At 40.3% G+C, this 115,343-nt stretch carries 95 protein-coding genes and 3 pseudogenes (1 of these 98 running past the window's edge); 61 read left to right on the top strand and 37 right to left on the bottom strand.

Features of this window, described 5'->3' with window-relative positions; all coding sequences use genetic code 11:
- Window positions 1-101 precede the first annotated feature (101 nt).
- Window positions 102-1,240: pseudogene (locus NCWK1_RS30605) on the bottom strand (ISAs1 family transposase).
- Between the two features lie 41 nt (window positions 1,241-1,281).
- Here NCWK1_RS30605 and NCWK1_RS14090 point away from each other — a divergent pair.
- Window positions 1,282-2,724, top strand: a complete 1,443-nt coding sequence (locus NCWK1_RS14090) for a tetratricopeptide repeat protein (RefSeq protein WP_103125150.1) — start codon at window positions 1,282-1,284, stop codon at window positions 2,722-2,724.
- Window positions 2,725-2,856: 132 nt separating this feature from the next.
- On the opposite strand, the gene NCWK1_RS14095 is transcribed toward NCWK1_RS14090, so the two are convergent.
- Entirely contained in the window at window positions 2,857-3,168 is a 312-nt protein-coding gene (locus tag NCWK1_RS14095; RefSeq protein WP_103125151.1) for an addiction module antidote protein, read from the bottom strand.
- Window positions 3,143-3,505 carry a type II toxin-antitoxin system RelE/ParE family toxin gene (locus NCWK1_RS14100; RefSeq protein ID WP_103125152.1) on the bottom strand — a complete coding sequence of 121 codons (363 nt, stop codon included), beginning with the start codon at window positions 3,503-3,505 and terminating at the stop codon, window positions 3,143-3,145. The genes NCWK1_RS14095 and NCWK1_RS14100 overlap by 26 nt, the downstream gene beginning before the upstream one ends.
- A 227-nt stretch (window positions 3,506-3,732) precedes the next feature.
- Here NCWK1_RS14100 and NCWK1_RS14105 point away from each other — a divergent pair, with 227 nt between their 5' ends.
- The 3 genes from NCWK1_RS14105 (at window position 3,733) to NCWK1_RS14115 (ending at window position 6,526) form a co-directional block, all read left to right on the top strand.
- Window positions 3,733-3,987, top strand: coding sequence for a type II toxin-antitoxin system ParD family antitoxin (locus NCWK1_RS14105; RefSeq protein WP_103125153.1), 255 nt, complete (start codon window positions 3,733-3,735; stop codon window positions 3,985-3,987).
- A complete protein-coding gene (locus tag NCWK1_RS14110; protein ID WP_245894900.1) occupies window positions 3,987-4,214 on the top strand; it encodes a type II toxin-antitoxin system RelE/ParE family toxin in 228 nt (75 codons plus the stop codon). The genes NCWK1_RS14105 and NCWK1_RS14110 overlap by 1 nt, the downstream gene beginning before the upstream one ends.
- 737 nt (window positions 4,215-4,951) lie before the next feature.
- On the top strand, window positions 4,952-6,526 hold the full coding sequence (locus NCWK1_RS14115) for a hypothetical protein (protein WP_187308150.1): 1,575 nt from the start codon (window positions 4,952-4,954) through the stop codon (window positions 6,524-6,526).
- A 116-nt stretch (window positions 6,527-6,642) separates the two neighbouring features.
- On the opposite strand, the gene NCWK1_RS14120 is transcribed toward NCWK1_RS14115, so the two are convergent.
- Window positions 6,643-7,053 carry a hypothetical protein gene (locus NCWK1_RS14120; RefSeq protein ID WP_103125154.1) on the bottom strand — a complete coding sequence of 137 codons (411 nt, stop codon included), beginning with the start codon at window positions 7,051-7,053 and terminating at the stop codon, window positions 6,643-6,645.
- 33 nt (window positions 7,054-7,086) lie between these two features.
- Window positions 7,087-9,174 (bottom strand): NAD(P)/FAD-dependent oxidoreductase, encoded by a 2,088-nt coding sequence (locus NCWK1_RS14125; RefSeq protein WP_103125155.1) that lies wholly within the window; start codon window positions 9,172-9,174, stop codon window positions 7,087-7,089.
- A gap of 161 nt (window positions 9,175-9,335) precedes the next feature.
- Here NCWK1_RS14125 and NCWK1_RS14130 point away from each other — a divergent pair, with 161 nt between their 5' ends.
- Window positions 9,336-9,569 carry a hypothetical protein gene (locus tag NCWK1_RS14130; RefSeq protein WP_096581302.1) on the top strand — a complete coding sequence of 78 codons (234 nt, stop codon included), beginning with the start codon at window positions 9,336-9,338 and terminating at the stop codon, window positions 9,567-9,569.
- Window positions 9,570-9,693: 124 nt separating this feature from the next.
- Here the strand turns inward: NCWK1_RS14130 and NCWK1_RS14135 are convergent, their stop codons facing one another.
- The 3 genes from NCWK1_RS14135 to cimA form a co-directional block, all read right to left on the bottom strand.
- A complete protein-coding gene (locus tag NCWK1_RS14135) occupies window positions 9,694-12,381 on the bottom strand; it encodes a CHAT domain-containing tetratricopeptide repeat protein (protein WP_245894901.1) in 2,688 nt (895 codons plus the stop codon).
- Window positions 12,382-12,795: 414 nt separating this feature from the next.
- On the bottom strand, window positions 12,796-13,413 hold the full coding sequence (locus NCWK1_RS14140) for a Uma2 family endonuclease (protein ID WP_103125156.1): 618 nt from the start codon (window positions 13,411-13,413) through the stop codon (window positions 12,796-12,798).
- An 84-nt stretch (window positions 13,414-13,497) separates the two neighbouring features.
- Window positions 13,498-15,132: a citramalate synthase gene (gene cimA / locus NCWK1_RS14145; RefSeq protein WP_103125157.1), complete on the bottom strand. Its 1,635-nt coding sequence runs from the start codon at window positions 15,130-15,132 to the stop codon at window positions 13,498-13,500.
- Window positions 15,133-15,586: 454 nt separating this feature from the next.
- Here cimA and NCWK1_RS14150 point away from each other — a divergent pair, with 454 nt between their 5' ends.
- The 3 genes from NCWK1_RS14150 to NCWK1_RS14160 all read left to right on the top strand — a co-directional run bounded on the left by NCWK1_RS14150 (window position 15,587) and on the right by NCWK1_RS14160 (window position 20,298).
- Window positions 15,587-16,039, top strand: coding sequence for a hypothetical protein (locus tag NCWK1_RS14150; RefSeq protein WP_096581308.1), 453 nt, complete (start codon window positions 15,587-15,589; stop codon window positions 16,037-16,039).
- Window positions 16,040-16,202: 163 nt separating this feature from the next.
- Entirely contained in the window at window positions 16,203-18,158 is a 1,956-nt protein-coding gene (thiO, locus tag NCWK1_RS14155) for a glycine oxidase ThiO (protein WP_103125158.1), read from the top strand.
- Between the two features lie 253 nt (window positions 18,159-18,411).
- On the top strand, window positions 18,412-20,298 hold the full coding sequence (locus tag NCWK1_RS14160; protein WP_103125159.1) for a DUF3352 domain-containing protein: 1,887 nt from the start codon (window positions 18,412-18,414) through the stop codon (window positions 20,296-20,298).
- Between the two features lie 75 nt (window positions 20,299-20,373).
- Here the strand turns inward: NCWK1_RS14160 and NCWK1_RS14165 are convergent, their stop codons facing one another.
- From NCWK1_RS14165 to NCWK1_RS14175, 3 genes are all read right to left on the bottom strand, one after another.
- Window positions 20,374-21,405 (bottom strand): aldo/keto reductase, encoded by a 1,032-nt coding sequence (locus tag NCWK1_RS14165; protein ID WP_103125160.1) that lies wholly within the window; start codon window positions 21,403-21,405, stop codon window positions 20,374-20,376.
- Between the two features lie 169 nt (window positions 21,406-21,574).
- Window positions 21,575-22,555 carry an aldo/keto reductase gene (locus tag NCWK1_RS14170; RefSeq protein WP_103125161.1) on the bottom strand — a complete coding sequence of 327 codons (981 nt, stop codon included), beginning with the start codon at window positions 22,553-22,555 and terminating at the stop codon, window positions 21,575-21,577.
- A gap of 113 nt (window positions 22,556-22,668) precedes the next feature.
- The gene (locus NCWK1_RS14175) at window positions 22,669-24,060 is read right to left on the bottom strand and encodes a response regulator (RefSeq protein ID WP_103125162.1); all 1,392 of its coding nucleotides are present in this window, start codon (window positions 24,058-24,060) and stop codon (window positions 22,669-22,671) included.
- A gap of 909 nt (window positions 24,061-24,969) precedes the next feature.
- Between NCWK1_RS14175 and NCWK1_RS14180 the strand changes: the two genes are divergently transcribed.
- The 27 genes from NCWK1_RS14180 to egtD all read left to right on the top strand — a co-directional run bounded on the left by NCWK1_RS14180 (window position 24,970) and on the right by egtD (window position 58,280).
- Window positions 24,970-25,644, top strand: coding sequence for a vWA domain-containing protein (locus NCWK1_RS14180; protein ID WP_096581320.1), 675 nt, complete (start codon window positions 24,970-24,972; stop codon window positions 25,642-25,644).
- A gap of 50 nt (window positions 25,645-25,694) precedes the next feature.
- On the top strand, window positions 25,695-26,477 hold the full coding sequence (locus NCWK1_RS14185) for a PP2C family serine/threonine-protein phosphatase (protein WP_096581322.1): 783 nt from the start codon (window positions 25,695-25,697) through the stop codon (window positions 26,475-26,477).
- A 57-nt stretch (window positions 26,478-26,534) separates the two neighbouring features.
- Window positions 26,535-28,715: a tetratricopeptide repeat protein gene (locus tag NCWK1_RS14190; protein WP_096581324.1), complete on the top strand. Its 2,181-nt coding sequence runs from the start codon at window positions 26,535-26,537 to the stop codon at window positions 28,713-28,715.
- 444 nt (window positions 28,716-29,159) lie between these two features.
- The gene (gene rfbF / locus NCWK1_RS14195; protein ID WP_015112177.1) at window positions 29,160-29,933 is read left to right on the top strand and encodes a glucose-1-phosphate cytidylyltransferase; all 774 of its coding nucleotides are present in this window, start codon (window positions 29,160-29,162) and stop codon (window positions 29,931-29,933) included.
- Window positions 29,934-30,030: 97 nt separating this feature from the next.
- Entirely contained in the window at window positions 30,031-31,245 is a 1,215-nt protein-coding gene (gene lhgO, locus NCWK1_RS14200) for an L-2-hydroxyglutarate oxidase (protein WP_103125163.1), read from the top strand.
- Between the two features lie 158 nt (window positions 31,246-31,403).
- Window positions 31,404-32,432 carry an SDR family oxidoreductase gene (locus NCWK1_RS14205; RefSeq protein ID WP_103125164.1) on the top strand — a complete coding sequence of 343 codons (1,029 nt, stop codon included), beginning with the start codon at window positions 31,404-31,406 and terminating at the stop codon, window positions 32,430-32,432.
- Between the two features lie 99 nt (window positions 32,433-32,531).
- Entirely contained in the window at window positions 32,532-33,449 is a 918-nt protein-coding gene (locus tag NCWK1_RS14210) for a glycosyltransferase family 2 protein (protein WP_096581330.1), read from the top strand.
- A 62-nt stretch (window positions 33,450-33,511) separates the two neighbouring features.
- A complete protein-coding gene (locus tag NCWK1_RS14215; protein WP_096581332.1) occupies window positions 33,512-34,555 on the top strand; it encodes a glycosyltransferase family 2 protein in 1,044 nt (347 codons plus the stop codon).
- Between the two features lie 7 nt (window positions 34,556-34,562).
- Window positions 34,563-35,396 (top strand): phytanoyl-CoA dioxygenase family protein, encoded by an 834-nt coding sequence (locus tag NCWK1_RS14220; RefSeq protein WP_096581334.1) that lies wholly within the window; start codon window positions 34,563-34,565, stop codon window positions 35,394-35,396.
- A gap of 77 nt (window positions 35,397-35,473) precedes the next feature.
- Window positions 35,474-36,337, top strand: coding sequence for a phytanoyl-CoA dioxygenase family protein (locus tag NCWK1_RS14225; protein ID WP_096581336.1), 864 nt, complete (start codon window positions 35,474-35,476; stop codon window positions 36,335-36,337).
- A gap of 177 nt (window positions 36,338-36,514) precedes the next feature.
- On the top strand, window positions 36,515-37,084 hold the full coding sequence (gene rfbC, locus NCWK1_RS14230; RefSeq protein ID WP_103125165.1) for a dTDP-4-dehydrorhamnose 3,5-epimerase: 570 nt from the start codon (window positions 36,515-36,517) through the stop codon (window positions 37,082-37,084).
- Window positions 37,085-37,151: 67 nt separating this feature from the next.
- Window positions 37,152-38,465, top strand: coding sequence for an NAD(P)H-dependent oxidoreductase (locus NCWK1_RS14235; protein ID WP_096581340.1), 1,314 nt, complete (start codon window positions 37,152-37,154; stop codon window positions 38,463-38,465).
- Window positions 38,466-38,982: 517 nt separating this feature from the next.
- The gene (locus NCWK1_RS14240) at window positions 38,983-40,071 is read left to right on the top strand and encodes a glycosyltransferase (RefSeq protein ID WP_096581342.1); all 1,089 of its coding nucleotides are present in this window, start codon (window positions 38,983-38,985) and stop codon (window positions 40,069-40,071) included.
- Between the two features lie 57 nt (window positions 40,072-40,128).
- Window positions 40,129-42,357 carry a GumC family protein gene (locus tag NCWK1_RS14245; protein ID WP_103125166.1) on the top strand — a complete coding sequence of 743 codons (2,229 nt, stop codon included), beginning with the start codon at window positions 40,129-40,131 and terminating at the stop codon, window positions 42,355-42,357.
- Between the two features lie 659 nt (window positions 42,358-43,016).
- Window positions 43,017-43,760 (top strand): heterocyst development glycosyltransferase HepC, encoded by a 744-nt coding sequence (hepC, locus tag NCWK1_RS14250; protein WP_103125167.1) that lies wholly within the window; start codon window positions 43,017-43,019, stop codon window positions 43,758-43,760.
- 158 nt (window positions 43,761-43,918) lie between these two features.
- Entirely contained in the window at window positions 43,919-45,769 is a 1,851-nt protein-coding gene (hepA, locus tag NCWK1_RS14255; protein ID WP_096581348.1) for a heterocyst formation ABC transporter subunit HepA, read from the top strand.
- A 108-nt stretch (window positions 45,770-45,877) separates the two neighbouring features.
- Window positions 45,878-46,717, top strand: coding sequence for a hypothetical protein (locus NCWK1_RS14260; protein WP_096581350.1), 840 nt, complete (start codon window positions 45,878-45,880; stop codon window positions 46,715-46,717).
- Window position 46,718: 1 nt separating this feature from the next.
- Entirely contained in the window at window positions 46,719-47,897 is a 1,179-nt protein-coding gene (locus NCWK1_RS14265; protein ID WP_096581352.1) for a glycosyltransferase family 4 protein, read from the top strand.
- Window positions 47,898-47,902: 5 nt separating this feature from the next.
- Window positions 47,903-49,075 (top strand): glycosyltransferase family 1 protein, encoded by a 1,173-nt coding sequence (locus NCWK1_RS14270; RefSeq protein ID WP_340641203.1) that lies wholly within the window; start codon window positions 47,903-47,905, stop codon window positions 49,073-49,075.
- Window positions 49,076-49,128: 53 nt separating this feature from the next.
- A complete protein-coding gene (locus NCWK1_RS14275) occupies window positions 49,129-50,121 on the top strand; it encodes a glycosyltransferase family 2 protein (RefSeq protein WP_103125169.1) in 993 nt (330 codons plus the stop codon).
- Window positions 50,122-51,324, top strand: a complete 1,203-nt coding sequence (locus tag NCWK1_RS14280) for a glycosyltransferase family 4 protein (protein ID WP_103125170.1) — start codon at window positions 50,122-50,124, stop codon at window positions 51,322-51,324.
- Entirely contained in the window at window positions 51,242-52,204 is a 963-nt protein-coding gene (locus tag NCWK1_RS14285; protein WP_103125171.1) for a glycosyltransferase family 2 protein, read from the top strand. Before NCWK1_RS14280 ends, NCWK1_RS14285 begins: the two co-directional genes overlap by 83 nt.
- Before the next feature lie 19 nt (window positions 52,205-52,223).
- Entirely contained in the window at window positions 52,224-53,678 is a 1,455-nt protein-coding gene (locus tag NCWK1_RS14290) for a glucose-6-phosphate isomerase (protein ID WP_103125172.1), read from the top strand.
- The gene (locus tag NCWK1_RS14295; protein ID WP_103125173.1) at window positions 53,675-54,796 is read left to right on the top strand and encodes a glycosyltransferase family 4 protein; all 1,122 of its coding nucleotides are present in this window, start codon (window positions 53,675-53,677) and stop codon (window positions 54,794-54,796) included. The genes NCWK1_RS14290 and NCWK1_RS14295 overlap by 4 nt, the downstream gene beginning before the upstream one ends.
- A gap of 261 nt (window positions 54,797-55,057) precedes the next feature.
- Entirely contained in the window at window positions 55,058-55,849 is a 792-nt protein-coding gene (gene egtC / locus NCWK1_RS14300; protein WP_096581364.1) for an ergothioneine biosynthesis protein EgtC, read from the top strand.
- Window positions 55,821-57,080: an ergothioneine biosynthesis protein EgtB gene (gene egtB / locus NCWK1_RS14305; protein ID WP_103125174.1), complete on the top strand. Its 1,260-nt coding sequence runs from the start codon at window positions 55,821-55,823 to the stop codon at window positions 57,078-57,080. Before egtC ends, egtB begins: the two co-directional genes overlap by 29 nt.
- A 162-nt stretch (window positions 57,081-57,242) precedes the next feature.
- The gene (gene egtD / locus NCWK1_RS14310) at window positions 57,243-58,280 is read left to right on the top strand and encodes an L-histidine N(alpha)-methyltransferase (RefSeq protein ID WP_096581368.1); all 1,038 of its coding nucleotides are present in this window, start codon (window positions 57,243-57,245) and stop codon (window positions 58,278-58,280) included.
- 102 nt (window positions 58,281-58,382) lie between these two features.
- Here the strand turns inward: egtD and NCWK1_RS14315 are convergent, their stop codons facing one another.
- The 3 genes from NCWK1_RS14315 to NCWK1_RS14325 all read right to left on the bottom strand — a co-directional run bounded on the left by NCWK1_RS14315 (window position 58,383) and on the right by NCWK1_RS14325 (window position 61,203).
- The gene (locus NCWK1_RS14315) at window positions 58,383-58,754 is read right to left on the bottom strand and encodes a zinc ribbon domain-containing protein (protein ID WP_103125175.1); all 372 of its coding nucleotides are present in this window, start codon (window positions 58,752-58,754) and stop codon (window positions 58,383-58,385) included.
- Between the two features lie 151 nt (window positions 58,755-58,905).
- On the bottom strand, window positions 58,906-60,417 hold the full coding sequence (ilvA, locus tag NCWK1_RS14320; RefSeq protein WP_103125176.1) for a threonine ammonia-lyase, biosynthetic: 1,512 nt from the start codon (window positions 60,415-60,417) through the stop codon (window positions 58,906-58,908).
- Between the two features lie 126 nt (window positions 60,418-60,543).
- Window positions 60,544-61,203, bottom strand: a complete 660-nt coding sequence (locus tag NCWK1_RS14325) for a Uma2 family endonuclease (protein ID WP_103125177.1) — start codon at window positions 61,201-61,203, stop codon at window positions 60,544-60,546.
- A gap of 109 nt (window positions 61,204-61,312) precedes the next feature.
- On the opposite strand from NCWK1_RS14325, the gene NCWK1_RS14330 reads away from it, so the two are divergent.
- The 3 genes from NCWK1_RS14330 (at window position 61,313) to NCWK1_RS14340 (ending at window position 66,169) form a co-directional block, all read left to right on the top strand.
- Complete coding sequence (locus NCWK1_RS14330) at window positions 61,313-62,149, top strand: M90 family metallopeptidase (RefSeq protein ID WP_103125178.1); 837 nt, start codon at window positions 61,313-61,315, stop codon at window positions 62,147-62,149.
- Window positions 62,150-62,270: 121 nt separating this feature from the next.
- Entirely contained in the window at window positions 62,271-64,082 is a 1,812-nt protein-coding gene (locus NCWK1_RS14335; RefSeq protein WP_222838788.1) for a DUF262 domain-containing protein, read from the top strand.
- Between the two features lie 188 nt (window positions 64,083-64,270).
- Window positions 64,271-66,169: a DUF3370 family protein gene (locus NCWK1_RS14340; protein WP_103125179.1), complete on the top strand. Its 1,899-nt coding sequence runs from the start codon at window positions 64,271-64,273 to the stop codon at window positions 66,167-66,169.
- 53 nt (window positions 66,170-66,222) lie between these two features.
- On the opposite strand, the gene NCWK1_RS14345 is transcribed toward NCWK1_RS14340, so the two are convergent.
- Window positions 66,223-66,480: a hypothetical protein gene (locus tag NCWK1_RS14345; protein ID WP_103125180.1), complete on the bottom strand. Its 258-nt coding sequence runs from the start codon at window positions 66,478-66,480 to the stop codon at window positions 66,223-66,225.
- 139 nt (window positions 66,481-66,619) lie between these two features.
- On the opposite strand from NCWK1_RS14345, the gene hisD reads away from it, so the two are divergent.
- Both hisD and NCWK1_RS14355 read left to right on the top strand, forming a co-directional pair.
- Entirely contained in the window at window positions 66,620-67,903 is a 1,284-nt protein-coding gene (gene hisD, locus NCWK1_RS14350) for a histidinol dehydrogenase (protein WP_103125181.1), read from the top strand.
- A gap of 92 nt (window positions 67,904-67,995) precedes the next feature.
- Window positions 67,996-68,748: a phosphatase PAP2 family protein gene (locus tag NCWK1_RS14355; protein ID WP_096581396.1), complete on the top strand. Its 753-nt coding sequence runs from the start codon at window positions 67,996-67,998 to the stop codon at window positions 68,746-68,748.
- A 199-nt stretch (window positions 68,749-68,947) separates the two neighbouring features.
- Here NCWK1_RS14355 and NCWK1_RS14360 read toward each other — a convergent pair whose 3' ends face one another.
- The gene (locus NCWK1_RS14360) at window positions 68,948-69,601 is read right to left on the bottom strand and encodes a hypothetical protein (protein ID WP_096581398.1); all 654 of its coding nucleotides are present in this window, start codon (window positions 69,599-69,601) and stop codon (window positions 68,948-68,950) included.
- A 619-nt stretch (window positions 69,602-70,220) separates the two neighbouring features.
- Between NCWK1_RS14360 and NCWK1_RS14365 the strand changes: the two genes are divergently transcribed.
- From NCWK1_RS14365 to NCWK1_RS14380, 4 genes are all read left to right on the top strand, one after another.
- Window positions 70,221-71,678, top strand: a complete 1,458-nt coding sequence (locus tag NCWK1_RS14365) for an APC family permease (protein WP_096581400.1) — start codon at window positions 70,221-70,223, stop codon at window positions 71,676-71,678.
- A gap of 48 nt (window positions 71,679-71,726) precedes the next feature.
- The gene (locus NCWK1_RS14370) at window positions 71,727-72,362 is read left to right on the top strand and encodes a cadmium resistance transporter (RefSeq protein WP_103125182.1); all 636 of its coding nucleotides are present in this window, start codon (window positions 71,727-71,729) and stop codon (window positions 72,360-72,362) included.
- Window positions 72,363-72,435: 73 nt separating this feature from the next.
- Complete coding sequence (locus tag NCWK1_RS14375) at window positions 72,436-73,272, top strand: sulfite exporter TauE/SafE family protein (RefSeq protein WP_062296536.1); 837 nt, start codon at window positions 72,436-72,438, stop codon at window positions 73,270-73,272.
- A gap of 1 nt (window position 73,273) precedes the next feature.
- On the top strand, window positions 73,274-73,813 hold the full coding sequence (locus NCWK1_RS14380) for a DUF1634 domain-containing protein (protein ID WP_096581404.1): 540 nt from the start codon (window positions 73,274-73,276) through the stop codon (window positions 73,811-73,813).
- A gap of 151 nt (window positions 73,814-73,964) precedes the next feature.
- Here NCWK1_RS14380 and NCWK1_RS14385 read toward each other — a convergent pair whose 3' ends face one another.
- Window positions 73,965-74,234 carry a hypothetical protein gene (locus NCWK1_RS14385; RefSeq protein ID WP_096581406.1) on the bottom strand — a complete coding sequence of 90 codons (270 nt, stop codon included), beginning with the start codon at window positions 74,232-74,234 and terminating at the stop codon, window positions 73,965-73,967.
- 303 nt (window positions 74,235-74,537) lie between these two features.
- Here NCWK1_RS14385 and NCWK1_RS14390 point away from each other — a divergent pair, with 303 nt between their 5' ends.
- Window positions 74,538-74,999, top strand: coding sequence for a DUF7980 family protein (locus NCWK1_RS14390; protein WP_103125183.1), 462 nt, complete (start codon window positions 74,538-74,540; stop codon window positions 74,997-74,999).
- Window positions 75,000-75,056: 57 nt separating this feature from the next.
- On the opposite strand, the gene NCWK1_RS14395 is transcribed toward NCWK1_RS14390, so the two are convergent.
- The gene (locus tag NCWK1_RS14395) at window positions 75,057-75,863 is read right to left on the bottom strand and encodes a prohibitin family protein (protein ID WP_096581410.1); all 807 of its coding nucleotides are present in this window, start codon (window positions 75,861-75,863) and stop codon (window positions 75,057-75,059) included.
- 345 nt (window positions 75,864-76,208) lie between these two features.
- Here NCWK1_RS14395 and NCWK1_RS14400 point away from each other — a divergent pair, with 345 nt between their 5' ends.
- Window positions 76,209-76,478: a hypothetical protein gene (locus NCWK1_RS14400; RefSeq protein ID WP_096585413.1), complete on the top strand. Its 270-nt coding sequence runs from the start codon at window positions 76,209-76,211 to the stop codon at window positions 76,476-76,478.
- Here NCWK1_RS14400 and NCWK1_RS14405 read toward each other — a convergent pair.
- Window positions 76,475-76,840: a Lin0512 family protein gene (locus NCWK1_RS14405; RefSeq protein WP_103125184.1), complete on the bottom strand. Its 366-nt coding sequence runs from the start codon at window positions 76,838-76,840 to the stop codon at window positions 76,475-76,477. The genes NCWK1_RS14400 and NCWK1_RS14405 overlap by 4 nt on opposite strands.
- Before the next feature lie 217 nt (window positions 76,841-77,057).
- Window positions 77,058-77,567 (bottom strand): pentapeptide repeat-containing protein, encoded by a 510-nt coding sequence (locus NCWK1_RS14410; protein ID WP_103125185.1) that lies wholly within the window; start codon window positions 77,565-77,567, stop codon window positions 77,058-77,060.
- A gap of 14 nt (window positions 77,568-77,581) precedes the next feature.
- Here NCWK1_RS14410 and NCWK1_RS14415 point away from each other — a divergent pair, with 14 nt between their 5' ends.
- A complete protein-coding gene (locus tag NCWK1_RS14415; RefSeq protein ID WP_103125186.1) occupies window positions 77,582-78,118 on the top strand; it encodes a YraN family protein in 537 nt (178 codons plus the stop codon).
- Between the two features lie 96 nt (window positions 78,119-78,214).
- Here the strand turns inward: NCWK1_RS14415 and NCWK1_RS14420 are convergent, their stop codons facing one another.
- Window positions 78,215-78,604 carry a hypothetical protein gene (locus NCWK1_RS14420; protein ID WP_096581419.1) on the bottom strand — a complete coding sequence of 130 codons (390 nt, stop codon included), beginning with the start codon at window positions 78,602-78,604 and terminating at the stop codon, window positions 78,215-78,217.
- A 221-nt stretch (window positions 78,605-78,825) separates the two neighbouring features.
- On the opposite strand from NCWK1_RS14420, the gene queA reads away from it, so the two are divergent.
- Window positions 78,826-79,998 carry a tRNA preQ1(34) S-adenosylmethionine ribosyltransferase-isomerase QueA gene (gene queA, locus NCWK1_RS14425; protein ID WP_103125187.1) on the top strand — a complete coding sequence of 391 codons (1,173 nt, stop codon included), beginning with the start codon at window positions 78,826-78,828 and terminating at the stop codon, window positions 79,996-79,998.
- Between the two features lie 79 nt (window positions 79,999-80,077).
- On the opposite strand, the gene NCWK1_RS14430 is transcribed toward queA, so the two are convergent.
- A complete protein-coding gene (locus NCWK1_RS14430) occupies window positions 80,078-80,482 on the bottom strand; it encodes an ankyrin repeat domain-containing protein (protein ID WP_103125188.1) in 405 nt (134 codons plus the stop codon).
- Window positions 80,483-80,600: 118 nt separating this feature from the next.
- Here NCWK1_RS14430 and NCWK1_RS14435 point away from each other — a divergent pair, with 118 nt between their 5' ends.
- The gene (locus NCWK1_RS14435; RefSeq protein ID WP_103125189.1) at window positions 80,601-81,734 is read left to right on the top strand and encodes a tetratricopeptide repeat protein; all 1,134 of its coding nucleotides are present in this window, start codon (window positions 80,601-80,603) and stop codon (window positions 81,732-81,734) included.
- 54 nt (window positions 81,735-81,788) lie between these two features.
- Here NCWK1_RS14435 and NCWK1_RS14440 read toward each other — a convergent pair whose 3' ends face one another.
- Complete coding sequence (locus NCWK1_RS14440; RefSeq protein WP_096581425.1) at window positions 81,789-82,970, bottom strand: GNAT family N-acetyltransferase; 1,182 nt, start codon at window positions 82,968-82,970, stop codon at window positions 81,789-81,791.
- A 69-nt stretch (window positions 82,971-83,039) separates the two neighbouring features.
- Window positions 83,040-83,732, bottom strand: coding sequence for a RibD family protein (locus tag NCWK1_RS14445; protein WP_103125190.1), 693 nt, complete (start codon window positions 83,730-83,732; stop codon window positions 83,040-83,042).
- Between the two features lie 295 nt (window positions 83,733-84,027).
- Here NCWK1_RS14445 and NCWK1_RS14450 point away from each other — a divergent pair, with 295 nt between their 5' ends.
- Together NCWK1_RS14450 and NCWK1_RS14455 are read left to right on the top strand one after the other, a co-directional pair.
- Window positions 84,028-85,998 (top strand): sensor histidine kinase, encoded by a 1,971-nt coding sequence (locus NCWK1_RS14450; protein ID WP_103125191.1) that lies wholly within the window; start codon window positions 84,028-84,030, stop codon window positions 85,996-85,998.
- A 131-nt stretch (window positions 85,999-86,129) separates the two neighbouring features.
- A complete protein-coding gene (locus NCWK1_RS14455; RefSeq protein ID WP_096581431.1) occupies window positions 86,130-86,678 on the top strand; it encodes a PEP-CTERM sorting domain-containing protein in 549 nt (182 codons plus the stop codon).
- A 103-nt stretch (window positions 86,679-86,781) separates the two neighbouring features.
- Here the strand turns inward: NCWK1_RS14455 and NCWK1_RS14460 are convergent, their stop codons facing one another.
- Together NCWK1_RS14460 and NCWK1_RS14465 are read right to left on the bottom strand one after the other, a co-directional pair.
- The gene (locus NCWK1_RS14460) at window positions 86,782-89,148 is read right to left on the bottom strand and encodes a PhoX family protein (RefSeq protein WP_103125192.1); all 2,367 of its coding nucleotides are present in this window, start codon (window positions 89,146-89,148) and stop codon (window positions 86,782-86,784) included.
- Window positions 89,149-89,485: 337 nt separating this feature from the next.
- Window positions 89,486-90,304 carry a DUF928 domain-containing protein gene (locus tag NCWK1_RS14465; RefSeq protein WP_103125193.1) on the bottom strand — a complete coding sequence of 273 codons (819 nt, stop codon included), beginning with the start codon at window positions 90,302-90,304 and terminating at the stop codon, window positions 89,486-89,488.
- Between the two features lie 348 nt (window positions 90,305-90,652).
- On the opposite strand from NCWK1_RS14465, the gene NCWK1_RS14470 reads away from it, so the two are divergent.
- From NCWK1_RS14470 to NCWK1_RS14480, 3 genes are all read left to right on the top strand, one after another.
- Window positions 90,653-92,359: a CHASE2 domain-containing protein gene (locus tag NCWK1_RS14470; protein ID WP_103125194.1), complete on the top strand. Its 1,707-nt coding sequence runs from the start codon at window positions 90,653-90,655 to the stop codon at window positions 92,357-92,359.
- 5 nt (window positions 92,360-92,364) lie between these two features.
- A complete protein-coding gene (locus NCWK1_RS14475) occupies window positions 92,365-92,661 on the top strand; it encodes a CopY family transcriptional repressor (protein WP_103125195.1) in 297 nt (98 codons plus the stop codon).
- Between the two features lie 67 nt (window positions 92,662-92,728).
- The gene (locus NCWK1_RS14480) at window positions 92,729-93,490 is read left to right on the top strand and encodes a MinD/ParA family ATP-binding protein (RefSeq protein WP_096581441.1); all 762 of its coding nucleotides are present in this window, start codon (window positions 92,729-92,731) and stop codon (window positions 93,488-93,490) included.
- Window positions 93,491-93,506: 16 nt separating this feature from the next.
- Here the strand turns inward: NCWK1_RS14480 and NCWK1_RS14485 are convergent, their stop codons facing one another.
- The 3 genes from NCWK1_RS14485 to NCWK1_RS14495 form a co-directional block, all read right to left on the bottom strand.
- Entirely contained in the window at window positions 93,507-97,130 is a 3,624-nt protein-coding gene (locus NCWK1_RS14485) for a CHAT domain-containing protein (RefSeq protein WP_245894902.1), read from the bottom strand.
- Window positions 97,131-97,370: 240 nt separating this feature from the next.
- Window positions 97,371-98,027 carry an HAD family hydrolase gene (locus tag NCWK1_RS14490; RefSeq protein ID WP_103125197.1) on the bottom strand — a complete coding sequence of 219 codons (657 nt, stop codon included), beginning with the start codon at window positions 98,025-98,027 and terminating at the stop codon, window positions 97,371-97,373.
- Window positions 98,028-98,189: 162 nt separating this feature from the next.
- Window positions 98,190-99,131: a DMT family transporter gene (locus tag NCWK1_RS14495; RefSeq protein WP_103125198.1), complete on the bottom strand. Its 942-nt coding sequence runs from the start codon at window positions 99,129-99,131 to the stop codon at window positions 98,190-98,192.
- Window positions 99,132-99,474: 343 nt separating this feature from the next.
- Here NCWK1_RS14495 and NCWK1_RS14500 point away from each other — a divergent pair.
- Together NCWK1_RS14500 and NCWK1_RS14510 are read left to right on the top strand one after the other, a co-directional pair.
- Window positions 99,475-99,813 (top strand): annotated as a pseudogene (locus NCWK1_RS14500) (GFA family protein); the annotation flags it as partial.
- 198 nt (window positions 99,814-100,011) lie between these two features.
- Window positions 100,012-101,396, top strand: a pseudogene (locus NCWK1_RS14510) (IS4 family transposase).
- Here the strand turns inward: NCWK1_RS14510 and NCWK1_RS14515 are convergent.
- From NCWK1_RS14515 to NCWK1_RS14550, 7 genes are all read right to left on the bottom strand, one after another.
- A complete protein-coding gene (locus NCWK1_RS14515; RefSeq protein WP_103125200.1) occupies window positions 101,393-101,941 on the bottom strand; it encodes a glutathione S-transferase family protein in 549 nt (182 codons plus the stop codon). The pseudogene NCWK1_RS14510 and the gene NCWK1_RS14515 sit on opposite strands and share 4 nt — an antisense overlap.
- Window positions 101,942-102,046: 105 nt before the next feature.
- Window positions 102,047-102,961, bottom strand: coding sequence for a TauD/TfdA dioxygenase family protein (locus tag NCWK1_RS14520; RefSeq protein ID WP_103125201.1), 915 nt, complete (start codon window positions 102,959-102,961; stop codon window positions 102,047-102,049).
- Between the two features lie 188 nt (window positions 102,962-103,149).
- Entirely contained in the window at window positions 103,150-103,950 is an 801-nt protein-coding gene (locus NCWK1_RS14525) for an SDR family oxidoreductase (protein ID WP_096581455.1), read from the bottom strand.
- A 622-nt stretch (window positions 103,951-104,572) separates the two neighbouring features.
- Complete coding sequence (locus NCWK1_RS14535; protein WP_103125203.1) at window positions 104,573-105,085, bottom strand: outer membrane beta-barrel protein; 513 nt, start codon at window positions 105,083-105,085, stop codon at window positions 104,573-104,575.
- A 155-nt stretch (window positions 105,086-105,240) separates the two neighbouring features.
- On the bottom strand, window positions 105,241-106,845 hold the full coding sequence (gene murJ, locus NCWK1_RS14540; RefSeq protein ID WP_103125204.1) for a murein biosynthesis integral membrane protein MurJ: 1,605 nt from the start codon (window positions 106,843-106,845) through the stop codon (window positions 105,241-105,243).
- A gap of 114 nt (window positions 106,846-106,959) precedes the next feature.
- Window positions 106,960-107,466 carry a pentapeptide repeat-containing protein gene (locus NCWK1_RS14545; protein ID WP_103125205.1) on the bottom strand — a complete coding sequence of 169 codons (507 nt, stop codon included), beginning with the start codon at window positions 107,464-107,466 and terminating at the stop codon, window positions 106,960-106,962.
- Between the two features lie 275 nt (window positions 107,467-107,741).
- Window positions 107,742-109,253 (bottom strand): LCP family protein, encoded by a 1,512-nt coding sequence (locus NCWK1_RS14550; RefSeq protein WP_103125206.1) that lies wholly within the window; start codon window positions 109,251-109,253, stop codon window positions 107,742-107,744.
- Between the two features lie 117 nt (window positions 109,254-109,370).
- Between NCWK1_RS14550 and NCWK1_RS14555 the strand changes: the two genes are divergently transcribed.
- The 5 genes from NCWK1_RS14555 to NCWK1_RS14575 all read left to right on the top strand — a co-directional run bounded on the left by NCWK1_RS14555 (window position 109,371) and on the right by NCWK1_RS14575 (window position 114,691).
- Window positions 109,371-110,435, top strand: a complete 1,065-nt coding sequence (locus tag NCWK1_RS14555) for a mannose-1-phosphate guanylyltransferase (protein ID WP_096581467.1) — start codon at window positions 109,371-109,373, stop codon at window positions 110,433-110,435.
- A gap of 84 nt (window positions 110,436-110,519) precedes the next feature.
- On the top strand, window positions 110,520-110,804 hold the full coding sequence (gene yidD / locus NCWK1_RS14560; RefSeq protein WP_103125207.1) for a membrane protein insertion efficiency factor YidD: 285 nt from the start codon (window positions 110,520-110,522) through the stop codon (window positions 110,802-110,804).
- A 31-nt stretch (window positions 110,805-110,835) separates the two neighbouring features.
- Window positions 110,836-112,482 carry an ABC1 kinase family protein gene (locus NCWK1_RS14565; protein WP_103125208.1) on the top strand — a complete coding sequence of 549 codons (1,647 nt, stop codon included), beginning with the start codon at window positions 110,836-110,838 and terminating at the stop codon, window positions 112,480-112,482.
- A 352-nt stretch (window positions 112,483-112,834) separates the two neighbouring features.
- On the top strand, window positions 112,835-113,815 hold the full coding sequence (locus tag NCWK1_RS14570) for an ABC transporter ATP-binding protein (RefSeq protein ID WP_096581473.1): 981 nt from the start codon (window positions 112,835-112,837) through the stop codon (window positions 113,813-113,815).
- Between the two features lie 87 nt (window positions 113,816-113,902).
- Window positions 113,903-114,691: an ABC transporter permease gene (locus NCWK1_RS14575; RefSeq protein WP_096581475.1), complete on the top strand. Its 789-nt coding sequence runs from the start codon at window positions 113,903-113,905 to the stop codon at window positions 114,689-114,691.
- A 183-nt stretch (window positions 114,692-114,874) separates the two neighbouring features.
- On the opposite strand, the gene rsgA is transcribed toward NCWK1_RS14575, so the two are convergent.
- Window positions 114,875-115,343: the 3' portion of a small ribosomal subunit biogenesis GTPase RsgA gene (gene rsgA, locus NCWK1_RS14580; RefSeq protein ID WP_103125209.1), read on the bottom strand. Its footprint extends 611 nt past the window's final position; only the last 469 of its 1,080 coding nucleotides appear in the window; its start codon lies off the right edge, out of view; its stop codon occupies window positions 114,875-114,877.

Raw genomic sequence — 115,343 nt, forward strand, 5'->3', positions numbered from 1 at the left:
GCAACCTCTGGCGGTTCACTAGCTAATAGCCCAAAGAAAGCTGTCTCTTATACACATCTAGATGTGTATAAGAGACAGCCCATTGGAAAGGCAGGGCTGTTTCATTCCACAAGACGAAGTAGTTTGTCAATATCATGAGAGAGAAATCTTTGAGCAATAGTGATGGAATGATAACTATGACGACGAAGGATATTGAGTGCGATTGCTCTGATAATAGAAAGATTAGCGGGAGCGTTGCCAAGACGGATTGTAGAACAGTCCTCTTTGAAAACAACGTCTTTCAACGGCAGTTGCCTCAAGTCGGGAAACCCGCCCACGGCACTGCCTCCCCAGTGAAGGCAGTTTTCGATACCCCAGTGTCCACGAATACCGATAGCAAATTCTTTCGCGCTTGCTATCAGACTGCTAATATAACAAACAATTTCATGATATTTCTTAGCGTTTCTCGTACCAATTCTTTCGACCCTGACTAAAGATTTTATTCCAGTCCATGACGGGTCAATTCCATTGATATCATGAAAAACTTCTACAGTGCGTGTTGTATATCTATCTCTGGTTTTTTCGGTTTCAACTACACGAGAAGTTGGTTTTTTTGTGGCAGCAATGCGTTGAATATGGCTACGTAGTTTGGGTTGATTATCTTTAACCGCAATGACATAATCATTGCCACTTTCTATAATTATTTTGCAAGTTTTTTTTGACAATGTAGGGAATCAAAGCTCAAGACCACTCCTTCTAGACCCAATGCAGTGATTAGCTCTTGGACAACCTGGATTTCGCTTTTTTGCTGATTCTCAAATTTCTCCATCCCGACAACCAGCCCTCTTTTACAAGCAAATACCGATACTATACTCACGAAATTTTGATTAGATGAACTGTAGTTTTGCACTGTACCCTTAATACTTTTCCCATCTGTTGCACACCATTCTGATACCTCTAAATCCACATAAGTTTTTGCCCATTCATTAAATTTATCAGCCAGTTTATCGAAGTCTACTCCCATCACTACACGCCGGATTGTTGAATATGAGGGTACTCCATGTTTTTGAATGCCAAATTTCTCGATTAATACTCGACTATGCCTTTTGACAAAATCTCCCCACCCCCGATATCCTACATATCCATTCATTGTTCCCATGATTACCAACAGCAACACTAACCACAGTTGGTGTCTTCGCCCATCCGTCGTTCTAAAGTCTTCCACTTGCTTTAATTGTTCAATCAGAGCCGCACCCATCATTTTTATCCCCTCAACCCTTGCTATTTTACCTGTTTTAGGGAATGAAACAGCCCTGCTTTACAAGGGGAGGGTTAGGGTGGGGTAATTCAACTAAAATCAACGAAGCCAAAAAACAACTCTACAAACGTCACTTGCTGCAACAAGTAGAAGACAGCCAAGGATATTATAAAATTCATGCCTTAGTGCGGTGGTTTTTGCAAGAACAGTTAGCAAACGCTGGTGAGATGAAGCCAGTTTTAGAAACCACCTTCGCCACTGCGATGATAACCAAAGCTCAAAGCCTTCCCTACCCAGCAACATCTCAAGATATCGAACGTGTTAAAGATGTTATTCCCCACATTGAAGACTTGGGAGAACGGATAATTGCAGAAGTAAACCAAGCAAGAGAACAACAGATCAATTCCCCAGCATCAGTACCTAATGATGAAGTAATTTGGGTGTTTGTGGGAGTAGCAACATTTTATAAGGGACAAGGAATATATCAATTAGCAGAAGATTGGTATAAGGAATGCGTCAAAGTTTGCCAAGCTTTATTTTCAGGTGATCATTTCTACGTCGCAACTAGCTTGAACAATTTAGCTGCATTTTACAATAGCCAAGGGCGGTACAGCAAAGCCGAACCTCTGTACATCGAAGCCTTGGGGATGTACAAGCAGTTATTCACAGGCGATCATCCCTATGTCGCTACTAGCTTAAACAATTTAGCTTTCCTCTACAATAACCAAGGGCGGTACAGTGAAGCTGAAACACTGTACATCAAAGCCTTGGCGATGAGAAAACGGTTATTCACAGGAGATCATCTCGATGTCGCTATAAGCTTGAACAATTTAGCCCTACTCTACCGTAGCCAAAGACGGTACAGCGAAGCCGAACCTCTGTTAATTAAAGCCTTGGCAATGAGAAAGCGGTTATTCATAGGCGACCATCCCTATGTCGCCACCAGCTTAAACAATTTAGCTTACCTCTACGATAGCCAAGGGCGGTACAGCGAAGCCGAACCACTGTTCATCAAAGCCTTGGCGATGAGAAAGCGGTTATTCACAGGCGACCATCCCTATGTCGCCACTAGCTTGAACAATTTAGCCGCACTTTACGATAGCCAAGGGCGGTACAGCGAAGCCGAACCACTGTACATCGAAGCCTTAGCAATGAGAAAGCGGTTATTTACAGGCGACCATCCCTATGTCGCTATAAGCTTGAATAATTTAGCTGGACTCTACGGTAGTCAAGGGCAGTACAAGCAAGCCGAACCACTCTACATTGAAGCCTTGGCGATGTCTCAACGGGTGTTAGGGGATAATCATCCCCTAACAGTGAAAGTGAGAAAAAATTTGGCAATTCTGCAACGCCAGTTAACTCCCGTTCCTATTTGGCAACGTTGGTTAGGGTGGTTTTTCCAATTATTGTTAGGGATATTAGTTTTACCGTTTTATTTATTGTGGCTACTGGCTAGAAAAATAATAAAATTAATTCGTAATTCGTAATCTCTCTTTAATCATATCAAGCCCACTCAATCACTTACAATATGTCCGCCGCGAGTGCAACGAAGTGAAACGACGCGATCGCAAAAACTCTGCAATTACTTTACTTTGCTATCGCTACCTTCGGATAAATTTTCAACTTTGAATTGGTTGCACACTCAGGCGATAACCAAGATGATGCAGAATAAGGCTGATGGTTCGCAGTTCGGGGTTGCCTTCTGGTGACAAAATTCGGTAAAGATTCTGGTGGTTCAAACCCGTTTTTTCTGCAAGGCGCGTCATCCCCTCCTGTGCTTCCACCACGTTTCGCAGTGCTTCCAGAAAAAACGCAATATCGCCATCCTGCTCGTACTCTTCAAGAGCAACGTCCAGGTAAGCCTTTGCCATTTCCGGGTTCTGCATCTGCTCAAACACAATCTCGTCATGGTTTCTCAGTTTCTTGGTCATCCTGTTCCTCCTGATAAGCCTCCCAATATTTTTTAGCTTTTTCTATGTCTTTATCTTGGCTATCCTTGTCGCCACCACACAGGAGAATTACCAGATCATTCGCAGATTCTCCAAAGTAAACGCGGTAGCCACTGCCGAAGAAAAACCTCAGTTCAAGCACGCCATCTCCAACTGACTTGAAATCCCCGTAATTGCCCTGCTTAAGTCGCTCTATCCGTCGGATTATCCTTGAACGGATCGTGTAGTCCTTCAAGTTTTCTAACCATTCGGTGTACGGCTCCTTGCCATCTTCTGTAGCGTATACTTTCAGAGTTTTTTGACGAACGATATCAGCCATAGTTTAATTATAAAACGTAGCTTGAAAGTAGAAAATAGATAGTTGTAGATGCAGCGATCGCTCTTATCAAAAATAAAGATACGATAGTTTTGCGCTAGGCGATCGCTCTTATCAAAAATAAGGAAGCATAGGGGAGCATCGTCGTAGACATTGCCAAAACTTTTCTCAACGACAACGCCTCATCACTCTGATAACATAGATAAAAGTTCAACTGAACTACCAAAGTTATGAGCAACATTAATATTTCTTTGCCTCAATCAATGAAAGCTTTTGTTGAGGAACAAGTTACCAAAGGTTGCTACGGTTCAGTAAGCGAATATTTACAAGCATTAATCAGTAAAGACCAAAAACGCCAGACACAAGAACACATAGAAGAACTTCTGATTGCTGGACTTGAAAGTGGAGAAGCAATAGAAGTGAATGACGAATGGTGGGAACAAAAACGCACACACTTAATGAATAAGCTGCATGAAGAAAAATAATGACAAAACAGATAGTCATTACACCGAAAGCAAGTTTAGATATTGATGAGTGTTTTGCTTACATTGCTCAACAAAATCCCAACACGGCGCTGTTATTTTTTGACTCTGTCAGAGAAACATTTGCACAGTTAGCTAGAATGCCTGGAATGGGTAGTCGTTATCCTGTAGAAAATGTTCGTTTACAAGGTTTACGTAAATGGCTGTTAAAGGATTTAAAAAGTATCTAATTTTTTACTTTGAGCAAGATGAAAGTATTAATATTGTACGAATTCTCTATGCAGGGCAAGATATAGAAAATATATTAGAAAAAGAATGAAATTAAGCGATCGCTCTCATCAATGATCAAGAACCGATGGTTTTGTGGTAGGCGATCACTCAAATTATATAAATTCCTGTTCATGTAGTGTCTACATTTTTGCTCTATCAAAAATATCAGGTGCGATCGCATTCAAAGCCCAAGTAGATGTTTTACTCACATGAAATCCAAATTATTTTACTTTTTTTAGGAAGTGCGATCGCTCAAATTATTACCCCTACACCCTCATACCCCTAATTCCCCTGTAGTCTCACACCCCTGTTCCCTTAAAAGCAAGGTGTTTGGTAAATTATATACAGCGCAGATATTTATCTAGCGCCTGAATTCTTGCCAGGCAGCTGTTACTACCAAAGATTGTTCACCCAAACCAAACTAGATACTACCTTTGTCCAGCATCTATGCTGAAGTCCGTACACAGTAACATTTGGCATCAAAACCTCATCCAGTCTCAGGTTGACGGTTTATCAGGTCATAATGTTATAACGTCATCAGTTCTAGATGCAAAATGGGAACACTAGCTCATGACTAGTGACTCATGCTTGGGAAAAATTCAACTTAGTTACTAAATCTAACGCCGAGTGAACAAAGTTGATGAGCAATGCTGAATGTTGCACTGCTGAGTATCTTTAGGTGGGTGGGTCAAGAGTGATGAATGAAGCTGACACCTCAAACAACAGGGCTGTGATGGAATCTCTCAATTCTGCTAATTCGCCACAACCAGAGCCGACAAGCTGTCCTTTTTATGCGGTTGTGCCTTCTGAAAATCTGGCTATCAGGCAATTGCCACTCCTCAAACCAGCAGAAGAAAAACAACAAGAGTTGCCAAATCCTCAATCTACGGAAAATGTTACCCAAAAAGAATGGGTGGCAGAACCAGATAGTGGAAAACAAGCAGTAATTGATGATGAATTTCAGAAACTGCTGGTGTTAAATCAAGAACTACGTGCAGCTAACAATGAATTGTACGAACAGGTCGAACATCTTAAAGATGACTTAGCAGAGTCGGAAAAAGCTTTGCAGTGGCAGAAAAGGCGCTCCAGTGTCACTGAGTCAATGCTCAACCAACAAGCTCAAGAACTGATTGCAGCTCAAGAACAAATTCAGTCCCTCTTTCAACAGTTAGACACCACTACACAAACTGTTCAACGTCAAGAAACTCTGATCGAAACTTATAAAGCACAGCTACAAATTAGCCAGCAACGTCTTGCTCAGTTAGAACGGGAATGTGCGTTATTGCAAACTAATTATCATGAACAGTCTCAACAAGTGTTGCAGTCAGAAACTACTTGTCGAGAGTTGCGTACTCGGCTGATGCGCCAACAGCGCCAAACCCTGCAATTTAAGGCAGCTTTAGAAAAATGTCTAGAACCACCAGCTGTCAACGACGACTCTTCAGAGGAGACAGGAAATAATACTGCTAATAGCACTACTAAGCAAAGTAGATTTTCTAGAAAAGCGCGATCGCTATTTCCTAACGTACAACCAATTAGACCTTGGTCAGCCGAACCAGAATCTCCTTCCGAAAATGTAGCTCATTCTTGGGGTGAATCTTCAGTACCACCTGCATCCAGCCATAGTAACCCGACTCCCCAACCTTCATCTCCTTGGAATTGGCCGACTCAAGAAGAAACATCTGCACCAACAGAACCGGATACTTTCGCAGAAATAGAAGATGAGCCAATCACATCAGAAACGGTTTCATCAGGAGAGTCTTCAGCCAAATTAGATGAGCAAATAGATAGTCTCATCCAAATGTTTTTTGCTTCCCAACCGGGAACTTCACCTGTGACTAGTGAAACCAATGTCACCAGTAATCAAAGTGAAAAACCTTTATGGGAGACTTGGGAAACAAATGAAGCACAATCAGAAACTACCCTAGAGCAGCAATTAGAAGCATTATCAACAGAAAATAATGCGCCAATTACTGTATCTAGTTCAGTAATTGAAGAGTCAACAATTTTACCAGAAAATAATTTACCAATTTCTTTTACTGTGCCGTTGACCAAAAAGACAACGGAAGAACCAGAAAATTTCTGGTTAGAAACTACACCAGAAAATACTGAGGAATTGCCAGAAACAGATTTGTCTCAAGACACATCTGGTGACTATAGCAATGATCCTCAATCACCGTCACCAGTTGTTTATCCCCAGCGTCCACCCAAGGGACGTAAATCTTTGGCATCAGTAGAATTACCAAATTTTCGCCCAAATAGCCAAACTTAGAAGGTGAAAGGTCTTGTGGTGTCTCAGTTTGATTGTTTATCGATGCCTTAACATAATGACAGTTAAGATATTATGTTGAGTTATGCGATCGCACAACTCAACATATTTTTTTGAGGCTAAACAAATTCTAGACTTGCCATGTCAAGTAAAAATATCCCAGGAATCTTACTTAACTGTTCAATTGATAATACATAATCATTGAAATGATTCATATTCTCATCTGCATCAGAACTAATTTCTAGCAGGGAATTACAGGTAGCGATAATTGCTTTGTCTGGGTGATTTTGACCAAAGTGATTTGCCATTTCCTGTGATTCTTGTAAAACAGATGGTTCCGTATCTAAATAAATGTACAGCGACCAGCCACCAAAAGTTAATTTCAGACGATTCTCACCCTGTGAAACACTCATTGATGGCTTAATAGGATCACGATTAAAGAATTGGACAAATTTCACCTCAGCATTTGGAAGTGTAATATCACAATCGGGTGCTATGAGAGCTAAAGCGTTGTAGAAAATTTGAGACATTCTCAACTTCAAGCCGGAATTACTCTTTTTAACTTACGAATTACGAATTGGTATTACTGCTTCTGTGTTGACTGTGGATATTTGATTGAGCGATCGCGGTTTACCTGTAGTAATTACGTAGCGAAGTGCTAACAATTGTAACCATAATGCGGGATTGCGGGGTTCTAACCAAGGTTGAATTCGGGTGAGAAAGCTGGGGAACCAAGAACTCAGTAATATCTTTACTAGGGCATTGCTACTAAAGTTAAAATAACTACCCAGCCATCTGAATAAATCTCTAGGGCCAGCCAGTTCCCAAATCCACAATAATAAGGCGGGGTTTTTGCGGGCGGCTTTGAGTGCTAGGCGGTTGAAGGTAAACCAATCGCATCTATCTTTGATGAAATTATCTGCAACCTCTGGCGGTTCACTAGCTAATAGCCCAAAGAAAGTATTCAGCATTGAGTTAATGCGCTGGGGAGGAAGGAATTTCCCAGTTGGAACCATCATCCCTTTAGAAAACAGCCAAGTTACTGAAACGTTGCTTTGATAAGCCCGAATTTGGTTTAAGTGACGGAAACTCAATAAGTCATGCTGGAGTGCGGTATCTAACAAAGTTGTTAAGCGTTCTAAGTTACGCACCAAGGAACCAAAACCTGTAAACACAAGAGGAGATTGGAGAGATGCAGCATCACCGATCGCAATTAATCTATCAACAGCAACTTGGCGATCGCTACTACTCACACTAAAATGCCCCGGTATATATCCAAATGTCGGCTTTTTCCACACCAGTTTATCCATATCGCAGCGGCGATACTCTGGCAAAATTGTGAAAAAGTCCTCGTACATCTCTAGCAGAGAACCGGGATTATCTGGGTGGACTTCGTGGTAGTGAAATAAATAAATTGTGAGTTCCTCACCCGCGCCAGGAAACAATTCCCAAATCAATTGTCTCCCCCGCGAAATATCACCGTGACTGTAAAGCACATCACCATACTGGGAATCCCAAACTTGTGGCTCAAATCCACCATCAACAACTGCACCCACTGTGGGACAAACACTATCAAAAGCCCGACCACCATTTAATTGCCATGCAATGGGCGAAGCGGTTCCCATTGCATCGACTAATAACCGTCCAGTTACTTGCTTATCTCCTTGGGTAGGTAAATGTTTGACTGTAATTACAACTTGTGAGTTATCAATATCCGCACGAATAAATTCGGTTTCGTCCCAGATATCACCGCCAGCCGCCCGCAGCTTTTGTCCGCACATTTGCAGCCATTTTTCTGAGTCTAGGGCAATATTTAAGACTGTGGGAGTGTGAAGAATAGGCGATCGCAATTTCGGCGGGTTATTCCCATCAAAAAATTTGTTAAATCCGTCTTTGTATTCTCTGACAATAATGCTTTCTAACTCGCTGGATGTCACCAAACCCAGATTGAGTAAGCTTTGTAATTCATCACGCGAAATATTCCATTCGCGGTTCATCTTACCAAAAGGTAAACGTTCCACCAACAATACTTTATATCCCAGTTTAGCCATCACTGCCGCGTGGACTGCCCCTAATGCGCCACCGATGTAAATCAAATCGTAATCTAATTTGGGATTTGGGATTTGAGATTTGGGATTGAAAAAAACTACCTGACGCGGTTCTTGGGGATGACGCACACCTTCACGCCAGCGTTGTTCCCACCAATAGGCGCGTGTGAGGTCGTATTCGCCATGCGGCATTTTCTGGAAATATTTAACCGTGAGTGGGTAATCGGTTGCTAACGCCTCAAAAATTGATTGTTGGGATAAATCAATTGCTGGTGGCTGGGGGTACTGATGGGGAAAGCGTTGTCTGATTTCTGTCTTGAGACGTAGCAAAATCTCCTTCTCTTGAGGGAAAGGCTGATCTGCCCAACGGAAGACCTTTAAATAAGTAGTTCTCTGGACAGACCACACAAAAATTGAAATTTCTGTCGGTAATTTTTCGGAAATAGTCTGCTCAGATGCTGTATAGTCTGTAGGTAATTTCAGGCAGAAGCCGTCTGGAGTCAGTGATTTTATGCCAATTCCTGGTTGAAAATCCACTTGTAGCCATTGACGCACCGCTACTGTATCTGGAATTGGTACTTCTAAATAGAGGACTTCTTTCATGTTTCCTTGACATCTCCGCTTAAAATACTCATTTCGACAGATTTATTAATGGCAAAAATTCTTGTACACTCCGCCCTATTACTCAAATAAAGATTCTGTAAAGAACTTTTAATAATTTGTCAAATTTTTTTTCTCATTTTGTAACTTTGTAAACCCACGCCATGAATTATCCCATTCCAGATAGCCCTCAAGACATTCTTGCGTTACAACAAAAGCCCATTGATGAAGAACTTGTAGCTTCAGCGATCGCCGGAGTAATTAAAATTGTCCGTTCTCAAGGTAAATCTTTGGATGACTTAACAGCCCAAATCCTCGAAGACGATCAATTGTTAGATCGGCAGCAGCGACGTTGGCTGAGTCAATTGCTGGCTCAAGCCTGGGAAAGTTTTACTTGAGGAGGCAGAAGGCAGGAGGCAGAAGGCAGAAGGTGGGAGGAATAGAAGCTTCTACTCAGCACTCCTTATAAGAATACTTTGCTGTTAACTGAACTGTTTTAATTTAAAACCCACTATTTTTTGCCTACTTGCCACCTAAAGGAGTCCAATTACCAGAAGGCACAAACGCCGCCCAATATTGTGGTTCGTTATATTCTTGACTATTGAGTAATTCTAACTGTGCAGCACGCAAAGCATCATGTCTCCCCTTGCCTGCTTTCAAATTCTGGTAATACTTCACCATCAAATCCTTAGTCGCCGCATCATCCACCAACCACAGACTTAAAACCTGAGTTTGCGAACCAGCAATTACCAAAGCACGACGCAAACCATAGACACCATCACCAACTTTTACATCTCCTTTACCAGTGTCACAGGCTGACAAGACAACTAATTGATTAGAACGCAAATCTAAACCAGCCACCTCCAACGCTGTCAATACACCATCATCATTTCCTGTTTTGACTTGATTGCGTTTGTTTGCACCAGCCAACGCCAACCCAGAACGCAACAACGGGTTTTCCACTTCTAAAATCTTCGGTTGACGTGGTGTTAATTCTAAATCCGGTGAGGCGTTGAGATTTTGTTCAATATCAGTAATAAAAAAACCGTGAGTCGCCAAATGTAAAATACTTGGACTTTGTAGTTGTTTAACTGCCTTTTCTGTCGCATCTTTACCTAAAAGTAATTTGGCATTGGGTAAAACCTTTTTAATCCCTGCGGCTTCATCTTTAGTAGCAGGTAATGAGCCAAATTCCAGGTTGACTAAATCACTAGAACGCCGATTTTGAGAACCTCTCACACCAGACGCTTTTGCAGAGCCTACAGTTTGTGTTTGGTTGTTGTAATCAATATCTGCCAACACTACCGGCGCAGAAGCGTTGTTATTACTTGATTTAAAACGTAATAAATCTCGCCCACTGGTGAGATAAGAAAAAGCATAACGCCCAATCAAAAACTTATCTTGCTCATCCTTGAGGGCTTCAAAAGGAATTAATGTTAATTGCCCATCAGGAGAAATTAAAAGATGCCGTGCATTACCTAATAAAGGACGGATGGGTGCGATTAATTTCTCATCTAAAGTACGGGCAAGTTTGTTGAATGTTCTTCCGGTGGCTAAGGCTGCACGAAAATCAATGGCTAAAGAATCAATTTCTGAAGCTTCACCTAAATCAAGCCACTTGGGTTCACCAGAGGAACGTAACACCGCCACAGCATAACGCGGTTTACCCCACTTTTGAGCATCTGTCTTGGCCTTGACATTGTATGGTTGATACTGGACAATTTCCACCAAAGCTGCATCTTGGGGTATTTTTGCCTGAATGGCTGCTAACTCTATTGGTTGAGTTTGCTGGCGGAACGCGTCACTTTTAGCACTAATAGCTGCTTCTAACTTTTCTTTTTGTGCTTCCAGTTGCTCAAGTTGAGTTTTCAGGTTAGGAGTTTGTTGTTCTGAATCAGAGAATACTAATGCTGAGAGTTGCTGTTGTATTTGCAGCCATTGAACAAATAATTTTTGATTTTCGGGATTTTTTTCAAGTTGGGCGCGTAGTATTTGGATGCTATCAGCAACAGCATCTAACACCAGCCCTTTGCGGCGGAGTACAGTAGTTAAAGCTAGAGATGCTGCTGTTTTTTGATTGCGAGCTTCTTGCAGGGACAGAGAGACAGTAGCATAGGTTGTCCCTAAAAAAGTCTCAATATAGCTCTGTTTTCTTTGTTCAGAGCCGACGGCAAAAATTAGATTGAGATTTTGTCTTTCAATTTCTAAGCCACGGTGTAAGAAATCGATAGCACGAGTAATATCACCCTTTGCTTGGTACAGTCCGGCCAAATTACTCAACCTAGTGGCAGTATTAGGATGAACATTCGACAGTATCTTTTCTGTAATAGCCAGAGCGCGGAGATACAAAGGTTCTGCCTGTTGATAATTTCCTTGTACACGATAAAGTAAAGCTAAATTATTTAAGCTAGTAGCGACATAAGGATGTTCTTTACCCAGTACCTTTTCATAAATAGCCAAAGCACGGAGATACAAAGGTTCCGCTTGTTGATATTTCCCCTGTGACTCATACATGTTAGCCAAATTATTTAAACTGATGGCGATATGGGGATGTTCTTTACCCAGTGCCTTCTCATAAATAGCCAGGGAACGGAGATACAGTGGTTCCGCCTGTTGATAATTTCCCTGTAGGCGATAAAGTTCTGCCAAATTATTCAAACTAGAAGCGACATGAGAATGTTCTTTACCCAGCGTTTTCTCTATAATTGCTATAGCACGGAGATACAGCGGTTCCGCCTGTTGATAATTTCCTTGGAACTGATACAGTAAAGCTAAATTATTTAAGCTAGTAGCGACATGGGGATTTTCTTTACCCAGCACTTTCTCTAAAATTGCTAGAGAACGGAGATACAGCGGTTCTGCCTGTTGATAATTTCCCTGCGCGCGATACAGTGCTGCTAAATTATTTAAGCTAGTTGCTACATCGAGATTTTCTTTTCCCAGCACCATCTCATAGATAGCCAGTGCGCGTTTTGCTAAAGGAATGCCAGTAGAATATTTTCCTTCTTGATATAACTTGAGTGCCTGTTCATCAAGTTTTAAAGCTTCTCTTAACGCTGCTTGTTGCTCTGTTGAATATGCGGGGGTTTGCTGTTGCGCTATAGTTTTAACTGGCATACTCAACATTAACTCTGTTGTCATCGCACCTGCTACTGTCCAAGGTGCTAAAAAAATACCCGCAGCATAAATTGCGCCTAATAACTTTTTCACACTCAAATTACAAGCTTTTTGGTTTGGCTATGAAATAGATCATGCCGGACTCAGCAATTTTCGCAAAGCAGTTGTCAAAAAATTCAACAACTCCCATCTTATTCTTTGCGCCTTAGCGCCTTAGCGTGAGATAAATCAATATCCCGCAACACCCAATGCAGAAAATTTCCTGACACTTCCACCTCAAAGCCTCACCTTTCACCTTCTGAACTCAAACGTCCGAGCAAAAATCTCGAAACTTTACCTTCCGAACTCGAACATCCGAGCAAAAAGCAGGAAACTTCACCTTCCGAACTCGAACTGTCAACCTTGGAACTTCAAAATTCGACTAAAAAGCAGGAAACTTTACCTTCCGAACTCGAAATTTCTCACTTAAAACAAGAATGTTGTTGTTTAAAACCTGAAAAGCCAAGATTAGCCAACGCTTTGAAAAATTTGTTCGACAGTTAAATTAAGTTGTGGGAAAGTTTGTGAGATGATACGCTCATGATTTCGGAATTGCTGAACTTGGTATTCCCCATCAACTAATGAGTAAACCGAGATAGTAGGTTGTTTGGGATTCCCAATAAAGCGCCTACCGCCCAAAGCAGCATAATCGACAATCCAGTATTCGGGGATGCCTACGGCTTCATAGTCAGCCGCTTTTTTTAAATAATCATCCCTCCAGTTAGTACTAACCACCTCAATTACAAAGGGAATTGATTCAGCAAAGCTTACAGTCGATTCTTTTTTCCAACGAGGTTCATTGACTAAATTAGGCTGATTTAATATCAGCACATCTGGTGAGTAAGCTGATTCGCCTTCTAATGGTTTAACAAACGCTGTTTTGGGAATAAAGTAAGGCAGTTTTAAACGTTTATATTCTGTAACTATTTCTCCAACTAAAAATCCAATAAGCTGTTCATGGTCGCCAGTAGGTGGGGACATTTCAACAATTACTCCATCATGCAATTCATAGCGTCGCTGTGGGTTTTCTGGGTACCAAGCGATAAATTCATCAAATGTAACTAGTTTGCGTAAGGTTTGAGTCATCTGAGTGCTGAGTATTGAGTGCTGAGGTACGAGATCCCCGACTTCTTCAAGAAGTCGGGGATCTGAGTAATGCCACCACTAGCATTAAACTTTTAATGCTGCTTCGGCTTGGGAGTGCAATAACAAACCATATTCCAAACCCTCAACCACTGCTTGATAGGAAGCTGCCAAAATATTGGTTGAAACGCCGATAGTCGTCCAGCGTTGATGACCGTTTCCTGACTCTACTAAGGCTCTGGTTTTGGCTGCTGTCCCGGCGTGTCCGTCGAGAATCCGTACTTTGTAATCGGTCAACTCAAAGCTGGCCAGTTGGGGATAAAAGTTGACTAAAGCTTTGCGTAAGGCTGTATCTAAAGCTGCAACTGGGCCGTTACCTTCTGCCGCTTCTAAAATATTCTGACCGTTGACGGCGACTTTCACCGTTGCTAAAGCACTGCTGGTTTCTTTCCCTTCTACTAAGTCACAGTGTACTTGAAAGCCTTTGACTTCAAAAAATTCTTGTCGTGCGCCTAAAGCTTCATACATCAACAGCGCAAAACTAGCTTCTGCGGCTTCAAATTGATAGCCTTGACTTTCTAATTGTTTGAGGCGTTGCAGAATTTGCCGTGCTTCTGGTGTTTGCTTATCTAATTCAATCCCAAAAGTGCGGGCTTTGGCTAATACATTACTTAATCCCGATTGTTCGGAAATGACTATCCGCCGACGGTTTCCGACTTGTTGTGGCTGAATGTGTTCATAAGTCAGGGGATTACGTTCAACTGCGGAGACATGTACCCCGCCTTTGTGAGCAAAAGCCGAACGTCCGACAAAAGGTGCGTGTTCATCCGGGGCAAGATTTACTACTTCACTAACAAAGCGACTCGCTTCTGTTAGTTGAGTAAGCTGGTGTTCTCCGATACAGCTATAACCCATCTTTAGTTGTAAGTTGGGGATTAAAGAACAAAGGTTGGCATTGCCGCAGCGTTCACCATATCCATTTATTGTTCCTTGTACCATTGTTGCCCCAGCCATGACAGCGGCTAGGGCATTTGCCACTGCCATATCACAATCATTATGAGTATGAATGCCAATTTGCGGAATTGTCTTTTGTCCTCCGTCCTTTGTCATTAGTTTTTGACAAATGACTGTTTGCACACTTTCGCTAACTTCGTGAGGCAATGTTCCGCCATTTGTATCACATAAAACTAACCATTCAGCACCTGCGGCGATCGCAGCCTCTAATGTCTGTAAAGCATAATCTCTGTTGTGTTTGTAGCCATCAAACCAATGTTCGGCATCGTAAATCACGCGTCGCCCATGTGAGCGAAAATACTCAATAGTATCGCGGATCATAGCTAAATTTTCTTCTAAAGTTGTCTTGAGACTTTCGGTAACGTGTAAATCCCAAGATTTGCCAAAAATTGTCACCCAGCGAGAACCCGCAGTTAAAATTGCTTGCAACATTGGTTCAGCCGCAGCCACAGTATGAGGACGACGCGTAGAACAAAATGCCACAATTTCTGATTGTTTAAGCGGATCTTCTTGGAGTTGCCAGAAAAATTGAACATCCTTCGGATTGGCACCAGGCCAACCGCCTTCAATAAAGGGAATTCCTAATTGGTCGAGTCTCTTGGCAATGCGTAGCTTGTCTTCAATAGACACCGATAGCCCTTCGCATTGAGTGCCATCCCGTAGCGTGGTGTCATAAAGCCAAATTTGAGGAGAAGAATTTGTGGTCATAAGACAAGATCATGCGAGACAACTGTAGAGGAAATGTGCCAATATACAACAAAACGCCGATTTGGTAACTTAAATATGCCCAAAGTACTAACTCAAAGTACGAAAAATACGTTTGTCTGCCGCTGCGTTCAATGCCGTGTTTAGTTAGATTAAGGCGTATCGGGAAAATTTGGGGTTTAAATTACGAAAAATTTTGTTGCAAAATGGTATTGACCTCTAAAACGGCGGTGCTAAAGCAAAGAACAGTCAGTTAGTAGTGATGGTGCTAGTGCGATTGATAAAGTGATGTATTGGCCGTGAATTAGCGTCACAAAAGCAGCGATCGCTTCCTTCCCATTCTCCTACAATAGACCTGCGTTTAGCCGCTCATGCAGAGGATTTTACGGATTATTGGATCAGGGCTATCGAATAGGAAAGGAAATCAAAAGGTTAGGTTACAAAGGAGAAAAACAATATGGGTAGATGGACACCGCTTATTCTCATGGGTGGAGGCTTGGCAATTTTATTGGGTACATTGCTAGGCATCAACTTTCCAATGGGTGGAGGACAACAAACTGCCAGTAATAATGCTCCTGGTGGCAAAACATCACGCGTTCTCCCAGCTAATATTAATGTTAATAGCACTGCCCCCAGTAGAGGTAGTCGTGGCTTAAGTGAAGACAGAGCCAGCACTCCTCAAGAAGATAATGCTCCCACAGAAGCTAGAGGCAGCAGAAGTGTTAGGCAAGAAAACCTGAATGCAAACACAACTGAACGCCGAACCAGCGTTGCTCAAAATACAACTCCCAGCGAATCATTTTCATCTCCTGACAATACAGATACAACAACTACCAGAGAAGTACAATCAACTGATACAACCACCAGTGATAACGAATCTACAAGAGAACCGATTCGCGCTTTGTGGTAGTGCGTGACTGGGTACTGGGGACGGATAAAAGATAAAAGATGAATTTTCATACTTCATACTTCATACTTTCCCCAATCCCTAGTCATTGGTTACAAGTTATTAGTTATAAGTTATGTAGTTGTGTACTAATGATCAATGGCTAATAACCAATGACTAATGACTAATGACTAGCGATGTTTTAATTATTGGTGGCGGTGTTATTGGCTTGGCGATCGCCGTCGAACTCAAATTGCGCGGGACAAATGTCACCGTGCTTTGTCGTGATTTCCAAGCTGCTGCTACCCATGCTGCTGCTGGCATGTTAGCACCAGATGCAGAAATTATCCAAGATGAGATCATGGGTAAATTATGCAGGCGATCGCGTGCCTTATATCCAGAATGGACACGCAAATTAGAAGATTTAACTGGCATAAATACTGGTTACTGGGCTTGTGGTATCCTTGCGCCTGTTTATCAACAACCAGAATCTGCTGCGGCTTGTGATTCACCTGCGTATTGGTTAGATCAAGCTGCCATTCATCAATATCAGCCAGGATTGGGAAATGATGTCGTTGGTGGCTGGTGGTATCCTGAAGATGCTCAAGTTGATAATCGGGCGTTAGCTCAAGCACTATGGACAGCTGCTAAATCCCTCGGTGTGGAAATTCAAGAAAACATCACAGTCGAAGGATTAATCCAACAGCAAGGACAAGTTATAGGTGTACAAACCAACACAGGCGTAATTCGCGCTAGTCACTATGTTTTAGCTGCGGGTGCTTGGTCTAGTGAATTGTTACCTTTGCCTGTGACTCCGCGCAAAGGGCAAATGCTGAGTGTCCGATTACCTGATTTTGTGCCGGAATTGCCCCTGAGACGAGTTTTATTTGGGGAAAATACTTACATTGTACCCAGGCGGAATCGTTCGATTATTTTGGGTGCGACTAGCGAAGATGTGGGTTTTACTCCCAATAACACTCCTGCGGGTATTCAATCTTTACTTCAGCAAGCTATTCGCCTATATCCACAATTACAAGATTATTCCATCCAAGAATTTTGGTGGGGTTTTCGTCCTGCGACTCCAGATGAATTACCTATTCTCGGCACTAGCCACTGTGAAAACTTAACTTTGGCTACAGGTCATTATCGTAACGGTATTTTACTCGCGCCTGTGACAGCAGCGTTAATTGCTGATTTAATCTGCGAACACAAATCTGATCCAATACTTGCCCATTTCCATTATTCTCGGTTTCACACCCAGCCATCTACCGCCCCTATGCTCACTCACTCTGCCAATTTTACCAACGGCCATCGCCCAGTTTTATCACCACTACCTAATTCCCCACTCCCAGACTCCCCACTTGTAATAGCAGGTAAAACCTTCCAATCCCGCTTGATGACGGGAACCGGCAAGTATCGTAGTATCGCAGAAATGCAGCAAAGCATTATTACTAGTGGTTGTCAAATTGTCACCGTCGCAGTCCGGCGAGTCCAAACTAAAACCCCCGGACATGAAGGTTTAGCAGAAGCACTGGATTGGTCAAAAATTTGGATGTTGCCGAATACTGCTGGTTGTCAAACCGCCGAAGAAGCGATTCGCGTTGCCCGTTTGGGTAGAGAAATGGCGAAATTGTTGGGGCAAGAAGATAATAATTTTGTGAAATTAGAAGTCATCCCCGATGCAAAATATTTACTACCAGATCCAATTGGAACGCTGCAAGCTGCTGAACAACTGGTAAAAGAGGGGTTTGCCGTATTACCGTATATTAATGCTGACCCGATGTTAGCCAAACGGTTAGAAGAAGCTGGCTGTGCAACAGTTATGCCTTTAGCATCACCTATTGGTTCAGGACAAGGGCTAAAAACCACAGCCAATATCCAAATCATTATTGAAAACGCTAAAGTACCGGTTGTGGTGGATGCAGGTATTGGTTCACCCTCAGAAGCGTCTCAAGCAATGGAAATAGGTGCAGATGCCTTATTGATTAATAGTGCGATCGCCCTAGCCCAAAATGCCCCAGCAATGGCGTATGCGATGAATTTGGCAACCGTCGCTGGTCGTTTGGCATACTTAGCTGGCAGAATGCCCATCAAATCTTATGCTAGTCCTAGTTCCCCTTTGACTGGGACAATCAATACTTAAGAACTTAAGCCTGTGTCAGAGATTTTGAGTTGAGACTGTCAATAGTCCAAGAAAAACTGAATTTTGGACTATTGACTATTGGCTGCTAATTGTTAAAACTGATTATTTTTTAAGACTTAATTTTAATTTTTTTGAAAATTCATTTATTTACTATTAATAAAAATATAAAAAAGAAACCTGCAAAATAGCATTTTATGCTTTATACATTTAGTTGCTAGGTTTCAATTCTAAAATCTAAAATCTAAAATTCAAAATGGTATCACCGATTATTACAGTATCGCTATTATCGGCTTTAGCAGTTGTTTCTCCTGCGGCTGAGACTAGCGAGCCTGCGGCATCTACTGCATCTACTACCCCAGCGATCGCTAACATTTTACCAGCAGATACACCATTGGTAGGCTTAGTCAATACCAAAGTAGATGCTTGGACAGCCTTAAATCGTTTTTATTTATTTGAAAGAGCCTTTACCGCAGCCTCTAAATATTTACCGCCTTCTTTTAAACTTAGCTATGTCCGCGAGATTGAGTCTTTGCTAGGTGATCAAGTCGCATTTGCTTTTTTGCCCAAGGTTGAAGGTACAGCCGCAACCATAGATAATAATTTTGTGATGCTGGCTCCTATCAAGGATGAGTCACGCATCCAGCCTTTTTTAGACTTACTTAAAAATGGTGATCCAAAACGGGTAAAGGTTACGGAGTATAAAGGCATTACGATTGTAGAAGTGCAACCTCCAGAACAACCAAAATCAACACCCACGCCAGAAACACCAGAATTACCTGAATCAAATTCAGCACCCAAATTACCAGAATTACCCCCAGAGCCTGCAAATACACCTAAGATTCAACGCAAATCACAACTCAAGCAGGTTCGTTCTCAGAAAAAATCAAACTTAGCGGCTATACCGCCGATTTTAGGTAATCCAGATTGGTTAAAAACAAGACCAAGAGGAATTGCGATCGCTACTTTACCAGGTTACATTGTCACCGGGATTACGGCTAAACCCATTGAGCAAATTATTGATGCTGCTCAAGGAGAGAATAATCTCGCTCAAAATGCCCAATTCCAAGACACAATCAAAAATCCTCAGTATGCTAAATCTTTGTTTTCAATGTATGAAAATTTGGCAACTTTTGTGCCTTTAATTAACGATATTAGCAAAGATCCAAGCCTGCCTTTTCCTGTTCTTAGTGCTGATGCGATTAACCTTGATGAATTGAAAAACTTGGGTAGTGTCAATGGTTTTTTAACAGTAGAACCAGAAGGATTGCGTTTTCAAGCTACAGCCTATCGCCAAACTCCTAAATCAGAAAAAGATGAGTTTCAAACCGAACAGCCAGAAGCTATAGTATCAAGATTACCTGCTGCCACCTACTCTGCTGCCACTGGTCGCAATCTAAATCAGAAATGGCTAGTTTTAACCGAAGCTTTGAGTACAAAGCCACAACTCAAAGAATATCTCACCCAACTGCGGAGTTTTGTTTTTAATAGTACTAAACTTGATTTAGAAAAAGACATTCTCAATTGGATGAATGGTGATTATGCCTTCTTTCTGTTTCCTTCTAAAGGAGGATTATTAGGCTCAGTTCCTAACTTGAATTTAGGGATAGGTATGGCTTTAGAAACTAACAATCGAGCCGCTGCTGAAACTACTCTGAAGAAGTTAAATGAATTTATTACATCTTTCTCAACAGGAGAAGTTGTAGTGAATACTCACAATATTAAAGGTCAAAACATCACGAGTTGGGATGTAGGCGGAGAAGCTTCACAAAGTTTGTTGGCTTATAATTGGGTAGACGAAAAAACTGTTGTAATTACAACAGGATTTGGCGCAATACAAGATTTAGTACCACAGCCTTATATTCCGTTACCTTCAACTTATAATTTTAAAACTGCGACTAATTCTTTACCCCGTCCTAACTATGGATATTTTTATTTAAATGGGGGGTCTACTTTATCATGGATTTATGGATTTTTACCCAGTTTCTTTGATGATCAAAGTTTCAGACCTTGGAAACCAATTATTGGCTCAGTCTACAGTATTAGTGCTACAAGTGCTACCACATCAGATAAAGAACAATTCGATGTTTTAATGGTATTGGCTCCTAGTAGAAAGCCGATTAGTCCCACAATTAAAGAGTAATTAATTATCAGAGGCAGAAGACAGAAGGTTAGAGATTTCAAAATCTGAATTCTGCCTTCTGAATTTTTTGATAAATCAACCCAACCACTCAGGATTAAGTGCTGTACTGTCAAATTGACTAGTAGTTTTAAATAGTTCATATTGACCTTTCGCAGCAGCTTGACGAGTCCGATTTAGCAGTTCTTGGACTTGTGCTTGATTCATGGGTTGAAATGTTTTAGCTGCTTCAAAAGCTTGGTCTAAGATTTTCATGCTTTCAATGCCTGTAATCACGGTTGATGTTGGTAGATTCATGGCATAGTGTAAGCATTCTATGGGTTTAACTGTGTTGCTTTTGAGAATGTTTTGATCGCCCATTGATTTCATCCCCAATACACCAATTCCATCTTTGACTAGTCTGGGCAAAACTTGGCTCTCAAAACTGCGAAAATGAGCATCCATGACATTTAATGGCATTTGTACTGTATCAAAACGAAAGTTGTTTTGAGCAGCAACATCAAGCATTCTCAGGTGAACTAAGGGGTCTTTGTGACCAGTAAAGCCGATGTAGCGAATTTTGCCAGCTTTTTGGGCTTCTAGAACCGCCTCCATTGCGCCGCCAGGGGCAAAAATCCGGTCTGGGTCTTCCATCCGGATGATTTCATGATGTTGCAATAAGTCTATGCGATCGCTCTGTAATCTTTTTAAAGAATCATTAATTTGCTTGGCCGCAGCTTCTTTTGTACGACCATCAATTTTGGTCATGAGAAAAACTTTTTGCCGATAACCATCCCGGAGTGCTTTACCCATACGGATTTCACTCCCACCGTTGTGATAGTCCCAGCTATTATCCATAAAGTTGATACCGCGATCAATAGCTGTACGGATCAGCCGAATTCCTTCTTCCTCATCTTTTGGTCTACCAATGTGGTGTCCACCCAAACCAATTACCGATACTCTTTCCCCAGTGCGTCCTAATTGCCGATAGATCATTTCGCCTGTTTTGGTCTGATTAGGCTGATTTTGGGCTAAAGCTTGTTTAGAAAGTCCGGTTGAAGCTGCTAGTCCGACTGTTCCTAAACCTGAAGCAGAAGCTATCTTCAGTAAATCTCGTCTGCTAATCTCCACAAGTGAATCCTTAAAATCAAACTATGACATCCTCATAGCTTTGCACTGGCGAAAGTCGACTGCATCTAACTGTTGAAGGAGAAGAGTATTGATGGAGAGGTATATTAAGTCACTTGTTGGGAATAGAAAGTAGGGACTGGGAAAAGAGTGCTAAAGACTATTTTTAGCTTTATTTAGTCTGAAAAATATTTTGTACCATGACTTTATCTGTACTCTCGGCAGCTTTATCCAACTCTGCTATTTCTGCTGCGTCGAGTTTCCAACCTAAAGCGCCAATATTCTCTTGCGCTTGGGTGAGGGATTTTGCACCGGGGATGGGAATAGTACCTTTACAGATACACCAGTTAATGGCTACCTGTGACATAGTTTTATGGCGTGATTGCGCTATTTCTTTTAAGGATGTTAACAGCGATCGCACTCCTGGTAATAACTGTCTAAATAACAACCCGCGAATACCTTGGGGAAAAGTTCCTTTTTCGGAATACTTACCTGTTAATATCCCCAAAGCTAAAGGGCTGTAAGCAATTAATTTAATACCTAATTCATCACAAACATCTTTTAATCCTAGTTGCGTCACCGGATAAGTAGACAGCAAAGAATACTGGACTTGTAAGGTAGAAATCGGTACACCTCGTTCCGCAAATCGTTGATGCACCATTTTCAACCGTTGCGGCCCATAATTTGATAAACCAACACCTTTAACTAAACCTTGTTCGTAAAGGTCAGCTAAACCATTTAATAGGCCTTTTTCTTGCCAAGGTGCATAATTGGCTGTAGACCAGTGCATCTGCACTAAATCGACATTTTTACCCAAGCGCTTGGCGGAAGACTGACAAGCTTTAATCATGGACTGGCGCGTCCATCGCCAAGGGTAAGCAGCCAGTTTTGTCGCAATGCAAATGTTTTCCTGATTTAAACCCTGATATGCTTGGGAAAATTTTCCTAAAAGTAATTCACTACGCCCATTCAATCGGCCAGTACCGTAAGAATCACCTGTGTCAAATAAGGTCACGCCATTACTCACGCACAAGTCAAACACGGCTTGCAATTGGTCGTCCATACTTTCGCTGTATCCCCACAAGAGTTGGTTTCCCCAAGCCCAAGTTCCGCAACCCATAGTTGGTAGGGATAGTTCTCGACTGATTTGCATTTTGATTGTCAATCACGCACCATCTGTATTATCCGCATACATCGCCCTTTAATTTCATCCTGAGTGCTGAGTGCTAAGTTGAGTAAACATCTTTTCCTGCCCCCTGCCTCCTTTCAAGCCAAGTGCATAAACACAAGTTTTAGTAATTCAGCACGGGTAAATGGTTTAGTTAAATAACCAGAGGCTCCGACTAATCGGGCTTTGACTTTATCAACAAGTCCTTTATTACCTGTGACAAAAATAATCGGAGTGTGTTTAAAGAAAGAATTATTCCGAATGATTTTGCATAATTCGTAGCCATCAATTCCAGCCATGTTGAGGTCTAACAAAATTAAGTCTGGTTTATGGCGAATAATCGACATAACCGCTTTAAGTGGATCATCAATTGTCACTACAGAAAAATTCTCACTTTCCAAAAACCGACTAATTTCTTTGAGAATTGTTGGGCTATCATCAACAGAAATGATTTTATAAGTCTTTTTGATAGTTACGGTATTATTCGTTACTATTTCAGGTGCATAATTTATGGTATTTAGTATTGTTAATTCCTGAAGATTTTGGCTTGACAGTGTAGATGTTTGTGGCGATCGCACTACAAGTGGAAAATCTTCTACAGCCAGAGCCGTCTCCGGTTCAGCATTACGGTTACTGGGTTCTACTACCGTATCTATGAATTGTTTGTTGAGTAACGCTGTTGTATATCGAGAAGATGTTGTGGCTTCTGGCTTATACTTAGGTAACTGATCAAATGGTGGATCTGGTTCGTGCATAATTACCCCACCTTGCACAATGTGAGGGTATAAATTTTGAATCAGTTGCATTTCATCTTGATTCATAATTACAGCCAGATGACGTAGGCTAAAACCTTTCATCCAATTAGTTAATTCTGGCGGTAGTTTTGGGAAATTCTTGCTGGGTAACTTACTGTTAATTAACAGATAAGGACGCTGGTAAGGTGAAGAAATTTGGGGAGTGAAAGATTGCCAATTTTGTATGCGAATTTGGCAAATTTCCAGAGTTTTTTCCACATCCAGCCGACAAATTTTTGTCAGTGTTTGGGTTGCATCACTTAAAGCATAAGTACCTGTTTTCACTAACAAAAATGATTCAATAACTTCTTTGACCAATTCTTGAATCAAGATTGTAGCTTGTGCATTATCCAGATAACCTTCGTTGACTAGCCAATGAATTGCTTGGTAATCAGCAGGTTGAGTTGATAAATCACTGCTATCAGCAATGTCATAATTTAACAACTCTTGTTCAAAAGTCATACGTAATTGTACGCGGGTTGCGCTACTGAGCAAATTGAGGCGGCGCAGATGACGTTCTAGCCTATCAAAAGGTTCAACAGAGTTTGTCGCATAAGTTATAGCTCCCTGTTCTACATAAATCAACCAAGTAACTAAGTTACTAAAGGCTTGTAAACAAGTAGTGTCAATACCATTAGATAGTTGTTTTAATAAACTATAAGGACGTAACACTGTAAATGTACCGAAATTAGGCATTTTAAAAAATTGTTTTAGAGAATTATACAGAATTTATGTAAATTTGGATGCTTATTTATGTTTTACTTTATTAGTTTTAATATGTCTCCAAGAAAATTATTTTCTCGAAGAAGAATATAAATCTATATTCAAGGTTATGGAAATCATCGCTATTACTCACTGAACTTGATGCGCTGCTCAGATAGAAAGACAATACCCATAACATAAGTTTCATTACTATGTCTGAGTATAAGCGCTGAAGTTAGTATTTTTACTCAGTCAACAATCCAAGCTGTAGCTGCGCCAATATCTACACACAAAATTCTTTCAGGAGTATCAACTACAGACATAACTTAAGAAACTGCCAAAGCAAAAATATCAAGTTTTATTTTGATATAAAGTTCCTCGACCAACCTAGATTCAAGATTAGAGAAATACATCCCTCAAAAGATAGATAATTCATTTCTCAGAAATACTGAAGAAAATGAAAAAACAATAAAAATTTTACTTGTGCAACTCAGTATGATGGCGAAAAGGGAGTTTAAATGTTTTCTGAATGATGAACTTGGATGAATTAACACTTTTGTTTGGCACAAAAATGATATATTCCACACGAAATCTTTAAACTTTTATCTAGGCAAATTTTGATGTTTATTATACTCTGCCACTTGCCCTTTATAAGACTTTGTCGTTCCGTGAATGCAGGAAATATGAACTCCTCGTAAATTTTTGGTCTCTCAGGCGGAACTTGATGAAAACTTTATTAAATGTGTAGAGAATTTAGGGAAAAGTATTTGTTTAATAGTTATATGAAGACTCAGCAGGCGATCGCCAAAAATTTAGTTATTCCCTTTTAGGCTCCGGAAACTTAACTATATACTTTGAACAAAGGAAAATAAAGCTTTGGACTATAACATAACACAAAAAGTTATGCAAGATACATTAACCCTGGATGAAGTAGTAGAATTTGCGGAAAACCCCGAACCCCGTTGTCCTTGCGTATTATTACTAGATACATCTGGCTCAATGCAAGGTGAAGCCATCGAAGCATTAAATCAAGGTTTGCTGAGTTTGAAAGATGAATTAGTCAAAAATTCCTTAGCAGCGCGACGCGTTGAAGTAGCAATTGTTACTTTTGATAGCCAAGTAAATGTAATACAAGACTTTGTGACAGCGGATCTATTTAACCCCCCAATTTTGACAGCCCAAGGACTCACCAGTATGGGCGCAGGAATTCATAAAGCCTTAGACATGGTACAAGAGCGCAAATCCTTGTATCGTGCTAATGGCATTGCCTATTATCGTCCGTGGGTATTCATGATTACCGATGGCGAACCTCAAGGTGAACAAGAGCATCTAGTAGCCCAAGCCGCACAGCGAGTTCAAGGCGACGAAGCCAATAAGCGCGTAGCCTTTTTCTCAGTTGGTGTGGAAAATGCCAACATGACAACCCTAAATCAGTTAGCTGTGCGGACACCACTCAAACTGCGAGGACTTAACTTCGTGGAAATGTTTATGTGGCTGTCAGCGAGTATGGCGGCTGTTTCCCACTCCCAAGTAGATGAACAAGTAGCACTACCGCCAATTGGCTGGGGTTCCATTTAATCGCGCGATCGCGATTTAATACTTACACAGCCAGCCCAGACAAAGAATCTATGAACACATCAAAACAGATTGATCATTGGCGGGTAGTCGCCGCATCTGTATGTGGTACCAGCCACATCAGAAACAAGCAGCTGTGTCAGGATGCTCACAACTGGCAGTTATTGCCAGACAATATATTAGTAGCCGCAGCAGCCGATGGCGCAGGTTCTGCCAGTCAGGGGAAAATTGGCGCAATGGTAGCCACCGAAGCAGCTGTAGAACATTTATCTATTAAAGAAGTCTCGCGCGCTTTTTTAGCTGATGACTTGGTTGTGCAATCTTTGTTAAGTGATGCCTTGCTGGCTGCCAAAAAAGCAGTAGAAACAGAAGCCGCAGCCTGTAACCAACAGCCTCAAGATTTGGCAACTACCTTAATAATCACCATCGCTACACCAGAAATGGTAGCAGCAGCCCAAATCGGTGACGGTATGGCAGTCGCCAAGAATCGTCAAGGAAATTTAATTGCGCTAACTATACCCAATAACGGAGAATATATCAACGAAACGACTTTCTTGACTTCCTTGGATGCTATAGATACAGCACAAATGAGATTATGGCGTGAAGAAATAGTCAATGTTGGTATCCTCACCGATGGACTACAAATGCTGGCTTTAAACATGGTTGTTGGCGAACCTCACAAACCCTTCTTTTTTCCTTTGTTTGACTTTATCGAAAACGCTGAGGATAAAACATTAGCTAAAGAGCAACTGGTGAGGTTTTTAGGTTCGGATCGGATTACACAACGTACCGATGATGATTTAACACTAATTATTGCTGCCTTCAACCGCACATAAACAAGGATTCTGCAAGTTCGGTCTTTTTATATAACCCCCGTTAACTGTGACTTAAACATGAAGGTACTACGTTGTCTTCCCCAGCCAGAAATTATCAACCTCAGCGTTAGCTTAGGACGAGGTGGTGAAGCCTGTATTTATGCAGTGCCATCCGATGGCGAATTAGTGGCTAAGGTTTATCACAAACCCACAGCCAATCACGCTAAAAAACTGCAAGCGATGCTGGCTAACCCACCAGAAAACCCCACAGCTAACTTGGGGCATATTTCCATTGCTTGGCCACAAGAGCTAATCAAAACGGCAGATGGGAGCAAAAGCGTTATTGGTTTCATCATGCCTCGAATTCGGGGAATGCGACCAATCATCGATTTTTACAACCCTAGAACCCGTCGCCAACACTGCCCTTTATTTAACTATCAATACTTAGTTCGCACAGCGCGTAATTTAGCGGCAGCTTTTGCGGCTCTGCATAGTAGTGGTTATTGCGTGGGTGATGTCAACGAGTCCAACATCTTAGTCAGCGACACTGCACTGGTGAGTTTGGTAGATACTGACTCTTTCCAAGTGCCAGATTTAAAAAACAATCTTGTTTACCGATGTGGTGTGGGTAAAGCTGAGTTTACTCCACCAGAATTGCAAAATAAAGTCTTTGCCCAACACGATCGCGCAATTACTCACGATGTGTTTGGCTTGGCAGTGATCATCTTCCAATTATTAATGGAAGGTACACATCCTTTTTCTGGGATTTTTCAAGGTACTGCCGAACCACCAGCTTACGAAGTCCGCATCGCCGCCGGACATTTCACCTACAGCCAACACCGTCAAGTTCCTTACCTGCCAACTCCCATTGCACCCCCTTGGGAAATGCTACATCCTAGCTTGCAGGAATTATTTGTCCAGTGTTTTGAAGCCGGACACAAAAATCCCCAGTTACGTCCAAATGCCCAAACTTGGCTATCTGCCCTCACTGAAGCCGAAGATGCCCTGATTACTTGCACCACCAATCCCCAGCATCGCTACAGCAATCACCTGCACAGCTGCCCTTGGTGTGAGCGTTCTTTGCGCTTAGGCGGACGTGATCCTTTTCCATCACAGCGGGCAATTGAAAATAAAGAACATCTTAGACCACGTACCATTCCCACAAGGCGTTATAATCAGCCTGCACGCATACCACAGCCTGCCATGTCATTTGCCCGTGCAAATTCTTGGCAACCAAACAATCAGCCAAGCTATTTTCCTTATCAGCGGCGCAAGATATCAAAACTTTACCCCATAGTTTTGGGTTGTCTGGGTTTGGGGATGTTGGGTTATTTAGATGTAATGGTGAAATTCACCCGTCCATTTGTGTCGCAGAATGCCTATACTCAACAGACCTTGATGGCAAATTCTAAACCTAGTCATCAAGCTCTTCAGTTTGCCGATTATTATAAACAAGGCCACGCTGCCTACCAAGTGCGCGACTACAAGCAAGCAGTCGAAAGCTTTACGAAAGCCATCCAAGAAGAACCAAAATACGCCAAATCTTTTATCAACCGAGGTAATGCTCGTTACAATCTCAAAGATTACGAAGGGGCATTAGCAGACTATTCCAAAGCGTTGCAAATTAATCCGCAGGAAGTCAAAGCCTTAGTTAATCGCGGTAACGCTCGTTATATGCTGGCTGAGTATAGCAATGATCCAGATCGAGAATATCATTTAGCGATCGCAGATTTTAATAATGCCATCCGCCTCAACATTAAAGAAGCCGAAGCTTATATCAGAAGAGGTATTGTTCGGGCGCAGATAGCTAAGTATAGTGGTGAATCCCTCAAAGAGTTCCAAGAAGCTATAGGAGATTTCTCAGAAGCGATTAAACTCAACGCCTCCAAAGCCGAAGCTTATTTTCAGCGGGGTTCGGTATATTATCAAATGGCTCAATATAGTACCGACTACGCTCAACAATACCAAAAAGCGATCGCCGACTTTGACCAAGCATTACAACTGAACGAAAAATTGGCAAAAGTCTATCTCAAACGCGGTATGGTACGCTATGAAATCGCCCAATACGGCGGTAAAGAAGCGGCAAAAAATAACCACGCAGCCGTCGAAGATTTACAATTAGCCGCCAAACTCGCCTTAGAACAAGAAGATACAGAAAACTACCAGCAAGCACTTAGCAGTATGTGCGTCATCATCGAAAGTCAATGTAATGCTTTACTGCAAAGTTCTACTACTTGGGATAATGTCGGAACAAATTAAAGAGTTGTCAATAGTCAACAGTATCTCTTGATTATTTAACAATTAGATACCCGACTTCTTGAAGAAGTCGGGTATCTGAGCCTCTATATTTTCACGAAATAATCTTTATACAAGTAAATTTGGTTACTAATAAATTAGTAACCAATTATTGTATTACTATAATTAAACGTCAGTAATATCAGGGTTATAAAATATAATCCTGATGATTTAATTGGTAACATTTATATTTATTTAAGTGATAATATTTTACGTGTAAAAATTATTCATAAACCTTTCACACACAAAAGATTTTAATTTACTTTCCCTTCATACAAGTAGCAAAAATTATAGTTAGATTATTTACGGAGAAAAACAGAGCGAAACGATTTTTCTCAAACCAAGTGCATCCTCTTCATCTCAAGCAATTCTAAATAATAATTCCCTACAAATCTCCGAGGTAATTACATGAAAGCGGTGATTTTGGCTGGTGGACTTGGTACACGCCTCAGTGAAGAAACCAGTATCAAGCCCAAGCCGATGGTTGAAATTGGTGGTAAGCCAATTCTGTGGCACATCATGAAAACTTATTCTGCCCACGGCATTAATGATTTTATTATTTGTTGTGGTTACAAAGGTTACGTCATTAAAGAGTATTTTGCTAACTACTTTTTATACATGTCAGATGTAACTTTTGACATGCGTTTTAATCAAATGAATGTGCATTCTGGCTATGCAGAACCTTGGCGTGTCACTTTAGTGAATACAGGTGATAAAACCATGACTGGGGGACGCTTAAAACGAGTTGTTGAACATGTAGGAAATGATACTTTCTGCTTTACTTATGGTGATGGCGTTAGTAATGTAAATATCACCGAGCTAATTAAATTTCACCAACAGCAAAAGACATTAGCCACACTCACAGCCGTACAACCAGCCGGACGTTTTGGTGCTATTTCCTTAGAGCAAGAGCAAACTAAAATTACTAGCTTCCGGGAAAAACGTGATGGTGATGGTGCTTGGGTCAATGGTGGTTATTTTATTCTAGAACCAGAAGTTATTGATTTAATAGCGGATGACACCACAATTTGGGAGAAAGAACCATTAGAAAAGCTGGCTGACATGGAACAGTTATCGGCTTTTAGACACAATGGTTTTTGGCAACCAATGGATACCTTACGCGATAAAAATTATCTCGAAGATCTATGGCAAAGTGGTAAAGCTCCTTGGCAAGTATGGTAATAAAAGTAGGAAGTATGAAGTCTGAAGTATGAAATTTCATCCTCAAGCTTCTACTTTCAGCTTTTTGACAAATGACAAATGACAAATGACAAATGATATGTACGATTTTGCTATTGTCGGCGGTGGAATAGTAGGCTTATCAACAGCGATGTCCTTGGGTAAACGCTATCCACAAGCACGCATTCTAGTATTAGAAAAAGAAAGCAACTGGGCATTTCACCAAACCGGCAATAATAGTGGTGTAATTCACTCTGGCATTTATTACAAACCAGGGAGTTTTAAAGCTAAATTTTGCCGAGATGGTAGTCGCTCAATGGTGGAATTCTGCCAAGAGCATGGAATTGACCATGAAATCTGCGGTAAAGTCATTGTTGCTACCGATGAACAAGAAATACCACGCTTAGAAAATCTCTACAAACGCGGCTTAGAAAATAATCTAACAGTCCAGAAAATCAGCCCAGAAGAAGTAAAAGAAATTGAACCTCATGTTAGTTGTGTAGCTGGCATTCGAGTATTTTCAACTGGTATTGTTAATTACAAGCAAGTTTGTTTAAAATACGCCCAATTAATTCAACAGCAAGGTGGAGATTTACGGCTCAATACCAAAGTATTGAAAATCGCTGCCAGTGGTAACAATCAGGTATTAGAAACTAATAACGGTAACTTTGAAAGCAAATTTGTGATCAATTGTGCCGGATTGCATAGCGATCGCATTGCTAAGTTAGGTGGAGTAGAACCCAAAGCCAAAATCGTACCTTTCCGGGGCGAATATTACGAACTCACCCCCGAAAAACGCTATTTGGTCAAAACCCTGATTTATCCAGTGCCTAACCCCGATTTCCCCTTCCTCGGCGTTCACTTTACCAAAATGATTGATGGTACAGTCCATGCTGGGCCGAACGCTGTTCTCAGCCTCAAGCGGGAAGGTTACAAAAAAACCGACTTCGACTTGAGAGATTTTGCAGAGGTGATGACTTATCCCGGTTTCTGGAAACTCGCAGCTAAACATGCTGATGAAGGTATTCAAGAAATCATTCGTTCCTTTAGCAAAGCAGCATTTGTCAAAAGTTTGCAAAAATTAATTCCCGAAGTCCAAGCCGAAGATTTAGTTCCCACCCATGCGGGAGTTCGCGCCCAAGCTTTAATGGATGACGGCAAACTAGTAGATGACTTTTTGATCATTTCTGGTCAAAACTCCATCCATGTCTGCAATGCACCCTCACCAGCAGCCACATCTTCTTTAGAAATTGGCAAAGCGATCGCCTCTCAAGTTCCCCAGCAGTCCCATCTTGAAACTGTAGTTATTAGCTAAGTATTGGGAGTAGGGAGAGGTGTAAAGACAATATCATCTCTTAAATCTCTTGTCGGGTGGGCATTTTGTCTACCCGAAAAACACACCCCACAAAAATAATCAACCCCAAATTCAGAATTCTGAATTTTTTGGAAGCAATTTTATAGGAATTCCCCACAATGAAAATATTAGTCACCGGAACAGAAGGCTACCTAGGTTCTTTATTGCCTCCTCTGTTAATTGAACGTGGACATGAAGTAATTGGTGTTGATACAGGCTTTTATAAAGTTGGTTGGTTGTACAACGGTACAGACATTACAGCCAAAACCCTCAACAAAGATATCCGCCACATCACCCCCGAAGATTTAGAAGGTGTAGAAGCAATAGTTCACATGGCGGAACTTTCCAACGACCCCACAGGACAATTAGCACCAAATATCACCTACGAAATCAATCATTTAGGTTCTGTACGCCTCGCTAACTTAGCCAAAACAATGGGCGTGCGACGCTTCGTCTATATGTCTTCGTGTAGTGTTTATGGTGTCGCCACCGAAGGCGATGTGACAGAACAATCTCTTGTGAATCCTCAAACCGCTTACGCCGAATGTAAAACTCTCGTAGAACGAGATATTACACCCCTTGCGGATGATGATTTTTCACCTACATTCATGCGGAATGCTACAGCCTTTGGTGCTTCCCCCAGAATGCGATTTGATATCGTGTTGAACAACCTCGCTGGGTTAGCTTGGACAAGCAAAGAAATCAAAATGATCAGTGATGGTACACCTTGGCGGCCATTAGTTCATGCACTAGATATTTGTAAAGCTATTGTTTGCGCTTTAGAAGCACCGCGTGACATCGTACACAATCAAGTCTTTAATGTTGGCGATACTGCTAATAACTATCGAGTTAAAGAAATTGCCGAAATTATTGCTGATACTTTCCCAGGCTGTAAATTAAACTTTGGGCAAAATGGCGCAGATAACCGTAGCTATCGTGTATCATTCGAAAAAATTAACAGCATTTTACCTGGATTCAAATGTGATTGGAATGCTCAACTAGGCGCACAACAATTGTTTAAATTATTCAGTCAAATTGATATGACTGAAGACACCTTCTTATTTAGAGGTTTTACTCGCTTAAAGCAGCTAGAGTATCTCATCCGTACTGAACAAATCGACAAAGATTTCTTCTGGAATCTCCAATAGCTTCCCTATTAGATTTTTAGCAGCTTAATAGAGCCTTCCAAATCAAAATTTTGATTTGGAAGCCTCTAATATAACTAACTTTCCTATTAATTGCTTAGTATGAAAAAACTACTGACTATTGCTATTCCTACATTCAATCGGGCTGAATTTCTAGACCAACAACTCAATTGGGTCGCTAAAGCGATTAAAGGTTATGAATCTGAATGCGAAATTATTATTTCTGATAACTGTTCCACAGACAATACTCAAGAAATAATTAAGAAATGGGAATTAATTTTATCACCAATTAGCTTCAAGAATAATAGAAATATTGAAAATATTGGTGTAATGAGGAATATAGCTTATTGTTTCCAGGCTTCTACAACTCAATATGTCTGGGTGATTGGAGATGATGACCCTATAGAAGAAAGGGCTTTAAGTTATGTAATTAATAATTTAAAACAATTTTCAGATTTGGCATTATTAATTCTGAATTTTTCTTGGTTCTATGTCAAAACTAATCAACTAATACCCGAACCATGTTTTACTGTTGAAAATGAAGATGTCAAGTCTGATGGTAAAGCTGTAATAGAAAAATGCTTACAAGGAAATTTTGCTGGTTTAGCATTTATGACTGCTCAAATATACAGAACTCAAGCAGTACAAGAAGCTATTAATCAATGGTCTTATAGTGTGAATAACAGAGAAGCACAAGTATATTGGACTTCATTTTGTGCTACTCAGGGAAGCGTAAAAATTACCAAAGATGTTTATTTAAAATATGCTTGCGGAATGAACTCTGCACCTGATGAGAAATTATGGTTTAGGATGCGTTACTTAGATTTACCTACAGTTTATATCAAATTAAAAGAAATAGGTTATCAACAAAACTTTTGTGGAAATCTAATTAAAAAACACTTTGCAGAAAATAATTGGAAAGTCATTTTAGGAGCTTTAAAACGCTGGCCAGTGATGACACTCAATATCATTATTCCCTATTTCATTTTAGTAGGAGTTTGCCATTGGCAGACTCGGTAGTTTTCCCCAAGTTAGTAAATAAACGCGATTTAGCAACGACTTCATAATTTTTGTGAGGACTAATGGATAAATTATTAACAATTGCCATACCTACTTATAATCGTGCTGAATTACTTAACAAACAGTTGTCTTGGTTAGCAAATGCCATTCAAGGCTTTGAGTCTGATTGTGAAATTTTAGTTTCAGATAACTGTTCTACAGATCATACTCAAGCTGTGATTCAAAAATGGCAGGCAAAACTGAGTAATATCACTTTTAGGTCTAATAGAAATTCTGAAAACTTAGGCGTAATGAGAAATATTATGTATTGCCTAAGTTCTGCTACAACTAAATATGTTTGGACAATTGGCGATGATGATCCAATTCAAGATAGAACTATTCCTTACATTATTCATAAGCTCCAACACAATGAAGATTTAGGCTTATTATTTCTCAACTTTTCTGGACGTAATAAAATTACTGGTGAACCAGTACATCCGCCAACAATTGTTGGGAACCGCTGGTTTGATGCTGATGCAGAAGATGGCTGTGGAAATAGTCAAGCCATATTTGAACATTGCTTTGCTAAAAGTGTTGGCGCAGTTATTTTTCTTACCGCTAGTGTTTACCGCAGCGATTTAATCAAACGTGCTTTGCAAAATTGGCCAGATGCGGCGAGTAACTGGATATCGTTAGCATATTTAGCGGGTTATTGTGCTGCACACGGCAAAATAATTGTCACCAAAGAGACTTATTTAGAATGTATTGTGGGTGTGAGTTATTGGCAGAAAGAGCCAAAATCTGCTCTGTTAATGCAGTATAAACACATTCCTGAAGTAATTTTGAAATTAGAAGAATCTGGATATTCTAAGCAATTTTGTCGACGGATGCTGTTACAAAATGGCAAGGAAGTTAATTTAAAAGTATTCTTAGGTGCTTTAAGAAGATGGCCTGTATCTGCTATTAAGGTAGCGATTCCATTTGTGGCGTTAGTGAGTCTTTCTGCTTTTGATGTAATGGCGTTAAAAGACTTGAAACTTGCTGAAGCTAACGAACCAACACCGCAAGAATTACGAACAGCAAATAACAGGCGATCGCACCTAAAATCAATTATTAAAACCAAGTAATCATCTTATGCTAAACATACTTAAAGGCAAAATGGCAACACTAAACTCAGAGTTGGCTTATAGAATAAAACTCTGGCAGTATGCCCCTAATTTACCTCCACTAGAAACAGGCGATCGCAAAATTGTCGAAACACTAAAACGAGAAGGTGCTTATGTAACCACACTCGCCGATTTAGGCTTACCATCCACTCAAGAAATGTTACAAGCTGCTGATCAACAATTAAGCAGAATGTCAGATGTTCATAACTCTCATTTGAATGAGAGACTACCACAAATTTATACAGTCACAAATTTACCAGAATTTTATCAATGGGGAAGTAATAACAGACTATTAAAGATAATTGAAAATTATTTAGGTTTACCTGTTGCTTTTCACGGTGTACATTTACGCAAAGACTTTCCCAATGCACACCAATTTGGCACATTATTGTGGCATAAAGATTCCGAAGACCGCAAAATAGTTAAGGTAATTATTTATCTCCATGATGTTGAGAAAAAGCACGGGCCATTTGAGTATATTCCTTTAAATTTAACATCTTTCCCTCATTTAAATTCCTATAGAATTGACCACAAGTTGCGTCAGTCTGGTTACTTAGGAATTAATGATGAACAAGTAGAAAAAATTATTCCCCAATCAGCTTGGAAATCTTGTACAGGGAAAGCCGGTACAGTTTTGATTGCAGATCCTAGAACTGCTTTACATCACGGTACTATCCGCACCGAAGCAAGGTCAGCACTATTTTTTGTTTATACAACTAACTCACCCAAACGACCAGAACTTTGCACTCAATATTGGAATGACACTTTTCCCAAGCCAGAGATGCTGCAAGAAATTGCTTAATGTTACGTAATATCACTTCAGTAATTGAGGAAATAAATTCCTAACTTTCGACTTACAATGTTCGACATCATAAACTTATGCTAAAAACAATTAAATACAAAATATTTTCCCTATTCTCCGACTTAGTTTTTCACCTCAAACGTTGGCAACATACTAAAAATTTACCAGCATTAGAATCCCGCGATCGCATAATCATCGAGACTCTCAAACGAGACGGTGTTTATGCGACAACCTTGGCAGATTTAGGTTTAGATTTTAGTGCTGAACTACTCAAAGCTGCTAATTATCAATTATCTCGGATACGAAATCCCAACAATGAACATTTAGCAGAAAAGTGGCCGCACATTACCACAGTTACGGGTTTGCCAGAATTTTATAATTGGGCAACCCAGAAAAGACTGCTAAGTATTATTGAAAATTATATTGGGGTTCCCATTACTTTTCATGGTGTACATTTACGCCAAGATTTTCCCAGCGATCATCAATTCGGCACCTTGTTATGGCATAGTGATGCTGAAGACCGCCGCTTGATCAAAATCTTTGTTTGTCTGCATAATGTAGAAGAAAAAACCGGGACTTTTGAATACATTCCCCGTTCTTTAACACCTTTATTTAGTCTGAAATATTGGCGACTTTATTACCATCTTTTCAAGTCAAGCTATATGGGGATTGATAATGAAATTGTCAAAAAAATCATACCTCAATCAGCTTGGAAATCTTGTCCAGGTCCAGCAGGTACAGTCATTTTTGTAGATACTAAAAATACCTTACATCATGGAACTGTACGCAGCGAAACACGCTCAACCCTGTTCTTTTGCTATACAGCTAATCCTCCCGAAAGACCAGAACTGTGTACACAATTTTGGGATGATACTCATCCTAAAGCTGAAGTGACTGTATCTGAAGTTGAAAAAACTCTGGTTCAACAAAGTAAGTCATAATTCAGAACTCGGAAGTTAGAAGTGATACCTGAGATTTTCAAAGGGTCAGAATTTACAATTAATCCAAGATAATTGATACTTAAATTTATGAATTTTTCCTGATTTTTTAAGTATTTTGAGTACTGATTTATAGCTCCTGAGTTCTGACACAATTAAACATTAATATTGAGGTAATTTATGATTTTTACCGCTACAAATCTCCAAGATGCTTACATTATTGACCTAGAAGAAAGAAGCGATCACCGTGGTTTTTTTGCCCGCTATTTCTGCGCTCAAGAGTTTGAAGCCCACGGTTTAAAGCCAACAGTAGCTCAATGTAACTTATCTTATAACTACAAAAAAGGCACTCTGCGGGGAATGCACTATCAAATCAAACCCGCAGCCGAAACAAAGTTAGTTCGCTGTACTAAAGGGGCAATTTATGACGTAATTATTGATATGCGTCCTGATTCTCCGACATTTTTATCTCATATTGGTGTTGAACTAACCGCAGATAATCGGCGAGCTTTGTATGTGCCAGAAATGTTTGCCCACGGCTATCAAGCTCTCACCGATGATGCGGAAGTAATCTATCAAGTTGGTGAGTTTTATACACCAGGATATGAGCGTGGTCTACGCTATGATGATCCATTTTTTAACATTGAATGGCCTTTAGAAGCCACAGAAATTTCTGAAAAAGATTTAAATTGGCCTTTGTTGAGCATGATACCTGTAGGAGATACAGAAACAGTATCGGTAAGTGTATAGTTGGTGGTTTATTAACTACTGATAATGTGTCTGTTTAATATCTAAAAATAGCAATCAGAGGAATTTTATGATTATTATTGATAATGCTTTAAAAGCTCGTGCATCTGCTGGGAATCCTATCAAAGTAGGCATGATTGGTGCTGGCTTTATGGGGCGAGGTATTGCTAACCAAATCATTAATTCAGTACCAGGAATGGAGTTGGTAGCTATCTTCAACCGGAGTATTGATGGAGCTAAACGAGCTTATACAGAAGCTGGGATTGAAGATATTCAAGTTGTTAACACTGTTAGCGATTTAGAAGATGCGATCGCCAGCGGTAAATATGCTATCACTGAAGATGCCAAGTTAATCTGCCAATCGGAAAGCATTGAAGCAATTATTGAAGTGACTGGCGCAGTGGAATTTGGCGCTCATGTTGTCATGGAAGCGATCGCTCATCGCAAGCATGTCATTATGATGAATGCTGAACTCGATGGTACTGTTGGCTCTATCCTCAAAGTCTACGCTGACAAAGCTGGTGTGATCCTCAGCGCTTGCGATGGCGACCAGCCAGGGGTAGAAATGAATCTTTACCGCTTTGTCAAAAGCATCGGTCTAACACCATTACTGTGCGGTAACATCAAAGGGCTACAAGACCCCTATCGCAATCCCACAACCCAAGAAGGCTTTGCTAAACGTTGGGGACAAAAAGCCCACATGGTAACAAGCTTTGCTGATGGTAGCAAAATTTCCTTCGAGCAAGCGATCGTCGCTAACGCCACCGGAATGCAAGTCGCCAAGCGCGGAATGCTTGGCTATGACTTCGCAGGTCATGTTGATGAAATGACCAATATGTATGATATTGAACAACTCAAAGAATTAGGCGGAATTGTTGATTATGTAGTTGGCGCTAAACCCGGCCCTGGTGTATTTGTCTTCGCTACTCACGATGACCCCAAACAACGCCACTACCTCAACCTCTATAAATTAGGTGAAGGGCCTCTCTATAGCTTCTATACTCCTTATCACCTCTGCCATTTTGAAGTTCCCCTATCTGTGGCTCGTGCTGTCCTCTTCCGTGACGCTGTGATGGCTCCTATTGGTAAACCATTGGTAGATGTAGTCACAACTGCCAAAATCGATTTGCAAGCCGGAGAAACACTTGATGGTATTGGTTACTATATGACCTACGGTCAATGTGAAAATTCTCCCGTTGTTCAAGCTCAAAAACTATTACCAATGGGTTTAGCTGAAGGTTGTCGTTTAAAACGAGATATTCCTCGTGACCAAGTGCTGACTTACGACGATGTAGAGTTACCCGAAGGTAGACTTTGTGACCAACTCCGCGCTGAACAAAATGCTTATTTTGCTGCCGAAAAAGTTCTTGCATCTGTTGGGTAAGAGTTGGTTTTAATATCACTAGCATCAATCATTGTTAGGTAAAGAGATACCCAAATTATTAAATGATTTGGGTATCTGATACTATTTCTATATTAAGACGCACAGAAAAAACCCCACCGCCTGCGGCACCCTTACTAAGGGGAGGTTGGGAGGGGTGAAAATAATGTGCAGCTTCACAAAGAATTGGTATGAGCCTTTCTTTATTCAATTGAATCATTTGTGAACAATTAGATACCCGACTTCTTAGAGAAGTCGGGTATCTGAGCCTCTCAATTTTTACAAATTAAAATTTATTTTATATCTAAAGAAATATTTTTACTAAACAATGATTTTTAGCCAGGCTTAACTATTATAAATAATTTAATCAAGATAAAAAATGAGATAAATATTGCCAAAAAGTATTCTAATTAACTAACAACTTAATCCTAAAACTTTATAGTGCTAAACACGAAAGTTTTAGCGGTAATTGACTAAAATATTTATCTGACAAAATTTAGTAGCAGATTGAATAAAATCTATGAAAATTGCTCTCGTCCATGATTATTTAACTCAGCGTGGAGGGGCAGAGCGCGTATTTGAATTATTATGTAAGCGCTACCCCGAAGCCGATGTTTTTACTTCTTTATACGATCCACAAAAAACCATTGATTTAGGTGAGAGGATAGTCAACACAACTTTTTTACAAAAAATTCCGGGTGCGGCTAAATATTTTAGAATGATGGCACCTTTTTACTTTCCTGCCTTTCGGGCTTTGGATTTGCAAGACTACGATTTAATTATCAGCAGTAGCACTAGCTTTGCAAAAGCTGTACGCAAACGGTCTGATGCTCGCCATGTTTGTTTTTGTCATAATGTCACCCGTTTTTTGTGGGATACAGAAACATATTTGCGAGAATATGGAGATTATAGATATTTTGCGCCATTAATTGAACAAATTTTTCAGTTAATGCGGAATGTAGACCTGAAATATGCTCAGGAACCTGACCTTTACATTGCTAATTCCAGCGTTGTCGCTAAAAGAATTCAACAGATTTATGGCAAACCAGCAATTGTAGTTAACTATCCAATTGATACCAGTAACTTTGTTTATTCAGATACCAAAGAAGATTATTTTTTGGCATCTGCACGGATGATCAGTTATAAGCGACTAGATATAATCGTCGAAGCTTTTAATTGGTTGGGGTGGCGGTTATTAATCTCAGGTGATGGCCCGGAGCAAGCACGTTTAAAAGCCAAGGCATTAGATAATATTGAATTTTTAGGTCATGTGAGCGATCGCCAACGTAAAGACTTATTTTCTCAAGCTAAATCGGTGATTGTTGCCGCCTTAGAAGACTATGGATTAGTCCCTGTAGAAGCCAATGCTAGTGGTACACCAGTAATTGCCTACGGCGCTGGTGGCGTTTTAGATACCCAAATACATGGTATAACTGGAGTCTTTTTTAAAAGACAAACACCAGACTCTCTACAAGCTGCATTACTAGAGTCCGGACGCATCACTTGGAATTATGAAAATATTCGTAATCACGCAGTGAACAATTTTTCAGAACCAGTATTTTTCCAGAAGGTTGAGCAACTTATTGATCAAACTTGTATAACTCATTAATTATTTATCTGGCTTGTTAGTTGTTCGTGTAGCGTCTCGCAGAGAAGGATAATAAAAGTGGTTCAAACTAGTCTTAATCCCAGTGTAAATACAATTGCTGACACAGAGCCGGGTTATGGACAACTATTAGCAGTTTTTATTCGCAGGTTTCCTTGGTTTGTGGCAGTATTTGTAGCTTCAATTGCTATGGCAGCAATTATGACTGCTAAGACAAAGCCTACTTATAAAAGCTCAATGCAATTGCTGGTAGAGCCTAACTATCAAGGTAAAAAAGAAACAGGTGGAGTAGAAAATCAATTCACTGAATCTAATGTAGAGATAGATACAGCTACTCAGCTAAATCTCATGCAGAGTTCAGGACTGATTCAAAAGGCAGTTGATAAGCTTCGTCGAGAATATCCAGATATTACTGTAGGTGATGTTAAAGGCGCTTTGGTATTAAACCAATTAAAATCCAAAGAAGATAATGTCGCCACAAAAATTTTCCAAGTAGAATACACTGCTCAAGACCCCGTAAAGACACAAAAAGTGTTGACGGCTGTTCGGGAAGTTTATGTAGAATACAACAAACAACAGCAAGATGCGCGTCTGCAAAAAGGTCTGCAAATTATTCGGGAACAGTTGAGTAAGGCTAGTGAAGAGGTAAATGCAGCTGAGTCCAACCTGCAAAGATTCCGCCGCAACCAGAATTTAATTGATCCTGTGGCTCAAGCCAAAGCTCTAGAAGATGCTTTGAATAATGTTGAGCAAGAACGCCGTACAACTCGCGCTCAATATCAAGAGGCGATCGCCCGACAAAAATCTTTAGAAGAACAACTTAACCGTTCTCCCCAAAATGCTCTAGTGGCTTCTCGGTTGAGTCAGTCCACTCGCTATCAAGGCTTGCTCAACGAAATCCAAAAAACGGAACTTGCATTAGCTCAAGAACGCTTGCGCTTCACGGATGAAACTCCCAATGTGCAGAAATTGCAAGAACAATTGACTAGTCAAAAAGCTTTATTAGAACAAGAAGTAGGCCGGACTTTAGGTACAAAGTCATCTGGTGTCGTTGGTTCTAGAGATTCACTGTTAGAACAAGGACAGTTTGGCCAAATTGATTTGAACCTTGCTAGTTCATTAGTAGAAACTCAAACAACTATAGTTGCATTGAGCGCCCGCGATCAAACTTTGGCGCAAAAAGAAACTCAACTGCGGTTTGAAATTAAACGCTTCCCGCCTTTATTGGCTTATTACAATCGCATTCAACCACAGCTACAATTTAGCCGAGAAAGGTTAGAGCAACTGTTAAGAGCAGAACAACAATTACGTCAAGAACTGGCTAAAGGTGGATTTAATTGGGAAGTTGTGGAAGAACCCCACAATGGTGTGCAGTTAGGCCCCAACCTGCAACAAAATCTCTTATTAGGTGCTGTTGTGGGGTTAATGTTGGGCGGTATTGCTGCTTTCTTACGTGAAGCATCTGATGATGCTGTTCATACAACTGCTGAGTTAGAGAAGCAAGTAGCTTTACCTTTGTTGGGAACAACGCCCAAACTACCCCCAGCCAAAGCCAGAGATTCAATTATCAAGTTGCCTTTTGGTAAGCCAGAAACATCTGCACCTTGGACAATTCAGGTGCTACAGTCGCCACCACGTTGGGAATCGCTAGATTTAATTTATAAAAATATTGAACTTCTCAATACTGTATCTAGCTTAAAGTCTTTGATGATTACTTCGGCATTGCCTGATGAAGCTAAATCAGGTATGGCTTTAGGTTTGGCGATGAGTGCAGCGCGGTTACACAAACGAGTTCTACTGATTGATGCCAACTTACGCGATCCCAGTTTGCACGAACAGCTAAATCTGCCAAATGAGCAAGGACTATCAACTTTACTTAGTAGTGAAGTAACATTACCAAATCAGATTGGCATTCAATCTTTAGGTTCAGCCTACATCGATATTTTGACGGCGGGGCCAAAACCCACCGATCCGGCTCATCTGTTGAGTTCTCCTCGAATGATCCAACTGATGAGAACCTTTGAAGAGAATTATGATTTGGTACTGATAGATGCTCCACCAGTCTTAGGATTGGTAGACGCAATGTTAACAGCATCCTCTTGTCGGAGTGTGGTATTGGTAGCCAGTATGGGTGTTGTGACTCGCAACCAACTTGCTCAAGCTACAGGAATGTTGAGTAAGTTAAATCTGATTGGGGTTGTCGCTAATGGCGTTTCTAGCTCTGACAGTAGTTTTGTCCAGTATCCCAAAGAATATCGTTTGGCTTTGAAACAAGCAGTAGAAAAATAGGAAAAACGATACATTTTAGATATGTGCGATCGCTCTTTTGGTAGAGGCGATCGCACATATTTTTTTGCATATTTCTGCCTGGAGAAATGTCTTGATTAAACATTTTAACTGTTAAATTTAAATCATAATTATTCAGTAAAACTTAAGTATATTTATATCAACTTTATAATTATGATAATTAAGTCGCATGATTTTAAAGACTAAATAAAGAATCAAGTTCAGTATATAGTCATTTCTACAGACTCTTATATCCTAGAGATTAAAGCTCCTTCCAAGCAGCTAAAAGACAAAAGTGGACTAGTTTTCTTCGACTCAATAAATTAACAACCAAGGTAGACCAAATCCCTCAAACTTATCCAGCATGGAGCAAAAGATTAATTGGATGATTTATCTCTACATCTATCCAATATATTTGCTACCAAGAAAATAGCGAGTTTACCTGCAAAATTTCCCCCAATATTGATTGCTATCTACCTAGTTATTATCTTTGTAGTTTCGCCATCTTCAGAACCATAAAATTCTGCAAGATGAATACTTGAAGCATATTTTTCTTATCAGTCATCTACGAAGTTTTATAGCAATACAAGATTCAGATCAAAGTCTTTGGCATGAATCATCTTCGAGATCAGCAATTTACTATCGTACTAATCCAAAGACACATGACTAGCTCATTAGTTCGTACTCTACAGACTGCTTATAGTGAAACTCCGCAAAGTACCTCATACTGCACACTACAATGGCGGCGCGGTCAGTTGTTAGTCAAGTCCCCCGATAAACTGCAACAGCCATATTTACCAGCTTTAACAAACCAGCAATTATTAATAGATTGCTTAAAACATTCCCCGGTTAATTTGGTCAGTGTAGACCCTAAAATTGGTGAGCATTGGGTAAAGTTTTGGGCGGATGCTTGTAAAGAAGCTCATAAGCCGATGTTTCTTTACGGATCTTCAGAAAATTTACTGTTTAAACAAAATAGCCAACCTTGGGGATGGTTCCTGCGAATCATTGATTGGATTGCAGCTTTAGTTATGCTGTTATTACTAACTCCAGTCATAGTGGTATTGCTTGTCTTGATACAAATTAACTCACCTGAATCTTTATTTTCTGGTGAGTGGTATGTAGGAGAACGCGGTAAGCTCTTTCAAGCGATTAAATTCTCCACTAAAAGCAAGCGTAGCGTCACACCATTAGGTCGTTGGATGCGTCAATATGGTCTCGAAAATCTACCACAATTATTCAATATACTGCGGGGTGATATGAGTTTTATGCGGTCTCGGTGTTGGACTTTAGAAACAGCAGTCCGATTGAGTACAGAAGCACAAATGCAACTTAATCAATTACCTGTCATTACAAATTCGTGGTCAGTCCAGGCAGAATCAAACTTAATAATTAATAATTCATAATTACTAATTATTGACCGATATCTTCTCTATTTAGCTCAAAATCTTTCCCAGCAGTGCGGTAATTGATGACTTCATTTGCCGCACTTAAGCTAGAGCTAAAAAATCACAGAGCATCTATAGCAACCTGTAGGAATTAGGAAATATTTGTTCAAAAACTCATGCTTGTTAAACTAAAACAACAATTAAACAATTTATTTAAGGCTAGTAAATTCTGGCAAGAAAACTATCTAATATTGCGAGAATTTAAACATTTCCGCAAAGTTGCTATATTTGCTTTAGTATTTTCATTTTTAGCAGCAACATTTGAAGGTTTTAGTATTGGTTTTTTGCTTTCGTTTTTGCAAAATTTAACTAATCCCAATGCTAAACCTATTCAAACTGGTGTTGAGTGGTTTGATATTTGGATTTTAGCCGCCAATACTTCGGCAATTAATAGGCTATATCGGATATCTCTGTTAATTTTGTTAAGTACTTGGATACGGGCTGGGTTTAATTATTTAGCACAGGTATATACAGAAACCACTCAACTACATTTAGCCGATCGCCTACGCAAACAAATTTTTGAACAGTTACAAAGCTTGCCTCTAAGTTACTTTGCTCAAACTCGTTCTGGGGAACTGATCAATACAATTACCACAGAAATTGAGCGCATTAAACAGTGGTTTAGTGGCGCTGCATTTTTAATGACCAGAACTATAACTGCTACTGTCTACTTTATCTCTATGTTTTTGTTGTCGTGGCAGCTTTCGATTGCTTCTTTATTACTATTTACATTAGCAGGTGTAGGGTTATCTACGCTCAATGCTCGCGCTAGAGAAACCAGTTTTAGTACATCTATTGCTAATGGTCACTTTACTTCCACCGCGATAGAATTTATTAACGGAATTCGTACAGTGCAAGCATTTGGCACACACAACTTTGAGCGACAACGTTTTTACCAAGCTAGTGATAATGTAGTTCATACTTCCAAAAAAGTTATCTTAATTTGGGCGCTGGTGAGACCTCTAGCTGAAAGTATAGCTAGTACAATTCTCATCGGGATGATTATTTTTGCCTTTACAGTTTTTGTGGTGAATGGCACACTCCAAGTTGCATCATTACTCACATTTTTCTTTGTGTTGTTTCGAGTTGTACCTATTATTCAAGATATTAATGGTACGCGAGCGCATCTTAGTACACTTGTCGGTGCAGCAGACAACATTAAAGATTTAGTTAGGACTGATGATAAAACCTATTTACATAATGGCAAAATCCAATTTTCTGGGTTAAAACATTCTATTGATATTGTTTCTGTAGATTTTGGTTATGACCCTAATCATTTAGTCCTCAATAACGTCACTCTGAGTATTGAAAAAGCCAAAACAACAGCACTAGTAGGAGCTACTGGCGCAGGTAAAAGTACCTTAATTGATTTAATTCCGAGATTTTATGATCCGACAGAAGGTCATGTGATGATTGATGGGGTTGATATCCCAAAATTTGATATCACTTCATTGCGACATAAAATTGCAGTAGTCAGTCAAGACACATTTATTTTCAATACTTCTGTTTGGCAAAATATTGCTTACGGGACAACAGGAGCCACAGCAGCAGACATTCGAGAAGCGGCGCGGTTAGCAAATGCTCTAGAATTTATTGAAGAAATGCCAGAAGGCTTTGATACCAAATTAGGAGATAGAGGCGTAAGATTATCTGGAGGGCAACGCCAACGAATTGCGATCGCACGGGCTTTGTTACGTGACCCAGAAATTTTAATTTTAGATGAAGCCACCAGCGCCTTAGATTCTGTCACCGAACGCTTGATTCAAGAATCTCTAGAAAAACTATCAGTAGGTCGAACAGTAATTGCGATCGCTCACCGTCTTTCTACTATTGCCAATGCAGATAAAGTCGTTGTTTTAGAACAAGGACGCATCGTTGAACAAGGTAAATATCAAGAACTCTTAGAGCTAAAAGGTAAGCTTTGGGAATATCACAAGACTCAATACGAAATGGGTCAAGCAGGATAATTAAAGTGTGAAGTATGAAGTATAAAGTATGAAATTATATACTTCATGCTTTTCTAACATTACTCATTTACGGTTAATTATTTTTCCTATATTTTTGAGGTAAATTAAATGGTAAATATTGGCTACCATCTTGCTAGAATGCAAGGACAAATTACTCGTAATATTTACACAAAACTTATTCAGCGAATTAGCTCTTATTCTATCAATCAAAGTCGCAAGATTGATATCACTATCTATTCATTTTCTTGTGAACGTGATTTGCCAGAACAAGTAGCGAGTATTCGTTCGTTTATTCGGAATATTGGCATACCAGAAAGATTTGTTGTAATTTCTGATGGTAGCTATAGCGACTCTAGCTGTAAGTTACTACGCCGCATTCATCCCTGTGTTGATGTTATCCCTTTTACCAAACTGCTACGCCCTGATTTACCGCAATGCGTGACTAATTATATCCAAATCCATCCTATGGGTAAAAAATTAGCTACATTAATGTCTATTTCTGTCAAGGGTGCAACCATTTACACAGACTCAGACATTTTATTTTTTCCTGGCGGTGTAGATTTAATTAACTTGATCAAAGTGCATGAAACATCTTGTTATTATCTTCCTGATTGCTCTGCTTCATTAGATGAACGCCTGATCTATGATGAGTGCGAAAAATCTCAACCAGTCAATGCTGGATTTCTTTTATTTCAGCATGAATTAGATTGGAATTTTGCAATTGAACGGTTGGATAAACTGCAAGATAATCCTATATATTTTACAGAACAAACAACTGTTCACTTAACGATTCATCACAATCATGGGAAACCTTTTTGTCCAGAAAAATATATTTTGAATGTAGAAGACCAGTTTGTTTATCCAGATAAATTTGCAAGTTCAGAAATTGCTATCAGGCATTATGTCAATGATGTTAGACATAAGTTTTGGATGAATATTGGTTTGTAAAATGAGCAAAAATGTAATCAATACAGAAATGATTTATCATTGCACGAATACTAATCTTAATGGAGGAGGAGGTATTGAAACTTATGTGGCTTCTTTAGTATTTTCACAAATATCAGAAGTCAAAAGTATTTCTAGACAAGAAGCTGTACATCAACACATCCTCAAGTCTATTCAGACAGAGAATCAAAAGCGGTTTAAGTTGCTGCATATTCACGACCCAGAATTTTTAGCCGATTTACGCGAAGAATGTCCGGCTATTTTTACCTTGCATAATCACTGTAGTTATTGTCCGAGTGGGACAAAATATTTAGCAGACCGAGACAAAATTTGCGATCGCGTGATGAATCCTCTCGGTTGTGTTTGGGGTCATATAGTAGATGGTTGTGGTAGCCGCCGACCGCAAAAAATCTTCGGTAATTGGTGGAATGCTTACAATCCCCTGACTAACCTCAAAAAACTGAAAATTCCTGTGATTGCAAATAGTGAATATGTGCGTCAGCAAATTATTAACGCTGGTATAGCACCAGAGCGAGTGATTACTTTGCGCTGTGGTGTGCAGTTACCCAAAGTTGTCACAGAACCTTTGACTCGGACAATTTATCAAAATCAGCGAATTTTGTTTGCTGGTCGGATTGTTCCTGATAAAGGTTTAGAATGGCTACTCAAAGCCTTAGCCAAAACTGAGCAACATATCCATTTAGATATTGCTGGTGATGGTTGGGATAAGGCCAATATGGAAAAATTAGCTGATGATTTGGGTTTAAGCGATCGCATTACTTGGCATGGTTGGTGTAACACTGAACAATTAGAAACCCTTTATCAAAAATGCTTGGCGGTGATTTTTCCCAGTCTTTGGCCTGAACCTGCGGGTCTTGTCACCTTAGAAGCTTACGCACGTTATCGACCTGTTATTGCTAGTGCTGTCGGCGGAATTCCCGAACACCTACAAGATAACAAAACCGGGATTTTAGTTTCGCCTAATCATGTTACACAGTTAGCTGCTGCAATTAATGAATTAGCCACAAATTATGCCAAAGCTAGATTAATGGGTGAAAAAGGTCAAGCTTGGTATCAGGAAGAATTTACTATTGATGTTCATGTTCAGCGGTTGACGGAAATTTATACCAAAACTATAGCTGAATTTCACGCTAATTCTTCACAACAAGATATTAAAAATTAACTTCTATGAATATGAATAGTGAGTATTTAGCCAAATTTTCAGAAAAAATCTATTTCTACTGCGATCCGCGAGAGGGAGTTCCTGAAGGAGACAAATTCCAACACTTTCTGATTTGTTTCGCTGAAGGTTTAAAGGAACTTGGTATACCATTCTTCTCTAATGTCAACTACTGGCAAGAATCATCTGAGAATGATGAATATTTGTTTAAGCACGATCCCAAAATTACACCTGATGATTGTTCTGTTGTCGTGCTACAAAACAATTGGTATTCAATTGATATTCCTCTACCGGACAACTTATTTCATAGCGATCGCAAATATATTACTGTTTATTTTGATGGAGAAGATAGCGATAAAACTTATGTAGAAAAACCTGAATTTAGGCAGTTTGACTATATTTTTAGACTTCATTATAATAGCAAATTAAATTATGGCAAAAATTTTCATCCTTGGAGTTATGGACTAAGTAATCGCATACTGCAAGAATTACAAGAAGTACCAAATTTTTCCCAGAAACAAAAACAGTTACTCATCAATTTTCGCCACTGGAAAGCTGGTCATCCTGTGAGAAATCTCAGTTGTAAAGAATTCATTCCTCGTATTCAAAATATTCTGAAAATAGACAACTATATTGATAGCCCTGATAATCTGCCTGACGATAGTTATCATACTTTACAATGGTCACGTACAGGCGGACGGCACTACCCCAACTATTATAAACGGCTCAAAAATTCCGCAGCCTGTGCTTGCTTTGGCGGTTTTTTTGTACCTTCTTTTCCTAGTAATCCAGGCAATATCATTAATCGAACTGGTAAGCAAATTCTGAATATGCTGAAATTAAAATCTAATACAATTGTTCAGTGGGACAGTTGGCGATTTTGGGAATCTTTAGCAGCTGGTTGTGTTACCTTTCATTTAGATTTTGAGAAATACGGTATCGCTCTACCTGTAATGCCGAAAAATTGGCAGCACTATATTGGCATTGATTTAGATAATGTCCAAGCAACTATAGATAAAATAGCTAAAAATCCAGAAATTCTAGAAGAAATTTCCACAAGTGGAAGACTTTTGGTACTTGAAAATTATAGTCCTGTACCACTTGCAATACGTTTCTTAGAGACAATTTCCAAAAATAAAACTGCTGATAATATGAGCCGAGAAATTGTTGAAATTAAGTGATATCTTTACAGCCTATTCTTTGAATAGAAATAAAAATTTAATGGATTCAGCTTATGTCTATTACTTTTGAATCTCTACAGCCACTAGTTAGTGTAATTATTCCCACTTACAATCGCCCAGAGTATCTCAAACAGGCGATCACCAGCGCCGTTCACCAAACTTATCAAAATATTGAAATTATTGTTTCCGATAATTGTAGTGATGTAAATCCTCAACCAATTATCGAATCTTTTAACGATGCACGCATTAGATTTTGGCGACATCCAGAAAATATTGGGATGTTGTCTAATCAAATGAATGCTTTTAAAATGGCACGGGGCAAATATGTTGCTAGTCTCCACGATGATGATATGTGGAATGAAGATTTCTTAGCCAAACTCGTACCAATTTTAACAGCTAATCAAAAGTTAGTTTTGGTTTTTTCTGATCAATATATCATTGATGGCAATGGCAACATTAATTATGTAGGCACTGAAGAAAATACCCGTGGGTTTAAGCGAGATATCCTAGCATCAGGTATCCATCAAGACTTTACCAAAATCGGTTTAATTGATAAAAGTATTCCCACTGCTGCATCTTGTTTAATTCGTAATCATGTAATTAACTGGGATAGCATTCCCCAAGCAGTAGGAGGAATGTGGGATTTATATTTAACTTACCTCTGCTCTATTTCTGGTTATAGTGCTTACTATTATCCCGAAAGATTAACGCGCTATCGCGCCCATGAGCAAACTGACACTATGCTCAGTGGGAGTAAAAATGCCGCAGCGAAAATTCGCAAAGCCCAAAGCGAAATATTTTGCTACAAAATCTTTATGGAAGATAGCCGACTGCAAGAATTTCATGATTATTTTCATAGCAAATGGTTAGATGCCCATACAACTTTAGGGATTGGTTTACTGCGGAATAAGCAAATAACAGCAGCCCGTCCTTATTTATGGCAAGCAATCAGAAAACAAAAATTGAATTTGAGAACTCTAGTAGCATTGGTACTCGGTTTTACTCCACCACCATTAGCTAATCAATTGCTGGGAGTATTAAAATAAATGAAACTTTGCATTGTTACCCACAAAATAAAAAAAGGTGATGGTCAAGGTAGGGTCAACTATGAAGTTACTCAAGAAGCAATTCGCCGTGGTCATCACTTAATATTATTAGCAAGTGAAGTTGCGCCAGAAATTGAGCAAAATAGTCAAGTTACCTGGGTGCCAATTGCTGTTGATGGTTATCCTAGTGAGTTTATTCGTAATTTTATCTTTGCTCAGAAAACGTCTGCTTGGTTGCAAAAAAATCGCGCTGAAATCGATTTATTAAAAATCAACGGTGCAATTACAAAAATTGCTGCCAATGTGAATGCTGTACATTTTGTCCACAGTTCTTGGTTGCGATCGCCTGTACATATTTCCCGCATTCGTCGGGATGCTTACGGTTTTTACCAATGGTTATACACCGCCTTAAATGCACGTTGGGAAAAACAAGCTTTTCAACGCGCTAAAGTAGTTGTCGCTGTCTCTGAGAAAGTTGCCCAAGAATTAACTAATATTGGCGTACCGCGCGATCGCATCCGAGTCATTGTTAACGGTGTAGATTTGCAAGAATTTCAGCCTGGTGTCACCTCTCGCCAAAAATTAGGTTTACCAGAGGACGTAAATTTAGGATTATTTGCCGGAGATATCCGTACACCACGGAAGAATTTAGATAGCGTTTTACAGGCCTTGGTGCAAGTTCCTGATTTACACCTAGCTGTTGTCGGGAGTACCGATGGTAGCCCCTTTCCCCAGTTAGCCGCTGATTTAGGAATTAGCAAACGGGTACATTTTCTCGGCTATCGCCGTGATATCTCGGAAATTATGCGGTCAGTTGATTTGTTTGTGTTCCCCTCCCGTTATGAAGCTTGCACCTTGGTCTTGTTAGAAGCCCTCGCCTCTGGATTACCTGTGATTACAGCCACAGCCACCGGGGGTGCAGAGTTAGTTACGCCGGAATGTGGGATTGTTTTACCAGATTCAGACGATGTTGAGGCCTTAGCCGCTGCTTTGTCATCTTTAGTAGGCGATCGCACCTTGATGCAACAAATGGGTCAAGCCGCCCGCGCCGTCGCCGAACAATACAGTTGGTCAACTATGGCTCAAACCTATATGGATCTATTTGAGGAGTTACAAAAGCATGAAGAACACAGTTCTCATCCCCACCTATCGCCGTCCTCTAGATCTATCTCGTTGCCTTTCGGCACTGCAAGCGCAAACTAAACCAGTCGATCAAGTAATCGTCGTTGTCCGCGATACAGATACCCAAACTTGGCAATTTCTCCAAGCTTTTCCAGCCAATCATCTGCCTTTGCAAACCGTCACAGTCGCCATCCCTGGAGTAGTAGCCGCCCTCAATGCTGGACTCGCCGCAGTTGAGGGAGATGTTTTATCTATTACAGATGATGATGCTGCACCTCATCCTGATTGGTTAGAGCGAATTAACGCGCACTTTCTCGCGGATATTAGAATTGGTGGTGTCGGTGGGCGTGATTGGATACACCACGGTGACAAAATTGAAGACGACTCTCGCGCTGTAGTTGGTCAATTGCAGTGGTTTGGGCGGATTATTGGCAACCATCACCTTGGTGTCGGTGAACCACGCTTTGTTGATGTTCTCAAAGGTGTGAACATGAGTTTCCGTACCCAAGCGATCGCCAAATTACGTTTTGACGAACGAATGCGAGGTACAGGCGCACAGGTACATTTTGAAATGGCCTTGACCCTCACCTTAAAACGCGCTGGTTGGCAGATGATTTATGACCCCCAAATAGCAGTTGATCATTATCCCGCCCAGCGATTTGACGAAGACCAACGCAACAACTTTAATGCGATCGCTCAAATTAACTTAGTCCATAACGAAACCCTAGTTTTACTAGAACATTTATCACCCTTGCGCCGCCTCATCTTCTTGGTATGGGCAATCTTAGTCGGCACAAGAGATTGTTTCGGCCTTATCCAATGGCTAAGATTTTTCCCCAATCAAGGCCGACTCGCCACCCGCAAATTATTCGCCTCCTGGCGCGGTCGTTGGCAAGGATGGCAGACATGGCAGGCTATAGGTGACAGGTTACAGGTTACAGGTGACAGGTTACAGGTTTAAAAAAATCAGGAAATGCACAGTGATTTCTCAATCTTTACTATTCAATAGCTTTTTACAAACTCCATTTTCACCCCGACAGCGATCGCTACAAGGTTGGATAGCAATTATCGGCTTTGTATTGCTGAGTTTAACTTGCTACTTTGCTGGTGCGGCTGGAATGTTACGCCTAATTTATCCCGCGACAGCCTTATTAGTAGCGATATTTTTATACCTAAGACATCCAATTTTATACATCGGCTTTACTTGGTGGATGTGGTTCCTGACACCCTTAGTTGCCCGTTTAATTGACTACCGAGTTGGCTGGGATCCCACCCGCCAGATTTTGATCGCACCTTATTTAGTGGTGTTTGTCACAATTGCAACCTTCTTACGCCACTTCCCTCAAACTTATCGTCAGGGAGGTTTACCTTTTATTTTGGCTTTTATCGGTGTAACCTATGGTTTTCTTGTAGGTTTAATTTACAATACTCCCGTTCCCGTAGCTCGTGGCTTACTAGACTGGCTCAGTCCGATTATTTTTGCTTTTCACTTATTCATGAACTGGCGAGATTATCCCAGTTATCGCCAGAATTTACAGCGTATATTTCTTTGGTGCGTGTTATTGACTGGTGCTTACGGCATCTATCAATTTGTCGTTGCCCCTGAGTGGGATAGATATTGGCTAATTGAGTCAAAATTATTTACCAGTTCTGGCGACCCTGTACCATTTGGAATGCGTGTTTGGAGTACATTGCATTCGGTTGGCCCGTTTGGTGCAGTCATGCAGGCAGGCCTGTTGTTGTTATTTACTAGTTCAGGCCCCTTAATTTTTCCGGCTTCAGCTGTCGGTTACTTGTCGTTTTTACTGACACAAGCCCGTACTAACTGGGGAGGCTGGTTATTCGGAGTAATTATGATTATGGGTTCCGTCAAAGCCCGTATTCAAATGCGGCTAATCATCCTAATTTTAGTCATAGCTGCGTGTGTTGTGCCATTGACCACTATTGAGCCGATTTCTGACGTTGTGGCAGCTCGTTTGGAAACTTTTACGAATCTTCAAGAAGACAGTAGCTTTAAAGATAGATCGGGAAGTTACGACAGAAACCTCAGTTTAGCCCTCTCTAATTTATTAGGTAATGGCCTAGGAAATACTTGGAAAGTTAATGAAAAAACTGGTCAAATCGAAGTTTTTGTGATTGACAGCGGTATTTTAGATATGTTTTTTACCCTTGGCTGGTTTGGAGCCATATTTTATTTAGGTGGATTAATCTTGATATTTTTCAGCGTTGCTACTTACACAGAAGCACGCTTTGATAGTTTTATTAGTACAGCCCGTGCCATTGGTTTAAGTGCTGCTGCCCAGTTGGTTATTGGTAGTGGGATGCTGAGTATTGCCGGTATGATTCTTTGGGGATTTTTAGCTATGGCTATGGCAGGACACAAATACCACAAATCTCAAAACATAACTCAACTTCAACAAAGGTCAACTACATGAAAGTGATGATTCTCATGCCATTGGCTGAACAACGCGGCGGCAGTGAAATGACTTTCTGGGATCTGTTGCAACAAGGACGAAATCGTGGGATTGAGTGGTTGGTAATCTTTGGTGAGGATGGTTCTTTAGTCAAACAAGTGCGATCGCTCGGTATTGATGCGCGAGTTGTACCTGGTGGTCGTGTGCGCCAGTTGCACCGTTTAGTTGCCACAGCTATCAAAATAGCAGTCATAGCTAAACACGAACGGGTAGATGTGATTATCAGTTGGATGTGGCTATCCCACTTAACAGGCGGACTGGCAGGACTACTAGCAGGTAAACCGACACTGTGGTATCAACAAGAAACCCCTAATGGGAAAAATTTTTTAAACCGCTTAGTTAATTTGATGCCAGCGCGTGGTGTAATCACTATTACCAAAGCTATTCAAGCAGCACAATCAACAATTACACCTCGACTACCCGTACATTTGGTATATCCGGGGGTAGCTTTAGATCGTTTTGATACTTCTATTTTGCCGACTCCTGCTCAAGCGCGGGAAAAGTTAGGTTTACCATCACAAGGGGCGCTAATCGGCATTGTGGGAAGATTGCAACGCTGGAAAGGAATGCACGTCCTTGTACAAGCAATGCCAAAAGTTTTGCAGAAGTATCCTGATGCTCATTGTGTATTGATTGGTGGTAAGCACGATTTAGAACCTGACTACGAAGAGTTTCTCAAGTCAGAGATCGCAAATTTAGGGTTGCAAGAAAAAATCATTATGCCAGGACTCCAACGCAACATTCCAGAGTGGGTGCAGGCGATGGATGTTTTTGTTCATGCTTCTGATAAAGAACCATTTGGAATTGTGATTATTGAAGCAATGGCGCTGGGTAAACCTGTAATTGCTGGTGATGCTGGCGGCCCCACCGAAATTATTACCGATGGCATTAACGGCTTATTAACACCTTACGGTGATTCTGAGGCATTGGCGATCGCAATTCTGCGCTACCTAGATGAACAAGACTTTGCCCAAAATGTCGCCCTCGCTGCACGCCAACGCGCCCTAGATTTCTCTACTCAGAATTATGCTCAAAATTTCATTAATACTCTTCGTTCTCTGATGCCTAGCGTTTCGTAAATATAGCTAAATATCGAGACGCTAAGATCCCCGACTTCTTGAAGAAGTCGGGGATCTTTTATTTCACGCATAATTCTTGGTAAATAATTTTGTCTTTAAGGTTACTAATTACCAGAGAATAATATAGCTTGAGAAAATTGTAGTGCATCAGGAGGTTTGCAGGGTGGAGCAGGCGCGTATAGGGCAAACTCATTTACAATTCAGGAAATTCTCAGCCAACAAGCTTATTTTGTAATGTAATTGGGAGTAAATACTTTTATCATGTGCCGTTTACTTGCCTATCTTGGTTCGCCTGTATCTTTGGAACATCTTCTGTATAAACCAGAACATTCTTTGATTGTCCAAAGTTACCAACCCCGCGAAATGACTTCTGGGGTAGTAAATGCAGATGGTTTTGGCATGGGTTGGTATCATACTCATAAAGATACTGCTCCCTACATCTATAAAAATACATCGCCGATTTGGAATGATATTAACTTACCCCATCTCAGTCGTTACGTTGAATCAAAGTGTATTTTGGGTTATGTACGTAGCGCTACAATAGGACAAGCCGTAGATTTTACCAATTGTCAGCCATTTAATCATGAAAATTGGCTATTCTTGCATAACGGATTCATTGAAAATTTTCGGCAAACATTACACCGCAGAATTCGTAGCACGTTAACACCCGATTTTTACGACAAAATTTATGGAAGTACCGATTCTGAACATTTATTTGCATTGTTACTTTCTCAGCGTCAAATTAACAAACATCGTCCCCCCGAATATGCACTACGCGCTACTTTGTTAGGCATTGCTGAGTTGGCAAAACGTCATCAAATCAAGGTTTTAGCAAACATAGTTTTAAGTGATGGAAAACGCTTGATAGCTTCGCGTTTTTCTGTTAGTTCACCAAATCCATCTTTGTACTGGATACGAGATGATCTAAATTTTCCGAACTCTGTAATTATTGCTTCGGAACCTTTATTTCCTGGTAATTGGAACCCTTGCCCAGAGAATAGCATCATCACTGTGGGAGAAGACTGTGATATTAAAATTGAGCAAATCTACTAGCACCAAAGAATTTATTTATTATGCTTTAAATGATTGTCGGAAAAAAACTTTAAAGCTAATTGATGAATTAGATGATACAACATTTCGTAATCAATATCATCCTGATTTTAGTCCGGTTGGCTGGCACTTGGGACATATTGCTTACACTGAGTCGTTATGGTTGCTAGAACACAGTGCAGGTTTAAGGTGTTTATTTCCCCAATACCGTAAGTTGTTTGCAGCCGATGGTTTACCCAAATGTGAACGTGTCCAATTACCCAATTTAGAGGAAATTGCTGATTACTTGCAGACAGTGCGAGACAAAGTGCTGGAGTATTTAGAAGTCGCTGATATTGAACCGCAAGAACGTCTCTGGCGGTTTTTAATTCAGCATGAAAGTCAACACTGTGAAATTCTCAGCTATGTATGGGAATTGGCTAAGAGTCAACAGTCAATAGTCAATAGTCAACAGTCAAAATTCGTGACTTTGGACGTTGCAAAGCAAGCAGAGATGGTGATGATTCCCGCTGGGGAGTTTGAGCAGGGAAATAATTCTCTTGATGCGTTGGATAATGAGAGTCTCTGTCATCGAGTATATCTAGATACTTATTGGATTGACCGTTACCCAGTGACTTGCGGGCAGTATCGGGAATTTATGAGGGCGGGAGGCTATGAAAATTCTGAGTGGTGGTCGAAAGCGGGGTGGCAATGGCTACAAATAGCACAGGTAACACAACCACTTTATTGGCATAGCGATCGCAGTTATGATGATCATCCAGTCTGCGGTGTAAGTTGGTACGAAGCTGAAGCATATTCGCGGTTTGTTGGCAAGCGTTTGCCCACAGAAGCCGAATGGGAAAAAGCCGCTAGTTGGGACGCGCAAACTAAACATCGGCGCACCTATCCTTGGGGTGAAGAAATACCCACACCTAAATATTGTAATTGCGATCGCCTGATATCTCAGACAACCCCAGTTAATGCTTACCCTGAAAGCAAAAGCGCCTACGGCTTATTTGATACTCTGGGTAATGTTTGGGAATGGACAGATTCTTGGTTTGCACCATACCAAGGTTTCCAAAGTTACCCTTATGTAGGTTATTCTCAAGTTTATTTTGACAACCAGCACCGGGTGTTAAAAGGTGGTAGTTGGGCAACTCGTCCGTGGGTATTACGTGCTAGTTTTCGTAATTGGTATCATCCTAATGTACGTCAAATCTTTGCTGGGTTTCGCTGTGCTACAAGTTTTAATTAACGAAAACTTATGGCATTTTTAGTGGTAAATACGCAAATTTAGTGTTAAACCTTGAGTAATCTAGCTCAAGCGTGATGTTATCAGCTATGGCTGTGTGTTTCACTAGCTAGAAGAAAGTTTGCGCTGACCAATAATCTACTACTGGAACTCTGCGGAGGTTAAATGACAATATCTAAAGCTGTCACCAGCAAAGTTACTTCCCTCAAAAGCATTGAAGAACGTTTGCAAATACAGCGTTTGATAGAAGCAACACGAGTAGTTACCTCAACTGCTGGGAGTGATGTAGTGAAGGGATTAACTCAAATCCCTAAATCTTTACCCCCATACTACTTTTATGACGACCAAGGATCTGATTTATTTGAAGAAATCTGTGAATTGCCAGAATATTACGTCACCCGCACAGAAACAGCAATTTTAGAACAGTGTGCTGGTGAAATTGCCAAACTTACAGGTAAGTGCGAATTAGTTGAACTTGGCAGTGGTAGTTCTACAAAAACCCGAATTTTGCTGGATGCTTACCAAAAGTTAGGTTATCTTCAGCGCTATTTACCAATAGATGTTAGTGCTGGAATGTTGGAAAATAGCGCGAGAAAGTTACTCAGAGATTATCCGGGATTGCTAGTTTACGCACTGGCTGGAACTTATGAAATGGCTTTAGCACAACTCCCGCCAAAACATTCACCAAGTAGAATGATTGGGTTTATTGGTAGTTCTTTAGGAAATCTTAAACCTGAAGAGTGTGATGCTTTCTTTTTACAAATTACCAATGCTCTGCAAGTAGGCGAATATTTCTTACTAGGAGTAGATTTACAAAAACCAAAAGAAATTTTGGAACCAGCTTACAACGATCGCCAAGGCGTAACAGCAGCGTTTAACATCAATATGCTGGAGCATTTAAATCGCAGGTTTGAAGGTGATTTTGATACAACCCAATTTGAACACTGGGCGTTTTATAATGAAACTGCCCATCAAATTGAGATGCACTTACGCAGCTTGCGATCGCAAACTGTACACTTAAAATCTCTCAACCTCACCGTTAATTTTGCCCCAGGCGAAACTATTTTGACGGAAATATCGCGCAAATTTAACCTAGAAAGTATTCAACAACAACTCAAAACACAAGGTTTAGTTCCAATTCAAACCTGGACAGACTCAAATCAATGGTTTGGTTTGTTGTTATGTCAGTTGCAATCTGTCTAACTCTTGTTGGGAGCATCCTAATACAGTTCAGTTAACGTTTTAAGTTTTTGAATATTCTCCCAACCCCCCTTAAAAAACAGGGGGGCTAATAAGCATATTTTATTAAGATGTTGCCACAGCAATGACTAAACAAATGAGTAATAAACCAAGTAATAATAGCCAAGTTTGATTACGTTTTACCCAACCTTGAAAAGTTATGCCAAAACTGCTGTTATGATGCTGCTGTTCTTGCTGTAACTTGTATTCGGCAATATTTTGATAAAGGGTACATTCTTTGGCGTTGGGACGTTGGGGAAAGTTGCAAGTGTCGTCTGCGTGATAGGTGCAGCTATCACACAAATACTCGTCCCCGGTCGCGCGATGCAAGGGAATACCGGGATGGCCAAAGGCTTTGAGTGTTGTTCGGCAATGAGGACAGGTAATAGCCTGACTCTCAACAAGTTGATGGCAACGGGGACAAGATATAGTAGTCACAACTTGACCACAAATAAGTAAACACCCTGATTTTAGCGAAAGTTTGGTTTATCGGGGCAAACAGGCAATAGGGAAATCTCTTTCATCTTTTTACTTTTGCCTTTTTACTTTTTACTTTTGCCTTTTTACTTTTTACTTTTGCCTTGCAGTACTATCCCAAAAATAGTTTATATGCCAAATTCTGGCTTTCATCCCAATATTGATAACCAAGGGTATCGAGAAAAGCTTGCCATTCTTGCATTTCATGAGGTGGTACCTGCATACCCACAACAATGCGCCCATAGTCTGCACCGTTGTTGCGATAGTGGAACATACTGATATTCCAGTTGGGACTCATGGAAACGACAAACTTCATCAATGCGCCGGGACGTTCGGGAAACTCAAACCGATAAAGTAATTCATTATGGGCGAGGTGTGAGTGTCCGCCTACCATGTGGCGTAAATGTAATTTAGTAAGTTCATCATCGGTTAAGTCGATGGTTTTAAAACCGCAAGTTTCAAAAGTTTCTAGCATCTTGGCTTTGTCAGCACGGTTTTGAATTTGCACACCAACAAAAATATGGGCTTCCTTTTCATCGGCAATGCGATAGTTAAACTCAGTTAAGTTGCGTTGACCAATACATTCGCAAAACTTCCGCAGACTACCTTGTTCTTCAGGAATGGCGACTGCAAATATGGCTTCGCGGCGTTCGCCTAATTCGGCGCGTTCGGCGACAAATCGCAGGCGGTCAAAATTCATATTTGCACCGCAAGCCACAGCCACCAAAGTTTGTCCTTGAATTTGTTCGCGTTCGACGTAGGCTTTAGCAGCTGCGATCGCCAATGCCCCTGCCGGTTCTAAAATAGAACGGGTATCTTCAAAGACATCTTTAATTGCTGCACAGGTATCATCTGTATCCACCAAAATAATTTCATCCACATATTCTTGGCACAGGCGGAAGGTTTCTTCCCCCACTTCTCGCACTGCTACCCCATCCGCAAACAAACCAACTTGCGACAACCGCACCCGATGTCCGGCTTTTAATGATTGGTTCATGGCATCAGCATCAACAGGTTCCACACCAATAATCTTAATTTCTGGACGCAACCGTTTGACATAGGCCCCAATTCCCGAAATCAAACCACCGCCACCAATAGCCACAAAAATTGCGTGAATGGGTTGCTGGTATTGGCGCAAAATTTCCATACCGATGGTTCCCTGACCAGCAATTACATCAGGGTCATCAAAAGGATGAATAAAAGTTAAACCTTTTTCTGCTTCTAATTGTCGGGCATAAGTGTATGCGTCATCGTAGGTATTACCATGCAAAACAACTTGTCCACCCCTAGCTTTAACTGCATCTACCTTTACCTGGGGTGTGGTGACAGGCATCACAATAATAGCAGTTGTTCCCAAACGACTAGCAGCTAAAGCCACACCTTGAGCATGATTCCCCGCCGAAGCCGCAATGACACCTTGTGCTAACAAATCCGGTTGTAAGTTTACCATTTTGTTATATGCACCCCGCAGCTTGAAAGAAAACACTGACTGCATATCTTCCCGCTTTAATAGCAGCTGATTATTCAGCCGCTTGGAGAGATTCGGGGCATACTCCAGTGGGGTTTCTTGGGCAACATCGTACACACGGGCGGTCAATATTTGTACTAGATAGTCGCAAAGCATGGTGTCAAAGGTTAGCAGATGCCAGATAGATGTTAATTTTACGGTACTTGTGTACTCAGATTCCTGACTTCTTTGAGAAGTCGCGGATCTTTTCGCTGGAAAATAGTTGTTGTAGAGATACAAAAACTAAATTGTGTCTGGGTCTATATTTAATTCTCGTAATTTCGCAGCTAAACGTTCTGCAACTTCTTCTGGTGTCGAAATTAATTTGCCTGAAGGTGTAAAAAATCGCAATAATCCTTGATGAATTCCCAAATATAAATTTAACTGTTGACTCCACAAATGCCCTTGAGGATTTTGTTCCAAGGGTTGATACACTCCATCTAACAAATGATACCCAGCAAATTCTAAACTCTCTGGGTCAAACCAAAAATAATCAGGAGTACGAAAAGTATCTTGATAAATCTGTTTTTTTAAACCTTTATCAGTATCCGCAGTTTTTGGTGAAAGAATTTCCACAATTATGTTAGGATATCTGCCTTCTTCTTGCCAAACTACCCAACTTTTCCGAGTTCTGCGTTCAGTTCCTAACACCACAAAAAAGTCTGGCCCGCGAAAGTCTTCAGATTTACGCTGATTGGGACTGTAGTAAATTGTGAGGTTAGCCGCTGCGTAAAAGTTTTGTCTGTCGCGCCACAACCATTCCAGACATTTCAAGAGTAAGATGATCTGTCGTAGATGCAGTTCAGTTTCCAACGCAGGCTCATCACTGTATAAGTCACCAGGGGGAAAGATAACATCTTCTGGGGTGTCTTGACGAGTGTTGAAATCTTGAGCGAGAGACATAGTGGAGATGAAATGATCTGGGTATGTGTTTAGTGTAGTTAATTTGATGGCTGGTAGTGTGATGCGATCGCTATACTAACTAGCAGTGGCACAGCATCATGCAAAATCAATGGGTGCAGCAATTATTATTTTTCTCATCTTGGGTCTGATTGTAACAGCAATTCTCATCAGTCCATTGCTGACGAAACAGCGACGAAACCGTATTAAAAAGCGTCCTTTTCCGCCACTTTGGAGTGCTGTTATTGAAAATAATCTACCTATTTACTTACGTCTGACTCCCGAAGAACGCCGACGACTTCAAGGACATATTCAAGTATTTTTAGCAGAAAAACAATTCATTGGCTGTCAAGGCTTGCAAGTAACAGAAGAAATGAAGCTAACTATTGCTGCTGTTGCTTGTTTATTGTTGCTGAATGAACGAGGAGAGTACTTTCCTAAACTGCGTTCAATTTTGATTTATCCCAGCACTTATTTTGTGAATCAAACTGTTGCTGTGAGTGATTATGTTGTAGAAGAAAGACGTGATGCCAGACTGGGTGAATCATGGGTAAAAGACCAAGTAATATTATCCTGGGATCATGTACAACGAGATACGCAAAATTGGAGTGATGGACATAATGTTGTGCTGCATGAATTTGCCCATCAATTAGACCAAGAAGATGGCAAAGCTGAAGGTGTGCCTATTTTGCCAAAAAAATCAGATTATCTAGATTGGGCGCAAGTAATGACAGCAGAATATCAACAACTCTGCAACGATATTCAACAAGATATTACGACAGTAATTGATAGTTATGGTGCGACAAATCCCGCCGAATTTTTTGCGGTGGCGACTGAGACTTTCTTTGAAAAGCCACAGCAATTATTAGATAAGCATTCAAAGCTTTATAAGTTGTTGCAAAATTATTATCAAATCGACCCTAGACAATGGATTGATATAAGAAAGTAGTTGAAGATATTTCAACGATAAATATAAATTTTATTACAGTAAATACATTTTTAGTCTTAATTAAATAGAATATTCGAGTAAAGTAACAAATATCTTTTACCAAGGGTGCAAACATATGAAAATGGAACCAGCCTACACTTCTGTAGGCAAAATTTTTGAATACAGACCTATGCTATTTATTCCAAAGTATCAAAGAGCTTATGCATGGGAAGCTGAATCTGTAGAGGATTTTATTAAAGACTTAAAAAACTGTTTTGATAGGAGAAAAGGAAATACGCCAGTAAATCATTTTTTCGGAGGAGTTCTTTGCGTTAGATATGCTGTTCCAGGTGCTGTAAATCAGCACGAATATGAAATTATCGATGGACAGCAAAGGATCTCAACTTTTACTATATTAATGTCTTGTTTAATTAAGATATATCAAGAGTTACTTGAACAAGCCAAAAATTTAAAGGATACAAATAATCAATTTATATTGGAAGGACGCATCAAAGCTCTTTCAGAAAGATTTATAGAATTTAATCAAGAAGTGCAAAGAAAGGTAAACTCTGTTGAAGTTATGAAATTATCAAGAGTTGATCATCCTTTTTATAAAGATCTTATCCGTGGTAAGAATCCATTTCCATCAAGAGATTCTCATCATAAGATTAATCATGCTTATCAAACCTTACTAAAAGCGGTAAGAAAAATAATAAGTAATTCAAAGATAGAAGAAAAGATGGATGATATTGAGATAATACAAAATATTATAGATAACGATTTCACTATATTATACATGGTAACTGATAGTAAAGAAGATGCATTTAGATTATTTCAAGTGATTAATGATAGAGGAACTAATTTAACTGTTGGTGATTTATTAAAAGCAAAAACTTTAGAGATTTTAGAAGGTTTCACTGACGAGCAAGATAATTGTGAAAGGTGTTGGGATGATATACTTGCCGATACTCCATCAGTAACAGCAGACTATTTAAACTGGATTTATGAATCTTATAAAGGCAAAAGAGCTAAACAAGATGAGCTATTCGATACATTTCTTGATGGCTTTTTTCCAGAACATAAAAAACATAAAACAGAACAATTTAAAGATTATGAATCAACACAAATATATCAAACAGTAAAAAATATACATAACGATATTTTTAAGTGTAGAAAATTACTTGAAGGTCAATGGCTATATTCATCACAACAACCAATAAATAATTGGGATAGGACTCGCTTAAGTATTCTTCTTAAAGAACTTGAACATACTTTATCTATACCTCTTTTTCTAGCAGCATCACAACTTGATCATAAAGTCTTTTCAGAAATAGTACAAATTGTAGAAAAAGTTTTCTTTAGATATAAAATAATATGTAATCAACATGCAAATTCATTAAAAAATATTTATTACGAAGAATCTCTTCTTATAAGACAAAATCCAGATACTTATGATGTTTCAACTTTAAGGCAGAAGTTGCATAAACTAATTAAAACTAAAGCTTCAGATTTAACATTTAAAAATGGTCTTGAAACTTTAGAATATAAAGAATCTAGAGGAGGTAATAAACCTCTTAAATATTATTTAATGACTGTAGAGTACTATTATCAATGGTATCAAGCCGGAGCTACAGGAACTCCAATCTGTAAAGATAAAAGTAGAATTTATGACTTTGCAGGTACTTCTATTGAACACATTTATCCACAAAATTCAAAATCTAAAGATGAAAAATTAGAACCATTAAAAAATACATTGGGTAATCTTACTATTTTAGATCCAGCACAGAATAGTATAGGTGGTAATGAACCTTTTGAAGTAAAAAAGCCTCTTTACCAGGAATCATCCATACAGTTAACTAGAGATATAGCTAATAACCAAACTTGGAGTGAACAAGAAATTATAAATCATAAAAATTTACTTATAGATGTTGCGTTAAAAGTTTTTAGTCCTTAATTTTCGCTATTTACATTCAAAATTCAGTTTGAAGATGACGTAAAATATGTAATTTTCCATATAAATATAGTTGATGAGTAAAAATATAACAAAATATCTGTTTATTGAAGGATAATGTTTCGTAACAAATTGTAGCTAACCCCAGATGACCATAGATAATTTATCGGTGATTATATGGGTTCATAAAAATGAATTTAGGAAAGATTTCTCTAGCAGTTGGTTTAATTTTAATTTTATCGGACTCTCGTGTACTAGCTTTTACAGATACTCAAAATTATTGGGCAAAAGCTTGTATCAAACAATTAGGAGAACGGAAACTGATCACAGGTTATCCTGATGGCAGTTTTCGCCCCAATTCTACCGTCAACAGGGCAGAAGCGGCTGTACTCATGCTCAACGCTTTTCCTGATGCAGCAATTAAACGTAGTGCAACTATATTTAAAGATGTACCTGCTAATTATTGGGCAGCTAAAGCAATTTTTACAGCTTATCAAAAAGGACTTTTTTCTGGTTATCCGGGTGGAGTATTTCAACCTAACCAAGCAATTCCGAGGGCGCAAATTATCGGTGTTGTAGCGGGGGCAAAAAGTTATAGTGTTCAGCCTAATTCAGCGCAAATATTACAACGTTATTTTACAGATGCTCAACAAATTCCCAACTACGCGCAAAATGCGATCGCATCTGCCACAATTAACAGTATTGTTGTCAATCATCCCAACGTTAAACAGCTAAAACCACTGCAAAGTGTCACCAGAGGCGAAGTTGCAGCTTTGATGTGTCGGGCTTTGAATATCTACACAGTGCCACCACAATATATTGCAGGTGTACAACCATATCCTCTAGAGGTGCGTTCTTTACCAGGACAACTCGATACTATTCCCACGTTTAACAGTAACAGCCCCGAATTAGTCACAACTGAAGGGATTTTACTTTCAACTTTCCCCCCCGATGGCAAACAAGTCAAGGAAGCGCATTTAAATTACCCATTCCAAGGCAGATTTGATGTATTCGCCCATCATATCGTTCGGGCAGAAACACCAGCGCAAAACCGCACCGTTTATCAAGGGATAATTGTTCACAACCCAGGAAATGAACCAGTAACATTGCAAGTACTACAAGCAGCTAGTTACCAAACCAGAGAAGCACCGTTTATTGATTTACCTGATGTGGCGGATAATTCGCAAAGTACAGTTTACGCTGGCCCTGGTAGTAGAACCATGAACGATGTGTTGCGGGGTTCCAGACAAGCAGTTTTTCCCGACAAGTTAGTTATAGAACCAGGGAAAACGCAAATATTGGCGAACTTACCCATTCCTGTACAAGCGCCTAGTTCTAATGGTCGGACAACAATGATGCGATTGGTGAGCGATCGCCCAGTTTATATGGCAAACTTAGCAAAGAATAGTCCAGTTCCGCCTACTGTAGACGAGTGGCAAACACTTTTAAATACAGGTAGTCTAGCAGGCAAGCGTGACCCTATCCCTACACCTCTCGACCCTCCTAGAGAACCTACAGTTTTTAGTCGTGTGGCTGGTGTTTCTCAAGGTACACAATGGCAAGCAAATATTACAGATAATTCCAGTGTGTCTCAGTTGACGATACCTGAACCAGGGAAAGCATTCTCTTATCCCATAGGAACAGTACATTTAATTACACTCAGCACTAGACAAATTCAAAGTGCGCCGATGCTGAAACGCTATTCTGATACAGCTTACTTTGCCCACAGTAACTATGGTGTAGAATACAATCTCACTCTGCCTTTACACAACCCCAGTAACCAAACTCAGACTGTAGCTATATCAATAGAAACGCCGTTAAAAGATGAGGGTGGTAGAGATAGACTGCTATTTTTAAATCCTCAAGTTGAACAAGTATTCTTTCGAGGTACGGTGAGATTACGTTACACCGATAATAATCAAGTCGAACAAACGCGCTATGTTCATTTGGTACAGCGACGGGGACAACTAGGAAAAGCTTTGATAACTTTGCAAATACCAGCGGGAACTAAACGACAAGTTCAAGTAGATTTTTTGTATCCTCCTGATTCTACACCGCCGCAAGTTTTGACTGTGAGAACGCAGATGTGAGTTTTGTGGCAATGCCAACTTTCACACTCAATCTAAATCACAAATAAAGTACGCTACATTGCACCGCCAAAACTTACTGCAACATCATAACCAATCCGGATAGTAAACAATCTAGCATTCGGATTTTTCTGTTTTAACTTTAATGCTGTCTCTACACCTGTTGGATCGATACCGTATTCACCAGTTTCGGCATCAATCACAATCATTTTACCGATGTTATCGCCATGTTCGACATTTTGACGAATACCGTTTTCGTAAAATTGTTTAGCTCGTGAGGCTACTTCTTCTACACTCCAAAAAATAGATTGCATCACAATTACACTGCTTTGGCTTTTTCAATTATTGTAGTATTTACATATTCACAAGCAATGTCCACCTGGCGATCGCCTCATACTCTACACTAATTAATATCCTGACTGCAAACCTGCACTGATTTGAAAGATACTGTCCATGCAGCTACTTAAAACAACCGACACAGATTTTTCTACCGTATTCCAAGCACTAGTCAATAATCGCCGGGAAGCCACGGTTGATGTTAGTGGTACAGTACGCGGTATTCTGGCTGATGTGAAAGTGCGGGGTGATGCCGCAGTTAAGGAATATACTAGTCGTTTCGACCATTTCAGCCCAGAATCTTTACATCTGAGTGCCGATTTCATCGCCACCCAAGCCGCCAAATGCCCTGCTGATGTGAGAGTCGCCCTGGAATTAGCCGCAGAACGCATTGGTAGCTTTCACCAAAAACAACTGCCCCAAGATATTGGTTACACCGATGCAACAGGCGTAAAACTCGGTTTAAATTGGGTTTCTCTCTCACAAGTTGGTATTTACGTCCCTGGTGGACGCGCCAGCTATCCTAGTTCGGTGTTGATGAATGCTTTACCTGCCAAAATTGCCGGGGTGGAACGCATTGTGATGACAGTACCTATGCCACGGGGGGAAATTAACCCGGCTGTGTTAGCGGCGGCGCAAGTGGCTGGCGTAACAGAAATATATAGTATTGGTGGGGCGCAAGCAGTAGCCGCCCTCGCCTACGGGACAGAAACTCTGACTCCTGTAGATAAAGTTGTTGGCCCTGGTAATGCTTATGTTGCGGAAGCCAAACGGCAGGTATTCGGAACTGTGGGTATTGACAGTATTGCTGGGCCTTCAGAAATTCTGGTGGTAGCCGACGATAAAAATAACCCAGAGTGGATAGCTTGGGATTTATTATCGCAAGCAGAACATGACCCCAGCGCTCAATCGATTTTAATTACTGATTCGGCAGTTTTCGCCCAGCAAGTTATTACCGCCGTTGAAAATGTTCTTACTAAGCTGTCTACTCAAGAAGTGGCGAGCGCTAGTTGGCAAAATCACGGTGCAGTCATTGTAGTGAGTGATTTGGCAGAGAGTATACCACTATTGAATCAACTGGCTCCCGAACACGTCGAGTTATGTGTCGATAACCCGCAAATATTAGCTAGTCAAATTAAATGTGCCGGCAGTTTATTTTTAGGACGCTACACCCCAGAAGCTATTGGCGATTATTTGGGCGGCCCTAACCATGTATTACCTACTTCCCGTTCGGCGCGGTTTGCTTCTGGTTTGAGTGTGTACGATTTCCTCAAACGCATTACTTATTTAGAATGCAATCAAGCTGCATTGCAGGAAATTGGTAAAGCTGCGGTGACTTTAGCTGAGGCAGAAGGTTTACCAGCCCATGCGGGGAGTGTGGCTGTACGTTTGCAATCATAATTAGAAAAATTTAGCGCAAAGGCAAGGCAGCGCGTTGGGCGGCTCTGCCGACTTGAAGCGACTGCCGCGTAAAGGAGCAAAGTTAGTTTGATATGAATGCAGAGAAAAGGACACCTGTTTCTTTTATCAAAAATCTGCTGGTAGCCCGTTGGCGATCGCTTTTACTCCTATTTCTTGGGGTATATTTACCATTGCAGATATTTCAAATTTTGGCCGCCCAAGTTTGGCAATATCAAACTGGCTTTCCTTGGGATGTACCAGTTTTATTGGCGGTTCACTCTACAGCCAATGCACCGTTAGATACTCTGGCGGTGGTGCTGACTAAGTTAGGTTCGTTTTGGACTGTGTTACCGATTTTAACTACAGTTGCCCTCATATTAATTTGGCAAAAACGCTGGCGATCGCTAGTTTACCTGCTCATCACCGCTTTGGGAAGCGCCTTTATCAACCGCACAGCCAAGGAATTATGGCATCGTCTCCGCCCAGATTTGTGGAAGTCTCTCGCGCCAGAGTTAGATTTTGCCTTTCCTAGCGGCCATGCAATGACGAGTACAACTTTGGCTATCATCTTGCTGATTTTAGCTTGGCAGACTTCTTGGCGCTGGGTTGTCTGGATTTTTGGGAGTTTGTATGTATTGACTATTGCCTGGACACGCCTTTATTTGGGTGTTCATTTTCCTAGCGATATTCTTGCAGGTTGGATGGTGGCGATCGCTTGGGGAACTGGTGTGAGTATGATTATTAAACCCCATCTGGTGAAAACTGTACCCATCCCTGGTGTGCAGCCTGCGGCGGAAACTACTTTACTCCCAGAAGAACAGGAAAAGTTAGCCGCTAATGAGTGAATCTTTGTGGTAAGCGATCGCTCTTACTAAAAACTACTATCCTAGAATGTGCCAGTCACCATCAAAGATTTTGGGTAAATGTCACATACAAGACTTACGCAATGAAACGAAAAATCAAGGTTTCAGACTGGGATGTAAAGGTATAAGGTGTAAGTCTGCAAAACCCTTACATCCCACTCACTACTCTCAACTCCCCCATTTACGCCTTTTTTGTCGGTGCAGTTGCAACATGGGCTTCGACAATTGTCTGCGACACTTTGGGAATAAACCAGTTGACATCACTGGCTGGGAGAATTGTAGCGCCAACTTGATTAAATTCAATTGCCCCAGTATCAGCATTTGTCTTGAGAACTAAGTTTGTTCCATTCGGAACCTTCAGCACAACATCACCCACAAATTCTTGACCAGGACGGTCAGGATTTAACGCTACAGCATTTACATCTGCGGGTAGATAGATACCTTTGCAATTCCATCTATCTTGAGTTGTCGCGCCATCAGCTAAAAAATAAAGTGCTGCTCCTTTTGAATATTCATCATCATCTAAATTTGGTTCTGGCCCGTAGATAGCTATAGTTTTTCCTGTTTGATTGGTGCATTGTCCCCAATCAAGTCCTGACTCAAAAGCGTATTTTTGTAATTCTAATTCATTGATTTTTTGGTCAATTTGTTCTGGTGTGTAACCTTCTAATTGCTCTTGTGTTGCTTTGGCAGAACGAAATTGATCTAGCTCTTTAGTCAGATTTATATAATCAGGATTTTTGCTAACTTTTGGGCGATCGGCTAAAGCAGGTGGAGCGAATACTAAACTTACAAATAATATAACTGTCAGCAAAAAGTATTTAAATCTTTTCATATCTATCTACCCATTTTTACAAAATTGCAGCTTATGACTATCTCAACCATCTTGTCAATATTCTCATCAGCTATTAAAGTTAAATTTTTGATGAGAAATACTGAATTTTGAATTTATTAGCTTGTTTTTCTGGCTAATTACTGCATATTAACCAGACAAATTTATCATTCTGTTTTTGAGAATCTCATGTTTTGGTACTGTTTCCTAATTTATCTTTATATTTTCTTTAGATATGTCATAACCTCATAACTTCAGGCGCTAAATGGCACTTATTCCGATGATGTTTGTGGGTATTTTTCCGCACAATCAGCAAGAGAATTTTTGTGGCAATTAAAATACAAAATCTCTCATATACCCGTGTAGATTCAGGGATTTGCTCAAATTAATAAATTATTAAATTTAATTTTTTTGTCTACTTGATTGTAGAAAATACATAGGGTAGTATTAAATCTATCTTGAGAAATAAAACTAACGATAGGCGCTGCCCATTGATAGATATATCGATATCTGTAAGTAAAACTTAGGGCTTGTTTCTTAGTGTGATTCAACTAAAAACTCTCTCCTAATTTGTTATAAAAACTATCGTTTATGCGCCATTCGCCAAACTAAAACTTGCAAGATGAACAAGGAAATTTCTTCTCATCAGAGTCTTCATGGTTTAAAGCCAGAATGTCTTTCTTTTACGGAAGTTCTAGCGCAATCTTTTGCGGTAATTGCACCAACAACAATACCCGCATCTAATATTGGCTTAATCGTTGCACTTTCCGGAAGCGGCACATGGCTCAGTTTTTTGATTGGCTTAATTGGACTATTATTTGTCAGTATTAATATCAATCAATTTGCTAGTCGGACAGCATCTCCAGGTTCACTTTATTCCTACATCACTAAAGGTTTAGGTGCGACAGCCGGAGTAGTTTGTGGCTGGAGTTTAGTACTCGCTTATTTATTCACTGGGATGTCTGTTCTTTGCGGTTTTGCCAATTTTAGTGGTGTTTTAATTGGGCATTTGGGCATTCATCCTTCAAGTATTACATTACTGGCGATCGGTGCAGGAATTTCTTGGTATGCCGCTTATAAAGATATCCAACTTTCTGCTGTCGCTATGCTGTGGATGGAAGGTATATCAATTGTTTTAATTGCTGTGTTGTGCATAATTATCTGGGCGCACAAAGGTTTTGCGTTGGATATGTCCCAGTTAACTTTGACTGGTGCGACTCCAGGTAGCGTAGCTACAGGACTGGTTTTGGTGATGTTTGCGTTCTCTGGCTTTGAAAGTGCCACATCTTTGGGTGATGAAGCCAAAAATCCTCTGCGAACCATCCCAAAATCGGTAATGGGTAGTGTGATTTTGGCTGGGTTATTTTATATTTGTACAACTTATATAGAAGTGTTGGGATTCAATGGCGCTGGCGTATCTATTACCAACACAGAAGAACCTTTGGGTTTTTTATCCCGACAGGCGGGAGTAGGTTTCTTGGGTGAATTAGTAGGTTTGGGTGCGTTATTTAGCTTCTTTGCTTGCATTTTAGGCAGTATTAACCCGGCCTCTAGAGTATTCTTTTTGATGGCGCGTCATGGTTTATTTCATTCATCTTTAGGTACGGCGCACTCAGCTAATAAAACACCTCATGTTGCAGTCACAATGTGTTCTTTGATGACATTCCTCGTACCGGCGGGGATGTCATTATTTAATATCAAATTATTCGAGTGTATGGGATACTTGGGGGCTATTTGTAGCTATGGGTTCTTGAGTGTCTATATCTTGATTTCTATTGCTGCACCTGTTTATCTATATAAAATCAACCAACTGCGCCGCCGAGATATCGTGTTTTCTATTCTTGGCGTTGGCTTTATGATGATTCCGGTTTTGGGTAGTGTTGGCATTCCTGGTAGCAGCCTCTTCCCAGTTCCTGAAGCACCGTATAATGCTTTTCCCTACTTATTTTTGATGTACATAGTCGCTACGAGTGGCTGGTTCATTGTCAAAAGAAGACGTTCTCCCCATTTAGTTGCAGGAATGCACCGAGGAATTGAAGAAATTCACGCCCGATTTAGCGATCGCAGCAAAATTCCTTAAGTTTTTGCATCTTTTAATTACAAAAATTCTGAATTGATTTAAATTGATATGAACGGGTTAGTTACCACAATTAGTACCGGGGCATTTGCCTTTAGCGCCACAAATATCGACGATTTAGTGATATTAACGCTATTTTTTTCCCAGATTAACGCCAGGTTTCGCCGTTGGCAGATCATTGCCGGACAGTATCTTGGTTTTACAGCACTGGTAATGGCCAGTCTGCCAGGTTTTTTTGGTGGCTTAATCCTACCACGTCCTTGGATTGGATTATTTGGCTTAGTTCCCATTGCCATTGGCATCAAGTGTTTGTTGAATCAAGCAGAAGATGAATCAGCAGCAGTTGAACCCCAAACAGAAACATCACAAGATACTCTTTTAGCCAAATTATTCAATTTACAAACTTACAGTGTCGCAGCGGTGACGTTTGCTAATGGTACTGACAACATTAGTATTTATGTGCCTTTGTTCGCCAGCGCCACTTGGGAAAGTTTGTTGGTAATTTTGGGTGTGTTTTTTACCTTGGTGGGGTGTTTGTGTTACTTAGCTAATAAATTAACTAACCAAACTGCGATCGCTAACTTATTAACTCGTTATGGGAATAATTTTATGCCTTTTGTTCTCATGGGATTAGGCGCTTTTATCGTTATCGATAGTGGTAGCTTAACGTTATTAAATTTATCTTAAATAAAATCCAATCGGCAGGAGATTCATTCGCAAAATATCTCAAGATTTCCACATATCAATAGAGGTATGAGATTTGAACATATTAGAATTTTCTCTACTAGTTTGGCTTGGCTCATTTAGTGCTGGCTTTGTTGGCGCGTTGACGGGTTTAGGTGGCGGAGTTGTCATTGTTCCCCTATTAACTTCAGTCTTTGGCGTAGATATTCGCTATGCTGTTGGTGCTTCATTGGTGTCTGTGATTGCTACTTCCTTGGGTGCAGCCTCAACATATATCAAAAAAGGCTATACCAACTTGCGCTTAGGAATGTTTTTAGAAGTTGCAACCACAATTGGGGCAATTATTGGGGCGATGATTGCGGTGTTTGTCTCGGTAAAAATGTTAACGATTGTTTTAGCGATCGTCTTGATATATTCTGCATATCTTTCACAACGCCCAAGAATTGAAATTGATCAAAATCAACCCGCAGATCCCTTAGCAAATTATTTCCACCTTAATGGTACTTATCCCACTCCAGATGGCTTGATGTCTTACCAAGTTCATTCAGTACCAGCAGGTTTTAGTGTCATGTTTGTTGCTGGAATATTGTCGGGATTACTGGGTATTGGTTCAGGCGCATTCAAGGTACTAGCAATGGATCAAGCCATGCGTATACCATTTAAAGTTTCAACCACTACTAGCAATTTTATGATTGGTGTCACCGCTGCCGCATCAGCCGGCGTTTATTTAGCCAGGGGTTACATCGATCCGGGATTATCAATGCCGGTAATGTTAGGAGTATTACCTGGCGCTTTTTTAGGAGCAAAAGTACTCATAGGTGCTAAAACACAAATTTTGCGAATTATTTTCAGTCTTGTGCTGGTGGTAATGGCTTTTAAAATGGTCTACAACAGTCTAATAGGGGGGCTGTAAAATGTATAAATATGAGGTTAATTCTAGTTTTCGTTGGCACTCATCAGCATCACCAGAAGCTGAAGTGGCAGCAATTACCTTACCACCAGCAGAACCAGATTCTGATATTCAACAATTAGAAGAACAACACAATAGCAGTGAGATTAATGCCAGTCATATAGCCAGCAAAACCCCCAGTGAACAGCAATTAGAATATATACTCAGCAATCTTTTAAAGTATGGAGTATTAATAGCTAGTTCTGTTGTTTTGTTAGGCGGTATTTTATATTTAATTCACCACGGTTCAGAGCCTGCGACATATCAAATTTTTCACGGTGAACCATCAGAGTTTCGTTCACCAAATGGTGTAATCAATGCAGTTTTATCTGGTAGCCGTCGCGGAATTATTCAATTAGGATTATTACTATTAATCGCCACCCCAATTTTACGTGTAATTATTTCTTTATTGGCTTTTACTATAAAGCGGGAATTAACTTATATAGTTGTCACTCTGTTGGTATTAGCTAGTTTAACTTATAGTTTGGTAGGAGCTTATTTTTAGCTCAATCAACTGCTTTTGTAATAAGTCTAAATTTAAATAAATGGAAATCTTGTGGTGCAGGCTATATGCTTGCACCACAATCTCCAGAGAGTTTATAACAGAAGAAAATTATCATAGGATTACTCTCGAAATCTGCTTAATTGATTTATGATTAAGAATTGAGCAGTTCGTTAATTTGGGGGATGTTTTGCTGAATAGCCTTTGCCAAATAGTTTCTAATTAAGTCAATAGTTTCTACAGAAAAATTTCCACCTAAAAGGACAAAAGCTAAACTAGCAACCCCGATAACTAAGGCTAATACTCTACCAAAACAGCCCGGGTTAATTTCAATAAATCCTAATTTTGATTGACCTAAGACAGAAATCACTAGAAAAACAATACCTAGGGTTAAAAAAATATTTGATAAAGTAAAATTTGCCATTTTAATTTAGTCAATTACCACTTATTCAAATATCTTTATTATAGTCATTATTAATCTAAGTTGCTGTTATAAATACTGACGAAAGTTAGAATTTAATTGTCTAGATACCTCTACCCAAAGATGTGGATGGGGAAGCGATCGCCATACCTCCACCTTTCTCCGCACTTGCTCATGTAGTAAGCGTATATTAACTGCTGACTACCTAACTTACCCAGCAATATTACAAGAATATGAAGATTTTGGTAGACTTTATGTCTAGTTTGCGTTTAAAATACACTAAACCGACAGGAATAGTGTGTATTTATGGAAAGCGCCCAAAAAGCTAGTCAAGAGTTGAGTTTAGCAGTAAATACAGCCCCAGAGCGATCGCCACAGACTGTTCCTCACGAATCCCCAAAAAATATTTTCAAAAAGCTCAGAGGTGGATTCTTGCTGGTTTTGGGATATTTATTATCCCCTTTATGTTGGTGGAATGACCTTTTATTCAATTTACCCATTGCTTACTTTTTTGGGTACTTATGTAGTTTACTTTCCCCAAAATTACTCATACCTTGTTCAATTTTAGGTTACTGGCTCTCTAATGTTGTGGGAATCCTGTTGATGCAATATGGTTCTAAGGATATCTTTCAACAAGATTCTCAAGAACGTAATCTCAAAAAAGAACTGTTATCGGGTTTAGTTTCTTCAACAATTTATACTATCGTCATTATTTTATTGATTCAGTTGAAGATTCTGGAAGCTCCTGTATTATTCGCCAAGAGTTAATAGTTGGTTCTAGTGCAGAATTCAGGAGTCAGATGCTGAATGATAACTCCTGAGTTCTTATTTATAAGCTTTAATTAATTCACTAAAATCCCAGATTTTAGGATTTTCTTTACCAATGACTAAAGGTAACTTACCATTCCATCTTTCAATGGCTTGTTTTTGTAGTAACTCTGTTGTTAAACCATCACGTAGTAATCTATAAGTTTCAGCCTCGCCTTTGGCTAAATTCACTTTCGCCTCAGCTTCTTTTACTGCTTTCAAAGCCAGAAATTCGGCTCGTTTGGCTTCTTGTTCCGCAATTTGCTTTGCTTCTACCGCCTCACCAAAGCGCTCAGAAAAATGAACATGAACTAAAGAAATATCATTCACTGCAATATGATAACTACGTAAACGCGTAGTTAACGCTGTGTCTAGCCCTAATTTGACTGCTCCTCTTTTAGTAATAATTTCTTCCGCCGTATATTGAGAAATAATCGATTTGATTACTTCTTCAACTGCTGGGTTAATGATTCGAGTAATTACATTTTCTTTATTACCAATCTGTTGAAAAATAATATTAACTTCTTCTGGGATGAGATGCCAATTTAGTGCCACATCAGTGAAAACATCTTGTAAATCTTTAGCCGCAGCTTCAGTAGATATTTCCTGTTTCTGTACACGGATACTTAACTTTTCTACTGTATTGACTATTGGGATAATTAGATGAAGTCCTTCGCCTAATATTTGCTCTTGCACTTCGCCAAACTTCATTAATACGCCACGTTCCCCTGCGTTAACTATCACGCAAGGGGTGAGAAAAATAGTAATTAAACATAAAAGTGCTGTCAATTTACCAGCATTATTAAAAGATTTATTGTTTTTCATTGTCGTGTGTCAAATTCACTAGTACTAAAAGGCTGAAATAAAAAAATTCGTATAGTCAGCTTTTCAGCAATTTATAATAGGTGCTTGATTTAGGCTATGTTGTACTAGCTTAAAAAATATTACAGGATATCTGCGATCGCCAACAGCAAGCCCAATGAATACGGCATATTTTCAATCAGGGAAAGGTAGAGAGGCTATTTTTCTCCTGAATTCTGACTTTGTTCGGCTGAGGCTCACGGTGAAAGCTGAATTCTGGGGTATGTGTTTCAGTCCACATCAGCTATCATGCAATCTGTCTACCCTATTAGTAAACTAGTAGAGTTATTTGGTTATGGGGATGGAAAAATGAGAATTTGGCTGGCTTGCTTTGTGCTACTATTCGCCTTGGCAGAACTGTTTGACTGGTTACAAGAATTTTCTCTACCATTGCCGATTTATATTTTAGGCGGAGCGTTTTTAGCAGTTGCTTCTAATTATGACAAAATTGTGGGTTCTTACTTCAGTGACACGTCAATTGCTGCATCACTAGAAACATCACAGCTAGATGCGCCCACTCAACCCCTCGCCTCAATTTCTGCGGTTGAGGATATACAGAAATCGGAACAACAGGTTTAGTCAGTTTCGATCAGAACTGTCACCGCAGCGATCGCAATTAACATTTCATCGTTTTTATCATTGAGCGAGGGAATCGCCCTTCCTTCCACCACCATTCCCCCAGACTCAACAGTGATAGTTTTGCGTCCAAAAGGTAATACTGCAAGAACCTCATCTGTTCTCACTTGTTCGGGATAGGGTACTGCTATTTGAACTTCAACAATCATCTCATTAGGATCATTCAACCCAGCCACTTCCCAAACTCCTGGTAAAGCATTATGAGCGATCGCATTTCGGACTGCTCTCGCAGCTGCTACAGTTGGTTCCTGTCCATGCTGATCTACACCCATTCCCATCTCAATCACTAAGCGTTTACGTACCATAGCCACCTCCTGGACAATAACTCACACCAAATTGAACAAGAATTACGCTTGGGTGAGGGTGAAGGGGCAAAATCAAGTCAAAAGTTAAAAGTCAAAAATTCTCTGACTTTTGAATTTTGAATTTTGACTTCCCGGTAGGAGTGTATGTATTTAAAATCCTCACACTCTCACACCCTTACACCCATTCTCAACAAACAACCTCTGTGCGTATTTCCTGTTAAGGACAAAACAAAGTATCACGGGTGTCCCGTCCTGTAGTGGGATTAGTACCTTTAGCTACCTTGCATAATTTTTTTTGTTCATCTGGACGCAGCAGTACATCAGTAAAATCTGCTCCATCAATAATTGCACCATCAAATTTGGCATTAGCTGCAAACGCACCTTCTAAAACTGCATTAGTCAAATCTGCTTTAATCAGACGGGCTGAGTCTAAAGTAGCATTTGACAAATCAGTTCCCTGTAGATTTGCCGACTCCAAATTAGCAGCAAAGAAACTCACACCACGCAAGTTACTATTGCTAAAGTTACTTTGACGGAGATTAGCTTTGGTAAAGCTAGAATCTGTTAAATCACGTCCAGAAAAATCAGCATCGACTAATATTTCTTTGTTGTATTCGAGTGCTAAAGCTGTTGGCGTATAAGTAAAATTAGCTGTGATGCTAAAGACTGTCCACAGCAATACACTGAGTATGCTTGCCCAAATGCGATCGCTTAACCTAGAATTCATCGTACTTTTAACCAATGGCGAATCATCCTCCATCCCATTATCTCGATATTGGTCAACTAGGTGAAGATTTAGTTACACAATGGTTACAGTCTAACGGTTGGTTGATTCTACATCGGCGCTTTTCTTGCCGTTGGGGAGAGATTGATATTATTGCTCAATATCCAGGGGGACAGGTAGAGGAGCAGGGAGCAGGGGAGCCAGGGAGCAGGGGTGCAGGGGTACAAGGGAGTATTGCACTCAGCACTCTACACTCTACACTCGCTTTTGTCGAGGTAAAAACACGCAGTCCAGGTAATTGGGATGCAGGCGGAAGAAACGCTATCACGCCGCAAAAACAGGCAAAACTATGGCGTACAGCCGAAATATTTTTAGCTCAATATCCCGACAAAGCTGATTATCCTTGTCGGTTTGATGTAGCTATTGTGAGTTATCAGCCAATATCTCAATTACAAACTCAGATCAAATCAGTTCAAGATGCTTTATTTAGTTCATCAGTTGCGGGATACAAATTTCATCTGCAAGAATATATCCCGGCAGCTTTTGATGCTTGAATTGATTAAAGTGAGGGCGAATAATAATTGACAACAACTTAAATATTTTTGTCAGCAATTACAAATTCTTTGCAGTCGCCCTCACCATCAAAAGTTTCACGCTAAAGTTTCCGGACAGTAACCTAATCCACGAACAAACTGTTGGCGAAATGCTTCAATTTCTTCTCTTTCTGGGCTACCATGAGAAACTATCGCTACTTGATAGCGGCGCATCACGTCTACAGGACACTGACCTGCTTCCAAACTCCAAAGTGCCATTTGCACACGCATAGGTGGCTCGTAGCAAATTCCTAATTCATTTAGGAAAGCCCGAAAGTCTCCATCCTGTTGCGCTGAGACTTGACCTTTAAGTTTGATCCTAACCACCCAGCCATCTATTTGATGAATTACGGTAACGAACGAGACTGGTAACTGGGGCGTTGCGTGCAGATGTTGAACGACCCGCAATGTTAGACTGGCATTTGCCAGATAATACAAATATTCCATGTTGGTGCTTGGGATCAAAGCCAATCCTACACTTCTATCATCCTCAATAGATCACTTTCCCGGTAGGGTAGAAGCCCCCGTCTTTGGATGGGGAGTTTTACCCATATTTATGACTCATCATTAGGTATTACTTAATGATGCCCCTAGGAAAACCCTATGAATGAAGTTGTGTTTTCCCTAGAAAATATCAAATAAACCCGTAAAATCTAACATAACCTTCAATGGAGCCAGCAATAACTCAAGGAAATTTTAATAAAGTGACTGCCACAGGAGTAGAAGAAGTAAACTTAGATTGTTCATTAATTGGGTATGATTACGTACTCCCTCCAGAACTGATTGCCCAAAATCCGGCAGTTCCCAGAGATAGTTCTCGGTTATTAGTCGTCAATTCTGCCGCCACAGGTAGGGATTCGGCACCACTACACCACATCTTCCGAGATTTACCTGAACTGCTGCGTCCTGGTGATTTGTTGGTGATGAATAATACCAGAGTTATCCCCGCCAGACTTTATGGAAATAAATCTACAGGAGCAGAAATTGAAGTATTGCTGTTAGAAGAACGACAGCATAACTGTTGGTTAGCCTTGGTTAAGCCAGGAAAGCGTTTTAAATCAGGTTCCCAAATTATTTTTTCTGGTAAAGGGTTAGAAAATGATTCCTCCACTCCCCAACTCACAGCGACAGTTTTAGAAACCGATGCGGCGACTGGTGGGCGGTTGCTGCAATTTGATGTCCCGCCAGGAAAATCTTTGGTAGAACTGTTAGATAAATTTGGTGAGATTCCTTTACCGCCTTACATCACTACCTCAGCCGCTGCGGATGAACAATATCAGACTGTATACGCCGAACAACCAGGTGCGATCGCAGCGCCAACGGCTGGGTTACACTTTACTCCAGAATTACTAGAAAAATTGCGCGATCGCAATATCCATCAAGCATTTGTCACACTCCATGTTGGTGTGGGTACATTTCGCCCTGTGGAAGTGGAGGATGTCACCACCCACGCAATGCACGAAGAATGGATTGAAGTTCCTGCGGCTACAGTAGAACAAATCCGCGCCACTCAAGCCGCTGGTGGGCGAATTATTGCTGTCGGTACAACGGTAGTACGTTCTTTAGAAGGTGCAGCCCAATCGGGACAATTACAACCATTTTGCGGCAAAACCAACTTATTTATTTATCCCGGCTATCAATGGCGGGTAGTTGAGGGGTTAATTACTAATTTTCACCTACCCCGTTCGAGTTTGCTGATGCTGGTAAGTGCCTTGATTGGCAGGCAAAGATTATTGAAAATATACCAAGAAGCGATCGCCTCTCGATATCGTTTTTACTCCTTTGGTGATGCCATGCTGATTTTGCCAGAAGGGAGAGAAATGCTGAGTGCTGAGTGCTGAGTATTTTGGCTATTTGCCATTTTTTGCTAATTAGGTATATTTCAGCCCTTCTCTGCTTCGGAGAGGGGTTGAGAAGAGGTTAATTGGACACACGTTGATTTAGGGTTCTCTGTGCAATTGCTTGCAGTTCTGGCGAAGTTAATGGAGCCAAATAATCAAAAATTTTTTTATTCCGTGCAAATTCACTACTGTAAACAAAAGCACTTTTGCAAGCGTATGCACATAAATTTAAAGGGAAATCATCTGGATCTGAGCCTCTAGCATTAACATCAGCGCCAGCCTGAACTAGCAATTTAACCATTTCTAGAGATTCTTCAAAAACTGCATACATTAAAGGAGTCCAATAAAGTTCGCTGTTGTCTCTTGCATTAATATCTTCTTGAACCGGAATAAGAGCTTGAACTTCTTCCAAATAATTAAAGCGAATGGCTCGAATCAGTGCTGCTGCAACATCCCCATCAGGTATAGTGTAGTCTCCATACATGATTTTTTCCTCCTGTTGGTGTTTTTAATATATGTGGTTGGCTGGAGTGATTTAATTTTTCTGGCTGTAGTGGGTACTCTGACTTATAGGATCTCACTACAAAAACAGGCGGCCATTTATGTATAAACAACATCAACTTCGTCAGTGGTATTGCTGCTTTTCTAGCTTGGGGTTTCACCGAGTGATCAATTGGCGGAAATCGCATTTAACAATTATCTCAGCGGCCTCGGCGTTTTTGGTGTTGGCTGCACCATCCGTAATAAATTTACCAGAAAGCAGAGTATTGGCTGAGAATGTCATCTCTCAGGATTTAGATGCAGCTATTTATTACCAAAAAGGAGTGACACTCTATAACCGAAAAGACTTAGACGGTGCAGAATCTGCATTTCGTCAAGCATTAGAACATGACCCAAATATTGGGATGGCACGGAATTACTTAGGGAATATTCTATTAAGACAAAATCGCTTAGATATAGCTGTTCAAGAATATAGCGAAGCAATTAGAATCAACCCGAATCAGAGTGAAGTTTATTACAACTTAGGGTTGGCGTTACAACGACAAGGTCAGAAAGAAGCGGCTGTTACAGCTTACCGCCAAGCTTTAGTCATCGAACCGAAAATGGCAACCGCGCAGTATAACTTGGGTGTAGTACTGCAAGAACTAGGACAACCGCAAGAAGCGATCGCCGCATATCAGCAAGCAGCTAATCTTGATAGCAGTAATGATAGTGCATTTTTTAATTTAGCGATCGCCCTCCAAGAACAAGGAAAATTAGAAGAAGCGATCGCAGCTTATCGTCAAGTTATCCAGCTAGATCCCAAAAATACTGCCGCTTATAATAACATGGCTGGTTTGCTGGTAGTTCAAGGTCAGGCTACCGAAGCAATTACTGTTTATAAACAAGCAATTCGCCAAGACTCTAAAAATGCCACAGCCTATCATAACTTGGGCATCACTTTATACAATCAAGGTGAACTCAAAAAAGCGAATGCAGCCTTGAAAAATGCGCTGAATAACTACCGCACACAAGGCAACACCGAACAAACTGCCAAAGTTGAACAATTAATGCAGCAAATTACACAGCAAATTGCTCAACAGAAATTACAAGAACAACAACAGCGTCAAGCTGGCAAAAAACCTGCACCTACTGAGAATGTAGCGACACCAGAACAACCCACTCCAGCAACTCCAGGCACAACACCAAGTAATTCCAGTGATGTACCTGTATCTTTAGAACAATCAACTAATTAACAATGGTGAAGTATGAAGGTTGAAATTGATATTTCATACTTCACACTTCATACTTCACACTTTTTTCTGACTAAATGGCATTTCCTCATTAATTTGCTCAATTTCCTGCTGTTCTAGTTGATTCACTTCTCTAATATAAGGAAGTAAAATTTGCGCTAAACGGTGATTGTAAAAGCGATGCAGGCTGTAATTAGGTGCAGCCGGGAACCCACGCCGTTTTTTGTGCCTTCCACCCGCACCAGGATCGAATATTTGGATATTATGAGCGATCGCCCACTCTATTGGGGTGTAATAGCAAGCATCAAAATGTAGGCAATCGATTTCTTGAAAACTTCCCCAATAGCGTCCATATAATCTATCGTCTTTATAAAGGCAAAAAGACATACCCACCGGATGGCGATCGTCTTGTTCGCTGTAAGCGGTAAAAAATACTACTCGGTGGCGATAATCGGCGTGTAGCTGTTCAAAAAATTGTTTGGTTAAATATTTACTCCCCCACCAGCCAAACTTATCACAAGTATCGGCGTAAAATTGGTACATCAATGGAAACAAAGATTTAGGAATTTCATCACCAGTCAGTGGTTGGAGTCGTAAACCAGCCTTTTCTACAGCTTTACGCTCCCGCTTAATATTCCGGCGCTGATTGGCGTTGAACACTGCTAAATAGTCATCAAAAGTATTAAATCCGAGATTTTCCCAGATGTAGCTGTGGTGTAACCAAGAACTAAACCCATTGCGTTCTAAAACCGGCCGCCATTCAGGATCAACATAGAGAAAGTGACAACCAGAAATTCGATGTTTAGTGCAGAAAGCGTCAATTTCATGCACCATCATGGCGGTGATTTCATCTTCATCTTCTCCTGGCGCAATTAAGAAACGATAACCTTCCGCCGGGGTAAAGGGAGCCATCCCCAAGAGTTTGGGATAATATTGCACACCGATGCGATCGCTTAATTCTGCCCATTGATGATCAAAGACAAATTCACCGTAACTATGTCCTTTTAAATAAAAAGGTGCAGCAGCAATTAAGGTTCTGTCTCGCCACAAAGTTAAGTGATTGGGCAACCAGCCAGTTTTATCTGTCGCACTGTGAGAAGTTTCCAGATTTTTTAACCATTGCCATTCTAAAAATGGAGTCTTCAAGGGCAGTGCTAAAGCATCCCAGGCGTTTTGGGGTACTTCAGCGATTTTGTTAATCCAAGCAACAGAATAGCGCGGCTTAAGTTGTTCCACCATCTTTTCAGAAGATTAGGGACTCGGAAGTGAAAAGGCAAAAGCTTTTTGACTTTTACCTTTTTACTTTATTTAGTCTAATGTTCGTTGCACCTGATAGTGTAAAAAGACTTCTTGCTCAACTTGTTCAACTGCCAAAAGTTTGAGCCGAGGAGCCAAATTAGCGAAAAATCCCTGTCCTTCTACTGGGGTGGGTGCTGTCGTACCACCCAAAATCAATGGGCAAATAGTCAACCAGAATTCGTCTATTAAATCTGAGTGAACCATAGAAGCTACTAATTGACCGCCACCTAAGACGACTAAGCGTGTTATATGTATAGATGCCAGATATTGCAACGCAGCTGTAGTGTCAATTGTTCCTGTTGAGGTTTCAAAAACTAAAATCTGTTCAAATTCTGAGCGTCCTTGCCAAACACTTGCTCCTGCTGTTGTGGTCAATAACCAACGTGGGATAGGTTGTTTAAAAAACTTGATTTCCGGATTAAAATCCGCAGATTGTGTAATGACTATATGAACCGGTTGGGGGGTCTTACCCTCTTTGATTCGATGTTGCAGCAGTGTTGGATGTGATACGGTAAGTGTCGTACCGTAAGCACGGAGAGTGCCAGCACCAAATAGAACGGCATCAGAGGCAGCGATTTGTTTTTCTAGGTGTGCTTGATCAGCCCCGGAGCCAAATCGAGCAGCCGATCGCCTAAAATCTGCTATTTTGCCATCTGCACTCATTGCCAAAACCACTGTGGTATGAGGACGATGTTGCGCCATTGGGTTGGTTTGATAGTCTAAAGTGTTTTTCTTGCTAGTGTGTTGATTGTAAAAAATCTCCGCCCAGCAAGCTACTGTTTACCAATTTCATCACTTTATTTTTATGCAACATAAGTCGCAGTTACATCTCGCCCATAAGAGTTTTGGTATAACATATTTCTTTTTATGCCTTCATTGTTTGATACTGTTAGGGGTTGTTAACAAAACTCTCCCAACGTCACAAAATGTCTCATTTAGCTAATCTAATTGCATATTGTTTGCTGTTGTGGTTTGCAGATATGAAGTGAGACACCCGATGGCTAAGTCCCGCCAATCGTCATTTAGACGTATTTTAGTAACAAGAATTTTGCTACTGTTTGTCCCAGTGTTACTGCTGGGGGAAATTGTCGCTTTGAATAAAGCTCGTTCTAGCCTACTGAACACTGCCCGTCAAAATCTCACAGAAAGTGCAGTTCTCAAAGGTGAAAAGATAGTTAATGCGATCGCTGCTCTCAAAACCAGTGTATTAGTTACTAGTCAAACATCTATACTGCGATCGGGTTCAGAGGCTGAAGTCCAAGACTTTATCAATCAGGTAGTCAAAGAACTACCAACCTACATTGAGTGTGTACAATTAAGCAATCTGCAAAACGGCGACATCATTGCTAGTAGTTGTGGCAACAAAGTAATTAGAGAACCCAAATTGCCTTTTTTGGCTGACAATCTGGAAATCAAGGCAATATTACCGCCCAAAGCAGGTACAACAGGCCAAAGAGATACAGAAAATCAACTACAAATAGTACTATCTGCCCCTGTGTACAGTCAAAGTGGGCAATTCAAGTATGTTTTCAGTATGCAGTCGTCACTATTCAAGCACACCAAAAATCATCCAGGCTCACTAGCTGGTTCCACATTGGTAATTGCTGACGATGGCACAATCCTCGCACACCCAATACCAGAGAGAATCAACAGTAATATTCAGGAATACCCTGATGCCAAGCGATTGCAAAGCATTATTAAAAATGCCATCACAGGACAAAGTAATTCTGTCAACTTATCGTTTCAAGAAGGCAAAGAATTAGTCGCTGGTTACAGTGTGATTAGCAATCCCATTGCCCAACAGCCACAACAATGGATTATTTTAGCTGTGACTAGTGTGGACAATGCACTATTTGGTTTAGAGGAAATTAAATTAATCTTAATTGTATTGACAGTTGGTTTAATTGGTGCAACTTTGTTGGCATCGCTATATTTGGCTCCTTACTTGGCAGCCCCTGTGGAAGAATTGCGAGATTATGTGCTGAATATTCACAGTCATCATGCAGCCCAAACAGTCCCGCAAAACTTTAAAATTCGGGAGTTTAACCAACTAGCACAAGCAATTGATCAGATGTTTGAAAGGCTCAAAGCCTGGGCGGAAGAATTAGAAATTGCTTGGAAAGAAGCCAAAACTGCCAACCAAATTAAAAGTCAGTTTTTGGCTACAACTTCTCATGAATTGCGTAACCCCCTGAATATCATTATTAATTGTGTGCGCCTAGTGAGAGAAGATATGTGCGATAACCGCGAAGAGGAACTAGAGTTTCTCAAACGCGCTGACGAAACCGCCATCCATTTACTAGGCATTATTAACGATTTACTGGATATTTCTAAAATTGAAGCAGGTAAACTCTCGGTTGTTTCCATACCAATGGATCTGCGACAAACTTTGTTAGAGGTAATTAATATCCAATCGGTAACTGTGCAACAAAAAGGCTTACAGTTAAAAATCACCTTGGGTGATGAGCCGATTCCAGTCAAGGCAGATGCAGCTAAACTGCGCCAAGTATTAATTAATATTATTGGTAATGCGACTAAGTTTACCGATGAAGGCAGTATTGCGATCGCCGCTACAATTAACAATTACAATCACAATTCTCAAGTCATTGTTTCTGTAACCGACACAGGTTTAGGTATTGAACCTGCTCAACAACACAAATTATTTCGCCCCTTTGTACGAATAGATGGTGGTTCTACACGTAAGTTCGATGGTACAGGATTGGGACTAGCAATTTCTCGCAACTTAATTGAACTGATGGGTGGTAGCATTTCCCTAGAAAGTGCTGGTCTTAATCAAGGCACAACTGTCAAAATTATTTTGCCAATCATCGATAGTGAGAATGGGGAAAATGGGAAAGTTACCTCTGAAGAAGAGAAAATCACAGAGCTAAACTCCCACGAAGCAACTTCCACTGAAGATAATTATCAATTACCATTAGTAGAAAAAATTTTAAAGGTTGAGCATTAAATCTCAATTGTTATATTGTTCAGAACCTACTTAACCTGTTGTTTTAGTTTTCTTAACCTCTGAAGATAAGTTCAAGGTTTATTTAAGTGATATTGCCACAATATTTACCTTGAGCTTTGGAGCTTAGTCTGATGAAATTAACTAACAACTTTGGCATTGCTACTGTTGCGATCGCCTTATCTTTAGCTACGGTTGAAGTTAAGCCCACACAGGCTGCTGTATTTAATTATAATTTCACTGCGAATGTGACATCTGGCCCTAACATTAGTCAATACTTTGGTTCTTTTAGATATGATGACACTAACTTAACTGGTGTCGGGACAGAAAACCTAAACGTGAGTAATGGATTACAATCCGTGGTGTTTGATTATTTAGGTACTCGCTACACAGAAACTGACGATTTTGATTTTCCCGCGGGAATTGCACCTGTAGTTAGCTTTAACAATGGTAATTTTGTAGGACTCAGCTACTTAGTCGAAGATCAGTTTTTCATTGGTGATGTCAATACTCCGTCAACTACTGGAAATAGATTTTATAGTATTGTGAGCGCTGACTTGTTATCGACCACGGAACAAGGTGCAGTTACTTACACTAGAGTTCCAGAACCATTAGCGCTTTTTGGTACAGCGATCGCCACGGCTACCGGATTTTTGGTAAATCGTAAGAAAAAGCATCTGTAATGCAATAAAAATAATAGGGTGGATATGATCATACCCACCCTATTACTAAATTCTCACTCCTGACTTCCTTCAGCTGCCACTCGCAGCGCAGCCTAAATTATATTTAAACAAATCTGCCGCTAATCGGGTTCCGGCGCTGGATGCCAATTACAGACGGACGAGGAAAACCTTGGGGTTGATTTTGACCACCATCAGTAGTGGGAATGTTGCCAGGCCAGCTACTACCACGAGGAACCGTACGAGTTTGGTTAAACAATGTACCATCCAAAGCCAGCATTTCTATACTGCGGCTGAGAATCGTACCATCATTAATTGGTGAATCTTCACCGGGATGCTGTACGGAAATAATCAGTGTATCGCCGACAAAAGTTGGCCCTGTCATTTCACAACGCACAGGCCCTTGAGCAAACGGAAAGACTCTTCCAGCATCAGGCCCACTGGTGGGGATAAAGAATAGCCAGTTATTACCAAACACACCTGTGAAATTGGCGATATTACCAGTACTTGTGTGATTAATAGTTATAGGACTACCAGCTGCACCCACGTTGAAACCGTTATGGGTACCTGTAGACATATCCGTTACACCCCAAACATTGGCTTGATTGTCAAATACAAGGTTGTCTATACTAGCAAAACCAGCACCATTGACTGATCCGGCTTCGCCACCTTGAGCAAATCTTTGCCATCTAAAGGTGAGTCCGGTGCTATCAGCACTGTCTTCAATGATTTTGTAAAGTCCACCTGACTGTTGAGTAGCATTCACATCAGTGCTTAACTTAGCAACTTGAAAAATGCGGGAGTCAGGATAACCATCACTACCAGGCGCACCATCAGTATAGGAGATGAACACTTCTCTTCTATTGATGGGATGTATTTCCAAATCTTCGGGACGGGCGGTAGGAGTTCCCCCAACTAAGTTTGCTGCTAAGAAAGCATCACAGAGAACAGCACCTTGAGTGGGATAGAAATCTGCTAGTGTTCTACCTTGATATTGGGGTAAAGCTGTAGCTTCGTTAGTGCGATCGCAATTAAATCCGCCACCATCGATAGTTTGTCCTGCTATCCCATTACGTCTAGGTAGTGGTAAACGACCATTGTTTTGTGCTAAACCACGCGCTGCAAATTCAACAGACGAAATGATTGAAGGGGCGATGGGATTTGTGGGGGTGTTTAAACGTAATGGTATCCATTGACCCGTACCATCTGGATTGTAACGAGCTACATATAAAGTACCTTGTTCCCACAAATTACTATTAGCTTTACTGTTTGGCGAAGTAACAACCCCATCACTGACAAACTTCCATGTGTGTCCACCGCGTCTATCGTCACCCATGTAAGCAACTAATTTTCTCCCAGCTTCAGCACGCATGGTAATGTTTTCATGGCGGAAACGACCCAAAGCAGTATGTTTCCGAGGACGGAAACCAGGATTCACTGGGTCAATTTCTACCATCCAGCCATATTTTTCGCCAACTAAACCAAACCTTTCGCCAATTGTCTCAGGGGTGTAACCTGTTTGGCTACCATTGGGTAGGACTGCTTCTGTCACTCCGACAAAAAAGGCAGAACCACCTTGAAAGTTTTCTTCCGCAGTTAAGATTGTTCCCCAAGGACTCGTACCACCAGAACAGTTAAACCCAGTACCAATAATTTTGTTACCCAGTCCATCAGCATTGACACTTTCAAATACTTGAGTAGCCGCAGGGCCAGTCCCATATAAATAATTTTGGTCGCCTTGCTGATAGCTGAGAGTTCCCCAACTAGTAACGCTTTGATATCTATCGCTTCTTTGGCGGTTAATTCCCAAACCAGACAGACCATGAATCCGGCGATTTCTCGGATCTCTAACTACGGTATAACGTCTAGCAGAGTTGCGGCGAGAGATGCGGATAATTGAGCCGCCTACGTTATATAAAAATTCCCCTTCTAGTTCCACACCTCTGGCTGCTGGTAAAGACCGACCAATGACTGGTGGAAATGTTGTTGGTAGCCCTTGAACATCAACAGGTGCTTCTGGTGCTAAATCAGAAAGGGGAAAACCAACATATTCATGATTAACCCACAAAAAGCCTTCATCATTGGTTCTGCCGAGAGGAATGAAACCAGTGTAATCGCAGTTGTAACCAAAGTATTCATCAGGGTTGGGAAACACGCGATCGCCCCAACTAACAATCACATAACGTTCATATTCTGGTGGTACTACAACATCATCAATAACGTTATAGCTAGGCAAATTGGGAGTTGTAGATGGAGCAATATTCTGCCCTTGTCCAATTCCTGTTGGTAAAAAACTCCTTTGAGTTTGATAAATCGGTAAAGGATGAGGTAAACGTACTGGCGTAAAATTTAGTGGAGTTGTTGTTGCCTCTGCGACACCAGACAAACCTGTTAAAAGTTTGTCTCCCAATACAGCAGCCCCTGCACTGCCACCAAAAAATATGAGAAGTTGTCTTCGACTGAATGTAGACATCAAATTATCCTCTGTTGTATCAGGAGAAATTTACTAGTAACCAACTCTTTTTCAAGCTGAATAAATAACTCAAACTATGTGAGTTTTGCTAATTTCAAACTTTAGTAATCCCAGGTTAAAGTGCAGGTTAATCCTGATTTTTATTTTTAAAGTTCCACACTATACCCTAGATTTTGATTAACTTAATTAACAATAATTATTATTGGGTTATCTTATGGTTAACTAAAAATTATCTCTGTCTTTATAGGCATAATTTCTCATATTGCTCATAAAAAAATCCCCGACTTTCTGAAAAAGTCGGAGATTTTCACCGCAGTGAGAAAACCGAAAATATTGATTATTGACTAGAAGCTGTAGTGGGATTAAGAGGAATTAAAGGCTGCTTAGACATTGCGTCTAATCCTACCGATCGCAAAATATCATCCCAATCTCGGACTACAGTTAAATCATTGGGATGGGCTGCACGTAAATCAGCCAAAGTTTTTAGAGTATCATGCCAATAACCATTTTCTGCATAGATGAGTACACGTTGTTTAGGTGTTGCTGTTTGTAATTTATTCGCTACCGTTGGTGTTAGTTCTACTCGTTCGATCCAGCCACTAGCAATGGGATCACCACTGCGATCGCCATTGGTGGAATCACACAATAGAGAAAAGCGCCATTGATATTTCTTCCCCACTTCTAACCCGGCAAAATCCCCTGGTAAGCCATAGCTCATAATTCCGGTGCTGGCTGTTAAGGGTAAAGTTTTATCGAGTAATTCTTCTCCGGCTTCATCTCTAAGTAAAAATTCGGCTTGCTGGGCTGAGGTTTGGGGAACATTCACAAAAAATGTCGGGCGATCGCTAACTGTTAATTCCACGGGAACTTGATTAGCTGCACTCTTGGGAGGTTTGGGGGGTAATACTCCACTAATATCTTGTGGACTGCATTTTCCCCGCGCTGCGCCAGCTTCCAGATTGCGAGAACCACGAATTCCTGGCACTTTAAATCTTAATAGAGAACGCCGACGCGGAAATAATCTAGGCGTGGAACGCGGAAGACTGAATTGAGCAACATTATAAGTAGGCGCTGCAATGGTGGGGATTGTACTGAGAAGCAAATCTGGAATGAGAGTTAAACCTAGTGTAATTAATAGTAAGTTTTTTTTGAGCATATTTTTTACAATATATATGTTTATATTAATGACTATTTCATAGTATTTAAAGTTTCATTTTGTGAATCTCTCTGCCTAAATTTAGTGAATTTAGGCTTAATATAGCCTCAGTGAAATCACTATAGCACTCCTAAATAACGAGATTCCTGACTTCTTACAGAAATCGGGAATCTGAGTTTATCGATTTTTATCAATCAATTTCATTTAGAAATATTAAACAGCCAATGACAGATTAAAGAAAAACAGGTAGTTTGGACGCACATTAACTAAATATTTTTTACAAAAAAATCATTACAGGGCTATTTTTTAACATTTACACTTTAGCTAATCAATCAAGAGGTAATACTAATGCTTGGTCAAGATTCCCAACACCGCAATTTCCGTCAAACAGTTTTAACCATTGGCGGGACAGTAGTTGTCACCAGTGTAGCGATCGCCGGATTAATTTTAGGATTGCGCGAACTGGGTAGTTTGCAGGGAATGGAATTAGCTACATTTGATTGGTTAATGCGATCGCGTCCAGATGAAGGAGTAGACAATCGTTTTTTAATCGTTGGTGTGGATGATACAGATATCCAAACCCGCAAAGAATATCCCATTGAAGACGGTACAATGGCGCAGTTACTAACAAAACTAGAAGAACACGAACCGCGCGTAATTGGGATTGATATTTTGCGGGACGTGAAACAAGGTACAGCCGCAGGTCGTACAGACTTAATGCAAACATTATCAGCAAACGAGAATATTGCCGCAGTCTGCGTCGTCAGTAAAGCCGATTCTCCCGGTATCGCCGCCGCACCAGGGATTCCCGAAGATAGAGTTGGAGTCGCAGATTTTCCCGTAGATGCTGGTGGTACAGTCCGTCAAGGGATGATTATTTCCATTCCTAAAGCTTCCAAACTGCCAAAACCTAGCGAACATATCTGCAATATCGCCGACCCCGAAAACCAATTACCATCTCTGAGCTTTCAAATGGTGGTGCGTTATTTAGCCGCCCAAGGAATTGAACCAGAACTGACAAAATCTGGGGAATTAAAGTTTGGTTCTACCGTTCTCAAACGCTTAACGCCAAAATCGGGTGGATACCACAACATCGATACATCAGACTACCAAATACTACTTAACTATCGTTCTGCCAAAAACGCTGTCAAACAAGTATCTCTCAGTGAGGTTCTAGCAAATAAAGTTGACCCAGCGTTGATTAAAGACAAAATTGTCATGATTGGCTACACTGCCCAAATTGTCAAAGATACTTTTTATACACCTTATAGTGCAGGGTCAGCGGATAGTCAAAAAATGCCAGGGGTAGTAGTTCACGCCCAAAATGCTAGTCAGATATTAAGTGCAGTTTTGAATAAACGACCTTTATTTTGGTATTGGAATGAATTACAAGAAGGCTTATGGGTATTTGCTTGGTCACTAGTCGGCGGATTTTTAGCTTGGCGGATTCGTAAACCTTGGCTGTTGATCTTGGGTGGAGGAGTAGCGATCGCTATATTATTAGGAACCAACTATATAATATTTATCCATGCTGGTTGGATACCTCTAGTGCCACCAGTTTTAAGCCTTTTAGGTAGTGCTGTTGCTGTTGTTTTAATAGATAGATATGCCGCTACAATTGTTAAAACAGTTAAAGGCTTCCTCAAAATTAATATTGATATTGACGAAGACAAAAAAAATCAAGAGGTCGCGGCAATTACCGAAAGTGATTACTTTTTAGAATTACAGCACAAGGCTAAAGATTTGCGGGTTCGGGAGAATGAAGACAAATTATCTCTTACAACTACACCTGTTGTGAATGATTTCGATAATCATAATCTTTTACCTGACACAATCATTAATAAACCCTCAAATATCGAAACTACAGACATAGATTATTTACAACAAGTACGCGATAGGCGAAACAAACTTAACTCCCAAGAAACTTTACTTCCTCAAACCTCAAACAATAACTTAGAAATAACCACAACACCAACAACAATTGAAGAACCAGACGAATTAGAATACTTAGCAGATTTACAACGTCGTAGTAAAAAATTGAAGGAAAATAAATAATCATCATGAATTACCAAGAACCTGCCGAATCATCACCCCACAATAGTAAGTTAGATATCATAGATTTACCTGACGAACAACGACAACTTGTTAATTGGATAACTCGCCAGCAAAAAGTTAGTCTATCAGAAGTATCAAGTCATCTGAATATTACAGAAGAACTGGCACAACAACAGCTACAAATATTAATTAACCAAGGGTTTATTCAAGAATCAGAAGATAATCAATTAGTTTGTTATCAACCCCACTTTTCTACCCAAAAGAAAAGTAAGCTGAGTCAAAATATATGGGATAAACTCTAAACTATATAGATTTATACTCTGCGCTCTCTGGGTTTGGGCAATTCGCTAAAAGAAAATCACTTTTATCATGTCAAAAATTGTATCTATCCACTCATTCCGCGGCGGTACAGGTAAATCAAATTCCACCGCTAACCTAGCAGGAATAGTTGCACGTTATGGTTATCGAGTTGGGATTGTTGATACAGATATCCAATCTCCAGGTATTCATGTTCTGTTTGGTTTTGATGATCAGAAAATCAAATATTCCCTTAATGATTATCTTTGGGGACGCTGTAATATTGAAGAATCTGCCTACGATGTTAGCTCAACTTTAAGTCAAACAGTAGGAGCTAAGGGACGTATTTATCTCATACCTTCGAGTATTAAAGCTAGAGATATTACTAAAGTTCTGCGAGAAGGATTTGATTTTAATTTACTCAATGAAGGCTTTCAAAAACTACTGGTTGCTTTGAAGTTAGACTACCTATTCATTGATACCCATCCAGGACTTAATGAAGAAACCTTACTTTCAATTGCTATTTCTGATATTTTAGTGCTGATTCTCCGCCCCGATCGCCAAGATTTTCAAGGCACAGCCGTCACAGTGGAAGTAGCCCGTAAACTAGAAGTCCCAAAAATGTTGTTGTTAATTAATAAAGCGCTCCCAGCCCTAGATTTTGATGCACTCAAGCAACAGGTAGAAAAAACATATAACGCACCTGTCGCGGGTGTTTTACCGCTGTCTGAAGAATTGATTCAACTGGCCAGTAGCGATTTGTTTTGTTTACGTCATCCAGAACATCCCTTCAGTCAAGTTATGACTAAGGTAGCCAAAATGATTATCCAATAGACATTTTCTAACTCTATTACCAAGGATTACCAATCATGGTAAAAGCTGCCCAAAAATACGGATGAGTCAACTTTCTATCACCAAGTTCTAGTAGGACTGGTGGTAATGCTACATCACCACGCGCAGTTCTCAGCCTACCCATTTCTATCCGCACTTGGCCTTTGAGCATGGCGACTTGCGCTCGTCGCAGAGCTTCGGCTTTGATAGGCGCTTGTTTCAACTTTTCATAAAATTGAGTCATCAATCCGAGAGTACCTTCATCGGAAACGTACCATAAACTCGCCAATGCAGACTTTGTCCCAGCTTGCACCGCAAAGCCAGCAAAACCTAATTCTGCATCTTCGTTACCCAAGGCTGTACGACAAGCACTCAGCACGACTAGTTCTACAGGTGGGTTATTCCAGCCGAGTTGACGGATTTGATCCATTCTCAGTTGAGTGTCCCACAATTGAATATAAGAGTTATTCGGCGCACCTGAGTTAAATTCTCCATGAGTAGCAAGATGAACAATCCCGAATGCTTTTTGCTGTCGTTGGGCTTTGAGATTTGTTAAAGTGAAGGCTTCATTTAAGAAAACTCTACCAGGCCAAAGCTTTTGAGTGATAGTAGTCAATTCTGAAGGTACAGATGGTAATGGGTCTTGATTCATAAATTGCGATGCACCCATACCTAAAACTTCAGATTTCTTAATATCAATATATTGAGTATCTGTCAGGCTCAGACTTGGCATTAAACCAACACTATAGTTTTCAATGAGATACTGTTTACCATCATAAAGTGCGGCTATGGGCATGGTTCGCAAACCTGCATCTACAATAAACACTAGATTATTAATTTGCCTTGCTTGCAGGTTATATTTCAAGGGTGCAATTAACCAGTTGTATAATTTTGTAGCAGGAGTAAGATAGCTGTTTAACAAAGTTGCTTGGGTGACATTGTTGGTAAACTGTTTACTCATAGCTAAGACTTGCGATCGCGTCACATTAACTACTTTCCGAATTGGCTCACCCTTACCTGTAACTACTAATAACTCTAAAACATCATCGTCTTGAGGTGTGAGTTTTTGTTCTGGTAAAACATCACGTTTGAGAGTTTTCGGTATAAAAGAAACATAAATTAAAGCAGGTTTTACCCCTGTAGCATTTTCAATATTTACTAAAATCTCACTAGCTTCTTTAATACCTTTAATTGGCGGTGTACCTGTACCTAAATATCGCGCAAACTGGTTAGTAAATCTTGCATCAATTTTAAATATATCCTTATCTGTTTCTGCATCTAAAGAAGATTGATTTTTCTCTAAGATTGGTATACTAGCAGTTTTCTTTTCTTCTGTCTCAGAATCAACCACATTAGTGAGGTCTACATTCAGCAGATTATTCGTTGCGGGATTCAAAGGATTATTTGGCTCTAAAGGAGGAGGATTATTTGTTTCGGGATTAGGTTGGGGATTATCTGTTTCGGGATTAGGTGGAGGAATAATTATTGGTTGTCGCGTTATATTAATATTGATTGATTGCGGTGCAGATTCCGAAACACCATCACTCGCTTTAATCGTAAAAGCCGATACTCGACCCACAGAACCTCGTTGGGGAGTATAAACTAAAACGGTATTTGGATTCAGCACTGTTCCTGATGTAACTGGTGTCCCATCTTGAAAGGTTACAGAACCAGACAATATCCCATCAAGAATTATTTGACTGACATCATTATTAACATCATTAGTATTGATATTTAATGAACCAAAAGTAAATGTAATAGGTCGATTTTGGCGTGTATTAATTACACTATAGTTGTCTGTTAAAGTAGGTGGTGTGTTAACAGAATTAATGGAAATTAAGCTAGGAGTACCTTCTGCTCGTCCGCCTAGTGGAATAACAGGAAAAATGTGAATTGGGGATGTGGGAGAAATTTGAGAATTGTCACTATCTGGGATGATTTTTTCAGTAGCTGCCTCATTACCAACAATACTTATTTTGCTAACATTAATAGCGGCTGCTGTACCATTCAAGTTAGCATCACCCACAACAAATGGAACGTTATTTACACCTCCATCATGTTGAATCGTAACAGCCCCAGGTTGAGTAAATGCGCTGGTCAAAATTGAATTTCCGGTAGGCTGACCATTATCAAGAATTTCTCCTAATACCCTAACTGTTCCATTGGCTAAAAGATTAACATTACCACCTTGAGCGAATGGGGGTGTATTGGGCAACAACATAGCGGCTTGATTTGGAGAATTTGCATTGATAAACTCAATTTGATCAACATCAATACTCCTAGCACTTGTATTAATACTGCCAACAGTAATATTACCATCAGCTATTAAATTGACTGCACCTGCATTAGCAGTCCCTAAAATCAAAGCTGCTGAAGTATCAATATTATTAGTTGTAATATTACCGCCTGCTGTTAAATTAACTGCACCTGCTGTAGCAGTTTCAAAACGACTGAAAGCTGAAGCATCAATATTATCAGTTGTAATATTACCGCCTGCTGTTAAATTAACTGCGCCTGCCAAACCAGTAAATCTATCATTAGTGGTGATATCTTGAGTTGTGATATTACCGCCTGCTGTTAAAGAAACAGGGCCAGCTAGACCAGTAAAACTATCGGTAGTGGTGATATCTTGAGTTTTGATATTACCTATTGCCTGAATAGTGACGGCATTTGCCTTAAGAGTGACGGCATTTGGATCAATAATATTTGTGGTAACAACATCACCATTGCTAACATTCAAACCAGAACCAGTTAACTTTACCGTACCATTTTCAATCTGCAAACCAGAAGCATTCCCAACACCACCACCAGTTAACAATGCTGGTAACGAATTCGATACCAGATTATTATTAGTTGCATTCAGCGGTTGAATTTCTAAACTTAAAGGATTCCCCGCCATACTCAATTTGAGTAAACTACTGCCGGGTACAGCCGCAATTGTGATGTTACCACCAGGCGCTGACAAAGTTCCTGGACTTACGACTGTGCCACCAAATAGACTTAAATTATTCCCTGATGGCACTGCCAAATTACCTTGATTGAAAATGGCACTAGCGACACTGCTATCAAACGCGAAACTATTGGGTGTGCCGATAAGTTGGCTGTAGTCGTTTGTCCCAACCGCATTTAACCAGTTATTATTACCAAAACCGAGGCGTGTGGCTGTGGTAGCGGTGAATGATGCAGGTACATTTAAACTAGAATTAGCACCAAAGATAATGCCTGCGGGGTTGATTAAATATAAGTTAGAATTCCCGCCACTAACGCGAATGATGCCGTTAATTATTGATGCTTCACCACCTGTAACTCTACCTAAGATATTTTGAATTGATGGTTGCGATAAAAAGTTAGCTGTTTGGTTAGCATCTAGACCAAATTTGCTGAAGCTATGAAAGAGGTTGGCTTTGTCGCTACTTAAACTACCACCACTAATATTAATATTGTTATCTTGAGTGTTAACAGTTGTACCTGTACCATCATTGGCGGGGGTGATGTTTTGGGCTTGGACTTTTGCAGGTATTAAATATAAACCTAAAATGATGTTGATAGCTGTTAATGTTTTGACTTGAGATAAATATTTTTGCTGATGTTGTTGAAAAATTATTGGTAATTTGCTTGGGATTTTATTAAATTTAATATGCAAAAAAAAACTTTTAACATACTTATTATGAATTAAAACTCTATGTAAACTTCTTTTTTGATAGTTTAAAGTATACATGAGTCAGTGTGCGTTTAAAAGCTTTCTAAATATTAAATTTTGCATATTGCCAATTGGTCAACTACAAAAAGTTAAGAAAAAATAAATTTTTATATATAAAGTTTTTCAATTACTTCTGAATCTATAAAAACCCAAATTATTTAAACGAGAAATTCCCTAACTTATTTAGGATGAATGTCTCATAAATTTGGCAATCTCATCTGGAGAATGAGCTATAAAATCTGCACCGTGGGTTTGTAACTCTTGCTCAGTTCCATAACCATAGGTCACACCAATTGTAGTAATATGATGGTGTTTGGCTCCGATTATGTCGTGTTTGCGATCGCCTACCATCACCACAGTCTCAGGTAAAAGATTTTCTCTCATTAAAATATAGTGAATTAAATCAGCTTTGACACTCCGCACTCCATCAAGTTCACTACCATAAACACCATCAAACAGCGGTGATAAGCCAAAATGTTCAATAATCCGTGTCGTGTAAATATAAGGCTTGGAAGTTGCCACAAAGGTTTGATAACCAGCACCACGAATAGCTGTGAGAGTTTCTAAAACTTGGGGATAAAGAGTATTTTCAAATAAGCCAATTGTAGAAAAACGACTACGGTATAGCGAAATTGCTTGTGCCAGCATTGTCTCATCTGAAGTCTTTAGTAGCTGAGAAAAACTATCTTTAATTGGCGGGCCAATACACCAATTCAATTCATCAACTTCTGGTGCTATGTGACCAAGTTCAGACAGAGCATACTGAATACAGCGAGTAATTCCCGGTTTAGGGTCTGTCAGTGTCCCATCTAAATCAAACAGGATAGCGTTAGCAGGCATAGCTTATAAGTAGAGTGACATAAATAATTGTAATTAGGACAAGGCAGGAGGCGGGAGGGAAGAGGATGGTAGCCTTGTTTACCTTTCTGAACTTATTTTTGTTTTTTCACGCCGACTTACTTACCAGTTATCATACTTACTTAAGAAATTCAGATTTTATGACTAACTACGTCTCTCTACACTTAGTAATGCAATTCCTAATGTCACCACACTAATTCCCACACTTTGAATCACGCTTAAAGTTTCGCTAATTGTTCCCCAGGCGACTAACGCCGTCAATGCTGGACTACTTGCACCGATAATAGAAGCCTTTGTCGCACTAATCATCCGAATTCCCAAATTATTTAAAGTGTGTCCAGCAAAGCTGACTAAACCTGAAAAAATGCTACCAATCCACATTGGTGTCCAATCAAGTTGAGTACTGGGAATTGGCCAGAACAGTAAGCTAACACCAGAAAGCACCAAAGTAGTGGCAAAACTAATCCAAGTGAAGGGAACTGGATGGAATTTTTCTAAACATTTTTGGGCAATTACACAATAAAAAGCGTAAACAATTCCGGCACCAACACTAGCAATAATCCCTAAAGTAATAGCGGAACTGCTATAGCTAGTAGAAGATGGCGGAATAGTTAGAACACTACCTACTAAAATAATACCCATGACTAGCCAACGAAAAAAGGTGGGGCGATCGCCAAAAAACTTCCAAGCCAGCAGCGCCGTAAACACGGGATAAGAAAAGAAGAGGGTGATAGCAATTCCTGTGGGAATCAAGCCAATGGAAATGTAGAGTAAGGCAATATACACAAACATCAATACCCCACAGCCCAAGACTTGGCTGATCACATCTGTGCGATGATGCTTGAACATATCTTGCAATTCTTTCAGTGCCGATGGATATAACTTGAATGCTAAAGAAGCCATGAGTGGAACTACCAACAGCATCCGCATGAACATCAGCAAGAATGAATTCTGTAAATCCGGTTTAACGTATCCACCGAGTAAAAATAAATTTAGTACGAGATGTTCGGAAAACAAAACTCGCACAGTTACGTTATGAAACGCCAACACAAAGGAGGATAAAAGAACCGTCAGGATGCCTAACACGCTAAAAAGGTTCCGAATGGACAACCAGATTGTATTGTTAAAGCCACTATTTTTTCTGGCTTATAGTTTTATGTATGCAAATATAATTCGCCTTTAAGAATGACAATAATTGTTATTTTAAAAGCTATTCATTAACTAATTGAACGAGACTTTAGCAGTATTACATGGCTATAGGTAAATTTCAAGTCCTTAGAGTATAAACTATATGCTAAACTGATAATTAGAGTAATTAAATAATTTATTTCCAAGTCAATAAAGAAAAAGCATGGCTGAACTGGTGATTGGAGGGTGTCTCTGCGGCTATGTGCGATATTAGTACAACGGAGAGCTAGAATCAGCAAATTACTGCCATTGCCAAGATTGTAGGAAGACGACAGGTAGCGCTTTTAATGTTGGGGTACGTGGGCAATCAACCGCACTCCGTATCATATCAGGTAAAGTGAAAAGTTATACAAAAATGGGAGATAGCGGCGGTACAATCATTCGGGAATTTTGCCCAGAGTGCGGTTCGCCCCTGTTTACCAAAGCGCCAGCAAAGCCACAGTTTATCTGGATAAAAGCAGGAAGTCTTGACAATCCGATGTTCGTCAAACCAGTACATCAAATCTGGACTGATTCAGCCGTACCTTGGGCTTATATTGCTGCTAATTTGCCTGGTTTTAGCCGGAATCGTAATCTTTAATCTCTGGAAAAATTATCTTTAAGATTTTGGGTTCGTCATTTGCATAGATGGACGTTGAGAGAATTCATCATACCACTGAGCCAGTTTGGGATCTGACTTTTCCCGTTAAGTCTTGAAAGGCTTGCTGGTAAAGGGCTTGAAGAACAGCACAGCATATACGGTAAATTAATTGTCATCGGGTACTAAAGGTAACAAGCAATGCTGGACTGGTGGGAGAAGAATTTTGCAACCATATCTCTGGGAGATCGCCGATTGAATGAGCGCGCAATGTCAATTGGGTATGCTCTAAGCCTTGGATTTGGGAAAGCACTGTCAGAAATCTTCAGCAATGGAACGGTACTCAAGAGAGCCTATGAGTTTTTGCCAACCCAAAAGTGCAATTTTCCAGCGTGATTGAGCCGCACTGTCAGATGACGGCAGAAAATGTTGCAGAACGCGACATAGTGCTGTGTGTTGGAGACACAACTTTTCTAGATTATGGCAGTATTGAGGTGAAAAAAGAAGGTTACGGCCCAATTGGTAAAGGGGGTAATGGTTTAATATTACACAGTGCCTTAGCGATAGAGCCTCAGAAAGGTCAATCCATAGGTCTGTTATGGCAAAAACTTTGGAATCGTGAGCCGAAACACAAGCCACCGAAAGATGAAACACCGACACAGAAGAAAAAAAGGCAAGCAGCAGCACGTAAAGAAGCCCGAAACCGCCCTTTTGAACAGAAAGAATCTTATAAGTGGGTAGAAGCTCTAACCACTGTAGAAAAGCTTGTAAGCCAGCACACACAAGTGATTCATGTTTTCGACCGCGAAGGTGATATTACAAAAGTTTTTGATCAACTTCGCCAACTCCAACACACTGGAATCATAGTTCGTGCGGCTCATAACCGTAGTTTAGATTCCGAAAGCGAACGTCTGTGGTCGAAGTTAGAAGCTCAACCTATTAGTTTTGAACAGAAAATTGAATTACCATCCACGAGCCAGCGTACTGCTCGTCAAACCAAACTAGCTATACGATTTTGTCCGGTCAATCTACGTACTCCTTATCGTTTTGATAACCGTAACCCGCTATCTGTGTATGCTGTTTATGCCACAGAAATTGATTGTCCCGAAAGCGAAACACCTGTGGAATGGATGTTGTTAACAACAGAAGTTATTGCAGATATTCAGATGGCTTCTACAATTTTACGTTGGTATACGTATCGTTGGCGTGTGGAAGAATACCATAAAATTTTCAAGTCTGGATGTCAGGTAGAAAAATACAGACTTGCTGCTGATGGGATGAAAGTTCTCATTGGTTTCTTGAGCGTGATTGCGGTAGAACTGTTGCAACTAACTTATCTACACCGCACTCAACCTGACTCTCCTGCCATTGAGATTCTTAACCCCCTTGAACTTAAGATTTTAAAAGCTAAGTCCCCCAAACTTCCCAAAGTATTAACAGTTAGCTGGGCTGTTGAAGTCATTGCCCGTCTTGGCGGCTACTTAGAACATCGAAGTAAAACACCCATTGGTATTCAGGTGCTGTGGCGAGGTTGGTTAAAATTACACGACCTTTGTGAAGGTTGGCAGCTTGCAAAAGAGACTTAACGGGAAAAGTCAGGTTTGGGATAACTTTGTCGCCATTGCCATTCCAATAGGCAAATTTCTAACCCCAGTGCTGATGCGAGGGTAATGTGAGCCAGCTTGGGTGTTTGGTCGAGTTGATCGGAAATCTTCTCCAAGTATTCTAAGATGCGGAAAGCACGCGATCGCTCTAATTCGATAATTTTGGGTGATTGCTCTGTTTCTGTCCGAAATTTTCGTTCTCTGATCCAGTTACTTATACCATCGATAAATGCAGTTGTTATACCTTCAAGGTGCTGTAAAAATCCATCAGAATAGTCAGCAACAATTTTGATGTCAGGGTTTAAGTGATTAAGATAAGCAGTAATGATGCGAGTTTCACTCAAAATAAATCCGTCATCAGTAGCCAATGTTGGCACTTTATTCGCCGGATTGTAATTGAGTAATTCACTATGGCGATCGCGTACTGTAACTAGTTGCAGTTGTACTTGTTCAGTTAAATTTAGTTCAATTATTGCAACTCGCACAATGCGGGCGTACTGAGATATTTCTGTATAGAAGAGTTTCATGAGTTAATGCCAATTTTTTTACATAAGGTAAAGCTGGGCTACAGTTATAACAACTAATAGCCCAGCTACATGAAATTATCTAGCAGTAACTAGATTTTGCACAATTTAAACTGCCACTGGTTCACGTCGGTTGTATACAGAAGCATCTCCCTTAATAGCTTCACTTTGCTTACCATCAATACCCACTGGAGTATCACCAACAATAGTGACACGCTGAACATGACGGGGTTGATTGCCGTAGTCTGCCACTGCATAATGTTGTGTAGCGCGGTTGTCCCAGAAGGCAACATCACCAACTTGCCAACGCCAACGTACTGTATTTTCGGGACGGGTGACGTATGCTTGCAATAATTTGATAATTTCATCAGATTCATTCTGTGATAAACCACGCAGACGGCGCACGAAACCACCAATAAATAATCCACGTTCCCCAGATTCGGGATGCACACGTACAACTGGATGCAGCGTTTCGTATACGGTTGAAGTAAAAACAGCCCGATGAGCTAGAACATCTGCTGGTAAATCAACTACAGCCGCTGCATAGTCATAGGCGTTGCTATGTACAGCCCAAAGTTGGTCTGCGAGGTCACGTAGTGGAGTTGGTAAGTCTTGATATGCAGTCACAGAGTTTGCCCAAATTGTATCACCACCAGTTGGAGGAATCACCAGCGCCCGCAGAATAGAACCGAGTGGCGGACGATCAACAAAAGTAACATCAGTATGCCAGTTATTGGCACGGTTGGAAGTGCGGCTGTAATCCAGGTCAAGAACTTCTGGGTGTCCTTCTAGAGAGGGTACTGTGGGATGGGCTGTGGTAATTTCACCGAACCGCCGAGCGAAAGCTACCTGTGCATTTGCATCAAGTGTTTGACCACGAAAGAAAATCACTTTGTGTTGAACGAGGGTGTGACGAATATCGCTAATTAACTCGTCGCTGAGATTTGCACTCAAGTCAACACCGAGAATTTCTGCACCGATGCGTCCAGCAACTGGTTTGATATCAAAATATTGAGAACTCATGTGATTTTATGCTCCAGAAAAATTCGTAAGTAAGTTAAAACTTTTGCTCAGACATTAGTCTGTCTGGTATAGCAGTCGAAGTATAGGTGAGGACAGTTAAAAAGTACGAATGGCAGACATAGCAAGACTTTTACCTCCTGCCTCCTGCTATAATTCCAGTATTTGTGGAATCTACTTGGGACTTCGTACTAAACGCCAGGGGTAGAGCCACCATCAACCAGAATTTCTGCGCCTGTAATCGAAGCAGCTAAGTCAGATACTAAAAATAGTGTCAGCGCGGCAATTTCATCTGGCGGTACAATTCTGCCGAGAGGAATTGCTTGCAAACTTTCAGCTTTGGCTTGTTCTACACTAATTCCCCGCGCTTGAGCATTTTGCTCTGCTAACCGTTCTGCACGTTCGGTTGCTGTCGCACCCGGTGAAATCGCATTAATCCGAATGTTATGTTGGGCTAATTCTTTCGAGATTCCACGAGTGAAGTTAAGTAAGGCGGCGTTAGTTGTTCCACCGGGAAGGAAACCTGGACGGGGTGTTCTACCTGCACCGCCGATGATGTTGACAATGCGACCATCACGGCGACTTTTTTGATGGGGGACAACGGCTTTAACTAAGCGAATGTAGCCTAATAACTTTAAATTCCAAGCATCGAGAAATACATCATCGCTCAAATCGAGAAATGAGCCAGCACGGGCTGAACCAGCGTTATTAATCAAAATATCAATTTGACCAAACTGAGCCAGGGTTGTAGAGACTACTGTATCTATACTTTCTGCTTGAGTGAGATCAGCCCTGATGGCAATTACTTTCGCTCCAGGGGTGGGTAGAGATTGAATGGCGCTGACAGCATTCTCTAGTCTTTCTGGGTTACGAGCTGCGATCGCTACATTCACACCTTCACTATAGAGAGCTTTGGCAATGGCTAATCCAATCCCCGCACTACCACCTGTGACTATCGCTGTTTTCCCTGATAGGTGTAGCTCTAAGCTCATAAAAATTTACGCTCCAATCAAATGGGGAAACATTAAATTTTCAACAACTCATACAATCGCTAATTAAGCGCTGATATTGTCGATTTTGAAGATGGCTTGAATTATTAACTACGGTAATTTGATAGAATTACCGTAGTTAATAGAGCAAGTTATCATAATATCAACTTAATAAGCAAGACCTCAGACAATTTGGGATTTTGTGGAAATTTGAGCCAGTATGTTGCAGAAACAGCATTGTGGGTATTGCTTACCAGACTTAAGCAAACTTTTCAAGATAGATTCAGGATTGCTTACAATGTTTTCATAAAAATCTGCTATATCAGTATCTATCCCAGTGACAATCAATATTTTGCAGTTGATACTAGGTTGATAAGATACCAAATTATAGGGTTCCAGGTTAGTCATCTGGGCAACTATCTAGGGATGGGTGCTTCGCCACAAGCGAATGTCATCTATCCCTTTAATTAATGGCAAGCAAAATACACCATAAACTTAAACAAAAGCAGGAATAACGCGATCGCGCTATTCCTGCTTTTATCATTTAATTAGATTGGTTGAGAAACTGCCTGATAACAGGATCTAGAGATTATGTTCTACTGAAAGTAACCAAAGAAAGCCACATCTAAAAACGATAGCCTAATCCTGCTTGGAAGCTAACGGCATCAGCATCACTGTTTTTGTAAGCATCAATGCCCCATTTAGCATCACCATAGGCGATGATGTTTTTGCTAACTTCAGATTCTACGCCCAAAGTCACTACAGGTGCATTGCGATTACCTAAAGGAGTGTTGTGACCTTCATTAGTCAAAAACGAATAACCACCACCCAAGTAAACGTTAGTGTTTTTGGCAATGGGCGCATCGTAAGTCACTATAGGCATTAGAGACGTTGTATCACCACCAAACAAAACGGCTCCCCGCAGTGATACAGGCGCATTAGGTACGGCGTAACGTCCTTGTACGTTACCACCAAATTGAGCATCATCGTTTCTTTGTCCGCCACTAGTAGCACCTGCTGCAATCCCTGCGCCGATATAGCTACCGTTAGTACCAGTGGTTTGAGCAGCAGCAATTCCAGCTGAGAAGACAATAGAAGCAACTACAAGAGCAGAAGTAGTTAAAGTTCTGAGTTTCATAAGTTTCTCTCCACTAGAGTTGAGTGCAATCAATGCTCTCTACTACTAGAGTCGCTTTTTTAACCAGTTTCACCCTCCTGCACTCAGGTAGCCGAGTGGGTGAAAAGTCCTTCACCCAATTGGGTGAACTAGAGAAACAACTTAGATCCTCAAAGTTATTTTTTTAAGAAACGCTGACGCATACGGATCACAAAAGTATTTACTTCTGGGATTTTCAGGAGTGAAGCGATCGCAGCAAACACAACTAAACCCACTAAACCAGCAATTGATAACTCTATTAACTGAATAACTAAACCTTTTGTACCTAATAATTGCTGACAACCAAACAAAGTCCCATAGCTGGCTATTCCAGCCACAACACTACCCCCAGCCAAACCGAAAATTGGCAAACTCCATTCTCGCCAAGGTAAACCGTTAAGCTTGCGGTCTAGTAACCATAACAGCATTAACATCGAACTGCAATTAACACCAACAGTTGCTAATACTAAACCTGGTGCGCCAAAGGGTTTTACAAAAAAATAATCAAGTACAATATTCAGCACAATGTTAAAAACGCTGATGCGAAAAGGGGTTTGTCCATCTCCCAAGGCGTAAAATACCCGCACTAACACATCACGCCCTAAGTAAACAAACATCCCAATACCATAAGCCACCAATAACGAAGAAACTAACTGTGTAGCATCTTGCTTAAAAGCGCCGCGCTCATATACTATCTGCACAATTGGTACAGATAACACCACCATTAAAGCCCCCAGTGGTAGCATCGTGCAGGCTGTGAGTAATAAACCTTGGCGAATGCGTAATTTTAAATCAGGCCAATTGTCTGGTTCCGCTAGTTTGGCGAAAATTGGCAATAAAGGTAACAAAATAATATTAGAGATAATCCCTAAAGGTGTTTGAACTAGCAAATTAGCATAGTTAAAACCAGCCGCAGCACCAGGGATCGGACTGGCAAAATAAAGGTCAGTAGCAACATTAATTGGCATCATCCCTGAAGAAATTGTTGCCGGAGTCATGATTTTAATCACTTCTTGAACAGCAGGAGTTTTAAAATCAAAGCGTAGCCGTAGTGTCCCCAGTCCTAACCGCCACTGCACAATTAACTGCACTACCCACTGAAGAATCGCCCCCGCTAAAGTTCCCCAAGCTAAAACCATTCCACCTATAAAGGCGTATTCTGGCAGAATAATGTTCTTACCTAGTTGCAAAGTTAAAATACCAATACCTGCAACTACGGTGATGCTGGATAATAAAGGGCTAATAGAGAGTAACCAATATTGATTGGCAGCATTGAGAGTACCAAAGCCAATGCCAATCAAACCAGAAAATAACGCCATCGGGGCCATGATTTGCAGTTGTTGAATGGCGATCGCGCGTGTCGTCTCTGACAAACCATGACCGACAATATCAACAATCGTATCTGCTAAGAAAACCTGGGCAACAGTTACCAATAAAAGTATGCCACCCACTAACGTTGTGACTGTTTCCACCAAAGGGGCTGCGTCTTGTTGCTTGCGTTTGGCTAACACACTCACAACAGCACTATGTAACGGCCCATTCACCCCACCGAGTAATATTAATAAAAATCCAGGAATAATATAGGCATAGCTATAAGCGGTAGCAGCTGCACCAACACCAAAAGCGGCAGCGATCGCTTGCTGCCGTATTAAACCAAATACTTTACTAATTAATGTGGCTGCGGCAACAATGCCAGCAATCCCAGCAAAAGAACGAGAAGATTTTTGTTCTTGATTAGTCACGAATAATACCTGACAAGTCTGAAGACGGATGAAATTTCTAGGCTAAAAGCTGAAATCCCAAAAATAAATATTTAATTAATATATTTCATACTTCAAACTTTACTCTTCATTCTTTTATTTACAACCCAAACTCTCTCTAGTTACCACACCTGTAACTGGATTTACCCCATCAGCCCTTTCACACAGCAGTGAAACTTGATAGCGGTCAATTAAAGCATCTGTAAAATCCGCACCTGTAATATCAGCATCGTAAAAACGGCTACGAGTTAAAGTAGCTTCGGTAAAATTAGCATTTTTTAAATTAGCACCATCTAAAGTCACACGGTCTACTAAAGCACCTGTTAAGTTAGCGCCTTCTAAATTAGCCTTTAATAAAACACCCTTAGTAAAAATGGCGTTTGTTAAATTTGCTCCTTGGAAGTTTGTACCCCGCATTTCCGCTGCCACAAAAGTTACACCTGTTAAATCAGCATTGGCAAAGTCGCGGTTTTCTAAGTTGGCATTGCTGTAGTTAATTGTATTAATTTGTGCAAAAGCTGGTCGTGGGCTAAGTATTACCCACAAACCAGCTAAAAGCAGAATCATAATTAAACTTAATAATTTCTGCCAAATCTTTTGCATAACTTTAAGTACCTCATTAGTGAGTTATGAGTAATAGATCAAGTTTGATTATTTCAAACTTAATAATTTCTGCCAAATCTTTTGCATAACTTTACTAACTTCACTAGTGAGTTATGAGGAAGAGGTTAACTTTGATTGTGTCAAACTTAATAATCTCAGCTAAATCTTTTTCATAGCTTTATAGTCAAGAGTCAATAGTTCATAGTCAAGAGTGAGTCTCAGAAGCAGGCTAACAAGTAATTAATAACTAAAAACAATTGACTAATGACTACTAATTATTTCCAATCTTTACCAATCCGAATTGTGATATCAGATTCCAAATCTCCAGATGTTGAGACTTCAATTTGACCTAAACCTAAGACTTTTTGTAAGTCAATTCCTGGCTGTCGGCTACCTCTTTGGACAATAATCTGAGTTTGGCGTTGGCTATCTGGCCAATCTGATACTGTGTAAATATTTTTAAACCCTTTCTCTTTCAGATAAGCAATAACTTTTTCGGTTACTTGTGGTTGATTAGAGGCATTTTGAATAGCAATTTTGAGGTTAGAAACCGGACGTGTATCTGGTTTGAGGCCAGGTACATCTACCCCAACATAATTATTCAGTAGATTCTGTTGTCCAGTCATATTCAGCCAATAGCTATTAGGGTCTTTACTGAAACGGCTGAAAGTACCAGGTACAGTGGTCATTTGGAAATTATCCCGATCTACATTTACGGAGAAATTCACCAAAGCCATCATTTCTTCTATTTTTAAGTTGGTATCAAAATACTTCCGCATAATGCGGGTTAATTGAGGCAATTTCGGTACGACAGTAGGACTATTTAGGCGTTGAATTAATGCCGCCATGAGTGCTTGTTGTCGCTGTACCCTCGGTAAATCCCCTAGCCCATCTTCCCGGAAACGAGCAAACTGTTCTGCTTGTTCGCCGTTGAGAGTTTGCCAGCCACTCACTAGATTAATGTTCAATTGACTGGTACTATCATGATATTCCATTGCTTTAGGTACAAATACTTCGATCCCACCCAATTGATCAACTAATTGCCTTAAGCCACTGGTAGAAATCCGAATGTAACGGTCAATCGGTGCATTGTTTAAAGTCCGGCTGACTACTCGCGCAGCTAATACAGGCCCGCCTTGGGGATTAGCATCTGATAGCTTGGTTAAACCTTTTTCTGGGATCGCTATCATCGTATCTCTGGGAACGGAAAGCACCCGAATGGATTTATCACTGGGGTTGAGCCGGACTAAAAGCATGGTGTCGCTTTTCCCTGCAAAACTTTCAGGTGAGCCATCTACAGCCCCGTTGACTGGCTCAATCCCCATAATCAAAATATTCATGGGGCGTGATAGCTGATATTGGGAAATTTTGCTCCATAATTCCCCAGGTAAAGGCACTTTTTGCTCTTCTTTACCAGCAAAACCCAGTTCTTCATCGCTTTTATCCAAATTACTCCATAAAGGAGTCCAGAGCGCCAAAGTTGAGACTAACAGCCCTGAGAGAATCACACCCATCACCACTGTCAATATCCACAGTAGCCAGCGGGGCATACTTAAACCCAATCTATCGTACAGTTCGTTGGGAATGGCACTGACTGACTCGACCACACTGCGAGTGGTACTGGCTGAAGCTGCTTGAGATGTAGTGTCTGAGTCTGAATCTGCTACTGTTTGCAGCGCTCCCTGAGTTTCTACCCGTTGGATTTGACCAGGTTTACTCTCTAAGTCTAAATTCGGTATTTGCTGAGACTTAACTTGATTCTCAGATAATTGAACTTCTCTAATCACAATTTTCTCCCCACTCAACCACTTCCATAAAAGTTATGTTAATGCAAGCTACAAATATTGCCAGAGTAAAAGCTCACTGTACACTTGTAGTGTTCTTGCGTAGGTGTGTATGACAACATGAATAGTTCCTTGTTCCCCGTCATCCTCGCTGGTGGCAAAGGTGAGCGTTTTTGGCCTCTGAGTCGTAAAGACCGTCCTAAACAATTTTTAAGCCTAGATGGCAGTTCTAGAAGTTTACTGCAAGCAACCGCTGATCGATTGCTCCCATTGACAGACGGGTGGGATTCGTTATGGGTGATTACTTCCAGCCAGATAGCTGAAGGTGTCCGCCAGCAGTTACCCGAACTGCCATCGCCAAACTTACTAATTGAGGTAGAAGGAAGGGATACTGCCGCCGCTGTTGCTTGGACAAGTTTAGAAATTAAAAAGCGTTATGGAGAAGACGCTATCATCGGCTTTTTTCCGGCTGACCATTGGATAGCTGACCAAAAGGCGTTTACAGACACATTAAAGGCTGCTACTCAATTAGCAACAAGCACCAAAGCGATTGTTACTTTAGGAATTAAGCCCACTTTTCCATCAACTGGTTACGGCTACATTGAACAAGGTGAACAGATTGGTAGCTTTAATGAGTTGCCAGCTTATCATGTCAACCGCTTTACTGAAAAGCCCAACCGTGAATTAGCAGAAACTTTTTTATCTACGGGACGTTTTAGCTGGAATAGTGGAATGTTCGTCTTTCGGGCTGGAGTTGTTCTGGAAGAACTATACACCCATGCTCCAGAAATCATTAAACCCCTAGAACAATACGGCCCTGAAATTTACCCTGATTTACCTAAAAAGAGTATAGACTATGCACTCATGGAAAAAACCAATTTAGCATACGTCCTCCCGGTTGATTTTGGTTGGGATGATTTAGGAGATTGGAATGCGATTGAACGTTTGTTAAAAAAAGAAGAGACTCCCAATGTAGAATTAGCTACCCATATAGGTTTAGATACGCAAGGAGCGATTGTTTATGCTACTAATCCAGAGGATGTAATTGTTACTATTGGTTTAGAGGATGTGGTGATTGTGCGCGATCGCAATGTTACCCTCATCGTTAATAAAGAACGCACCCAAGAAATTAAGCAGGTTCTCAAAATCCTGCAAGATGACCCTCGCTTTACAAACCTACTGTAATTTTCAAAGTTAAAACCCTTGACAGAGGCTTAAAAGCTAGTTTTTTTATTATAACTTGACTGTCTGTTGTTTTTACTGACAGTTATGAATACTCTTAGCTTTGAGCCTCTGGCCAAGACAATGGCGATTAACTCTATTACTGCTTATCAAAAATACATTTCTCCGGTGAAAGGCTTTGCTTGTCCTCATCGGCAATTACATGGTGGAGAATCTTGTTCTACTTACATTAAAAGAATATTAAGTGAGCAAAGCTTGAGAGAAGTTGTAAAATCATCCCAAAAAAGATTTCAAGACTGTGCTTTTGCCAGTAAAACCCTAACTAAAACTAGCTCTGGCTGTATTGTAATTCCCTGTTGTCTACCCCTTTAACTTCTCTGCGTTTTTGCAGTTGTTTACCACAATGTTCCTAACTCAAACTGTTCCTCGTCAACGAGAAATTATTGAAGTAGTGTTTCGTAATGGCTGGGATTATATGCGAAGGCTACTGACTGGTGGCAAAACTGATGAACCCCAGCTACCTACCCCAGCGGTGCTAAAAAATATTTTGGTAAATTTGGGGCCTGTTTATATCAAGCTTGGTCAGTTGTTATCTACTCGTCCAGATTTACTCAGCGCCGCCTATATTGAGGAACTGTCAACACTGCAAGACGAAGTACCACCAGTTGCTTGGTCAGAAATAGAAGTACTCATCCGCAAACAGCTAAAAAGTCCCCTAGAAGAAGTTTTTCAAAAGGTAAATCCTGTACCAGTCGCGGCGGGATCAATTGCTCAAACTCATCGCGCTACACTAGCCGATGGTCGGGAAGTCGCTTTAAAAGTGCAGCGTCCCGGAATTGATGTCACCATTGCTCAAGATATTGCTTTAATTCAGGGGATCGCTGATTTAGTCGCCCGAACTGACTTTGGGCAAACTTACGAAATTAAATCTATTGCGGAAGAATTTACTAAAGCTTTAGAGGCTGAGTTAGATTTTACGCGAGAAGCAGGCTTTACAGACCAATTACGAAAGAATTTAGCGAAAGGCAGCTGGTTTGACCCAAAACAAATTGTAGTAGCGGAAATTCACTGGCATCTCACATCAGAGAAATTGTTAGTGATGGAGTGGTTAGATGGTGTGCCTTTACTGTCAGCAAAGTTGACCAGTGACAATAATAGTAAAGATATTGCTACCCAACGTAAAGATATTACTACCTTACTATTTCGAGCATTTTTCCAGCAGTTATATCTGGATGGTTTTTTTCATGCTGATCCCCATCCCGGAAATTTATTTTATCTGCACGATGGTCGGGTAGCAATTTTAGATTGTGGGATGGTGGGCAGACTTGATCCCCGCACACAGCAGATTTTAACAGAAATGTTATTGGCGATCGTCGATTTAGATGCGGGAAGATGCGCTCAGTTGACTTTACAATTAGCCGATTCAGCACAACCAGTAATTGTGGCGCGACTGGAAAATGATTACGATCGCATGTTGCGGAAATATCACAATGTCAGCTTGACAGAAATGAATTTTAGTCAAGTGATTTATGAAATTTTACAAGTCGCCCGCAACAATAAAATTAGATTGCCGAGCAATATGGGCTTATATGCCAAAACCCTAGCTAACTTAGAAGGTGTAGCCCGCGCTTTTAATCCGGAGATCAATCTGTTTGATGAAGTCAAGCCGTTAATGACGGATTTGTTTCGCCGCCAATTAGTCGGGGAAAATCCGGTGCGATCGCTCCTTCGCACCGCCCTCGACCTCAAAAGTTTATCATTACAATCACCCCGACAAGTTGAACTTTTACTCGACCGTGTAACATCAGAAACATTACGTTGGAATCTCTCACTACATGGCTTGGATGGTGTGCGACGCACAATGGATGATGCAGCCAATCGCCTCTCTTTCAGTATTTTAGTAGGTTCACTGATTATGGGGGCAGCAATTATTTCCACAAAAGCACAGACACCGCAACTATCGGTTTTAAGTAGTGTATTATTTGCTGCCGCTAGTTTATTAGGATTGTGGTTGATTATCAGTATTTTGCGATCGGGTCGTTTACGTTAGACCGGGTTATTTTACCTTGACTTTACTACTCTCAGGGATAATACTGATCACTAAAAATCCATAATTTAATAATTTAAAACAGCCGATGGACACAGACGTAGACGCGTAAGCGGCTTGCCGCAGGCTACGCTGATAATTTATTTAGATATATAGCCAAAACCCTATCGATTCAAGACATTTTGCGAGCGTGAATATCAGGCTCAGTCATACTTTAACTTCTGTAGAACGCATAATTTGATGTTGAAAATACACGTAGGATATGTTAGCGATAGCCTAACACATCTACCGCAAAGCTTTTGGTGCGTTACGGCTTACACCTAACAATACCCTTAAAGGTTTTAAGATAAATTTTATGCCGCATATTTTTGTAGACAATCTCAGTAAATCTTATCCGGTGGCGATTAAAGAACCAGGTATCGCTGGGACAATTACCCACTTTTTCCGCCGCACCTACCGTTCAATTCAAGCTGTAGACAATGTTTCCTTTGAGATTGCTCCTGGCGAAGTAGTAGGGTTTTTAGGGCCAAATGGTGCTGGAAAAACTACCACACTCAAAATGCTCACTGGTCTAATTCATCCTACTAGTGGAACAGTCAGAGTAGCTGGACACGTTCCATTTCTGCGCCAAGAAGCATTTTTGCAAAAAATTACCTTGGTGATGGGACAAAAGCAGCAGTTAATCTGGGACTTACCAACCATAGATTCTTTAAAAATTAACGCTGCTGTATACAACATCTCAGATCAGGAATTTTCCTACCGATTAAGAGAATTAACAGAGATGTTGAGCCTCCAAGGTAAGCTGACTCAACCAGTACGCAAGTTATCTTTAGGTGAACGGATGAAAGCAGAATTGTTAGCTGCACTTTTACACCGTCCCCAAGTATTATTTCTCGATGAACCAACTCTAGGCTTAGATGTAAATGCTCAAGTAGCAGTGCGTGATTTCCTGCGTGACTACAATCAGCGTTATCAGGCCACAGTATTATTAACTAGTCACTACATGGCTGATATTACTGCTTTATGCCAAAGAGTTTTGTTAATTCACCAAGGAAAGCTGATGTATGACGGTAGTTTAGATGGATTATTAGAACGCTTCGCACCATATCGAGAAGTTCATGTAGAGTTAGCCCAACCTTTATCTAGAGAAAAACTCAAGTTTTATGGGGATGTGCAATTTTTAGATGGGCGAGCCGTATGTTTTATGGTGGAGCAAGAAGCTCTCACCCGTACTGTATCTCAAATTCTGTCAGAGTTAGAAGTCATCGATTTAAAAGTAACAGAACCACCTATAGAAGAAGTAATCGGTAAAGTTTTTCAGGCGGGAGTTGTTTAGTCAGTGCTGTTAGGGTAGCAGGGCGAAAGCCCTTGCTGAGAAAAAGAAATAAGACAACTTGGTTAACGACAAAGACACAAATGACAAATGAAAAAATTTATTAGAAAAACTTTAACTTTTCTTACTGTATACAACGCCCACATGATGGAGTTTCGCGCAGAACTAATTTTATGGGTTTTGTCTGGGTCTTTACCTATAATCCTGATGGGGGTTTGGATGCAAGCAGCGCAAGGAGGCAAATTTGGTTTGTCTTCTGTGGATTTTTCCCGTTACTTCCTCACAGTTTTTGTAGTTAGGCAAATAACGGTCGCTTGGGTAATTTGGGAATTTGAAAAAGAAGTTGTAGAAGGTAAACTCTCACCTAAATTATTGCAACCAATAGATCCTGTATGGCATCATGTTGCATCTCATCTGGCTGAAAGAGTTACTCGCATACCCTTTACTATATTGTTAACAGCTTTATTTTTCACACTTTATCCCCAGGCTTTGTGGTTGCCGAATTTAGGTCAAGTGTTTCTATTTACGTTAGCAGTAGTGTTAGCATTTATTTTGCGATTTGTAATTCAGTATACCTTTGCCGTGTTAGCCTTTTGGACAGAACGGGCTAGTGCGTTAGAAAATTTCTGGTTCTTGTTCTTTTTATTTTTATCGGGAATGGTTGCACCTTTAAATGTGTTTCCCGAATATATTCGGAATATTGTTTTATTTACACCTTTTCCTTATTTAATTAATTTCCCTGCAAGTATTTTGGTGGGACTACCTGTGGATATAGTGCGGGGTTTTTTATGTATGATTGGTTGGATAATGGTGTTTTTAGGAACGAACCGTTTGTTATGGCGCGCGGGATTAAAGCGTTATTCTGGAATGGGTGCGTGAGTCAATTTTGGATTTTAGATTTTAGATTTTGGATTCGATATTATACTGCTTTTCACTTGGATAAAATATAGATTCATCAGCGTTCATCGGTGGTTAATTATATTTAATCGTAATTCACAAGAGCGAAAAATTATCTAGATATAAATATTGTTTGACTCATGCACAGCGGTTAGGCGCAAAGAATTATTCTTCGCTATCTTGATATAAGTCTTGTAAAGCTTGCAGTTGAGTTTTGCGCGCAACTCGACGATATTTTTTACTTTCTAGTTTGGGTTCGTATTTACTCTGTCCTTTACCTTTGGTTTTTAACTTCAAGGTGGATTCTGGATCGGCTTGTTGGTTTAATTGGGTTTGTCTGGCGATCGCTTCATCCAAAAACTCTACATAATGTTCATAGCGTTCCCAATTTCCTTGCACAGCACAATCAGGTTCGTCTCGATGTAAACAATCACTAAATCGACAATGAGCAACTTTTAGTAACTTTCTTGCTTCGGGAAAATAGTGGACTAATTCTTCTGGTTGATAATCTAAATCTGGTTGATTAAAGCCAGGAGTATCTGCTAACAAACCACCATCAGGTAATTCAAATAATTCTACATGACGAGTAGTATGGCGACCACGGGCAAGTTTACCGGAAATTTCTCCGACTCGC

This window comes from Nostoc cycadae WK-1 (assembly GCF_002897135.1).
Taxonomy (GTDB): domain Bacteria; phylum Cyanobacteriota; class Cyanobacteriia; order Cyanobacteriales; family Nostocaceae; genus Nostoc_B.

What these genes read in the sequence shown, in the direction of transcription:
- NCWK1_RS14430 (WP_103125188.1), bottom strand. Translation starts at nt 80,482, where the DNA reads ATGTATGGAGACTACACTATACCTGATGGGGATGTTGCAGCAGCACTG.
- NCWK1_RS14410 (WP_103125185.1), bottom strand. Translation starts at nt 77,567, where the DNA reads ATGAATTCTAGGTTAAGCGATCGCATTTGGGCAAGCATACTCAGTGTA.
- NCWK1_RS14110 (WP_245894900.1), top strand. Translation starts at nt 3,987, where the DNA reads ATGACAAAACAGATAGTCATTACACCGAAAGCAAGTTTAGATATTGAT.
- NCWK1_RS14265 (WP_096581352.1), top strand. Translation starts at nt 46,719, where the DNA reads ATGAGCAAAAATGTAATCAATACAGAAATGATTTATCATTGCACGAAT.
- NCWK1_RS14475 (WP_103125195.1), top strand. Translation starts at nt 92,365, where the DNA reads ATGAATTACCAAGAACCTGCCGAATCATCACCCCACAATAGTAAGTTA.
- NCWK1_RS14330 (WP_103125178.1), top strand. Translation starts at nt 61,313, where the DNA reads ATGGGTGCAGCAATTATTATTTTTCTCATCTTGGGTCTGATTGTAACA.
- NCWK1_RS14440 (WP_096581425.1), bottom strand. Translation starts at nt 82,970, where the DNA reads ATGGTGGAACAACTTAAGCCGCGCTATTCTGTTGCTTGGATTAACAAA.
- NCWK1_RS14150 (WP_096581308.1), top strand. Translation starts at nt 15,587, where the DNA reads ATGGGTAGATGGACACCGCTTATTCTCATGGGTGGAGGCTTGGCAATT.
- NCWK1_RS14370 (WP_103125182.1), top strand. Translation starts at nt 71,727, where the DNA reads ATGAACGGGTTAGTTACCACAATTAGTACCGGGGCATTTGCCTTTAGC.
- NCWK1_RS14100 (WP_103125152.1), bottom strand. Translation starts at nt 3,505, where the DNA reads ATGGCTGATATCGTTCGTCAAAAAACTCTGAAAGTATACGCTACAGAA.
- NCWK1_RS14095 (WP_103125151.1), bottom strand. Translation starts at nt 3,168, where the DNA reads ATGACCAAGAAACTGAGAAACCATGACGAGATTGTGTTTGAGCAGATG.
- NCWK1_RS14470 (WP_103125194.1), top strand. Translation starts at nt 90,653, where the DNA reads ATGCTTGGTCAAGATTCCCAACACCGCAATTTCCGTCAAACAGTTTTA.
- NCWK1_RS14570 (WP_096581473.1), top strand. Translation starts at nt 112,835, where the DNA reads ATGCCGCATATTTTTGTAGACAATCTCAGTAAATCTTATCCGGTGGCG.
- NCWK1_RS14210 (WP_096581330.1), top strand. Translation starts at nt 32,532, where the DNA reads ATGAAAAAACTACTGACTATTGCTATTCCTACATTCAATCGGGCTGAA.
- NCWK1_RS14365 (WP_096581400.1), top strand. Translation starts at nt 70,221, where the DNA reads ATGAACAAGGAAATTTCTTCTCATCAGAGTCTTCATGGTTTAAAGCCA.
- NCWK1_RS14415 (WP_103125186.1), top strand. Translation starts at nt 77,582, where the DNA reads ATGGCGAATCATCCTCCATCCCATTATCTCGATATTGGTCAACTAGGT.
- NCWK1_RS14220 (WP_096581334.1), top strand. Translation starts at nt 34,563, where the DNA reads ATGCTAAACATACTTAAAGGCAAAATGGCAACACTAAACTCAGAGTTG.
- NCWK1_RS14565 (WP_103125208.1), top strand. Translation starts at nt 110,836, where the DNA reads ATGTTCCTAACTCAAACTGTTCCTCGTCAACGAGAAATTATTGAAGTA.
- NCWK1_RS14445 (WP_103125190.1), bottom strand. Translation starts at nt 83,732, where the DNA reads ATGGCGCAACATCGTCCTCATACCACAGTGGTTTTGGCAATGAGTGCA.
- NCWK1_RS14285 (WP_103125171.1), top strand. Translation starts at nt 51,242, where the DNA reads ATGAAGAACACAGTTCTCATCCCCACCTATCGCCGTCCTCTAGATCTA.
- NCWK1_RS14175 (WP_103125162.1), bottom strand. Translation starts at nt 24,060, where the DNA reads ATGCCTAATTTCGGTACATTTACAGTGTTACGTCCTTATAGTTTATTA.
- NCWK1_RS14115 (WP_187308150.1), top strand. Translation starts at nt 4,952, where the DNA reads ATGAATGAAGCTGACACCTCAAACAACAGGGCTGTGATGGAATCTCTC.
- queA (WP_103125187.1), top strand. Translation starts at nt 78,826, where the DNA reads ATGGAGCCAGCAATAACTCAAGGAAATTTTAATAAAGTGACTGCCACA.
- NCWK1_RS14105 (WP_103125153.1), top strand. Translation starts at nt 3,733, where the DNA reads ATGAGCAACATTAATATTTCTTTGCCTCAATCAATGAAAGCTTTTGTT.
- NCWK1_RS14160 (WP_103125159.1), top strand. Translation starts at nt 18,412, where the DNA reads ATGGTATCACCGATTATTACAGTATCGCTATTATCGGCTTTAGCAGTT.
- hepC (WP_103125167.1), top strand. Translation starts at nt 43,017, where the DNA reads ATGACTAGCTCATTAGTTCGTACTCTACAGACTGCTTATAGTGAAACT.
- NCWK1_RS14170 (WP_103125161.1), bottom strand. Translation starts at nt 22,555, where the DNA reads ATGCAAATCAGTCGAGAACTATCCCTACCAACTATGGGTTGCGGAACT.
- NCWK1_RS14575 (WP_096581475.1), top strand. Translation starts at nt 113,903, where the DNA reads ATGAAAAAATTTATTAGAAAAACTTTAACTTTTCTTACTGTATACAAC.
- hepA (WP_096581348.1), top strand. Translation starts at nt 43,919, where the DNA reads ATGCTTGTTAAACTAAAACAACAATTAAACAATTTATTTAAGGCTAGT.
- NCWK1_RS14355 (WP_096581396.1), top strand. Translation starts at nt 67,996, where the DNA reads ATGAATGCAGAGAAAAGGACACCTGTTTCTTTTATCAAAAATCTGCTG.
- NCWK1_RS14385 (WP_096581406.1), bottom strand. Translation starts at nt 74,234, where the DNA reads ATGGCAAATTTTACTTTATCAAATATTTTTTTAACCCTAGGTATTGTT.
- NCWK1_RS14235 (WP_096581340.1), top strand. Translation starts at nt 37,152, where the DNA reads ATGATTATTATTGATAATGCTTTAAAAGCTCGTGCATCTGCTGGGAAT.
- NCWK1_RS14240 (WP_096581342.1), top strand. Translation starts at nt 38,983, where the DNA reads ATGAAAATTGCTCTCGTCCATGATTATTTAACTCAGCGTGGAGGGGCA.
- NCWK1_RS14280 (WP_103125170.1), top strand. Translation starts at nt 50,122, where the DNA reads ATGAAACTTTGCATTGTTACCCACAAAATAAAAAAAGGTGATGGTCAA.
- NCWK1_RS14490 (WP_103125197.1), bottom strand. Translation starts at nt 98,027, where the DNA reads ATGCCTGCTAACGCTATCCTGTTTGATTTAGATGGGACACTGACAGAC.
- egtC (WP_096581364.1), top strand. Translation starts at nt 55,058, where the DNA reads ATGTGCCGTTTACTTGCCTATCTTGGTTCGCCTGTATCTTTGGAACAT.
- cimA (WP_103125157.1), bottom strand. Translation starts at nt 15,132, where the DNA reads ATGACCACAAATTCTTCTCCTCAAATTTGGCTTTATGACACCACGCTA.
- rfbF (WP_015112177.1), top strand. Translation starts at nt 29,160, where the DNA reads ATGAAAGCGGTGATTTTGGCTGGTGGACTTGGTACACGCCTCAGTGAA.
- NCWK1_RS14205 (WP_103125164.1), top strand. Translation starts at nt 31,404, where the DNA reads ATGAAAATATTAGTCACCGGAACAGAAGGCTACCTAGGTTCTTTATTG.
- NCWK1_RS14090 (WP_103125150.1), top strand. Translation starts at nt 1,282, where the DNA reads ATGAAACAGCCCTGCTTTACAAGGGGAGGGTTAGGGTGGGGTAATTCA.
- NCWK1_RS14395 (WP_096581410.1), bottom strand. Translation starts at nt 75,863, where the DNA reads ATGAAAAACAATAAATCTTTTAATAATGCTGGTAAATTGACAGCACTT.
- NCWK1_RS14185 (WP_096581322.1), top strand. Translation starts at nt 25,695, where the DNA reads ATGAACACATCAAAACAGATTGATCATTGGCGGGTAGTCGCCGCATCT.
- NCWK1_RS14465 (WP_103125193.1), bottom strand. Translation starts at nt 90,304, where the DNA reads ATGCTCAAAAAAAACTTACTATTAATTACACTAGGTTTAACTCTCATT.
- NCWK1_RS14325 (WP_103125177.1), bottom strand. Translation starts at nt 61,203, where the DNA reads ATGTCTCTCGCTCAAGATTTCAACACTCGTCAAGACACCCCAGAAGAT.
- yidD (WP_103125207.1), top strand. Translation starts at nt 110,520, where the DNA reads ATGAATACTCTTAGCTTTGAGCCTCTGGCCAAGACAATGGCGATTAAC.
- NCWK1_RS14555 (WP_096581467.1), top strand. Translation starts at nt 109,371, where the DNA reads ATGAATAGTTCCTTGTTCCCCGTCATCCTCGCTGGTGGCAAAGGTGAG.
- NCWK1_RS14180 (WP_096581320.1), top strand. Translation starts at nt 24,970, where the DNA reads ATGCAAGATACATTAACCCTGGATGAAGTAGTAGAATTTGCGGAAAAC.
- NCWK1_RS14405 (WP_103125184.1), bottom strand. Translation starts at nt 76,840, where the DNA reads ATGGTACGTAAACGCTTAGTGATTGAGATGGGAATGGGTGTAGATCAG.
- NCWK1_RS14460 (WP_103125192.1), bottom strand. Translation starts at nt 89,148, where the DNA reads ATGTCTACATTCAGTCGAAGACAACTTCTCATATTTTTTGGTGGCAGT.
- NCWK1_RS14270 (WP_340641203.1), top strand. Translation starts at nt 47,903, where the DNA reads ATGAATATGAATAGTGAGTATTTAGCCAAATTTTCAGAAAAAATCTAT.
- NCWK1_RS14190 (WP_096581324.1), top strand. Translation starts at nt 26,535, where the DNA reads ATGAAGGTACTACGTTGTCTTCCCCAGCCAGAAATTATCAACCTCAGC.
- hisD (WP_103125181.1), top strand. Translation starts at nt 66,620, where the DNA reads ATGCAGCTACTTAAAACAACCGACACAGATTTTTCTACCGTATTCCAA.
- NCWK1_RS14130 (WP_096581302.1), top strand. Translation starts at nt 9,336, where the DNA reads ATGAATTATCCCATTCCAGATAGCCCTCAAGACATTCTTGCGTTACAA.
- NCWK1_RS14525 (WP_096581455.1), bottom strand. Translation starts at nt 103,950, where the DNA reads ATGAGCTTAGAGCTACACCTATCAGGGAAAACAGCGATAGTCACAGGT.
- NCWK1_RS14455 (WP_096581431.1), top strand. Translation starts at nt 86,130, where the DNA reads ATGAAATTAACTAACAACTTTGGCATTGCTACTGTTGCGATCGCCTTA.
- lhgO (WP_103125163.1), top strand. Translation starts at nt 30,031, where the DNA reads ATGTACGATTTTGCTATTGTCGGCGGTGGAATAGTAGGCTTATCAACA.
- NCWK1_RS14140 (WP_103125156.1), bottom strand. Translation starts at nt 13,413, where the DNA reads ATGACTCAAACCTTACGCAAACTAGTTACATTTGATGAATTTATCGCT.
- NCWK1_RS14420 (WP_096581419.1), bottom strand. Translation starts at nt 78,604, where the DNA reads ATGGAATATTTGTATTATCTGGCAAATGCCAGTCTAACATTGCGGGTC.
- NCWK1_RS14215 (WP_096581332.1), top strand. Translation starts at nt 33,512, where the DNA reads ATGGATAAATTATTAACAATTGCCATACCTACTTATAATCGTGCTGAA.
- NCWK1_RS14435 (WP_103125189.1), top strand. Translation starts at nt 80,601, where the DNA reads ATGTATAAACAACATCAACTTCGTCAGTGGTATTGCTGCTTTTCTAGC.
- NCWK1_RS14520 (WP_103125201.1), bottom strand. Translation starts at nt 102,961, where the DNA reads ATGAGTTCTCAATATTTTGATATCAAACCAGTTGCTGGACGCATCGGT.
- NCWK1_RS14390 (WP_103125183.1), top strand. Translation starts at nt 74,538, where the DNA reads ATGGAAAGCGCCCAAAAAGCTAGTCAAGAGTTGAGTTTAGCAGTAAAT.
- ilvA (WP_103125176.1), bottom strand. Translation starts at nt 60,417, where the DNA reads ATGCTTTGCGACTATCTAGTACAAATATTGACCGCCCGTGTGTACGAT.
- NCWK1_RS14335 (WP_222838788.1), top strand. Translation starts at nt 62,271, where the DNA reads ATGGAACCAGCCTACACTTCTGTAGGCAAAATTTTTGAATACAGACCT.
- NCWK1_RS14120 (WP_103125154.1), bottom strand. Translation starts at nt 7,053, where the DNA reads ATGTCTCAAATTTTCTACAACGCTTTAGCTCTCATAGCACCCGATTGT.
- NCWK1_RS14225 (WP_096581336.1), top strand. Translation starts at nt 35,474, where the DNA reads ATGCTAAAAACAATTAAATACAAAATATTTTCCCTATTCTCCGACTTA.
- NCWK1_RS14125 (WP_103125155.1), bottom strand. Translation starts at nt 9,174, where the DNA reads ATGAAAGAAGTCCTCTATTTAGAAGTACCAATTCCAGATACAGTAGCG.
- egtD (WP_096581368.1), top strand. Translation starts at nt 57,243, where the DNA reads ATGACAATATCTAAAGCTGTCACCAGCAAAGTTACTTCCCTCAAAAGC.
- NCWK1_RS14380 (WP_096581404.1), top strand. Translation starts at nt 73,274, where the DNA reads ATGTATAAATATGAGGTTAATTCTAGTTTTCGTTGGCACTCATCAGCA.
- thiO (WP_103125158.1), top strand. Translation starts at nt 16,203, where the DNA reads ATGACTAGCGATGTTTTAATTATTGGTGGCGGTGTTATTGGCTTGGCG.
- NCWK1_RS14480 (WP_096581441.1), top strand. Translation starts at nt 92,729, where the DNA reads ATGTCAAAAATTGTATCTATCCACTCATTCCGCGGCGGTACAGGTAAA.
- NCWK1_RS14275 (WP_103125169.1), top strand. Translation starts at nt 49,129, where the DNA reads ATGTCTATTACTTTTGAATCTCTACAGCCACTAGTTAGTGTAATTATT.
- NCWK1_RS14535 (WP_103125203.1), bottom strand. Translation starts at nt 105,085, where the DNA reads ATGAAACTCAGAACTTTAACTACTTCTGCTCTTGTAGTTGCTTCTATT.
- NCWK1_RS14360 (WP_096581398.1), bottom strand. Translation starts at nt 69,601, where the DNA reads ATGAAAAGATTTAAATACTTTTTGCTGACAGTTATATTATTTGTAAGT.
- NCWK1_RS14400 (WP_096585413.1), top strand. Translation starts at nt 76,209, where the DNA reads ATGAGAATTTGGCTGGCTTGCTTTGTGCTACTATTCGCCTTGGCAGAA.
- NCWK1_RS14450 (WP_103125191.1), top strand. Translation starts at nt 84,028, where the DNA reads ATGGCTAAGTCCCGCCAATCGTCATTTAGACGTATTTTAGTAACAAGA.
- rfbC (WP_103125165.1), top strand. Translation starts at nt 36,515, where the DNA reads ATGATTTTTACCGCTACAAATCTCCAAGATGCTTACATTATTGACCTA.
- NCWK1_RS14345 (WP_103125180.1), bottom strand. Translation starts at nt 66,480, where the DNA reads ATGCAATCTATTTTTTGGAGTGTAGAAGAAGTAGCCTCACGAGCTAAA.
- NCWK1_RS14515 (WP_103125200.1), bottom strand. Translation starts at nt 101,941, where the DNA reads ATGAAACTCTTCTATACAGAAATATCTCAGTACGCCCGCATTGTGCGA.
- NCWK1_RS14545 (WP_103125205.1), bottom strand. Translation starts at nt 107,466, where the DNA reads ATGCAAAAGATTTGGCAGAAATTATTAAGTTTAATTATGATTCTGCTT.
- NCWK1_RS14295 (WP_103125173.1), top strand. Translation starts at nt 53,675, where the DNA reads ATGAAAGTGATGATTCTCATGCCATTGGCTGAACAACGCGGCGGCAGT.
- NCWK1_RS14260 (WP_096581350.1), top strand. Translation starts at nt 45,878, where the DNA reads ATGGTAAATATTGGCTACCATCTTGCTAGAATGCAAGGACAAATTACT.
- NCWK1_RS14340 (WP_103125179.1), top strand. Translation starts at nt 64,271, where the DNA reads ATGAATTTAGGAAAGATTTCTCTAGCAGTTGGTTTAATTTTAATTTTA.